Source organism: Fulvivirga sp. AWR4_260, assembly GCF_056158185.1.
In genome coordinates this window covers 585151-700493 of sequence record NZ_JBSWSU010000001.1, presented here as the reverse complement: position 1 = coordinate 700493, position 115343 = coordinate 585151, and the positions used below count along the sequence as shown (strand labels likewise).

General features: G+C 36.5%; 107 protein-coding genes (2 of these 107 only partly in view). 47 read left to right on the top strand and 60 right to left on the bottom strand.

The window, feature by feature from the left end:
• From ACXACQ_RS02985 to fbaA, 8 genes are all read right to left on the bottom strand, one after another.
• Nucleotides 1-923 carry the 5' portion of an AAA family ATPase gene (locus tag ACXACQ_RS02985; protein ID WP_474974439.1) on the bottom strand. It extends 43 nt beyond the left edge of the window, so 923 of the gene's 966 nt are visible here — the first part of the coding sequence; it begins with the start codon at nucleotides 921-923; its stop codon lies off the left edge, out of view.
• A gap of 48 nt (nucleotides 924-971) precedes the next feature.
• Complete coding sequence (locus ACXACQ_RS02980; protein ID WP_474974438.1) at nucleotides 972-2342, bottom strand: peptidylprolyl isomerase; 1371 nt, start codon at nucleotides 2340-2342, stop codon at nucleotides 972-974.
• Nucleotides 2320-3201: a peptidyl-prolyl cis-trans isomerase gene (locus ACXACQ_RS02975; RefSeq protein ID WP_474974437.1), complete on the bottom strand. Its 882-nt coding sequence runs from the start codon at nucleotides 3199-3201 to the stop codon at nucleotides 2320-2322. Before ACXACQ_RS02975 ends, ACXACQ_RS02980 begins: the two co-directional genes overlap by 23 nt.
• Entirely contained in the window at nucleotides 3179-5158 is a 1980-nt protein-coding gene (locus ACXACQ_RS02970; protein ID WP_474974436.1) for a peptidylprolyl isomerase, read from the bottom strand. Before ACXACQ_RS02970 ends, ACXACQ_RS02975 begins: the two co-directional genes overlap by 23 nt.
• Before the next feature lie 137 nt (nucleotides 5159-5295).
• Nucleotides 5296-5721 (bottom strand): ATP-binding protein, encoded by a 426-nt coding sequence (locus ACXACQ_RS02965; RefSeq protein WP_474974435.1) that lies wholly within the window; start codon nucleotides 5719-5721, stop codon nucleotides 5296-5298.
• Nucleotides 5718-6056 carry an STAS domain-containing protein gene (locus tag ACXACQ_RS02960; protein WP_474974434.1) on the bottom strand — a complete coding sequence of 113 codons (339 nt, stop codon included), beginning with the start codon at nucleotides 6054-6056 and terminating at the stop codon, nucleotides 5718-5720. Before ACXACQ_RS02960 ends, ACXACQ_RS02965 begins: the two co-directional genes overlap by 4 nt.
• A 45-nt stretch (nucleotides 6057-6101) precedes the next feature.
• Entirely contained in the window at nucleotides 6102-8162 is a 2061-nt protein-coding gene (locus ACXACQ_RS02955) for a GAF domain-containing SpoIIE family protein phosphatase (RefSeq protein WP_474974433.1), read from the bottom strand.
• A 200-nt stretch (nucleotides 8163-8362) separates the two neighbouring features.
• Complete coding sequence (fbaA, locus tag ACXACQ_RS02950; RefSeq protein ID WP_474974432.1) at nucleotides 8363-9439, bottom strand: class II fructose-bisphosphate aldolase; 1077 nt, start codon at nucleotides 9437-9439, stop codon at nucleotides 8363-8365.
• Nucleotides 9440-9611: 172 nt separating this feature from the next.
• Between fbaA and accD the strand changes: the two genes are divergently transcribed.
• Entirely contained in the window at nucleotides 9612-10451 is an 840-nt protein-coding gene (gene accD / locus ACXACQ_RS02945; RefSeq protein ID WP_474975033.1) for an acetyl-CoA carboxylase, carboxyltransferase subunit beta, read from the top strand.
• Nucleotides 10452-10504: 53 nt separating this feature from the next.
• Here the strand turns inward: accD and hemE are convergent, their stop codons facing one another.
• On the bottom strand, nucleotides 10505-11539 hold the full coding sequence (hemE, locus tag ACXACQ_RS02940) for a uroporphyrinogen decarboxylase (protein WP_474974431.1): 1035 nt from the start codon (nucleotides 11537-11539) through the stop codon (nucleotides 10505-10507).
• 90 nt (nucleotides 11540-11629) lie between these two features.
• Between hemE and ACXACQ_RS02935 the strand changes: the two genes are divergently transcribed.
• Both ACXACQ_RS02935 and ACXACQ_RS02930 read left to right on the top strand, forming a co-directional pair.
• Nucleotides 11630-12517: an SdiA-regulated domain-containing protein gene (locus ACXACQ_RS02935; protein WP_474974430.1), complete on the top strand. Its 888-nt coding sequence runs from the start codon at nucleotides 11630-11632 to the stop codon at nucleotides 12515-12517.
• 58 nt (nucleotides 12518-12575) lie between these two features.
• Nucleotides 12576-16271: a BamA/TamA family outer membrane protein gene (locus ACXACQ_RS02930; RefSeq protein WP_474974429.1), complete on the top strand. Its 3696-nt coding sequence runs from the start codon at nucleotides 12576-12578 to the stop codon at nucleotides 16269-16271.
• A 64-nt stretch (nucleotides 16272-16335) separates the two neighbouring features.
• Here ACXACQ_RS02930 and ACXACQ_RS02925 read toward each other — a convergent pair whose 3' ends face one another.
• The 6 genes from ACXACQ_RS02925 to fabG all read right to left on the bottom strand — a co-directional run bounded on the left by ACXACQ_RS02925 (nucleotide 16336) and on the right by fabG (nucleotide 20374).
• Nucleotides 16336-16542 carry a hypothetical protein gene (locus ACXACQ_RS02925; protein ID WP_474974428.1) on the bottom strand — a complete coding sequence of 69 codons (207 nt, stop codon included), beginning with the start codon at nucleotides 16540-16542 and terminating at the stop codon, nucleotides 16336-16338.
• A 158-nt stretch (nucleotides 16543-16700) separates the two neighbouring features.
• Nucleotides 16701-17678 (bottom strand): radical SAM protein, encoded by a 978-nt coding sequence (locus ACXACQ_RS02920; RefSeq protein ID WP_474974427.1) that lies wholly within the window; start codon nucleotides 17676-17678, stop codon nucleotides 16701-16703.
• Nucleotides 17679-17701: 23 nt separating this feature from the next.
• Nucleotides 17702-18367, bottom strand: coding sequence for a hypothetical protein (locus ACXACQ_RS02915; RefSeq protein ID WP_474974426.1), 666 nt, complete (start codon nucleotides 18365-18367; stop codon nucleotides 17702-17704).
• 5 nt (nucleotides 18368-18372) lie between these two features.
• Nucleotides 18373-18855, bottom strand: a complete 483-nt coding sequence (locus tag ACXACQ_RS02910) for an RNA polymerase sigma factor (RefSeq protein WP_474974425.1) — start codon at nucleotides 18853-18855, stop codon at nucleotides 18373-18375.
• Nucleotides 18856-19017: 162 nt separating this feature from the next.
• Nucleotides 19018-19590, bottom strand: a complete 573-nt coding sequence (locus ACXACQ_RS02905; protein WP_474974424.1) for a hypothetical protein — start codon at nucleotides 19588-19590, stop codon at nucleotides 19018-19020.
• A 37-nt stretch (nucleotides 19591-19627) separates the two neighbouring features.
• A complete protein-coding gene (gene fabG, locus ACXACQ_RS02900; RefSeq protein ID WP_474974423.1) occupies nucleotides 19628-20374 on the bottom strand; it encodes a 3-oxoacyl-[acyl-carrier-protein] reductase in 747 nt (248 codons plus the stop codon).
• A 200-nt stretch (nucleotides 20375-20574) separates the two neighbouring features.
• Here fabG and ACXACQ_RS02895 point away from each other — a divergent pair, with 200 nt between their 5' ends.
• On the top strand, nucleotides 20575-21261 hold the full coding sequence (locus tag ACXACQ_RS02895; RefSeq protein WP_474974422.1) for a response regulator: 687 nt from the start codon (nucleotides 20575-20577) through the stop codon (nucleotides 21259-21261).
• Here the strand turns inward: ACXACQ_RS02895 and ACXACQ_RS02890 are convergent.
• From ACXACQ_RS02890 to ACXACQ_RS02865, 6 genes are all read right to left on the bottom strand, one after another.
• A complete protein-coding gene (locus ACXACQ_RS02890; protein WP_474974421.1) occupies nucleotides 21258-22613 on the bottom strand; it encodes a sigma-54-dependent transcriptional regulator in 1356 nt (451 codons plus the stop codon). The genes ACXACQ_RS02895 and ACXACQ_RS02890 overlap by 4 nt on opposite strands.
• Nucleotides 22614-22750: 137 nt before the next feature.
• Nucleotides 22751-23107, bottom strand: coding sequence for a hypothetical protein (locus tag ACXACQ_RS02885; protein ID WP_474974420.1), 357 nt, complete (start codon nucleotides 23105-23107; stop codon nucleotides 22751-22753).
• 298 nt (nucleotides 23108-23405) lie between these two features.
• Nucleotides 23406-23729: a PepSY-like domain-containing protein gene (locus ACXACQ_RS02880; RefSeq protein WP_474974419.1), complete on the bottom strand. Its 324-nt coding sequence runs from the start codon at nucleotides 23727-23729 to the stop codon at nucleotides 23406-23408.
• A 264-nt stretch (nucleotides 23730-23993) separates the two neighbouring features.
• Complete coding sequence (locus tag ACXACQ_RS02875; protein ID WP_474974418.1) at nucleotides 23994-24317, bottom strand: PepSY-like domain-containing protein; 324 nt, start codon at nucleotides 24315-24317, stop codon at nucleotides 23994-23996.
• Between the two features lie 244 nt (nucleotides 24318-24561).
• Nucleotides 24562-24894, bottom strand: coding sequence for a hypothetical protein (locus tag ACXACQ_RS02870; protein WP_474974417.1), 333 nt, complete (start codon nucleotides 24892-24894; stop codon nucleotides 24562-24564).
• A gap of 245 nt (nucleotides 24895-25139) precedes the next feature.
• Nucleotides 25140-25487 carry a hypothetical protein gene (locus tag ACXACQ_RS02865; protein ID WP_474974416.1) on the bottom strand — a complete coding sequence of 116 codons (348 nt, stop codon included), beginning with the start codon at nucleotides 25485-25487 and terminating at the stop codon, nucleotides 25140-25142.
• Nucleotides 25488-25784: 297 nt separating this feature from the next.
• Here ACXACQ_RS02865 and lpdA point away from each other — a divergent pair, with 297 nt between their 5' ends.
• The 3 genes from lpdA (at nucleotide 25785) to ACXACQ_RS02850 (ending at nucleotide 28933) form a co-directional block, all read left to right on the top strand.
• Nucleotides 25785-27179 (top strand): dihydrolipoyl dehydrogenase, encoded by a 1395-nt coding sequence (gene lpdA / locus ACXACQ_RS02860; protein ID WP_474974415.1) that lies wholly within the window; start codon nucleotides 25785-25787, stop codon nucleotides 27177-27179.
• A 354-nt stretch (nucleotides 27180-27533) separates the two neighbouring features.
• Entirely contained in the window at nucleotides 27534-28091 is a 558-nt protein-coding gene (locus ACXACQ_RS02855; protein WP_474974414.1) for an RNA polymerase sigma factor, read from the top strand.
• Nucleotides 28088-28933 (top strand): anti-sigma factor, encoded by an 846-nt coding sequence (locus tag ACXACQ_RS02850; RefSeq protein WP_474974413.1) that lies wholly within the window; start codon nucleotides 28088-28090, stop codon nucleotides 28931-28933. The genes ACXACQ_RS02855 and ACXACQ_RS02850 overlap by 4 nt, the downstream gene beginning before the upstream one ends.
• Before the next feature lie 15 nt (nucleotides 28934-28948).
• Here ACXACQ_RS02850 and ACXACQ_RS02845 read toward each other — a convergent pair whose 3' ends face one another.
• The 4 genes from ACXACQ_RS02845 to ACXACQ_RS02830 form a co-directional block, all read right to left on the bottom strand.
• A complete protein-coding gene (locus ACXACQ_RS02845; RefSeq protein WP_474974412.1) occupies nucleotides 28949-31195 on the bottom strand; it encodes an inorganic phosphate transporter in 2247 nt (748 codons plus the stop codon).
• 277 nt (nucleotides 31196-31472) lie between these two features.
• Entirely contained in the window at nucleotides 31473-32108 is a 636-nt protein-coding gene (locus ACXACQ_RS02840) for an alpha/beta hydrolase (RefSeq protein ID WP_474974411.1), read from the bottom strand.
• A gap of 45 nt (nucleotides 32109-32153) precedes the next feature.
• Nucleotides 32154-34352, bottom strand: a complete 2199-nt coding sequence (locus ACXACQ_RS02835; RefSeq protein ID WP_474974410.1) for a TonB-dependent receptor — start codon at nucleotides 34350-34352, stop codon at nucleotides 32154-32156.
• A gap of 123 nt (nucleotides 34353-34475) precedes the next feature.
• The gene (locus tag ACXACQ_RS02830; protein WP_474974409.1) at nucleotides 34476-34817 is read right to left on the bottom strand and encodes a hypothetical protein; all 342 of its coding nucleotides are present in this window, start codon (nucleotides 34815-34817) and stop codon (nucleotides 34476-34478) included.
• Between the two features lie 319 nt (nucleotides 34818-35136).
• Here ACXACQ_RS02830 and ACXACQ_RS02825 point away from each other — a divergent pair, with 319 nt between their 5' ends.
• The 6 genes from ACXACQ_RS02825 to ACXACQ_RS02800 all read left to right on the top strand — a co-directional run bounded on the left by ACXACQ_RS02825 (nucleotide 35137) and on the right by ACXACQ_RS02800 (nucleotide 43493).
• Nucleotides 35137-39330: a tetratricopeptide repeat protein gene (locus tag ACXACQ_RS02825; protein WP_474974408.1), complete on the top strand. Its 4194-nt coding sequence runs from the start codon at nucleotides 35137-35139 to the stop codon at nucleotides 39328-39330.
• Between the two features lie 96 nt (nucleotides 39331-39426).
• A complete protein-coding gene (locus ACXACQ_RS02820) occupies nucleotides 39427-39909 on the top strand; it encodes a thermonuclease family protein (RefSeq protein WP_474974407.1) in 483 nt (160 codons plus the stop codon).
• Between the two features lie 55 nt (nucleotides 39910-39964).
• Nucleotides 39965-40375, top strand: a complete 411-nt coding sequence (locus ACXACQ_RS02815; RefSeq protein ID WP_474974406.1) for a hypothetical protein — start codon at nucleotides 39965-39967, stop codon at nucleotides 40373-40375.
• A gap of 93 nt (nucleotides 40376-40468) precedes the next feature.
• Nucleotides 40469-41119, top strand: a complete 651-nt coding sequence (deoC, locus tag ACXACQ_RS02810; protein WP_474974405.1) for a deoxyribose-phosphate aldolase — start codon at nucleotides 40469-40471, stop codon at nucleotides 41117-41119.
• Nucleotides 41116-41391: an acylphosphatase gene (locus ACXACQ_RS02805; protein ID WP_474974404.1), complete on the top strand. Its 276-nt coding sequence runs from the start codon at nucleotides 41116-41118 to the stop codon at nucleotides 41389-41391. Before deoC ends, ACXACQ_RS02805 begins: the two co-directional genes overlap by 4 nt.
• Before the next feature lie 326 nt (nucleotides 41392-41717).
• Entirely contained in the window at nucleotides 41718-43493 is a 1776-nt protein-coding gene (locus ACXACQ_RS02800; RefSeq protein ID WP_474974403.1) for a T9SS type A sorting domain-containing protein, read from the top strand.
• A gap of 116 nt (nucleotides 43494-43609) precedes the next feature.
• Here ACXACQ_RS02800 and ACXACQ_RS02795 read toward each other — a convergent pair whose 3' ends face one another.
• Together ACXACQ_RS02795 and ACXACQ_RS02790 are read right to left on the bottom strand one after the other, a co-directional pair.
• Nucleotides 43610-44113, bottom strand: coding sequence for a hypothetical protein (locus ACXACQ_RS02795; RefSeq protein ID WP_474974402.1), 504 nt, complete (start codon nucleotides 44111-44113; stop codon nucleotides 43610-43612).
• An 84-nt stretch (nucleotides 44114-44197) separates the two neighbouring features.
• A complete protein-coding gene (locus ACXACQ_RS02790; RefSeq protein WP_474974401.1) occupies nucleotides 44198-45004 on the bottom strand; it encodes an SDR family oxidoreductase in 807 nt (268 codons plus the stop codon).
• An 88-nt stretch (nucleotides 45005-45092) separates the two neighbouring features.
• Between ACXACQ_RS02790 and ACXACQ_RS02785 the strand changes: the two genes are divergently transcribed.
• Entirely contained in the window at nucleotides 45093-45935 is an 843-nt protein-coding gene (locus tag ACXACQ_RS02785; protein WP_474974400.1) for a lysophospholipid acyltransferase family protein, read from the top strand.
• A 37-nt stretch (nucleotides 45936-45972) separates the two neighbouring features.
• On the opposite strand, the gene ACXACQ_RS02780 is transcribed toward ACXACQ_RS02785, so the two are convergent.
• From ACXACQ_RS02780 to rbfA, 3 genes are all read right to left on the bottom strand, one after another.
• Nucleotides 45973-48900: a DEAD/DEAH box helicase gene (locus tag ACXACQ_RS02780; RefSeq protein ID WP_474974399.1), complete on the bottom strand. Its 2928-nt coding sequence runs from the start codon at nucleotides 48898-48900 to the stop codon at nucleotides 45973-45975.
• Between the two features lie 183 nt (nucleotides 48901-49083).
• Entirely contained in the window at nucleotides 49084-50307 is a 1224-nt protein-coding gene (locus ACXACQ_RS02775; RefSeq protein ID WP_474974398.1) for an FtsX-like permease family protein, read from the bottom strand.
• Nucleotides 50308-50310: 3 nt separating this feature from the next.
• Nucleotides 50311-50691, bottom strand: coding sequence for a 30S ribosome-binding factor RbfA (gene rbfA, locus ACXACQ_RS02770; RefSeq protein ID WP_474974397.1), 381 nt, complete (start codon nucleotides 50689-50691; stop codon nucleotides 50311-50313).
• 149 nt (nucleotides 50692-50840) lie between these two features.
• Between rbfA and ACXACQ_RS02765 the strand changes: the two genes are divergently transcribed.
• The gene (locus ACXACQ_RS02765) at nucleotides 50841-52247 is read left to right on the top strand and encodes a hypothetical protein (protein ID WP_474974396.1); all 1407 of its coding nucleotides are present in this window, start codon (nucleotides 50841-50843) and stop codon (nucleotides 52245-52247) included.
• Here the strand turns inward: ACXACQ_RS02765 and rpiB are convergent.
• Genes rpiB through ACXACQ_RS02750 form a run of 3 tightly spaced genes read right to left on the bottom strand, consistent with a single transcriptional unit; the run spans nucleotide 52237 to nucleotide 54795 of the window.
• Complete coding sequence (gene rpiB / locus ACXACQ_RS02760; protein ID WP_474974395.1) at nucleotides 52237-52668, bottom strand: ribose 5-phosphate isomerase B; 432 nt, start codon at nucleotides 52666-52668, stop codon at nucleotides 52237-52239. The genes ACXACQ_RS02765 and rpiB overlap by 11 nt on opposite strands.
• Before the next feature lie 4 nt (nucleotides 52669-52672).
• Complete coding sequence (gene tatC / locus ACXACQ_RS02755; protein ID WP_474974394.1) at nucleotides 52673-53524, bottom strand: twin-arginine translocase subunit TatC; 852 nt, start codon at nucleotides 53522-53524, stop codon at nucleotides 52673-52675.
• Entirely contained in the window at nucleotides 53524-54795 is a 1272-nt protein-coding gene (locus tag ACXACQ_RS02750) for a serine hydroxymethyltransferase (RefSeq protein WP_474974393.1), read from the bottom strand. The genes tatC and ACXACQ_RS02750 overlap by 1 nt, the downstream gene beginning before the upstream one ends.
• A 123-nt stretch (nucleotides 54796-54918) precedes the next feature.
• Between ACXACQ_RS02750 and ACXACQ_RS02745 the strand changes: the two genes are divergently transcribed.
• A complete protein-coding gene (locus ACXACQ_RS02745) occupies nucleotides 54919-55641 on the top strand; it encodes a head GIN domain-containing protein (RefSeq protein WP_474974392.1) in 723 nt (240 codons plus the stop codon).
• Nucleotides 55642-55669: 28 nt separating this feature from the next.
• Here the strand turns inward: ACXACQ_RS02745 and ACXACQ_RS02740 are convergent, their stop codons facing one another.
• A complete protein-coding gene (locus ACXACQ_RS02740) occupies nucleotides 55670-56383 on the bottom strand; it encodes a pyridoxine 5'-phosphate synthase (RefSeq protein ID WP_474974391.1) in 714 nt (237 codons plus the stop codon).
• A 77-nt stretch (nucleotides 56384-56460) separates the two neighbouring features.
• Between ACXACQ_RS02740 and ACXACQ_RS02735 the strand changes: the two genes are divergently transcribed.
• From ACXACQ_RS02735 to ACXACQ_RS02670, 14 genes are all read left to right on the top strand, one after another.
• Nucleotides 56461-56913 carry a GatB/YqeY domain-containing protein gene (locus tag ACXACQ_RS02735; RefSeq protein ID WP_474974390.1) on the top strand — a complete coding sequence of 151 codons (453 nt, stop codon included), beginning with the start codon at nucleotides 56461-56463 and terminating at the stop codon, nucleotides 56911-56913.
• Nucleotides 56914-56916: 3 nt separating this feature from the next.
• A complete protein-coding gene (locus ACXACQ_RS02730) occupies nucleotides 56917-57453 on the top strand; it encodes a CvpA family protein (protein WP_474974389.1) in 537 nt (178 codons plus the stop codon).
• Complete coding sequence (locus tag ACXACQ_RS02725) at nucleotides 57437-58009, top strand: anthranilate synthase component II (RefSeq protein ID WP_474974388.1); 573 nt, start codon at nucleotides 57437-57439, stop codon at nucleotides 58007-58009. The genes ACXACQ_RS02730 and ACXACQ_RS02725 overlap by 17 nt, the downstream gene beginning before the upstream one ends.
• 41 nt (nucleotides 58010-58050) lie before the next feature.
• Nucleotides 58051-58818, top strand: coding sequence for an alpha/beta fold hydrolase (locus ACXACQ_RS02720; RefSeq protein WP_474974387.1), 768 nt, complete (start codon nucleotides 58051-58053; stop codon nucleotides 58816-58818).
• A complete protein-coding gene (locus ACXACQ_RS02715) occupies nucleotides 58784-59473 on the top strand; it encodes a CBS domain-containing protein (RefSeq protein ID WP_474974386.1) in 690 nt (229 codons plus the stop codon). The genes ACXACQ_RS02720 and ACXACQ_RS02715 overlap by 35 nt, the downstream gene beginning before the upstream one ends.
• 77 nt (nucleotides 59474-59550) lie before the next feature.
• Nucleotides 59551-60426, top strand: a complete 876-nt coding sequence (locus tag ACXACQ_RS02710) for an NAD kinase (RefSeq protein WP_474974385.1) — start codon at nucleotides 59551-59553, stop codon at nucleotides 60424-60426.
• A 126-nt stretch (nucleotides 60427-60552) separates the two neighbouring features.
• Nucleotides 60553-61602 carry a DUF6089 family protein gene (locus tag ACXACQ_RS02705; RefSeq protein WP_474974384.1) on the top strand — a complete coding sequence of 350 codons (1050 nt, stop codon included), beginning with the start codon at nucleotides 60553-60555 and terminating at the stop codon, nucleotides 61600-61602.
• Between the two features lies 1 nt (nucleotide 61603).
• Entirely contained in the window at nucleotides 61604-62338 is a 735-nt protein-coding gene (porG, locus tag ACXACQ_RS02700; protein ID WP_474974383.1) for a type IX secretion system protein PorG, read from the top strand.
• 60 nt (nucleotides 62339-62398) lie between these two features.
• Nucleotides 62399-63139 carry an isoprenyl transferase gene (locus tag ACXACQ_RS02695; RefSeq protein ID WP_474974382.1) on the top strand — a complete coding sequence of 247 codons (741 nt, stop codon included), beginning with the start codon at nucleotides 62399-62401 and terminating at the stop codon, nucleotides 63137-63139.
• 3 nt (nucleotides 63140-63142) lie between these two features.
• Nucleotides 63143-65824 (top strand): BamA/OMP85 family outer membrane protein, encoded by a 2682-nt coding sequence (locus ACXACQ_RS02690; RefSeq protein ID WP_474974381.1) that lies wholly within the window; start codon nucleotides 63143-63145, stop codon nucleotides 65822-65824.
• Nucleotides 65825-65906: 82 nt separating this feature from the next.
• On the top strand, nucleotides 65907-66437 hold the full coding sequence (locus ACXACQ_RS02685; RefSeq protein ID WP_474974380.1) for an OmpH/Skp family outer membrane protein: 531 nt from the start codon (nucleotides 65907-65909) through the stop codon (nucleotides 66435-66437).
• Nucleotides 66438-66458: 21 nt separating this feature from the next.
• On the top strand, nucleotides 66459-66995 hold the full coding sequence (locus ACXACQ_RS02680) for an OmpH/Skp family outer membrane protein (protein ID WP_474974379.1): 537 nt from the start codon (nucleotides 66459-66461) through the stop codon (nucleotides 66993-66995).
• Between the two features lie 63 nt (nucleotides 66996-67058).
• The gene (locus tag ACXACQ_RS02675) at nucleotides 67059-67967 is read left to right on the top strand and encodes a S66 peptidase family protein (protein WP_474974378.1); all 909 of its coding nucleotides are present in this window, start codon (nucleotides 67059-67061) and stop codon (nucleotides 67965-67967) included.
• Between the two features lie 56 nt (nucleotides 67968-68023).
• On the top strand, nucleotides 68024-68644 hold the full coding sequence (locus ACXACQ_RS02670; protein ID WP_474974377.1) for a DUF4230 domain-containing protein: 621 nt from the start codon (nucleotides 68024-68026) through the stop codon (nucleotides 68642-68644).
• Here ACXACQ_RS02670 and ACXACQ_RS02665 read toward each other — a convergent pair whose 3' ends face one another.
• From ACXACQ_RS02665 to ACXACQ_RS02650, 4 genes are all read right to left on the bottom strand, one after another.
• Nucleotides 68645-69097, bottom strand: a complete 453-nt coding sequence (locus tag ACXACQ_RS02665) for a regulatory protein RecX (RefSeq protein WP_474974376.1) — start codon at nucleotides 69095-69097, stop codon at nucleotides 68645-68647. It abuts the gene before it with no gap.
• A 69-nt stretch (nucleotides 69098-69166) separates the two neighbouring features.
• Complete coding sequence (locus ACXACQ_RS02660) at nucleotides 69167-69640, bottom strand: YcxB family protein (protein ID WP_474974375.1); 474 nt, start codon at nucleotides 69638-69640, stop codon at nucleotides 69167-69169.
• Nucleotides 69641-69682: 42 nt separating this feature from the next.
• Entirely contained in the window at nucleotides 69683-70546 is an 864-nt protein-coding gene (nadC, locus tag ACXACQ_RS02655) for a carboxylating nicotinate-nucleotide diphosphorylase (protein WP_474974374.1), read from the bottom strand.
• 63 nt (nucleotides 70547-70609) lie between these two features.
• Nucleotides 70610-71017 (bottom strand): DUF4783 domain-containing protein, encoded by a 408-nt coding sequence (locus tag ACXACQ_RS02650; protein ID WP_474974373.1) that lies wholly within the window; start codon nucleotides 71015-71017, stop codon nucleotides 70610-70612.
• Nucleotides 71018-71486: 469 nt separating this feature from the next.
• Between ACXACQ_RS02650 and ACXACQ_RS02645 the strand changes: the two genes are divergently transcribed.
• The 3 genes from ACXACQ_RS02645 (at nucleotide 71487) to ppk1 (ending at nucleotide 77957) form a co-directional block, all read left to right on the top strand.
• Nucleotides 71487-74093 (top strand): TonB-dependent receptor, encoded by a 2607-nt coding sequence (locus tag ACXACQ_RS02645; protein ID WP_474974372.1) that lies wholly within the window; start codon nucleotides 71487-71489, stop codon nucleotides 74091-74093.
• Between the two features lie 20 nt (nucleotides 74094-74113).
• Entirely contained in the window at nucleotides 74114-75775 is a 1662-nt protein-coding gene (locus ACXACQ_RS02640) for a choice-of-anchor J domain-containing protein (RefSeq protein ID WP_474974371.1), read from the top strand.
• Nucleotides 75776-75887: 112 nt separating this feature from the next.
• Nucleotides 75888-77957, top strand: coding sequence for a polyphosphate kinase 1 (gene ppk1 / locus ACXACQ_RS02635; protein WP_474974370.1), 2070 nt, complete (start codon nucleotides 75888-75890; stop codon nucleotides 77955-77957).
• A gap of 12 nt (nucleotides 77958-77969) precedes the next feature.
• On the opposite strand, the gene ACXACQ_RS02630 is transcribed toward ppk1, so the two are convergent.
• Nucleotides 77970-79166, bottom strand: a complete 1197-nt coding sequence (locus ACXACQ_RS02630) for a Pycsar system effector family protein (protein ID WP_474974369.1) — start codon at nucleotides 79164-79166, stop codon at nucleotides 77970-77972.
• A gap of 41 nt (nucleotides 79167-79207) precedes the next feature.
• On the bottom strand, nucleotides 79208-80413 hold the full coding sequence (locus tag ACXACQ_RS02625) for an NAD(P)-dependent oxidoreductase (protein WP_474974368.1): 1206 nt from the start codon (nucleotides 80411-80413) through the stop codon (nucleotides 79208-79210).
• Nucleotides 80414-80534: 121 nt separating this feature from the next.
• On the opposite strand from ACXACQ_RS02625, the gene ACXACQ_RS02620 reads away from it, so the two are divergent.
• Nucleotides 80535-81131: a methyltransferase family protein gene (locus ACXACQ_RS02620; protein WP_474974367.1), complete on the top strand. Its 597-nt coding sequence runs from the start codon at nucleotides 80535-80537 to the stop codon at nucleotides 81129-81131.
• Here the strand turns inward: ACXACQ_RS02620 and ACXACQ_RS02615 are convergent, their stop codons facing one another.
• The 7 genes from ACXACQ_RS02615 to ACXACQ_RS02585 all read right to left on the bottom strand — a co-directional run bounded on the left by ACXACQ_RS02615 (nucleotide 81132) and on the right by ACXACQ_RS02585 (nucleotide 88039).
• Nucleotides 81132-81353, bottom strand: a complete 222-nt coding sequence (locus ACXACQ_RS02615; RefSeq protein ID WP_474974366.1) for a hypothetical protein — start codon at nucleotides 81351-81353, stop codon at nucleotides 81132-81134.
• Nucleotides 81354-81363: 10 nt separating this feature from the next.
• The gene (gene gltX / locus ACXACQ_RS02610; protein ID WP_474974365.1) at nucleotides 81364-82917 is read right to left on the bottom strand and encodes a glutamate--tRNA ligase; all 1554 of its coding nucleotides are present in this window, start codon (nucleotides 82915-82917) and stop codon (nucleotides 81364-81366) included.
• 55 nt (nucleotides 82918-82972) lie between these two features.
• Nucleotides 82973-83446 (bottom strand): hypothetical protein, encoded by a 474-nt coding sequence (locus ACXACQ_RS02605; protein ID WP_474974364.1) that lies wholly within the window; start codon nucleotides 83444-83446, stop codon nucleotides 82973-82975.
• Nucleotides 83443-83823, bottom strand: coding sequence for a RidA family protein (locus ACXACQ_RS02600; RefSeq protein ID WP_474974363.1), 381 nt, complete (start codon nucleotides 83821-83823; stop codon nucleotides 83443-83445). Before ACXACQ_RS02600 ends, ACXACQ_RS02605 begins: the two co-directional genes overlap by 4 nt.
• Before the next feature lie 159 nt (nucleotides 83824-83982).
• Nucleotides 83983-85818: a glutamine--fructose-6-phosphate transaminase (isomerizing) gene (gene glmS / locus ACXACQ_RS02595; RefSeq protein WP_474974362.1), complete on the bottom strand. Its 1836-nt coding sequence runs from the start codon at nucleotides 85816-85818 to the stop codon at nucleotides 83983-83985.
• A 12-nt stretch (nucleotides 85819-85830) separates the two neighbouring features.
• Entirely contained in the window at nucleotides 85831-87249 is a 1419-nt protein-coding gene (locus ACXACQ_RS02590; RefSeq protein ID WP_474974361.1) for a DUF4270 family protein, read from the bottom strand.
• Nucleotides 87233-88039, bottom strand: coding sequence for a glycogen/starch synthase (locus ACXACQ_RS02585; RefSeq protein WP_474974360.1), 807 nt, complete (start codon nucleotides 88037-88039; stop codon nucleotides 87233-87235). Before ACXACQ_RS02585 ends, ACXACQ_RS02590 begins: the two co-directional genes overlap by 17 nt.
• 115 nt (nucleotides 88040-88154) lie before the next feature.
• Here ACXACQ_RS02585 and panC point away from each other — a divergent pair, with 115 nt between their 5' ends.
• The 7 genes from panC to ACXACQ_RS02550 all read left to right on the top strand — a co-directional run bounded on the left by panC (nucleotide 88155) and on the right by ACXACQ_RS02550 (nucleotide 93988).
• On the top strand, nucleotides 88155-89006 hold the full coding sequence (gene panC / locus ACXACQ_RS02580; RefSeq protein ID WP_474974359.1) for a pantoate--beta-alanine ligase: 852 nt from the start codon (nucleotides 88155-88157) through the stop codon (nucleotides 89004-89006).
• 12 nt (nucleotides 89007-89018) lie between these two features.
• Nucleotides 89019-89366, top strand: a complete 348-nt coding sequence (gene panD / locus ACXACQ_RS02575; RefSeq protein ID WP_474974358.1) for an aspartate 1-decarboxylase — start codon at nucleotides 89019-89021, stop codon at nucleotides 89364-89366.
• A 5-nt stretch (nucleotides 89367-89371) separates the two neighbouring features.
• Entirely contained in the window at nucleotides 89372-90412 is a 1041-nt protein-coding gene (locus ACXACQ_RS02570) for a lysylphosphatidylglycerol synthase transmembrane domain-containing protein (RefSeq protein ID WP_474974357.1), read from the top strand.
• Complete coding sequence (rfaE2, locus tag ACXACQ_RS02565) at nucleotides 90396-90875, top strand: D-glycero-beta-D-manno-heptose 1-phosphate adenylyltransferase (protein ID WP_474974356.1); 480 nt, start codon at nucleotides 90396-90398, stop codon at nucleotides 90873-90875. The genes ACXACQ_RS02570 and rfaE2 overlap by 17 nt, the downstream gene beginning before the upstream one ends.
• A 15-nt stretch (nucleotides 90876-90890) precedes the next feature.
• Complete coding sequence (locus ACXACQ_RS02560; protein WP_474974355.1) at nucleotides 90891-91583, top strand: zinc metallopeptidase; 693 nt, start codon at nucleotides 90891-90893, stop codon at nucleotides 91581-91583.
• Between the two features lie 238 nt (nucleotides 91584-91821).
• Nucleotides 91822-92964: an acyl-CoA dehydrogenase gene (locus tag ACXACQ_RS02555; protein ID WP_474974354.1), complete on the top strand. Its 1143-nt coding sequence runs from the start codon at nucleotides 91822-91824 to the stop codon at nucleotides 92962-92964.
• Between the two features lie 100 nt (nucleotides 92965-93064).
• Complete coding sequence (locus ACXACQ_RS02550) at nucleotides 93065-93988, top strand: helix-turn-helix domain-containing protein (protein ID WP_474974353.1); 924 nt, start codon at nucleotides 93065-93067, stop codon at nucleotides 93986-93988.
• Here ACXACQ_RS02550 and ACXACQ_RS02545 read toward each other — a convergent pair.
• The 4 genes from ACXACQ_RS02545 to ACXACQ_RS02530 all read right to left on the bottom strand — a co-directional run bounded on the left by ACXACQ_RS02545 (nucleotide 93974) and on the right by ACXACQ_RS02530 (nucleotide 96825).
• Nucleotides 93974-94747, bottom strand: coding sequence for a phosphoglycerol geranylgeranyltransferase (locus ACXACQ_RS02545; RefSeq protein ID WP_474974352.1), 774 nt, complete (start codon nucleotides 94745-94747; stop codon nucleotides 93974-93976). The two genes, ACXACQ_RS02550 and ACXACQ_RS02545, sit on opposite strands and share 15 nt — an antisense overlap.
• On the bottom strand, nucleotides 94701-95114 hold the full coding sequence (locus ACXACQ_RS02540; protein ID WP_474974351.1) for a hypothetical protein: 414 nt from the start codon (nucleotides 95112-95114) through the stop codon (nucleotides 94701-94703). The genes ACXACQ_RS02545 and ACXACQ_RS02540 overlap by 47 nt, the downstream gene beginning before the upstream one ends.
• The gene (locus ACXACQ_RS02535; protein ID WP_474974350.1) at nucleotides 95114-95479 is read right to left on the bottom strand and encodes a phage holin family protein; all 366 of its coding nucleotides are present in this window, start codon (nucleotides 95477-95479) and stop codon (nucleotides 95114-95116) included. The genes ACXACQ_RS02540 and ACXACQ_RS02535 overlap by 1 nt, the downstream gene beginning before the upstream one ends.
• 143 nt (nucleotides 95480-95622) lie before the next feature.
• Nucleotides 95623-96825, bottom strand: a complete 1203-nt coding sequence (locus ACXACQ_RS02530; protein ID WP_474974349.1) for a Na/Pi symporter — start codon at nucleotides 96823-96825, stop codon at nucleotides 95623-95625.
• 254 nt (nucleotides 96826-97079) lie between these two features.
• Between ACXACQ_RS02530 and ACXACQ_RS02525 the strand changes: the two genes are divergently transcribed.
• On the top strand, nucleotides 97080-98792 hold the full coding sequence (locus ACXACQ_RS02525) for a Na/Pi cotransporter family protein (protein ID WP_474974348.1): 1713 nt from the start codon (nucleotides 97080-97082) through the stop codon (nucleotides 98790-98792).
• A gap of 62 nt (nucleotides 98793-98854) precedes the next feature.
• Here the strand turns inward: ACXACQ_RS02525 and ACXACQ_RS02520 are convergent, their stop codons facing one another.
• The 7 genes from ACXACQ_RS02520 to ACXACQ_RS02490 all read right to left on the bottom strand — a co-directional run bounded on the left by ACXACQ_RS02520 (nucleotide 98855) and on the right by ACXACQ_RS02490 (nucleotide 110587).
• Nucleotides 98855-100054, bottom strand: a complete 1200-nt coding sequence (locus ACXACQ_RS02520; RefSeq protein ID WP_474974347.1) for a M20 metallopeptidase family protein — start codon at nucleotides 100052-100054, stop codon at nucleotides 98855-98857.
• Entirely contained in the window at nucleotides 100054-100557 is a 504-nt protein-coding gene (locus ACXACQ_RS02515; RefSeq protein ID WP_474974346.1) for an SPOR domain-containing protein, read from the bottom strand. The genes ACXACQ_RS02520 and ACXACQ_RS02515 overlap by 1 nt, the downstream gene beginning before the upstream one ends.
• Nucleotides 100558-100585: 28 nt before the next feature.
• Entirely contained in the window at nucleotides 100586-103936 is a 3351-nt protein-coding gene (gene secA / locus ACXACQ_RS02510; RefSeq protein WP_474974345.1) for a preprotein translocase subunit SecA, read from the bottom strand.
• Nucleotides 103937-104004: 68 nt separating this feature from the next.
• The gene (gene dapF / locus ACXACQ_RS02505; RefSeq protein ID WP_474974344.1) at nucleotides 104005-104796 is read right to left on the bottom strand and encodes a diaminopimelate epimerase; all 792 of its coding nucleotides are present in this window, start codon (nucleotides 104794-104796) and stop codon (nucleotides 104005-104007) included.
• Between the two features lie 92 nt (nucleotides 104797-104888).
• On the bottom strand, nucleotides 104889-105140 hold the full coding sequence (locus tag ACXACQ_RS02500; RefSeq protein ID WP_474974343.1) for a hypothetical protein: 252 nt from the start codon (nucleotides 105138-105140) through the stop codon (nucleotides 104889-104891).
• Nucleotides 105141-105164: 24 nt separating this feature from the next.
• Nucleotides 105165-107978: a carbamoyl-phosphate synthase large subunit gene (gene carB, locus ACXACQ_RS02495; RefSeq protein WP_474974342.1), complete on the bottom strand. Its 2814-nt coding sequence runs from the start codon at nucleotides 107976-107978 to the stop codon at nucleotides 105165-105167.
• A gap of 143 nt (nucleotides 107979-108121) precedes the next feature.
• Nucleotides 108122-110587: a T9SS type A sorting domain-containing protein gene (locus ACXACQ_RS02490; protein WP_474974341.1), complete on the bottom strand. Its 2466-nt coding sequence runs from the start codon at nucleotides 110585-110587 to the stop codon at nucleotides 108122-108124.
• Between the two features lie 179 nt (nucleotides 110588-110766).
• On the opposite strand from ACXACQ_RS02490, the gene ACXACQ_RS02485 reads away from it, so the two are divergent.
• Nucleotides 110767-111120, top strand: a complete 354-nt coding sequence (locus ACXACQ_RS02485) for a DUF6438 domain-containing protein (protein WP_474974340.1) — start codon at nucleotides 110767-110769, stop codon at nucleotides 111118-111120.
• 74 nt (nucleotides 111121-111194) lie between these two features.
• Here the strand turns inward: ACXACQ_RS02485 and ACXACQ_RS02480 are convergent, their stop codons facing one another.
• Nucleotides 111195-112418, bottom strand: coding sequence for a dipeptidase (locus ACXACQ_RS02480; RefSeq protein ID WP_474974339.1), 1224 nt, complete (start codon nucleotides 112416-112418; stop codon nucleotides 111195-111197).
• Nucleotides 112419-112506: 88 nt separating this feature from the next.
• Between ACXACQ_RS02480 and ACXACQ_RS02475 the strand changes: the two genes are divergently transcribed.
• Nucleotides 112507-112752, top strand: a complete 246-nt coding sequence (locus ACXACQ_RS02475; protein WP_474974338.1) for a cytochrome b5 domain-containing protein — start codon at nucleotides 112507-112509, stop codon at nucleotides 112750-112752.
• A 51-nt stretch (nucleotides 112753-112803) separates the two neighbouring features.
• On the opposite strand, the gene ACXACQ_RS02470 is transcribed toward ACXACQ_RS02475, so the two are convergent.
• Nucleotides 112804-113475: a zinc metalloprotease gene (locus tag ACXACQ_RS02470; protein ID WP_474974337.1), complete on the bottom strand. Its 672-nt coding sequence runs from the start codon at nucleotides 113473-113475 to the stop codon at nucleotides 112804-112806.
• A 143-nt stretch (nucleotides 113476-113618) separates the two neighbouring features.
• Between ACXACQ_RS02470 and ACXACQ_RS02465 the strand changes: the two genes are divergently transcribed.
• The 3 genes in view from ACXACQ_RS02465 to ACXACQ_RS02455 are tightly spaced (each overlapping or abutting the next) and all read left to right on the top strand, a layout consistent with a single transcriptional unit that may run on beyond the window.
• Nucleotides 113619-114470 (top strand): N-acetylglucosamine kinase, encoded by an 852-nt coding sequence (locus tag ACXACQ_RS02465; RefSeq protein ID WP_474974336.1) that lies wholly within the window; start codon nucleotides 113619-113621, stop codon nucleotides 114468-114470.
• A complete protein-coding gene (gene murQ, locus ACXACQ_RS02460; protein ID WP_474974335.1) occupies nucleotides 114467-115276 on the top strand; it encodes an N-acetylmuramic acid 6-phosphate etherase in 810 nt (269 codons plus the stop codon). Before ACXACQ_RS02465 ends, murQ begins: the two co-directional genes overlap by 4 nt.
• Nucleotides 115269-115343, top strand: partial view of a hypothetical protein gene (locus ACXACQ_RS02455; protein ID WP_474974334.1) — the 5' portion only. Its footprint extends 498 nt past the window's final position; 75 of the gene's 573 nt are visible here — the first part of the coding sequence; it begins with the start codon at nucleotides 115269-115271; its stop codon lies beyond the right edge, outside the window. The genes murQ and ACXACQ_RS02455 overlap by 8 nt, the downstream gene beginning before the upstream one ends.

The window sequence follows — 115343 nt, the reverse complement described above, 5'->3', positions numbered from 1 at the left end:
GCTTCAGCTTTAAAGTTTCGTACTACACGGTGTCTTAGTGTAGGCTTAGCTATTGCTTTTACGTCTTCTATGTCTGGGCTATATTTTCCATTCAGTAAGGCATTGCATTTAGCGCCTAATACCAAGTTTTGAGAGGCTCTTGGACCTGCTCCCCACTCTAAGTATTCATTGGTGATTTTGGTGGATTTGGCGCTATTAGGGCGCGTTTTGTGCACTAAACTTACTGCGTATTCAATCACATTGTCAGTTACGGGCACTTTCCTTACTAATTCTTGATAAAAAGTAATCTCTTCAGCATTGAGTATATGCTTAACATCAGCCACCTTAGTAGAAGTAGTATTTTTTACAATGTTTACTTCATGCTCATAAGCTGGGTAGTCTAATAATACATTAAACATAAACCTGTCTAATTGAGCTTCTGGTAGAGGGTAAGTACCTTCTTGCTCAATTGGGTTTTGAGTAGCTAGTACAAAAAATGGCTTATCAAGACTGTATTTTTGACCAGCTACGGTTACAGAATACTCTTGCATAGACTCAAGCAATGCTGCCTGAGTTTTTGGTGGTGTTCTGTTAATTTCATCAGCTAAAATAATATTAGAGAACACTGGGCCTTTTATGAATTTAAAATTCCTGTCTTTATCCAATGTTTCGGCACCTAGTATGTCAGAAGGCATCAAGTCAGGTGTAAACTGTATTCTGTTAAATTTCAAATCAAGAGCAGAAGCCATGGTGTGAATGAGCAAAGTTTTGGCTAAACCCGGCACACCTACTAATAAACAGTGGCCTTGGCAGAATATAGAAGTAAGCAAAAGCTTTACTACTTCTTCTTGGCCTATTACCACTTTAGATATTTCACTAGTTAGCTCCTTGTATGATTCATGTAGTGCATCAGCTGCTTCTACATCAGAATTAAATGACTTCATGTTAACTAAAGTATGAAATTACGATTGAAAAATTATATATAACTCTCGCTAATTGACTATGCCGCAATTATTGTAGGCAGGATCGATGTTAATAAAAACATCATTTTTAGCTTTTTCAAACCACTTTTGCACTGCCTTGTCTTTTTTCTCTTCCAGGGCTGCAGTGTATATTTTTTGCCAATCGTCTTTAAGGTTAGCTTCGTGTGGTTTTATTTTAGATTTAAAGTAAAGTATGCGAAGTGCTTCTTTACCTCTTTCAGTTCTGAATCTCATCGGTTTAGAAATATCACCAATAGTCATGGTGTCTACCGTGAAGAAAATTACGGGGTCTAAGTCCTCTACAGATACACGTGTGCCAGAGGCATTGTCAGTGAAGAAACCTCCATTACCCGCAGTGTATTTATCATCAGAGTATTCTTTAGCGGCTTTCTCAAAAGTAATGCTGTCGGCCAATATTTGAGAACGTAAGCTGTCTAAATATTGCACTCCTCTTTCTATATCTTCGGCAGAAGGCTCAGCAGTAATTAATATATGACGGCTATTATATTCGTTACCCCTTCTTTCTATAAGTTGTACTATGTGTACGCCAAACTCAGTTTCGAAAGGCTGAGAAATCTCGTTTGCTTTTAGTTTTAACGCAGAGGCTTCAAATTCAGGAGCCATTACTCCTCTTTTGGCAAAGCCAAGATTACCTCCATATTTCGCGCTACCCGGGTCTTGAGAAAATTCTTTTGCTAAGGCTTCAAAGCTTTCCCCTTCAAGTATTCTTCTTCTGATATTAGATAGCTTTTGCTTAGCCGCATTAATTTGAGTCTTTCCTATTTTAGGTATGTTTACTATTTGTGATACTTCCACCTCAGTAGAGAAATAAGGTAAGCTGTCTTTAGGCATTTTAGTGAAGAACTTTTTCACTTCTGCGGGTGTCACCTCTATGTCTTTCGTTATTTCTTTTCTCATTTCTCCTACCACAAGCTGCTCTTTGATTTGATCACGAATATCGTTTTGAATTTCTTCAAGTGATTTGCCGTAATACTCCTCCAGCTGCTCTTCAGATCCACCATATTGAGAAAGGATCATTTGCATCCTGTTGTTAAGGTTATTGTCTACTTGGTCTTCAGTTACAATTACTGAATCTATTTCAGCCTTTGCTACCATTAACTTTTGACTTATTAGCTGAGCTAATATGCCACATTTGGCACGAGAAGATGCCATGTTACCATTAGATAAATAATTGAGATAATAACTCTCTAGCTCAGATTTAAGCACTATATAATTATCTACTTTGGCAATAATTTTATCTACTACCAACTGATTGCTATTGCTGTCTTCTTCCTCTTCCTGCGCTTTAGCAGATGAAAATGCCATGGCTGCGAATAAAAAAGATAGGCAGCTGATTTTAATTATAGATTTCAAATTCATTGTTTTGTGTTGCGCGTTCATAAACTTCCTCTTCAAGTCTTTTGGCCAGTTCAACCTTGCGTTTGTTTATAAGAATATTTTTAATGTCATCTTTTACAAATTCGAGTGGAGAAATATTGTCAGATATTCTATATTCTTCTATCTGTAAAAAATATTTATAATTATCGTCAGAGGTTTCGGTATAACTGTGATTTTTCAAATACTGCACCTTGTTGGGTATTTCGGCTAGCGGTGAGTCTTGAATCACTTCATCAAATATCATCCAAACGGAATTATCTAATTGATATTTTGTAGCATAGCTTAAACAATAAGAGTTTAGCTCGCTAATGTCTTTTTCTTTACTTGAAGTAATTAAATTCTTTACTTTTTTAATTTTTGGCGCTGCGGCCGGAAGTTTAATGTATTTTCCCCTTATGATGTTTTGCTTCAGAATGAAGTTGTCGATATGCTCATCATAGTAATTGGAAATCTCTTCGTCAGAAATGTCGGTGTTTAAATTTTGATTGATGTAGTAGCTCTGATACTCATAGCCCATGAGACTATACTTGTAGTCTAGCATTTTACGCTCTATATCAGCTTCATCAAATTCTATTTTAGTAGCAGCTTCTTTAATAAGAAGCTGCTTTCTAATCCAATTATTTATAAAGCGCCCAGTACGATCCGTACTATCTTCTTTGCTCATGCCTGAAGGTGTAATTCCATCTAGGTCTTCAGGGTATAAGTATTGATCTTTAACTCTAGCTATAGGGCTACTCTCAGAGTCTTCGGTGCTATTGTCACCCTTCATTTGAATGAAGTCGCACCCAGCGAGCAATCCTATAGATAATATTATTAAACTATTTCTTTTCCAGTTTCTCATACACATAGCTAAGCCCTTTGTCTTTTATATTGACAGGGTATTTTTCTTTTAGCGCCTTAACCCACTCTTTTTCAAGGTAGTTTTGGTAGTCTGAAATTACTAATCCCTTGATATTATTCAAAGGTTTAGGTCCCGGAGCTATTTTATCTTTTACCACTACAAGGTTATATCGGCCGTTAAGCTCTTGCTTATAAATACCTTTCTCCCACGCAATAGCATCTATTACGTCTTTTTCTCCTTTTTCAAATGCTCCTTCTTCAACCTGCAAAGCTAAAGCTTCTTTTTGGTTATATTTTTTCTTTAAAGCCTCTTTTTCTAATGCAGCGCTATCATTAGCTTTTATAGAAGACTCTATGCTGTTAATGATATCTTCTGACTTAGCATTATAGATAGTGACATCTAACTGCTCTCCATGAGCATATTTGTCTTTGTGGGCTTCGTAGTATGCTTTTAGACCTACACTATCTTCCACCGCCTTATTCCATACTTCTTCTTCCATAAGTTGGAATAAAAGAATGCCTTCCTTGTATTCTTTAACCAGCATTCTATAGTCTTCATACTTATCCTCTAAATGATTTTCTTCATAGCTGATAAGCTCTTCGTCAGTGTATTTGTCATACACTTCTTTCATATAGTTTTTAGGCTCATATGAGTTAGGCTTTTGGTTATTTTTTAGGTAACTAAAGAAGTCTTTAATAGTGAATTCTTTTTTAGCTATAGAGAATAACTTTTTATTCAATACCTCTAGTTGCTCGTTGTAAGACCATTTACCTCTTTTAAGCGTGCTGTCAGCATAGTCATAAATGGTGTTAACTGCCTCAGTTTCCTCAAACTGATCTTCTTTCTTAAGTCTTTCGATAAATACTTTTTTGCTTAGCTGTGCTCTTGAATCACGATTAATTCGTGATTTGATAGTAGGTTCCATCTCTTCAAAACTTTGAAGTGGAGTTTTTCCTTCCATTTTAATAATATGCCAGCCGTAAGGAGTCATTACAGGGTCAGAAATGTCTCCTGGGTTTTGTAATGCAAAAGCAGCTTCTTGAAATGCTACTGGTAGCTGACCTACAGAAAAAGGCCTTAGTTTACCACCTGCATTTTTAGAGTTAACATCTTCTGAAAACTGCTTAGCTAAGTCATCCCAGTTTACTCCACCTGTAGCTTGGTCGTAAATTTCGAATATTTTGTTTCTAGCTTCTGATGAGTCTGATAAATCAGGCTTCATTCTTATCATAATGTGAGAAACCTCCACATTGCCATTTGTAGGTCTTTTATCTATTACATTGATAATGTGGTATCCAAATCTCGTTCTTACGGGTTTAGAAATTTCACCCTCAGGTGTACTGTAAGCCGCAGATTCAAATGGGTAAACCATCTGGAAAGAGGTAAAGTAACCTAAGTTACCACCATTATTTTTGGCTGATGGATCATCAGAGTATTCTTTTGCCAATTGAGAGAAGTCTCCACCGCTAACGGCCTTTTCTCTCACTTCCATAATTTTGTTATATGCTTTTAGTGTATCTGCAGGTGGGGCATTTTCTGCTACTGTAACTAAAATGTGAGAGGCATTGATTTCTTGCTTGTAACGGTCGTAACCTTCCTTAATAAGCTTTTCGGTTACTTTGTTTTCTGTAAGGTAAGGCTTTTTAAGTTGCTCTTTGTAGGTGTTAAATTCTCTTTTAAAGGCGCCAGTGGTATCCATACCTCTGCTTTTGGCTTCCTTTATTTTCAGTTTAAAGTTTACGTATAAATCCAGGTAATCCTTAATGTCTTTTCTGGTAAATGCCGTATCGTTATTGACATTATTTTTTTTGTAAACGTAAACGAATTCGTCACTATACGTGGTGTCATCCGCTACGGTGAAAAGAGTGAGTTTTTCTACTTTGTCGGATTTTGAAGAATTCTTATTGACATTACAGCTGATGCATATTGTCAATAGGATTAATAATGGCCATTTCATTGGTTTAGGTTTTGATTATCGCAATTTTTATTAATTAATTTAACTAGATACAAGGCTATAATAATAGATTTTACAAACCTTGCAATTTTAACGAAAATAAGGGGAAAATATGATGCGATATTGGAATATGTTATTCCCTACTTCTCTGAGTCGAATTTTTTAGAGAGTCGGCAAACATGTTTTTTGGGCTTAGAGATTATCTGAATATCATCCATGATGCGTTTTACTAGGATGAGACCCACGCCTCCTTTGCGTTTTGCTTTTATAATATCATCAAGGGAAGGTTCTTCGTAATTGTTGATATTAAACATTTCAGCTTTGTCTATAATGCTGAAAATAATTTCTTTGTTGTTTTTGTTGAATTTAATTTCAAGTTCTATGCTTTCGCTAGGGTTGCATTGGTGTGAGTGTATAATAAGATTAGCACAGACCTCGTCTATAGCAAGCACTAGCGTACTTACATCTACTTCGGGTAATTCATGCTGGTGTAATACATCCTTCACGAAGGTGCGTATATCCTTCAGCATTTCTTTTTTGCACGGCACTTTATAACAGTACTTCATCCCAACTTAGCTTTCGCCTCCTCCTTTGTTTTTTCTATAGCCAGTAACTGGTCTAAACCTAAAATTGAAAATACATTGGCTACTTTATCGTTCAGCCCATATATAATAAGATGTATGCCATCTTTTTTGAACTCTTCAATGTATGACATAAAAACACCAAGACCTGCAGAAGAAATGTAGTCTAAAGAAGTACAGTCTACCAATAGCTTTTTGTTTCCAGTAGCTACAGCTTCTGAAATGGCACTATCTAATTCAATGGATGAGCTGGCGTCTACTTCTCCCATTACTTTAACTAAGTTATAATCTTCTTCCTGTGTCCTTTGTATCTCCACCATATTTGTTTTACGTATTACTAAGCCTTTATGTTGTTAGTTTGGCGTTTAGTTAAATTTAATTATTAAGGTTGTATAATCATCGTCTATGGCCTTGGAGCCACTAAACTTATAAAGTGCATTAATTAGTTCCTCTTGTATTTCTATTGCACTTTTATCTTTCACTTGTTGTATGAAATTTTGAAGTCTGGTATATCCAAATTCTTCACCTTTAGCATTTTTTGCTTCGGTAATTCCATCCGTATACAACACTAAAATGTCTCCTGTTTTGTAATGAAAACGATTGGTTTGTATGTAGTTTCCAAATTCATTATTCCTTAATATGCCTAACCCTAATCCTTTATTTTGAAAGTAGGTGGCTGTGTTATTTTCACTGCAAAAGTATAATGTAGGGCAGTGGCCTGCTCGGGCAAATTCTACGCTTTTGCTTTCACTATCTAATACAAAATAAGAGGTAGTAATAAACGAAGCTTTATCTAGGCACCTGCTGAGGGCCGTGTTTGCTCTAGTTAGAAAATCTTTAGGGCCTAAGTCTAGTTGTGAAAAACTATGAAAAATACCTTTCATTTGAGACATGTGGAAGGCGGCTGAAGTTCCTTTACCAGAAACATCACTTATTATTAAGGCCACTTTATGCTTGTTGATCCTGTAGGTGTCATAATAATCACCCCCTACTTCGTCTGCAGCTTCTGAAAAAGCCACTAAATCATAATCATTGTCATGGTCAAGTACCTCTGGCAATAAACTGTTCTGTACTCTTTTTGCAATCTTTAGTTCTTCCTTGTACCGTTCATTTTCTAATGCTTCTGATAGTAGCCTAAAGTTTTCTATTGAAATGCCTGCTTGGTTAATGAAAGTGTCTATGATTTTAGACATTTCCTTGTTAAAACCATCACTAACATCTTTTAATAGTGCCAGCATGCCTACTCTGTTATTTTTAACATGGATAGGAAATGCCATTATGGACCTAAACCTTGAGGCTTTTAATGTGGCCAGATATTTTGTTTTGCTAGCATCATTTTTTTGCTGATAAACGGCATACAGGTGCTTGTTGGAGCGTATATGCTCTTTAATGTTTTGTGCTTCTTTTACTGATATTTCATAAGTATAATATTTGCTTTTATCGTCATCGTTGAATATTTCAATCCAAGCAGCATCGGCAAATACAGTGCTCACAGCACTTTCAAGCAAAATATCGTACACGCGCTCTTCGTTCTGCTCTGTCTGTATAGATTGGCTTAAGCGCTGGAAATTCACCACCTCTTCAAGCTTTTGCTCAAACACTGATGAGGTAGGTAAGTTAAATAGCAATACCAGCAGCGAAAAGAGGGCATATATAAATATGAAAGCCATAATAGAAACAATGAAAACATTGCCTCTAAAATCGAGAAACTGTGGCGCGGCAGGGTATATTTCATTAGCCATGCTGAATACGGTATAGGCAAAATACCCTAAATAAAACATTGCTAATAATATCAAAAGTATACTTTTCCACTTCTGTTTGAAGTTGAGGTAGGCTACCCATTTCATGTTAGCCGATAGGAATATACCTAAAAGAATAAGTATAGAGAGGTAAATATTTTGCAGCTCTCTAAGTTGAGGAAATGGGAGTACGTTATATATTAAACTCAGCAATAAGGCGTATTCAAAAATTTGCCATACAGTGAGTAGAAACTTAGATTTTTGATATAAGATAAGCCTTTTCCAAACTACAAAAGTGGAAATTAGAAAGCCACAAATTAGCCCTAGGTTAGTGAGGTAAATGAAATCTTGAAAAATGACATTTGACGCCAGTTTAGTGGTGCCAAGTATTACCACAAAAAGCCGAAGCACAAGTGAGACTATAGTGGTTATAAGACCTGTAACAAAAACTTTCCATAGCAGGTCAACGAAATTTATGCTTTCGGCCTTTTCGATTCTAAATTTAAAAAAAACGAAAAGGGTAAGGATAAATAAGCTCAGTCCTATTCTTGGCATTTCATAGTTGAAGCCTGGCTTAAAATTGTTGTTGGTGCTTATGATAATAGATAGATCAGAGAAAGCCATTATTACCCAAGTAATAATGCTCAGTAGCGTACTTAACCTTATAACAGCTTTTCTACTTATCATAATTCTAAACGTGGCCTTGAAGATAATGAATTATCTTATTCTAATTAATTTTTAAGGTTAATTATGGGGTTGATTTTAAGAACGATGTGTTATTCCGTTAAATTATAAATAGGTATAACAAGTTCATTGTAATACAGAGGTTGCGAAATAAAAAAAGCACTGGATCACATCCAGTGCTTTAAACTAAGGCTTTAAAGCTATTAAGCTAAAGTACCAATGTTATTAAGGTCTTCAAAGGCCTTTTTCAATCTGTCGTTGAAAGTGATTTCACCTTTTCTTAACCACACGCGAGGGTCATAGAATTTTTTGTTAGGCACATCGTCTCCCTCAGGGTTTCCGATCTGTGCTTGTAAATATCCTTCGTTTTCTTTGTAGTAATCTTTAACACCTTCCCAGAAAGCCCATTGCTGATCTGTATCGATGTTCATTTTAATTACACCATAAGAAATACCTTCTCTGATTTCTTCAACAGTAGAACCAGAACCACCGTGGAATACGAAATCAACTGGGTGATCTTCTTCAGTGTTGAATTTTTCTTTGATATAATCCTGAGAATTTTTAAGAATTACAGGAGTAAGTTTTACATTACCTGGCTTGTAAACACCGTGTACGTTACCAAAAGCAGCTGCCACTGTAAATCTGTGGCTTATTTGCTTAAGCTCTTCATAAGCATAAGCTACTTCTTCTGGCTGAGTGTATAATTTAGAGCTGTCAATATCGGTGTTATCAACTCCGTCTTCTTCTCCACCAGTAACCCCTAGTTCGATTTCGAGCGTCATATCTAATTTGCTCATTCTCTCTAAGTACTTTTTAGAAATAGCGATGTTCTCTTCTAAAGACTCTTCAGAAAGGTCAATCATGTGAGAACTGAAAAGAGGTTTTCCGTGCTCCTTGTAAAATTCTTCACCTGCATCTAACAATCCATCGATCCAAGGCAATAATTTTTTAGCAGCGTGGTCTGTATGAAGTATAACAGTAGCTCCGTATAATTCAGCCAACTGATGTACGTGCTTCGCACCTGCAACAGCACCGGCAATAGCTGCTTTTTGATCTTCGTTAGAAAGACCTTTACCTGCGTAGAAGCTTGCACCACCGTTAGAAAACTGAATGATAACAGGTGATTTAATAGCTGCGGCAGTTTCCATCACTGCGTTAACAGTGTTACTACCTACAACATTTACTGCTGGTAGAGCAAATTTCTTCTCCTTAGCGTATTTAAAGAGCTTTTGTACATCATCTCCGGTTAGTACACCGGCTTTAAAATCTGAAGCTGACATTTTATTAATTTTATAGTTTAATAATCATTGCTGTAAAGCGTTACAAATAAACTAAATAATTTAGGTAGGTCATATTCTTGGAGCTAATTTTTGAAAGATGGACTATACTGTAGATATTTGCGTGAATTGTTTTGACTAATGATAGTCATAAAACATTAATACAATGGAAAACATGAGCTGGTTTAAAAGAAAAGATAAAGGTATTCAAACCCCTACAGAAGCTAAAAAAGAAGCTCCTGACGGTTTATGGTTTAAAACGCCTAGTGGTAAAATCATCCACACCAGAGAGTTAAAAAGTAATGCTTATGTGAGCCCCGAAGATGGCTATCATGTGAGGATTGGTTCTAAAGAGTATTTCGAAATACTTTTTGACGATAATGTATTTACTGAATTAGATGAAAATTTAGAGTCTGACGACCCTTTAAAATTTAAAGACAGCAAGCCTTACCCTGATAGAATTAAGGCTTCGCAGAAAAAAACAGGGTTAAAAGATGCAGTAAGATCGGCTTACGGAAAAATTAATGGCTTAGATATAACAATAGCTTGTATGGACTTTGCCTTTATTGGTGGTTCTATGGGATCTGTTGTAGGCGAAAAAATCGCCAGGGCTATAGATCATGCATTACAAAATAAGACTCCTTTCTTAATGATTTCTAAATCAGGAGGGGCAAGAATGATGGAAGCAGGCCTTTCATTAATGCAAATGGCAAAAACATCTGCTAAGTTGGCCTTATTGAGCGAAGCCAAATTGCCTTATATCTCTTTACTTACTGACCCTACTACTGGTGGTGTTACGGCTTCTTATGCCATGTTAGGAGATTTTAACATTTCTGAGCCAGGCGCTCTTATTGGTTTTGCAGGTCCTAGAGTGATTAGAGAAACTATCGGTAAAGATTTGCCTAAAGGTTTCCAAAGTGCTGAGTTTGTACTAGACCATGGTTTTTTAGACTTTATTGTTGATAGAAGAAACCTAAAAGCAAAATTGACTACGCTTATTAAGATGTTACAATAAAAACATCAATTGATATATAATAAAAAAAGCCGCTTTATAGCGGCTTTTTTTATTTATCGCATTTCAGCGCTAAGTCTTTTTACTGTTTCCACAAAGAATTTCACTTTCATATGGTCGGTATCAGGGTACACACCATGGCCTAGGTTGGCAATGTGCTTATAAGGTCCAAATGCCGTAAGCATATTCTTCACTGCTTTTTCTATGTCAGCTTCAGTACCATAAAGTACGCAAGGATCGAGGTTTCCTTGTAATACCTTGTCTTCTCCAATAAGGGTTCTTGATTCTTTAATATCCATGCACCAGTCTAGCCCTACGGTGTTGCAGTTAATTTTGCCTAAAGCCTCTCTGGCAAAGTAAGCATCCTTAGCAAATACCGTTTTTGGTACACTTGTGATGGCATCACAGATTTGAGAAATATAAGGTAAGCTAAATATGTTATAGTGCTCAGGAGCTAAAATACCTGCCCATGAGTCAAATATTTGAATAAAATCAGCGCCAGCCTCAATTTGCCCTTTTAAATAGTTAATGGTGCTATCAGTGATTTTTTGCAGCAAAGCATGAGCTAATTCGGGTTCTTTGTACAGCATGGCACGTGCTTTAGAGAAGGTTTTGCTGCCTCCACCCTCAACCATGTAAGCAAAAATTGTCCAAGGTGCTCCTGCAAAGCCAATAAGAGGCACTCTTCCATCTAATTCCTTTTTAGTGATTTTGATGGCATCAATAGTGTAATGCAAGTCTCCTGCATCAGCCACTTTTAATTTATCAATGTCACTTTTTGATTGTACTGTTTCTGGGAATCTGGGGCCTTTCTTTTCAATCATTTCATAAGTAAGTCCCATGGCCTCAGGTATAACTAATATATCTGAAAATATAATGGCAGCATCCACACCGAGTATGTCTACGGGCTGAATGGTAACCTCGGCAGCACGCTCAGGGGTTTCTACTAATTCTTTAAAGCCACTTAATGAGCTTCGTACGGCTCTGTATTCAGGCAATATTCTTCCTGCTTGGCGCATAAGCCAAACAGGGGTGCGTTCTGTTTTTTCTCCTCTAATGGTGCGGAGAATTAAATCATTCTTTAAAGACATAGTGCAAAGATATGAGTATTTGAAATCAAATATTATTTTTTATAACTGAAAGGTCGTTCATTTGTTGATTTAGTAATCAAATACCAGAATATGCAAAAGATGATTTTAGCCATAATGGCAGGTGTAATAGGCATTGGGATGAGTTCAAATTGTGCTTCACCATACAGAGAGGATGAAATGGATAGCACGTACTTGGACTATGGCGCAGCAGCTTTGGGATATGAGTTTTATAACCCTGATGTGGTGTTAGACTTGGATAAAGATTTGGATGAAACATCAGCATTAAGTTATTATTCTGATGACTTACTAGTAACAGTAGAAGATGAGAATGGGTATATCTATTTTATAAGCACCGCTGATGGTAGTATTCAGCGTAAAGTTAAATTTGCCAAAGATCAGGATTATGAAGGGGTTGAAGTGGTTGATGACAAGGTTTTTGTAATAGAAAGTGGAGGGGATCTTTATAGTTTTAATTTAGGAGATAAAGATGAGGTGGATGCTGAAAAGGATGACACCACTTTTGGCAATAAAAACAATGTAGAAGGGCTGGGCTATGATGGAAAAGATCTATTAATTGCTTGTAAGGGAAGTGGTGACATTGATGGTAATAATGTAAAGGGGAAAGCAGTGTATCGTTATAATATAGAAGAGCAGAAAGTGCACGGAAAAGAAATTATTGATGTAGAAGAGGATGACATTGATGATTTTATAAAGGAAAGAGAGTATTTTAATAATGTTAGCGATTATGACCCTTCGGGCGTAGCTGTACACCCTATAACTTCTGATATTTATTTACTTAGTGCTGATGACGTATTAGTAGTTTTTGATGAGGGTGAAATAAAAGAAGTAGTGCCCTTAGACTCGGAATTATACCCACAACCAGAGGGGATTTGTTTTGCTCCTGATGGTACGCTATACATTTCTAGTGAGAGTAAAGGTGGCCCAGCACTACTTTTAAAAATTAGGTATAATAAATAGTATTTTGTTTTTATAGCCAAGTCGTTTTAACTTCCCATGCAAGTTTATTTACATGGATATGAAGTGGTACCTATCAATAGTTATAATTTTTTTTGAGTCGGTATTTTCTATTGCAGCATATGCACAAGAAGCGCCTGTTTATTCACTTTTTATGGTGGGGGATGCCGGGGAGGAAAGTGCTGAGCAAAAGAAAGTATTAGTAGAGTTGCACGAGCAAATAATTGCTGCGGGTAAACGTAGTGGAGTTATTTTTTTAGGTGATAATGTTTACCCTAATGGCTTGGTAAATAAAGATGACCCCAAGTATGATGAGATAGAGAGTAAGTTGAAATCTCAAGCTTTTGCTTTGAATGGTTACTCCGGAGATAAGTTTTTTATACCTGGTAATCACGATTGGGAAAATGGCAAAGTAAATGGCTTTGAGTACCTCAAAAATCAGGAAGACTTTGTTAATAATTATTTCGAAGAACAGGTGTTTTATCCCTCTGCAGGGTGTGGTGGCCCAGAGTTGAAATCTCTGGCTCCGGGTGTGAAATTGCTCATTTTAGATTCGCAATGGTTTTTGCAAGGGGCGTTTGATGAGGGAGATACTTTAGACTACTGCAAAGCCTCAGATCCCGTAGCGGTACTGCAGCTTACCAAAGAAATTTTAGATGCAAATAAGGATAGTCAGTTAATTGTTGCTATGCATCACCCCATGTATACTTATGGTGATCATGGCAGTTTCGATACTTTTAAAGATCATCTTTTTCCACTCACTCAATTATCTAAACCACTTTATGTACCAATGCCCGGTATAGGATCGTTGACTTCCTGGCTGCGGAGAATGTTTGCTCGACCGGAAGACTTAGCGGCCGCTAACTATAAAGAGTTTAGAAATACAATGGTAAAGCTGTTGAACGATTATCCGCACCTGATCCATATTTCTGGTCACGATCATGTTTTAGAATACATAGAGAAACGGAATATTCATTATGTAGTAAGTGGGGCAGGAAGCAAAACAAGTAAGGTGGTTAATGCTGACCCTGCGGAATTTGCTGCAGGGAAATATGGTTTTTCACGACTAGATTTTATGCCTGACGGCCAAGTGAAATTAACATTTTATGGCATGGATAAAGCGGAGGATGGCCTGGAAGTAGTATATGATAAAAATTGGGCGCACCAAAGAGGTGCTACCGAAGGCGATGAAGAGGAGCTACTAATTAATGATCAATCTGTAGTGGCGCACGCCAGTGATCAGTATAAAACAGAAAGTAAAACCAAAGTATTTTTTCTGGGGCAGAACTATAGAAAGGAATGGAGGCAGCCAATAGAAATTCCTGTTTTTGATATAGGCACTGAACATGGAGGGTTGAAAATAGTGCAGCGTGGGGGCGGAATGCAAACTAAGTCGCTTAGGTTAGAGGCTGAAAACGGAAAGCAGTATGTATTGCGCTCAATAGAAAAATATCCTGAAAGTGCCATTCCTCAATTTTTGAGAAAAACCTTTGCTCAGGACATTGTACAAGATCAAATTTCAGCCGCACATCCTTATGGTGCTTTTGTAGTTCCTTACTTAGCCGACATGGCAGGCATTTACCATACCAATCCTAAGTTGGTTTATTTGCCTAATGATCCACGTTTTGGAGTCCATCAAAAGACATTTGCTAATACTTTAGCACTTTATGAAGAGCGGCCAGCTGGTAATTGGTCTGATGCTGAATTCTTCGGTAATTCAAAAAAAATTGTGAGTACTAGCAAAGTGTTAGAGAAACTACAAGAAGATAATGATGATCAGATAGATCAAAAGTTTGTGCTCAAGTCCAGATTGTTTGATATGATAATTGGTGATTGGGATAGACATGATGATCAGTGGCGCTGGGCCTCTTTTAAAGATCCGGATGGTAAGGGTAAAGTTTATAGGCCAATACCGAGAGATAGAGATCAGGCCTTTTTTATAAATGAAGGTCTTTTGCCAGGTATAGCCAGCAGAAAATGGGCCTTGCCAAAATTAGAAGGTTTTAGCGATGAAGTAAGGTGGCCTTCTGGCTTAATGTTTAACGCGCGCTATTTTGATCGTTCTTTTGTAACGGCACTGTCTAAAGAAGATTGGATAGCGGTGGCAAACGAGTTAAAGGCAAGTATGACTGATGAAGGCATTGAACAGGCTATTCATCAGTGGCCAGATTCTATTTTTCAACTTCATGGCGAAGAGATTATTTACAACTTAAAAGCACGAAGAGATCGCATAGAACAGTATGCTGTTGCTCATTATTTGTTTTTGGCTCAAGCGGTAGACATTGTTGGCTCGGATAAACGCGAACATTTTAAAGCTAAGCGCCTACCCAATGGTGACGTGCATGTTACGGTAAAAAAGATGAACAGTGAAGGTGAAAATAAACATATAATGTATGAAAGGCTGTTCAAAAAAGAGGAAACTAAGGAAATTCGTCTGTTTGGGTTAGGTGGTGAAGATGAATTTGAGATAGAAGGTGAGGGTGCAAAAGGAATTTTAATTAGGGTAATTGGCGGTGAGGGAAAGGATGAGCTTGATGATGACTCTAGTGTGAGGGGCTGGGGTAAACAGAACGTATTCTATGATACCAAAGATGGTAATAAGCTGAAATTAAATAAGGAGAGTAAAAGCAAGCTTAAGAATAGCTCGGATGTAAATGTGTATGACCGAAAAGCGTTTAAGTATAATGTTTTAATGCCTTTGGTTACGGGTAATTATAATGTGGATGACGGACTTTATGTAGGAGGAGGTTTTATTTATACCAATCATGGTTTTAGAAAAGAGCCGTTTAAAAGTAGGCATATGATCTTAGGTAGCTATGCAGTAAATACTTCTTCTTATAATTTTAAATATGCTGGGGACTACACTGCTGTGGTAGGCGGGTGGAATTTAAATACCACTCTAGAAGTGAAGAAACCTAACTTTGTGAATAACTTTTTTGGTCTAGGTAATAACTCTCAGTACGATAAAAATAAAAATGATGAATTGGGGTTAAAGCGTGAGATTGATTACTATAGGTTAAGGTTTGAAGAAATCTCTACAAGTATAGGCTTGTCAAAAGCTATTTCTAAATCAACAACCTTTTCAGTTAATCACTTATTTCAAAGTGTTAAAATAGAGGATGAAACAGGTAAGCCTAGATTTATTGAAGACTATGATCAGCTTACAGGAGATAATGTAAGGGGAGAGTTTCGTAATTATACTGGTGTAGGATTAGGCCTTACGGTGGATAGGCGAGATAATAAAATGATGCCTAAAGAAGGCTTTTATTTTGATAACCAACTTGCTGGCATGTTGGGCGTTCATAATACTAATAACACCTATGGCAGGTTAAATACTGCCTTGAGTATTTATCAAGCTTTTGGTAAGCGAAAAGGCGCAGTATTGGCCATGAGAGCCGGAGCAGGAATAAATACTGGGGACTATGAAATTTATCAATCACAAATTATAGGCGGAAAACAAGAGTTAAGGGGATATCGCAAAACTAGGTTCTATGGTGAAAGTAAGGTGTTTAATAACATAGAGCTACGGTTGCCACTGGCCTCTTTCAGAACCTATATTTTCCCTGCTACAATTGGAGTTTTAGGATTTAATGATGTAGGTAGAGTTTGGGTAGATGGCGAAAACTCATCGCAGTGGCATCATGGTTATGGAGGAGGAGTATGGTTAAGCCCATTTAATATGGCTGTGGTTTCCGTAGAAGTAGGGCACTCTGAAGAAGATACTATGTTATATGCCCGGTTAGGTTTTTTATTTTGATATTGTATTTAATAATCTCGGTAGGTGGTTGGTGGAGTCCTACCGAGATTATCAATCAGCCAGATTAAAGCTGATAAATAGTCTTGATCGCAGAGCGAGGAATGAAACCTCCGTCCTCTGTAAGCACTAAATCTTTTTTGAGCCCTATAATGGTATCGATGATGGTTTCATAACCTTCATTGATAGCTTTTACAATTTTCACTTTTTTATGATAAAAATTGCCGAGGATTAAAGCTCTCTTCAATTTAATTTCTTTTTGCTGTATATTCATGTGCTTGATGTTTTAGTTATGGTTAGTTTTTGTGCATTACTATATAAACGCAATCGATGCCGCAATTATTTTTACGTTTCTATAATATGAGGTTAAAAAGCTATGAATTGTATTATATGGCGATGAGTAGCGGTTACCAAGTTGAGTAGTCTTGATTTTCAGAGCATTTGCTTCCACGTGCCTTTTATTAGATTGTACTTTATAGTGCTAGGTAAGGACTTTAACCAATACTTGTTGAGCTCTACTGCAAAGGATGGTTGCATGTAGCAGTTAATGGTGCAGCCCTCACACTCTGGTAAGCGCCCCTCTTGTTGCACTACTTTTTGTACCGCTTCACTTTTATAGATAACATCTAGCGGGCGGTCTATTTCAAACTCTTCTTGTCCTAGATGATAGCAAGGTAATATAAGTTTATTTTCAGGAGAGATAACAATAGTAGAACTGGCAGCCTTGCACACAGGTGCTGTAGTATGGTTGCCCCCATCTTTTCTCAATTGTATAAAGGCTTGGTTGAGGTACACATTTTTTTTCTTACCCCAAGTAGATAATTTCTTTAGAGCTGCAGGTGATAAATCAGCCCCTTGGGCTACGTCATTGTATTCAAATACAGGGTTTAATATCAGTATTAAATTATTGGGTAAGCAAAATTGATGGTATACTTCTTCAATCTGGTCAATGTTATGTTCAAATACAGTGAATAGAACATCGGGACGCTCACCTATCTGAGATGCAATTTTTAGAGATTCTTTGAAAAAGTCAAAACAGGCTACACCCCTCGAATGGTCGTGCTCTTCCTTTATAGGTGAGTCTAGCGAAAAGTGAAGCATATCTACCAAGCCTTTTATTTTTTGCGCCCATTTTGGGTATAAAAGACAATTGGTGGTGAGGGTGGTGATAAAACCCATGTCTTTTGCTAAGGCTAATAATTTATCTATTTCGCGGTGGAGGAGGGGTTCTCCTCCGGTGAAATCTATAACCTTCACCCCCATTTTTTTTAAAGCGGTAAAGTTTTCTTTTGCGCTTTGTAAGGTTACATAAGGCGAGGGTTTCTCCCATATGTCACAAAAGCTACATTTTGCGTTGCACCTATAGGTGACATAATAATTGCACAGTACCGGATGTGAAATCAAGCGCATGACCAAAGGTATGAAACTAATGGTTATGCTTCATTTTTAAATTTTTCAATTTCAAGTAAGCTCTGTTCGGCTTTTAAAGTGTGTGAACCTAAAACTAGTTCAACTGTTTTACGAACCCACTTTTTGTGCATGTGCTTAGAGCTCAATTGAACATAGAGAAAAATAACTGGTACCATGAGTATTGCACTAAAAATAAATTGTGCAATTAACCAATTCTGGTGGGCATACCTCATGAAATTATAACCAGTTAATAGTTTAAACCCTAAAATGATATAGCACATGTAAAAAGGAATTGATAAAATAATGAGCTTAAAAATAGCTAGGGCGTGGCTTTTTAATGTTTGAATTTTGCCTTGGATAATGATGACTGGTTGCGCATAATCTATGTCATTGATTAAAATTAATTGTCCTATACTTCCTGATAAGCCAATAATATTAAATATGAATAATATACCAGCAGCAATAGTAGGTGCAGTGAAATCTAAGTGGTTTTTAATGAATAGGCATAGGGATGTTGCTATTGCGATATAAATTAAGAATTCGAGAATTCTCGCTATCAATAATTTGTGTAATTGGTTTTTTGATGATTGTAGTGCTTTGTCTTTTACTAATTTTTGATTGAGCTGTAGGTTGAGTTTGAGTGTCTGATCGTACGATTTCCAAATGTTTTCGATATTATTGAGTGCCATAGTGCTTAGTTTAAGGTGTCAAATTTTCTTTTGAGAAGTTTTTTTATTCTGCTAATTTTTGTGCCCACATTGCTTTCAGAAATGTTAAGTATAAGAGCGATTTCCTTGTGGCTATTACCATCTAAGTAGAGCAATATCAGTGCTTTGTTCAGTTCGTCTAACTCACTTATAAACTTGTTCAGTACTTTAATGTCCTCATTTTCTTCTGGTGCAGGTAGGTAGACAGAATCATGATCAAGTGGTGCTACATGTCGGGTTCGAGTTTTTTCTTTTCTATAATGACTGATAGCTACATTAAGGGTAATGCGGTAAATCCATGTAGATAGTTTGTATTCGGGGTTGTACTTAGGGTAAGCTTTCCATAGCTGCATAATTACTTCCTGCACCAGGTCATCTCGGTGTTCAGGAGCGGGGCAATAGGCATTACATATTTTATATATAATTGCTTTATGCTTTTCTAGTACCAATAAAAATTCCTCTTTTGCCAATGTATTCAGTTAATAGTCTTTACCTATTATTCGCAGAGCATTTAAAAAAATCACACCACTATGAAAAAACTTTCAATATTGATGATAATATAATTTTAGTTGCTCTAAGCTGATTTCTTCGCAAAAGTTTTAATTGGTCTGTTATAATGCTTAGTTTCGACTTTAGTTAGAATCAGAAATTACTTTAAGCTCATAATGGAACTTATCCATTTTTTCTCGGCCTTTAAAGGTAATTGTAATGGGTGGTCCAGCAGGAGTAAGGTAGTAGCCAATCAAATCATCATCACCTAAATAGTTATTAAGCTGATTATAATCTGAAGAATTAGCTATTATCTCTTTGTAGTTAGCTTGAATGGTTTTTAATAATTTGTCGGTAGCATTGTCGGAGTCTAGTTCCAATAAAAAGAAATAGAGTGGTTGAGATGTGCTTATGAAAGGAAATGAATAAGATAAGGTAGTGCCTCTATGCTCTGTGTCTATAGTGAAGTTAGAATGTGCGATTAACTTTAGCGTTCCATTTTTTTGTTTGCAGAAAATGGCCAAAAGCAACTCATCGTTATGAGTAGAAAATGGGCTCATGTCCTCAGAAAGGTCGTACCCTATTACTTCAACAACAAAATGATTAATTGAGGAGGTAGCCGTGTGTGAGGTGGCTTTTTGTTGCGTAGATTGCCTTGTGGTTTTGCAACCTGCGGCAATAATAATTACAACGGTGAGTATTAAAATAAAGCGCATAAAAAAAGGCTTGGTGTGCCCAAGCCTTAATATTTTTTTAGGTAAGCATACCACCATCAACCTGAATAACTTGGCCTGTGATGTACGCAGACATGTCTGATGCTAAGAAGATACAAGCATCTGCTACGTCATCAGGGCTGCCACCTCTTTTTAAAGGAATGGCATCTCTCCAGCTTTGAACGGTTTTCTCGTCAAGCTTATCTGTCATTTCTGTTTCTATAAACCCTGGGGCAATAGCATTAGATCTAACACCTCTAGAGCCTAACTCTAAAGCTACAGACTTAGTGAAACCAATAATACCTGCTTTTGATGCAGAGTAATTAGTTTGACCAGCATTACCTTTTAGGCCCACTACAGAAGTCATGTTGATGATAGAACCACTTCTTTGCTTCATCATGGTTTTAGTAGCTGCTTTTACCGTGTTAAAGCAAGACTTAAGGTTAATATTGATTACAGAATCCCAGTCAGATTCGTTAATTCTTAGTAAGAGATTGTCTTTAGTAATACCTGCGTTATTTACTAATACATCTAAAGAACCAAATTCCGCCACTACGTCATTAATTAACTGTTCTGCAGCTGCAAAATCAGAAGCATCAGACCTGTAACCTTTAGCTTTTATACCTTTTTCAGATAACTCTTTTTCTAAAGCTTCACCTTTTTCAACACTCGAAAGGTAAGTAAAAGCAATGTTAGCTCCTTGCTCAGCAAATTTTAAAGCAATAGATCTGCCAATACCTTTAGAAGCTCCCGTTACTAAAGCGGTTTTCCCTTCTAATAATTTCATTTGATATATTGTTTATTTAATTGATTTTTTAGAATAAGTGCAAAACTAATGATATACATGGTATTCTCTGATCTTTTTTACTTAAATCAGAGACTGAGTGTGTGACTCCAAAATAAATATTGTAATGGGAAAATACCTTAAAATAGGGTATATTAAACATATATCTCTATTTTCGGTTTAGTTTTTGCACGTATATGGGTATGAATGACATTATAAAAAAAGTACTGTTTTTAGAAGACGATGAGTTTACTCGTAATATAGTTACAGCTCAACTTAATAAAGCCAAGCTGGAGGTAACACCTATTGGTGATTTGCAGGCACTTGAGCAGGCTGATTATGATACTTTTGATATACTATTAACAGATTTAAACATAGATGGAGTAGATGTAACTCCTGCCTTTAGCCGCATAAAGGAAAATGCAGGATTGCCGGTGGTGGTGCTTAGTCAGTCAGTAGTTGATGGTGGAGTTGCTGACTTGTATCTTACCAAGCCGCTAAACCAGCAGAAGATCAATAAATTGCTTAACCTGCTTTCTGGGGAAGTGGAGGTAGACATTAGCCAAGTGGAAAATTTTGCCTGTGGCGATGAAGGTCTGTTGAAAACGTATGTGATAGAGTTTGTTGAAAACTACGAAGTAGAACTGCACAAGCTTAATCAGTTGATGTTAGAAGAAAACTTAAAAGCTATTGCAGATAAAGCACACAAGATGCTTTCTTCTACCCATTATTATAAATACAACCCTGTGGTAAGCACCTTGGCTTCACTCGAGATTAATGCCGCAGATAGTGATGTGGCTACTGTAAAACAGCAAGTAGCTCAATTGAATACAGCATCTCAAGATTTTATAAGTACTTTAAAAGCTAAAGTATCAACTGGAAAAGGTTAACCTTCCAGATGATACTTTCTCATTTTATTGTATAAAGTAGAACGATCGATTTTTAATATCCGGGCCGCTTTTGACTTATTATATTTTACCTCTATCAGAGTCTGTTCTATAAGCCTTTTTTCACTTTCGTAAGCTAATTGTTTTAAGTCTTTAGCTTCTTCTTCTATTTTCTCTTGGGTAACTGCCGGTGCAGGATCTGCCATAACTTCTGGTAAATTAGCAGTACTCAGTAAGTTGGTGGTTTCTAATAATACAGATCTTCTAATTACATTTTTTAGCTCTCTTAAATTACCTGGCCAGCTATAGTATAAAAACATATCTTCAGCTTCTTTAGAAAAGCCTTCTATATTTCTTTCTAGCTCCTGATTAGCAGTTTGTAAGAAATAATTCGCATAAACCATTATATCTGATTTACGCTCTCTTAGTGGTGGTAGCTGTATTTTAAATTCGTTGATTCGATGGTACAAATCCTCTCTGAATTTATTTTCGCTTGCGGCCTGAGCTAACTCTTCGTTGGTGGCAGCTATTAGTCTTACGTCTACATCTATATCTTTAGTGCCTCCTAGCTTTCTTACTTTTCTTTCTTGGAGTACGCGCAATAGCTTTATTTGTACCTCATAAGAAAGGTTGCCTATTTCATCTAAAAACAATGTGCCTCCGTTGGCTATTTTAAACTGACCATCTTTATCATTAACGGCACCAGTAAAGGCTCCTTTAACGTGACCAAAAAGCTCGCTGGCAGCTAAGTTCTCCGATAGGGCACCACAGTCTATAGATACAAAAGGTTTGTCGTGCCGTTTACTTTTTTGGTGTATCAGTTTGGCAATATATTCTTTACCAGTACCACTTTCACCCAATATTAATACCGACATATCTGTAGCAGCCACTAAGTCAACGTGTTGAAGTATTTGATTAAATACTTCACTTTGACCAGAAACAAATTCAAATTCTGACCTACTGGCAGAGCCGCTTTTTTCATTGCTGTTTTCCTTTGGCTTTGTTAGCGCCTTGCTAATTATATTTAAAAGCTCATCAGGGTTAATGGGTTTTGCTATGTATTCAAATGCCCCCATTTTGATGGCTTTAACAGCAGTTTTGATTTGGGCGTAGCTAGTCATGATAATTACAGCTCCTTTAAAATCATATTTTTTGATTTCTCTTAGGAGCTCTAACCCGTCCATATCTGGCATTTTTAAGTCAGACAGGACTATATCATATTCGTTAGCATTTATTTTTTTTAATGCAGATAGTGCATCCCCCACCTTATCACATTCATATTCCTTTTTCACCAAAAACCCCTCTAACATAGACGCGAAAGAGGAGTCATCTTCAACTATTAATATTTTCGCCATTCTGATTTTCTATCGGTATATATGTCTCTAACAAATAAGAGCTTAAATTTCCCGCATAATTATAAAAAAATAAAGACCCGTTTGATAAAACGGGCCTCTGTGAAGTTAAAGAAATTCTATTTACTATGAATGAATTTTTAATCTTCTATTGTTTTTCCATTCTGATCGTAAACTTCAATTTCTTTTTCTTGATCTGAATTTTGGAAGTGTACTTCGTACTCTATCTGAGCGGTTTGGGTATTAGTCATTTCACCGTCAGAATAGGTTATTTTGTAAGCTTTAGCTACATTCCACTTAGAAAACTCACCACTAGTGATGGCTTGTTTTACTGCAGCTGGTAACTCAGATTGGCTTATTTCTTTCTTCTTAGGATCAACTTTTACGGTGATCTCTTCATTTGATATTTTATTGATATCGGTGGCATTTGACTGTACTGATACGCCTACAGTTAATAATAATGCAAATGCTCCGGCTAATATTTTATTAAGTTTCATAGTCAATTCTTATTTATGGTTATAAGCTTATTGCTTAGTAATTTATTCGTATTACATATAGTGGAAGAACTATGCCAATAACTCGTGTATTTATGTAAGTTACTGTAAATCAGTTGTTTGGATTCATTGTTTGCGCGGAGAATACCTAGCGTTGTAGGATTATACAACAAGGTGTTGTGTAAATGTCACATACTACGGATATCGTAGTATTTATAACCAACAAAAAAAGCCCTGCCTTTCGGCAGAGCTTTCCCAGTTAAAGAATTTAATTTAACTACGAATGAATAAATTAATTCGATTATTGTTCTTTGCCCATTTTGTCATAAGTGGCTACTGCTTCTTGTTGTTGGTCATTCATAAAATGAATTTCGTAAGTTTCCTGCCCATCTTCGGCAGTCACTTTATAGGCTTTTGATACTTTAAATTGAGCATAGTCGCCACTAGTGATTGCTTTTTTAACTGCAGCAGGAAGGTCAGATGCACTAACTTCAGTTTTAGAAGGGTCTACTTTTACTGTAGTTTCTCTTTCAGAATCGGTAAGTGTGGTAGCATTAGATTGTACAGCTACTCCTGCAGTTAATAATAATGCAAATGCTCCGGCTAATATTTTATTAAGTTTCATATGTAATTCAATTTTTTAGTTCTTGTTAAAGTATTTCTGATAAGTATATTGAGATAACTGTGCCAGAACATTAAATGTGCTTTAATTGCTTTTAATGCATGATTTTTTTTGCCGATTGGCTGTTTTTTGTAGGATTGTGCAACAGGTTGGTGATGAAAATTTTAGGCATATAGAATCTGTGATTGGGCACAAAAAAAGGCCCCGCCATTACAGCAGGGCCCAGACATCTATTAAGCTAAGCTTATCATCTAGTGTTTGTTATTTTTATACTTCCTTACCCATCTTGTCGAAGGTGACTACTCCCTCTTGCTGTTGGTCATTAGTGAAATGTATTTCATAAGTTTCATTACCATCAGCAGTAGTTACTTTAAATGCTTTTTGTACTTTGTACTGAGCATAGTCACCACTTGTTACTGCCTTTTTTACTGCAGCAGGTAAATCAGTGGCGCTAATTTCTGTTTTAGTAGGGTCTACCGTTACGGTAATTTCTCTTTCCGAATTAGTAAGTGTAGTTGCGTTAGATTGTACAGCTACTCCTGCAGTTAATAATAATGCAAATGCTCCGGCTAATATTCTATTAAGTTTCATATCTAAATCAGTTTTAAATCTTCTTAAAGTATTTCTTATTTTGATAAGTATATTGAGATAACTGTGCCAAGGTATAATATTTTGTTTTATGGCGTTAATTGAGGGTTTTTAACTTGGAATGATGCATTTTTTGTAGCAATGTACTACAGGTTGGTGTTGAAGAATTAGTCATATATGCCAGAGTTATAAAAAAAGCTCCACTGGAGAGAGGAGCTTTAGTAGGGTTGAATTATGCTTAGATTAGCTATAATTCTCTGCCTTCTTTATCAAATATTACAATATCGGCCTGTTGCTGATATTCGTTTACAAAATGTACTTCATATTGAGTTTCATCTTCATCAGCATTTATTTCATATGCCGACTCTACAGTAAATTCAGTGTAGTCACCTGAGCTTATGGCTGATTTTACTGCAGAAGGTAAATCTGTAGTACTTATCTCTGTTTTAGTAGGTTCTATATTTATGGTTATTTCACTAGTGGTTATAGGTGCTTTTTCAGATGCCTGAGAGCTTACTGATATGCCGGCAGTTAACAAAACTGCTAATGCTCCTGCCAATATTTTATTTACAAATTTCATAGTCAATTTTTATTTACAATTACCAATTCATTTATAATTTCTAGGGGAGATAACTGTGCCAAAATCGCAGATTGCCAGAAAGGGCTTATGTTCTGATTGTAATGGTAGCAATCGAGAACTTATCCAACAGGTTGTTGAGGATTTTGCATCTCGCCTCTTTTGTAAAAGAAAAAGCCCCGCCAAATTTGGCAGGGCTTTATCCAGTTAAAGAATCTATTTACTAGAAATTGATAGTGCTATAATTATTAATTCATCGATTTTCCACTCTCGTCATATACCGCTACCTCTTGGTCTTGGTTAGCATTTTGAAAGTGAACTTCGTATTGTACCTCTGCTTCTTTATCTGAATTCATAGCTTCATCAGGCATTACTTTATATGCCTTAGCTATGCTCCATTTAGCGTAGTCTCCATTTACAATGGCTTGTTTTACTGCAGCAGGAAGGTCAGAGGCGCTGATTTCCGTTTTCTTAGGGTCAACTTTTACTGTTATCTCTTCATTTGATTTATTGATATCGGTCGCATTTGATTGTACTGATACACCTACGGTTAATAATAATGCAAATGCTCCGGCTAATATTCTATTAAGTTTCATAGTCAATTCTTATTTATGGGTTATTATCTTAATCTTCTTTTGCATAGTATAATGAGATAACTATGCCAGAACTAAGGAGATAATAAAAAGTGTGTTTAAGGGGTTTAGAGGCTGATTTTGCGGTGTGGGGTGGCGGGTTGCTGTTGTTTTATCCAACAGTTTGTTGTGTAAAATACAAACCTGGTTATATCTAAGTACGTACTATTTCAGGGAGATAACCGGCCAAATTTTTTTCTAAGGCCTTTTCGATTAAATTTGCAGTCCTGCAATACAACGATGAATATAAACATATAGCTTATGTCAAAAAAATATGATCTTTTAGTACTAGGGAGTGGTCCCGGTGGTTATGTAGCTGCGATCAGAGCATCTCAGTTAGGATTAAAAGTGGGTGTGATAGAAAAAGAGGCGTTAGGTGGAATTTGTCTTAATTGGGGATGTATACCTACTAAGGCTTTGTTAAAAAGCGCTAACGTATTTGAATATATTTCTCATTCTGAAGATTACGGAATTACAGTGAAGGATGCTAAGGCTGATTTACCTGCAATGGTAAAAAGAAGCCGTGGTGTAGCTGAAGGCATGAGCAAAGGTATTCAGTTCTTATTTAAGAAGAATAAAATTGATGCTATCATGGGCTTTGGTAAACTGAAGCCAGGTAAAAAGATAGATGTAACTGCTGAAGATGGCAAGGTAGAAACTTATTCTGCTGACCATATTATAGTAGCTACAGGAGGTAGATCAAGAGAGCTGCCGAATTTGCCAATTGATAATGAAAAAATCATTGGTTATAGAAAAGCATTAGTATTAGATAAAACTCCTGAGAAAATGGTAGTTGTTGGGTCTGGTGCTATAGGGGTTGAGTTTGCCTATTTCTATAACTCTATTGGGGTAGATGTAACTATTGTTGAGTTCATGCCTCGTATTGTACCTGTAGAAGATGAAGAAATTTCTAAAGCATTAGAAAGAAACTTCAAAAAGGCAGGTATTAAAATTATGACTAACGCTGAAGTAACTAATGTAGATACTAAAGGTAAAGGTTGTAAGGCCACAGTTAAAACTAAGAAGGGCGAAGAGACTTTAGAATGTGATGTAGTACTTTCTGCAGTAGGTATTAGCACTAACTTAGAGGGTATTGGCTTAGAAGATATCGGTGTAGCAACTGATAAAGGTAAAATCTTAGTGGATGATTACTACAAAACTAATATCCCTGGTGTTTATGCTATAGGTGACATCGTTCATGGACCAGCATTAGCTCACGTAGCTTCAGCAGAAGGAATTATCTGTGTAGAGAAAATCGCAGGCGAGAATCCTCAGCCATTAGATTATGGTAACATACCAGGTTGTACTTACTGTAGTCCAGAAGTGGCTTCTGTAGGTTACACAGAAGCTAAGGCTAAAGAAGCAGGTTATGATATTAAAGTGGGTAAATTCCCATTCTCAGCTTCAGGTAAAGCTAGTGCGGCAGGTGCTAAAGATGGATTTGTAAAATTGATCTTTGATGCTAAATATGGTGAGTTATTAGGTGCTCATATGATTGGCGCTAACGTAACTGAAATGATTGCCGAAATAGTGACTGCAAGAAAGCTAGAGACTACAGGTCATGAAATTATAAAAGCGGTTCACCCACACCCTACTATGTCAGAGGCTGTGATGGAAGCTGCTGCTGCTGCTTATGATGAGGTTATCCATATCTAAGTAAGCAAATGACTTATCCTGAATAAGCGTTTTAGTTTGTACAGGGAAAAATAGAAAAAAGCACTGCCTAATTTAGCAGTGCTTTTTTTGTAAGGTCTGATGATAAACTCCTTTAATAAAGCATCTTGGACTAGTGTCGAGTTGTAGCCTGCGCCCTTGCTGGGCTATTATATTATCTAAACTTCAACCCGAGATGCATATGCAGCGTGGAGTGAGATAATTTTCCTGTTAATGAGTTGGTTAATTTGATTGTTACCAATAAGGTTTGGGATTTTTCCCCAACTCAATTCATTGATATTCATGTCTTTGACATATTTATTTTTTATGTTGTTATTTAATCATAAATTAGACTGAATGTCTCCACTACGGCACGGCCATATTGATCAAAAGGAATTAGCGTTGCTCTTAAAAAAGAGAGATAAAAATGCTTTAAGTTATCTTTATGATCATTATTCTTCTGCTATTTACGGTATTGTATTTCGCGTAGTAAATGATGAGAAAATAGCTGAAGAGGTTACACAAGATGCATTTATGAAATTCTGGGAGAAGATAAAGTCTTATGATGAAACCAAAGGCAGGCTATTTACTTGGATGCTTAACATAAGTCGAAATCTGGCTATAGATAAGCTTCGCTCGAAGGAAATTAAAAGAACTCAGAAAACTGATGAGCTGGATCGCAACGTATATAACATCGAGAATGATAACCTGATTTATCAAAGTATAGATGGTATAGGTATAGCTGCCGTTTTATCTAAATTGAGAGATGAAGAAAGGCTTATTGTTGAATACATTTACTTTAAGGGATATACGCAATCTGAAGTGGCAGCAGAGGCTGATATACCTTTGGGTACTGTAAAAACACGTTTGCGAATGGCGTTAATTAATTTAAGAAAGGAGTTGGGGGTAGCGTGAATATTCAGGAATATATATCGTCAGGTGTGTTAGAGGCTTATGTGCTTGGTGATTTGCCATTGGACCAGAAGAATGAGGTAGAGGCATATGCTAAGCAGTATTCGGAAATTCAAGAGGAGATTGAGAAAATAGAACTCACCTTAGAAGCCGTAGCTTTTGAAACAGCTATTGCACCTCCATCAACATTAAAAGCTTCTTTTTTAGAAAGAATCGAGGCCTTAGAAGAGGAGGAGGAAACTAAGGTAGTGGATATGCCACCGTCAGCACTTGCTGATGATACAATTAGACCTATTCAGTCGGGCAATTCAGGTTTTTATAAATATGTAGCTGCAGCTTCAGTGGTGATAGCACTTGGTGCATCTTACTTGGCTTTCAATTATTATAGTAAGTGGAAGGAGACTGAAGGAGAGCTTGTGACTCTTATTGCTCAAAATGAAAGAGTAGCTCAGGATTATAATCAGGTAAATCAGAAATTAGAATCTATAGAACAAGATTTTAACGTTTTGAATGATGCCAGTTTTACGCGAGTGGCTATGAATGGTACAGATAATAACCCAAGAGGCTTAGCATATATCTATTGGAATGCCAGTAGTGAAGATGTATATCTGAGTATTCAAAGTTTAAAAGCACTTAGTCAAGAAAAGCAATATCAGCTTTGGGCTATTATTGATGGCGCTCCTGTAGATGCCGGAGTCTTTGATGCTTCAGGTAAACAGCAGCTCATCAAAATGAAAAACATTGGAAATGCAGCTGCTTTTGCAGTTACCATAGAGCCTAAAGGAGGAAGTGTTAACCCTTCTCTCGAAACCATGCAAGTGGTGGGTAACGTAGAGAAGAGTTAATTAAAGTCTTATAATCTAAAGTTTATTTAATTTTCCGTTTTGGCTTTTGTTAAAAACTTTAACAAACCGGCTAATGATATTTACCGTATTTTTGGTTTCTAGCAAAATGTTAAAGAAAAGTGTGCTGGTGCGTTTGCTGTCCCCTTTTTTGCGCACTTCTTTAATTTGTAGCTCCATAAGGTTTAAAATGTTATCTAATAAGTTTCTTTTTACAGTAATCAGTTCACTCATTTTTTGACTATCACTGTGCTGTAGCACTGTCAAGGCTTTGTTTACAAATAGCTCAAAGTCTTCAATGAGACTTTCCAATCCCTTTACTTGCTTCTTTTTAAAAGAAGTGTGCATGTTTTTGACATGGTCTAAGCTTTGGTCAATAATGCTGTAGATTGTATCGTTCAGGTCTTGCTCTAAGTCATAAATGCTTAAGTAAATTTTACTAGCGGTGCCTTCATCTTCATCCATGCGGTTAATGAATTTAATGAGGTTTGACTTAAATTTTTCACTCTTTTCCTTAAGCTCTTCTAGGTCTTTTAACGAATGCTTTAATGGTTTTTTCTTTTCTTTTAATAGCCCATTGAGCGAGTTGATATAAGCATTTTTAATCAGGTTAAGATTCTCCCTTGTTCGGTTGTTGATTTCTATTAATGCTTTGTCTACAGGTATTAATGTGGCCTGAGCCATCAATTTTTCGGCAAGTGTTTTTTTCCTTTCCTTGGCTCTGTGGTAGGTGAAGCTTCTGTAAATGGTAATACCGGCAATCACCACTATAATGGCTACCATAGATAACCCAAATTGGAAGATAATAGCCGCAAAAATGCTGGAAATGATGAACGCAATAATGGCTGTACTGAACCAGCCTAAAATAACATTGATAACCCCTGAAACGCGATAAACAGCACTGTCTCGTCCCCATGCTCTATCTGAGAGTGACGAGCCCATGGCCACCATAAACGAAACATAAGTGGTAGAAAGGGGGAGTTTTAAAGAAGTAGCAAAGGCTATTAAAATACTGGCTACGGTAAGGTTAACAGAGGCTCTAACAAGATCAAAGGCGGGAGCATCATCTTCGCTAAGTGTTACATCATTTTTAAAGTTTTGCTCTAGTTGTACCAACATTCTTTTAGGTACAACAGCTAACAAACCCCTGCCTATGCCTCTTGCTCCTTGCACTAAACCTCTCGAAACTGCGTTGGCTTTAAATCTTTCTAAACCCGCATCTTGTCTGCCTAAGTTTACTTCTGTTTCTGTTACTGATTTTGCTTTTTTTGAGAACCATAAGGTTAAAACCATTACGGTGCCGGCTAATAATAATAGGTAGGTTTCTGTTTTTACTGGCTTGCTTAGCGAAGTCATATAAAGCTGATCGGGAGCTAAGCCAGAAGCGGTCCATTCTTTAAATGATTCTAAACTGGCTATAGGTACACCAATAAAGTTTACGAGGTCATTTCCTGCAAAGGCCATGGCCAGCGCAAATGTTCCAAATAGCACTACAATTTTTAAAATATTGATTTTGAATATTTCATAAAGCAAGTAGAATATTACCGACCAGGCTATGAAAGCGCATAATGCTAGCAATAAGCTATGGTTTTCAAACCATACTACACTTGCGTCAGACATGAAAGAGCTGCCCTTAACTCCTTTTATAATAAGAAAGTAACTGAGTGCAGTCAGTGCCAGACCTGCCCAGATTACTCCTACTGATTTCATCCTTTTTAAATATTGGAAGGTGAACAGCACACGGCTGATGTACTGTACTATAATACCTACTGTAAATGCTATGGCTACCGACAAAAAAATACTGCTTACTATCGTAAGGGCATTTTCTGAGTTGATGTAATGACTCAATACACTCATGCCAGTGTCTTCTTTTAAAGTTTTGAGTAAAGCCACGGCAAAGGCTGCTCCTAGTAACTCAAACACAATAGACACAGTGGTAGAAGTAGGCAGAGCCAAGGTGTTGAAGAGGTCTAGTAAAATGATGTCGGTGAGCATTACTGCCAGAAATATGACCATTACATCAGCAAACAAAAAGTTATCTGGGAAGAAAATGCCACTACGAGCTACTTCCATAATGCCGGATGAAAATGTAGCACCTAGTAATATTCCCGCACTCGCTACTAGCATGATCACTTTTCGTGGAGCCACCTTAGAGCCGATGGCTGAATTTAAAAAGTTTACTGCATCGTTACTTACACCTACTACTAAGTCGGTGATAGCGAGTGCAAAAAGTAATATAATTAATATGAGATAAATCTGTTCCACTATTGTCAGTACGTTAATATTTGTGGCTAATTAACAAAATAGAATAGGTATTGTATGCCACTATTGAAAGCTTAACAATTAATTAACCCGATGGGTATTCTTTTTGTGAAAATATTAAGTCTTAAAATCTAACCGCCTTTATCTATACGTACATATGCTAGTTACATTGCATAAAAGGAGAATGATTACCAGACCTAGGTGAAGTTGATTGAATGGTTGGAGGGAAGGTAATTATTGTACGTTATGGTTTTAAGCCTCGGGGTGGTTGCCGAGGCTTTTATTTTATTGCTTGGTTGATTTTGCTGCTTATTTTTTCTGCCTGGCTTACAATAGCGAAATGCCCTGCATTAGTTATAACTTGGAAATAGGTGCGAGGAGCTGCAATAATTCTGTCTTTGCTGCCATGGAGTTGGAGTAGGTTGTTAGGTTGCCTGTCATTTTGCCATTGAGAAATGGCTAAAACAGCCCATTTTATGAATTTTTTATCGGTATTATCAATAATCGAAATGAGCTGTTTTTGATGATGAGGTGCGGTAACTCCAAATGCCCAAAATGAAATTTGTTTTGGTAAGATCAGTAGTGGTGAAGGTAGCAATTGGAAAATAGCTTTGAATGCATGGTTTCTGATTAGATAAGGGAGGTTTTTAGAAGTGTAGGTAGAAGATATTAATATTAGCTTTTTAGGCCTGATAATTTTGCTTATTTCGGTTGCTAACATTCCTCCAAATGAAACACCCATTAAAATGAATGGCTTAGAGCTATCTATCTGTTTGGCCATTCTAATTGCATATTGGCGTAGGCCTTCTTTATGCAAGGGAGATATCCAATCTAATACATTAATGGAACATTTTAATGAGAGATTTTCAACGACTGAATCGTCAGCGCCCAGTCCAGGGATAGCGTAGATCGTCATGGTGTAAATATACACCTGCCTTGGCAGGTGTATATTTAATTAATGCTAAAATTTATAACTCAGGCTAGCCTTGAGTAAAAATGGGCTACCTGGGGTGAAGTGAATTTCTGAAACGGGAGCAGCTTCGTTGTAAAGTCTGCTTTCTGTCTCAAATTGCGCTTCTTTCCATTCGGTATCTAGCAAGTTGACCACAGATAATCCTATCTCATACTTGGGTTGAGTGTAATTAAGCACTGCATCAAGTATAAAATACCCATCTGCTGTTACACTGTTGTCTTCATTGGCAGGTCGGTCATCTAAAAAGCGGTATCTTAAGCTACCGTTAATGCCATTTTTGAAGTTAAAAGATAAGCCGCCAATGCTGGTAAAAGTAGGCGCTAATGGTATGTGGTCCTCTCCATCTTCTGCTTCTTTAGACTTGGGGTCTGTTAAATTCACATCTATGTCAGCATAAAGCCACTTTAAAAGCTGATACCTCACTGATAGATCTACTCCTTTTCTTTGAGTTTTTCCGCTAGGCTCTACAATGGCTTCATCTCCCACATACACAAATTCTTGATCTAAATCTAGAATCCACACGGCAGCATTTACAAGCATGTTAGGCGTGGGTTTGAATACCGCACCAATATCAGTGCCGTATGCTCTAGGCAAAATATCATTACCTTTTTCAGCTACTACTACTCTGGTATCGTTAGAGTGGAAGCCCATACCAGCCTTAATAAATAAACTGGTGTTTTTAGTAAGTTGATAGTTCAATCCTGCCTTAGGAGATAGGGCTCCTTTGGTTTCTGCTTGTCTAGAGTATAAAGAGTCTAGTGCATCTACATAATTAAATATGAAGTAATCGTACCGTAGACCTAGGTTAACATTTAGCTTTTTGCTAATATTCAATTTCTCACGTATGTAACCATACATATTTGTTTGGTCAATATCCCCTCGAGATAAATCATTGATAATGGTTTTTCTGTTTTTTGTGTGAGATAAATGAATATCATTAACATCATCATACCTGAAACCACCGCCTACTTCTGTAAATAGTGGTTTATTGCCAAGTTTTCCATCGTTATTAAACGTGGCCTTATATCCGTATATAGACCTGTTTTCTCCTTGTGTTATTTGGTCGCCATTCACTGGGTCGTTGAGGAAAAAGGTAAAGTTAGATACGAGGTTGAAATCATATTTAGAGAAAAATGCCTGATGCTTAAAAGTAGTATGCTCATCTAGCTGTTTTAAGTATTCAATATTGACATTTGTTCTGCTGGTTTCACCACCTTCAGTATCATCAATAGCTCCAAACCTAGAAATCATTCCACTTTCTACAGCTCGCTCTGGTATTTGCCCCGAAGCATCCCATTTGCTATTGAAGTTAGAGAACGTGATTCTAAATAAAGCATCATCATTGAGGTATTTGCTGTATTTCCCCATCACATTGAACCTTGAGAAATTTTGGCTGCTTTTAAAATAACCGTCTGTTAGGTAAAATTCTGAAGCCAAATACATGCTTTCTTTATTCTTGTTTTCCTCATTGTTGAGTAAGTTAAGCATGGCTACACCACGCTTGGTGCCATACTGACCTCCTTCAAGCTTAATTAAATTATTGCTTAATGAGTTTTTAGTATGAAATGCTGCATAACCTGCTGTGCTAAAATCTCCATGGTCGCTGTAGTATGGTCCTTTATTAAAATCTACTTTTTCTAAAGTTTCTGGTATTACATAATGTAGGTCAGAGTAACCCTGTCCATGTGCATGACTTACCATATTTACAGGTATTCCGTCTACGCTTATGTCTATGTCAGTACCATGGTCTATATCGAAACCACGAAGAAAAATTTGCTCTGCTTTACCACCTCCAGCATGCTGCGCAATAAACAGCCCAGGTATAATTCGTAAGATATCCTGACTGTTTTCTGTAGGCCTTAGTTTAATATCTACTGAAGAAATGCTGTTAATGCTCTTAGCTTCTTCGGTGGATATGACCACATCCGATAATTCTACGCTACTAGGGGTAAGGTAAAAGTTGAGGTTTTTTATATCCTGATCTACTGTAATGGTTTTGCTAACTTTTTCATAGCCGATAAAAGATGCTTCAACCGTATAGGTGCCGCCAGTTATAGCTATAGAATAATTGCCCAATACATCAGTGGCAGCTCCTTTAGTAGAGCTAATAGTGATGTTAGCTCCAGGCAAAGGGGAGCCGCTCTTTTCATATACATGGCCACGAATGGTATAGTTTGCTTGTGCCATTAAGTTTTGGCATAGCAAAGCCATGATCAATGAAAGGAATATTTGAAAATTTCTCATTGATTAAAATTTGACGCGTAATAAGCCATTAAGCGTGGTATTACGCTATTAAAAAAATAATTTCATTTATATGGTGGTAATGAGAAACCGGATGGGAGGAGGAGTAGGTGGTTCTGGCCAGCGATAAAATGCTAGATCCATGTTACGAATTGGAATCATCGATTCTATAGTTTTTCTAAATAGAATGGATATACTTTTATTACTAATGAACTCTATTAGGCAAGTAACCTTAAACGGATTAGTGTGTGGGTTATTCGTTTCTTTATCTTCAACTTCTTTTAACGTTTCAAAGGCTGATGCATGATCTTCTATATGGTGATGATGGTGTGCATGTACTTCATGGTGATGCCAAAAATTTGGCATGTGGTGTGAAATATCGTGCACGAGCGTACCAATTCCATATCCCATAAAAATGGAGAAATATATACTGATTAAAAATATGGTAGCTGCTTGCTTCAAAGGCCGAAATAAACCGCAAACTTAATGGGATAAAATAAAATCTACCACAAAAATTATTGGAAAGGGAAATCGTAGCCCTATTCATATAGCGTATTAATAAAGGCTTTGATAGAAGTGGTTTGTAACTGTTTATCTGTCAGGTGAATGTATAGGATTTATTATTCTTTCATTTTTGTCAGTTAATACTAAAGGCTTTATTCATATCTTACATATATTCCACTATGGTTATAAATTTTAATATATTTACCTGAAGGCAATTTTTTTATCGATGAAGCAAACAATCTATTTATTTTTAGTTTTTTCTATTCTCCTTTTCAGGGTAGGGCTGGCTCAAGAGCAGCCATCTTTAGATGATGTTTATCAAAAGGCCAATGCAAAGTTGGCTCAGCAGGATTATCGAGGTGCTATATTGGATTATTCTCAACTGATAAACTCCAAGTTTAGTAATAATGAGGTGTACGTTAAAAGAGGTGTAGCCTATTTTAACCAAAAGGAGTATGATAAAGCCTTAGCTGACTTTGATGATGCGGTGAAGGCCAGAGTAAATACAGCCGAATTATATAGTTACCGAGGACTAGCAAAATATGAATTGAAAGATTATCAGAGCAGTGCCGGAGATTTGGAGAAGGCAGTTTCTTTAGGTTATAAAGATGCAGAAGGACTCTACAGCTTGGGTAATGCTAAGTTTAGAATTGATAGCTACCAAGATGCTATAAAATATTATGAGCAAGCCGAAGCGGCAGGTTATAAAGAGGCGGTGATGTTTAATAATAGAGGTAAGGCCAGGTCAATGTTGAAAGATTATAAGGCTGCTATGGCTGATTATTCTAAAGCGTTGTCGGCAGATGCCAGTTATGAAAAAGCCTTAGAAAATAGGGCTGAAGCCGCTTATGAGCTTAAGGACTGGAAGCAGGTTGCGGCCGATTATGATGCCCTGATAAAGGCAGGGAAGGTAGACGCTGAAAACTATGCAAGAAAAGGTGTGGCACTGTATGAAACTGGTAACAAGAAAGAAGCACAAGGAGCTCTTGAAAGTGCTTTGCAAAGGGGAAGTAAGCTGCCGATAGTTCCTTATTATTTAGGTCTTACATACTTTGACGATGAAGAATATAAAAAAGCCGCTATTTATTTAGATCAGGCTCAAATAGCAGATAATGCTAACAAAGGGATAGCTCCTAAACTTGGGCAGGCATATTTTTTCACTAAAAACTACTCTGGAGCTATTACTGCATTAACTGACGCGATTAATAAAGGAAGTAATCAGCCAGAAAATTACCTGTACAGGGGCTTGTCTAGGTACGAAATGAAGAAGGAAGACGAGGCCTTATCTGACTTGCAATTGGCAATAGAGAAAGGGGCTACAAATTATGATGCATTTTATGACTTGGCTAATCTGCAATTTAAAAAACAAGAGTACCAATTGGCCGAGACTAACTATACCAAGGCTTTAGGTCTAAATGCCGATGATGCTGTTGTTTTTAATAACAGGGGAAAGGCAAGGTTTAACTTGTCTAAATTCAATGAGGCATTAGCGGATTATAATAAAGCTGTAGCACTAAAAGCAGATTATGAAAAAGCAATTGAGAATAGGGCTGCTGTTTATTATGAGTTAAAAAACTGGAAGAATGCCACCGCAGATTACACTTGGTTAAAAAATAATGGCGCTAAAGATGCAGCACTTTATCAAAACCTTGGTCTTGCAGAATATAACTTAGGAGAATATTCTGGAGCTGCTGAAGATTTAAAATCGGCTATACAGAGGGGGGCAGCTTCTGATGAACTAAGCCTGCCTTTGGGGATCTCGTATTACAAAGCTGGTGATGTGAATAATGCTATCATCTATTTAACACGTGCAGATGAGTCTGGTAAAGGCGATGTGCAGGTGTATGAAATTTTAGGTGAGGCTTACTATAATTCAGGGAATAAAACTAAGGCTGAATTATACCTTTCTAAAGCTATAGATGCAGGAAGTAAGAATAATAAACTGCTGGCTTACAGAGGTGAAATAAGATATAATGCAAGTAAGACAGATGCTGCTCTTGAAGATTTGAAAAAAGCCATGACAGCGGGTGCTATAGGTTACGAAGGCTATAGAATATTGGGAGATATTTATTTTACCAAAGCTGACTATACCAATGCAGTTGCTATGTATGACAAAGCATTAGGGATTAATGCTGAAGATGCTGTAGTGTTTAATAATAGAGGGAAAGCAAAGTTTTTACAAAAGCAATATCAGGCAGCCATACCAGATTTTGATAAAGCCATCAGCCTTAAGGCAGATTATGGTAAAGCATTTTTAAACAGAGGTATGTCCAAATATCAGTTGAAAAAATATGCTGAAGCGGTTAGTGATTTACAAAAAGCGGAACAACTGGGCTCTTCAGATAATGATGCCGTAGAAATGCTTGCCATTGCTAATTATAATCAAGGAAATAAAGAAGAGGCTAAAAAGTATTTGGTGAAGGCGGTGAATGGAGGCTCTAATAATGGTGAGGTTTATTTGTATAGTGGTTTTGTCTCTTTTGAAGACCAAGACTATAAACGTGCTGCTACATATTTAGATAAAGCCGAATCTTTAGGGCAAACTTCAAATGATATTTACGACAAAAGAGGTCAGGCTTATTATAAGTCAGATAATATGAGTAAAGCCATTACAGACTTAGAGAAAGCAAGTGCTGCGGGTAGCAAATCTGTTTTTACTTATGAAATGCTCGGAGATGCTTATTATCAAAAGAAAGATTATGACAAGGCGGTACTAGCTTTAGGTAAGGCTGCTTCATTAGGATCAAAAAATAAAGAGGTATTTTATGTATTAGGTAATGCCCAATTCAGACAGGAGAAATATAGTGAAGCCATTAATAGCTATAATCAGGCTATTACTTTTGGGGCAGTTGATGAGTTGGTATATAACAATAGAGGGAAAGCCAAATTTCTGTTAGGTGAAAATAGTGATGCTATAGCTGATTATAGCAAGGCCTTAGATATAAAGCCAGACTATAATGTGGCTCTTAAAAATAGGGGTGTGGCAGAATATAAAGCCGAAAATTATAATGCTGCTATTAAAGATTTAAATGTAATTGCAGCAGCAGGGGAGGCTGAGAAAGAGGAATATTTATACTTGGGTTTATCCAAGTTTAAGCAAAAGGATTATGAAGGTGCTATCAATGACCTTGAGCAGGCTCAATTAATTGGTTCTAAGGATAAAGAGCTTTACTATGGTTTAGGAAATGCATTTTATTATCAAAAGCAATATGCAAATGCCGTAACCCCGCTCACTCAGGCTATAGACCAAGGAATGGCCGATTTGCAGACTATTGAAAATAGAGGTAATACCTATTATGAATTAGGGAGTTATGACTTGGCTGTTAAGGATTTAGAGAAAGCCATGGCTATGGGGAGTACCAGTACAGATCTTAATCAAAAATTAGGGAATGCCTATTATGAAACCAACAATTTTAGCGGAGCTATTGAAGCGCTCAATAAAGCTCTGGCCAGTTCGCCTAACGATGGTAAAGCATATTTTTATAGAGGCAACTCTCAATTTAGGTTAAAAAATTATGATGCAGCTGTAGCAGATTATAATAAAGCCATTCAATCAGGTTATAAAGATGCTATCCTGTTTAATAATAAAGGTAAAGCTTTGGAGTTGCAAGGCAAAGAGCAGGACGCTGTAGATAGTTATTCTGAGGCTATATCGGAAAACATGAACTACGGAAGGGCTTACGAGAACAGAGGTAAGCTGTATTTTAAAATGAAAAACCATGAAAAAGCCATGCAGGACTTTTATAAGTTCGAAGAGCTTTCTGAAGGTGTGGATGGAGATGTAGCCTTAATGCTTGCCGAGTCTATCTATATGATGGGTAACTACAGAGAGGCATTAAGTTATTATAATGGTTTAATAGAAGCAGGTAGTAAAAGTGGTGAATTATTTCATCATAGAGGTAGATGCTTGCTGGAATTAGAGTTGTATGACGATGCACTAGAGGATTTAGAACAAGCCGTGAGAGCAGGGGAAAAAGGCCCTGAGGTGTTAATGGATAGATCAAGGGCTTATATTTATTTGGGTGAAAATAGAGCAGCACTAGCAGATTTAAATGCAGTACTAGAAGCTCAACCAGAAAATGCAGATGCTTATTATAACAGGGCATTTTTAAAAGAAGATGCAGAAGATTATGATGGTGCTGTTTCTGATTATAATAAAGTTATAGAACTCAACCCCGATGATGCTGCAGCACACTTTAACTTGGCTAATGCTAAAGTGTCTTCTGGCAATGTAGGAGGTGCGTTAGAAGCTGTAAATAAGGCAATTGAACTATCACCTGATAATGCCAATTATTACAAAGTAAAAGGTAATATTTTATATCAGATAGATGAAGAGGAAGAGGCATGTATCAGCTGGAAAAAAGCTGTAGAAATGGGAGATAAGAAGGCTGCTTATTTCGTTTCTCAATATTGTGATTAAGCAGGAAAATTGAGATAATTTTTCGTGAAATTTTAGTCTATTAACACTTACTTTATTGCGAGTAAAGGTATTAATAAGTGGAAGGAGGATTCCATAATGACTAAAATTTTCAGCTTATTATTATTTATTATCCCCGTACAATTATGGGGTAATATTATTACCGCAAAAGTGGTAAATGTTATTGATGGTAATACTATTGAAGTAGAGACTGTTGATGATGGTATAATTCAAATTTTGCTAAGTGAAGTAGATTGTCCTGAAATAGGACAGAACTTTGCTGAGGAAGCAAAAAAACTTACAGAAAGCCTTATTTTAAAAAAGAAGATTCATGTAGAGCTGGTGGGCAAAGATAGATGGGGTAATAAGTTGGCCGTAGTGCTTTTGAAAAATGGTACTAATTTAAACCATGAGCTTATAAAAGCAGGATTAGCTTGGGCTAATTTAAATACTTCAGAGCGGATGGCTCATATGCAGGCTGAAGCTCAAAGTGGCAAAAAAGGATTGTGGGTAGAACAAAACCCCGAGGCACCATGGGTGTATCGCAGAAAGCAAACCATGTTGAGACCAAAAGGCATGTAGTACAATAATTCTTTTATATTAGTAGTTATAAATATGAAAGAATTAATGTGTTGATATGAGATTTATATTGCTTTTGAGTTTAATGGTAGTTGGGCTGGTTTTTACATCGAACGCACAATCTAAAAAGAAGAATAAACAAAAAAATAAAACTGAAAATGTAAATAGAAGTAATTCTTTTGAACCTTTTTCTGCTGAAAAAATGCAGGAAACTAATAAGAAGGTGAGTAAAAGGAGAAAGAAAACTAAGACAAAAAGTTTTCGTTCGCTTTTTAACAAAAGAATGGAGGATAAAAAGCAAGAGTTTTATAATCGTTTAGAGGCTAACGCCAAGCGAGATAAAAAAATAGCCCGGAAAATGAAAAAACCACAATACTCAGATCCAATGTATTTTGGGCACAAAAAGAAACCCAAGAAAAGGAAACGTGGTAAACGCAAGTTCTGTAAAGAATGCGGCATAGTACATTAATAAAAAAGCCCTGTAATTTAATTACAGGGCTTTTTTATTAACTAATTTCTAGGAAGGTAGTTATTAAGGGATGGGTTGCGTTATTTTATGATTATGAAGAATTTAAATCGATTTATAGAACAAACCAACTTAAGGCCTACTTTGGTCGCTGACGATATAGATATTTTAGTAAAACAGGCTAAAGAACACCAGTTTGTGGGTATATGCGTCCCTCCTTTTTGGGTGAAAAGAGCTGCCAGAGAATTAGAAGAGGAGGATATTCAATTGGTAACGGTAGTGGGGTTTCCTTTGGGATATAATATGACAGAGGTTAAATTGACTGAAATAGAACTAGCCATGAAAGATGGTGCTGATGAAATTGATATGGTTTTGAATATATCAGCATTTAAATCAAACCTGCCATGGGCGAAAATTGACATTGCAAAATGTACTAATGCCGTACATCAAGAGTCTAAGCTGATAAAGGTAATCATCGAAACTGATTATTTGAGTAAGGAAGAGATTGTGATAGCGAGTAAAATGTGTGCCGATGCTGGTGTTGATTATGTGAAAACATCCACAGGTTTTGCTAATAGTGGAGCTCAGGTTGAAGACATTCAACTGATGCGTGACGTGTTACCGTCAAATGTAGGTCTAAAAGCTTCTGGTGGCATAAAAACATATGAACAGGCTTTAGCTTTAATCAATGCTGGGGCTGATCGTTTAGGTACATCTTCAGGTGTTGACATCATTAAACAATTATGAAAAAGCATATAAAAGTTAGTGTTAAGGGTAAGGTTCAAGGGGTTTATTATCGAGCTTCTACCAAAACTAAAGCTGTGGAGCTGGGGGTGAATGGCTGGGTAAAAAATATGGACGATGGTTCAGTTTATTTAGAAGCCGAGGGAGCTTCAGAAGCATTGGATTTATTGGTGCAGTGGTGTCATCAAGGGCCACCCATGGCAGAGGTAGTGGAGGTCAAGGTGCAAGATAGTGCCGCATTAGAAGGGTTTAAGTCTTTTGATGTGCGCTATTAATGACAGTATCAGCTTTATTGAAATTAAGAAAACTGCATTTTTGAAATGATAGTTGGTAATAGATTACTCATGTACTTTAAGTATTTATATTATATCTAAAATTTACCGTTTGGCGAACGATTTTCAATTTAATTGATGTTTTAATGGTGTAGTTAATGATTTGATAATCAGCAATTTATTATATTAATATGTAATGTCAATGTTAAAAGTGGTAATTTTGTGTTTACTTTTTCTTTTTACATGTAATATATTAATGTAATATGCAATAAATTGCAAAAGAAAATTTGAGAAGGGATAGGTTTGTTAACGTGCTAATAAGTATATAAATGAAAGGTTTTCAGAAATTAAAGATTTGCGTACTGCTAAACATATTATCAAGTATAGTAGTTTTTAATGGCTATGCTCAATGTCCTGGTGCGCAAGGAGATCAGGTTACTTATGGAGTCGATCAATGGTTGGGATACGTTTACAGTGAGAGAGAATCTTTTAATAATGCTGATTACCAAGGATTTATAATTCAGGCTGAAAGTTTTGATAACAGCTTTTGTGGTGATGATTGTAATTTTGCTACTAACGGTTGTGATGTGCAGACTGAAACCTTTACTGTGCGCTATAAAATGCAAAAAGATTATGGTGCAGCATCTGTATATAGAATTACCGTAGGTGGAGATGATGGTGTAAGATTAAGTTTAGATGGTGGCTCTACTTATGTATTGGGCTCATGGGCTTTGCATAGCTACACTGAATACCAAGATCTAATTGTTCTTAATGGAGCTACTAATATGGTTTTTGACTATTTCGAGAATGGGGCTCAGAACCGAGTTCGTATGAATATCACTAACCTAGGAGCTGCTTGGGGTGGTTTAGTTGGTACTAGTCAATATTATTGCCAAGCTGGGCCGGTTGATCCTGCTGCATTTACCAATCAGGAAAGAGCTGCATTTGTTTCTGGTGGTACTCCTCAGTATCAGTGGCAAGTATCTACGGATAATGCCAGTTGGGCTGATATAAGTGGTGCTACTGCGGCTACTTACGATGCTCCATCTTTAAATAGCGGAATAGTATACTATAGAAGAAGGGCTTTTGATGGAGGAAGTGCTTATGCTTATTCTAATACCCTTACAGTAGAAGTAGAATCTGTTGCTGCAGAGGACCAAACAGCGTATGGTGATCAAGAGTGGATAGGCTATTTGTATGATAACCGAGATGATTTCACTAATAACTACAGAGGTAGTATAACAGAGCCTGAGATCTTTGATGAGAACTTTGGGGGTGATGGAGTTAATTTTTCTACTTCAGGTTGTGATGTGTATACTGAGACATACTCAGCAAGGTTTAGAATGAGAAAAACGTTTGATTGTGGTGATTATCAATTTACTATTGGTGCTGATGATGGGGTAAGGTTAAGTATTGATGGTGGAGCCACTTTTTTAATCAACAACCTATATTATGATCATGGGTATATTACCACTACTTCGGCTGATGTCTCTTTGGATGGAAGCTATGACTTAGTGCTTGAGTATTATGAGAATGGAGGCGGAAATAGGGTGACATTTTCTTACACTCAAACTAATACTTGTCCGCTACCAGTAGAGTTGAGCAGCTTTGATGTGGAGGCAGTTGGTGATGTAAATGAATTGAATTGGGTAACCGTGTCGGAAATAAATAATGCAGGTTTTCAGGTAGAAAGAAGTAGAGATGCCGTGACCTATGAAACTATTGGATGGGTTGAAGGTAATGGAAATTCAAATGAAGTACATAGTTACTCATTTGAAGATGCACATGCTTATGGTAAATACTACTATAGATTGAAGCAGGTGGATTATGATGGTGCTTTTGAGTATAGCCCTGTAAAGGTGGTGTCTAATCAATTGCAGAATTTAGTAGAGGTTTATCCTAACCCGGCAAATGAATTTGTGATTGTGAAAACGCCTGATATTGAGTTTGATTACAAAGTGTTTAATAGTGTAACCGGAGTAGAGGTTAATGTAGCTCGCAAGGGTAATAGACTCCTTTTTGAAAATATTAAGCCCGGTATGTATGTGTTAAGTATTACAACCGAAGCTGCTTCGTTTAAAGAAAATATAGTGATAATTCACTAAAAAGAATTGTCTATTGGCTTTAACAATTAAGTTGTAACGTTGGAAAAGCTTCCTATAAGGGAGCTTTTCTTTTTTGTGCTCTTACGAGATGGTGAGGAATTTAAAGCTGCGTGAGATTAGGCAATTTTCATTTTTACAATGCCCTTATGCTTGTAAATTTTAAGGTCAAAATGCTGATTAATGAAGTTTTTCATTCTGTTTTCAGCTAATTCAGCTTTTCTTCCTTCAGGGTAAAAAACGGTAAGCTCCAGCACTGCTTTTAAGAAGTTGGGCTTAAAGCAGAAGTTTACTAACCACTTTTTATAAGAAGCAGCCCAGTCTTCTTTGTATTTTAAATAATGATCAGAACCATCAAACAAAAGCTCTAGTTGGTTGTCGCCATGGATGTAACGATAAACCCCGGCAAGGTTTCTGTAAAACTCTTCTAGCCTATTAGTGTAGCTGGTTTTATGTCCCTGTATTGATCTTATAGGATCATCAGTAATGCCAAGAGGGTTGTATTGCTCTAAGTAGAACTTTTTAGCAAAATCGATAAGATAAACAATTAGCTCTTCTTCGCTATCGAGCTGAGCCTTTTCTAAAATGTAGTTCTTGTCTAACTTAAAGTATTTCTGAATCATTATTTTCTAGCAATAATATCCTGCAAATATAAAGGTTCTTTTTTAATTATTATGGTAAAAATGCCTCAAAGCTTACATTAAGACTTATTTAAAGGGTGAATTTTCCTCTTTGGCCATTACATTGTATACCATTTTATCCATCATACCAGGGAACCACTTGTTTAAAAACACAGTTAACTTTCCTTGGCTAGTAAGTATCAAATGCTTTTTGCGCTTTATAGTGGCTTTGTATATGTGTTTTGCACACTCTTCAGCACTCATCATTTTCTCTTCTTGGCGAGGAGATTCTCCTTGGTGGCTGCCGTCTGCCGTTAGCGATGTTTTACGGATGTTGGATGCGGTAAATCCAGGGCAAGCGGTTAATACATGCACGTCTTTTTTAAGCATTTCGGTACGCAATACTTCCAAAAATCCTTGTAAAGCAAATTTACTTGCCGAATATCCTGTGCGCCCAGGTAACCCTCTGTAGCCTGCTATAGAGGAGATGCCGATAACGGAACCTTTACTTTTTATAATATGCGGTAGTGCATATTTTGTGGCATACAAAGCGCCATAGAAATTAATGTCCATGACTCTTTTTACTATATCTAAATCTAATTCTTCAAACAATGCACGCATGCTTATACCAGCATTGTTGATAAGAACATCTATTCTTCCATAATGATCAATAGCAGCATTTACCATCTTTTCATTGTCTTCTTCTTTACTTACATCAGATTGGAAGCCGATAGTATTAATGCCTTTAGTTTGTAATTCTTTTACAGCTTCATCAAGGGCATCTTTTTTTCTGCCCGTAATCATGATATTAGCGCCATGACTACCAAAAACTTCAGCCATAGCTTTACCTATACCTGATGAACCGCCTGTAATAATTACTACTTTGTCTTTCATTATGATTAAAATTAAAACGCTAAAATAAGAGATTAGAAATACTATTGTCACATCTTTTTAATAAATGGCTATTTTTGAACATATGTTTATGCTTAAAATATTGTCTAGGCTTCCGATGCCAATACTGTATGGTATTTCTACGGTAATGTATTTCATTGTATTTCATGTAGCTGGGTATAGAAAGAAAGTGGTGAAGACTAATATTCAAAACTCTTTTCCTGAAAAGTCTTCCGCTGAGGTGAATGCCGTGACTAAGGCGTTTTATAAGCGTTTCATGGACTTTGCAGTAGAAACCCTCAAGGCATTTACCATTTCGGAAAAGGAATTATTAAAACGTGTTGATTTCCGATTTGGAAATGACGTAAAGAAACATGCTGAGAATGGCCAATCTATCTTGGTGGTGGCATCGCATCAATTTAACTGGGAGTGGGCGTTATTGGCTGGCTGTGTAGTACTGCCCTTTCCTGTTGATGCTGTTTATCAAAGGCTTAACAATAAAGGGTTTGATAAGCTTATGGTAAATACTAGGGGTAAGTTTGGAGGTAGGCCCATTGAGAAAAATTATATCATTAGAGAAATTGTTAAAAATCCTGATAGGCTGAGAGCCATTGGCATGGTGGCAGACCAGTCGCCTAGGAAGAAGTCTCATAAGCACTGGACTACATTTTTAAATCAGGATACTGCTTTTTATTTGGGGCCTGAGCAAATTGCCAAAGTGGCTAAATTTCCTGTTTACTTTTTTAAAGTTACACAGAGCAGAAGAGGGCATTATAATGTTGATTTGGTGCCACTGGCTGAGCCGCCTTATCAGAAAAACGACAATCATTTAATTATAGAGGCCTACGCAAAGGCTACGGAAGCATTAATAAAAGAAGACCCTGCAGGTTATCTGTGGTCTCATAAAAGATGGAAGCTTAAAAAGGAAAGTTAAAATCAATAAAAAATCCCCTGAAAAGGGGATTGTGATTTTATGTAAGTAGTGATTCTATATCTTCTTTAGACAAGCTCTTTACGAAACTCTCCTCTGTAGATATTAAATCACTTGCAAGCTTTCTCTTATGGTTTTGTAGTGCCAATATCTTCTCTTCCACAGTGTTTTTTGTGATAAATTTATAGGTAAACACTTTGTTTTCTTGCCCAATTCTGTGTGCCCTATCTACTGCTTGTGCTTCAATAGCTGGGTTCCACCATGGGTCAAGTATGAATACATAATCAGCTTTAGTTAAGTTAAGCCCTAGTCCTCCAGCTTTTAGGGATATTAAAAAAACTTTGAGCTCAGGAGTGTTTTGAAAGCGCTCAACTTGGCCCTGACGGTCTTTTGTAGAACCGTCTAAATATGCAAAGTCTATTTTCTTTTCCTTCAAGTGGTCAGCCAGAATGGATAGATGTTTTACAAATTGGCTGAAAATTAATATTTTATGATCATCTCTAATGGCGTTGTCCAACATTAAAACTACGTCTTCCATTTTACCTGAGTCACCATCGTATTCTGCATCTACCATTTTAGGGTGGTTGGCAATTTGGCGTAGTTTGGTAAGCCCTTGTAATAATAGAAGCTGTGATTTGTTGAGGCCTTGAGACTCAATATTTTCTAAAATCTTATTTCTGTAGAAAGATTTTACCTTTTCGTATTCTTTGTCCTGATCGTACGTAAGACCACTATATTGAATGTTTTCTACTTTCTCTGGTAGTTCTGTTGCTACCTGAGACTTGTGCCTGCGCAATATAAATGGCTTAATGATGGCATTGAGCTTTTTGCTTTTATCTTCATCTTGTTTCTTTTCAATGGGGTTCAAAAACTCATTTTTAAAGAAGCTTTGAGTGCCCAAAAGCCCTGGGTTGATGAAGTTCATTTGAGACCATAAATCCATAGTACTGTTTTCTAAAGGCGTACCTGTTAAGATAAGTCTGTGTCTGGCATTTAGGTCTCTCACTGCTTTAGCAATGTTGGATGTAGGGTTTTTTATGGCTTGAGATTCATCCAGTATTACATAGTTGAAATAATATTCAGTAAGTAAGTCAATGTCTAGTCTAACAATACCATATGATGTGATGATGACATCATATTTTGAAAATTTAGACGGATCCTTATCTCTATTTGTGCCCGTATATACAAAAACGTTAAGGTCTGGAGTAAATTTTTTGGCTTCCATTTCCCAGTTATAAATCAGGGAAGTGGGCATAATTAAGAGTGAAGCCCCCTCCATACCCGCTTCTTTTTGGGATAGTAATAAAGTTAGGGTCTGCACAGTTTTACCAAGACCCATATCGTCTGCCAGGCAGCCACCAAACTTGTATTGGTTAAGGAAGGTGAGCCAGTTGTAACCCGCTTTTTGATAAGGGCGCAGCTCTCCTTTGAAGTTACTGGGCACCGAATAATCTTCAATTTCCTGAAACTCTTTTAGGGCTTCTAATTTTCTGCTCATGGTGACTTTGGCCAAGTTGCCATTATCTAAATCTTGAACTAGTGCTAAGTGGTGCTTTTTAAGTTTTGGATCACCGTTTTCATCTTCTTCAGCAAACGCAAATAGTTCTGAATATTCTGTCAACCAAGACTCAGGAATAACAGCTATCTCACCATTAGGAAGTGTTACTTCCATTTTTTTCTTTATAATTAGCTTTCTAAGCTCTTTGAAGCTAATTTCATATTCGCCAAATTGAATAATGGCTTCTATATCGAACCAGTCTATGTTTTCATTGACTTCAACCTTTATTCGATATTCTCCAATAAAGTATTTCTTGTCAGATTTTATCTTTTGATTAATCTCAAAGTTTCTGTTGAGAAGTTCATTTCTATTCTCATCGAGCCAAGCAAAGGCTGCAGTTTTACCTATGGCAGCTTTGGAGTTTCTTAAAGGCAGGCCTGAGTTTATGATAAACTGAAGAATGTCTTTTTCAGCATCGAGTTTCCTTTTTACCCTGTGAAATGTATAGTCATCACCTTTCTTTTCTACAGTAACGGTTATGGGGCCAATATTGCTCGCCTTGAATTTATAAGGTCCGTATTGAAATGATAATTCAAATAATATTTTTTCAGCATCTGTATCATTTTCCTTATTGCCATTGTCAAATAGCGAAAGGCTAGAGCTGTTTCCTGCTAATTCGGAGATTACAAGTATTGGCTTGGGGTCATATTGCTCACTATTAATGGTGAAACCTTTGGCATATACATCAAAAGAAGCAATTAAAGGAGCTACAAATTTTGTATAATAGGTTTCTTCAACATTTTTAGGGATTACTATAAATTTCTTGTTTAAGAAAGGAGCCAGCTTTTTGCCGTCCACATCTTTTTCAAATGAATAGAGTTTTCCATCAAGCACCATCCATGCAGGGTTTTTGCATATGATATAAGCTCCTTGGTACTGAAAGTCTACTTTTTCATCGTTGTATTTTATGGTAGGGAAATAGTGCGTATTTTCTTCATTTCTTCTAAAATGAAATAATACAGAAGCTTTATTTTCCAGCACTTCTATTTGCTTCCATGCAGGCTCTCCATCATTGCCCATTTCAAACACCCACTTGCCTATCAGTTTGGCTAAAACTTTAGACCTTCGCCTTTCCATATAGTTGTATATTTCTGCTTGCAAAGGCTCATTGCCTTTTTCTTTGTCATATACTTTAGGAAAGAAATCTTCAGGTTTTACATTTTTCTTGTTGAAATGCTTTATTACTGCCCCTTGTTGCATGGAGTCCATTAGGTCAATGAGCTCATAGTCGGTTTCGTCAAGACCGTTAGCAAATTCGGCAGCGTTAGCTGCAGATATATTCTGATGTTGTAAGGTAAGTTTTCCCTTATCATCAAGATGTACAACAAATGATTCGAATAAATAACCTAGATATTCGTGCTGATATAATGAATATATTATTTGAAACGGTTGTGCTGCAGATACCTTCATAATTTGACTTGAACTAACTCGCAAATTAAAGAAAAAGTAAGGTTTTAAGGGGTATATTTATATGTGATTTGTTGAAAGAAATCACAATTAATCACTTGTCACGCGCCTACTTTCTTTACCTTTTTTAAGGGTTTTTAACTTAAATGTAAGCTTTTTTGTTGTTATTTTTTGCAAAAACTTGCACTAAAGATTTTCTGATGAATTATAACGTGTAGCTATAACAGCCGGTCTATAAGAGATGGCTATTGTAATAATTATCAGACTTAAAGAGGTGTAAATGAAATCAGAGGCCTGAACTTTTACAGGGTAGTTTTCTAATACTGATGTTTGCATGCCCATAGAGATTAACCCCAAGTTTTGCTGTAGCCAACAGAATGCCCCACCAAGTAATAGGCCTATAGCTGCTCCTCCTAAACTAATAATGGCTCCCTCAGCAATGAAGATGCTCCTTACTAATTTGTTGTCAGCCCCTAAAGCAAAAAGTACCGATATATCTTTCTTCTTGTCAATGGCTAGCATGGTAAGCGCAAAGAATATATTGATAGAGCCAACTGCCAATATGAATGAGAAAGCTATGAATACAAAGAGCTTTTCCAGGTTAAGTAGCTTGTAGAGATCAGCATGCTGTTCTTCATTGTTTAGCACATTAAACTCATCTCCAAGTAAGCTGATGAGTTCTTTTTTAACCTTGTCTATGTTGTAGCCCTCATTTGTTTTTATTTCAAGGCTAGTTCTTTTGTTGCCATAGTCTAGTAGGTCTTGGGCAAAACCTAGCGGAACAAAAATGTAATTCTCGTCATAGGTTTTTTCAATGGCGAAGACACTTCCAGGAAGAATATTTTTCTTGCTATAAAGCTTGCTGTAATCTATACTTCCGGCTTTTATATCTTTAATGTAATGGACCTGAAGAGGGTATACATCGCTGCCTGGCATAATAGAAAGGGCGTACTGTACACCTCTGCCAATGATAGCGTAGTTAATCCCGTTTTCTTTCAGCTTCAATTCGCCAGTAACTATGGCAGAATCTATTCTTTTTTGATCTAAAAAGTTATTGCTTACGCCTTTAATAGTCACTACCATGTCGGCATCGCGGTACCTAACGTATGCATAGTCTTCTATTACCTGAGTAACAATGGCTACACCATCAGTCTGGTTAATTTTATTGGATAGCTCTTCAGTATACTCAAAAGACTTGCCTTCAACAGCCGTTATTTTTATTTCAGGGTCAAAGGCGGTGTATAATGATCTTAATAAATCTTCTAGCCCGTTAAAAACAGATAAAACTATTATTAAGGCAGCAGTGCAGAGTGCCACCATAGCCATGGCCATAATAGAAATAATGTTAATGAAATTTCTTTTCCTTGTAGAGAAAAAGTATTTACGGGCTATAAAGAAAGTAAGATTCAAAGGTTAGTCTTTTTGAGAGTTATCGTCTTTTGATGGTAGGTTGAGATCATCGATTAACTTATCAATTCTAGATGCTTTTTCTTCTATTTCATCTTTGTAGAAAATAAGTTCAGGGACAATACGAACCTGTTTGCCAATTTTAAGACCGAGCTCTCTACGTATTTCACTTTTGTGTTCATTGATTTTATCCATCAAAGCATCTTTATCTTTCACTAACATCATGGATAAATATATCTTTGCCACGCTCAAATCAGGACTTATTTTTACATCGGCAACAGTAACAAAGTTATTGCTAAAGATGCCTGGCTTATCTTTTTGAATGATATCGCTCATATCACGCAAAATAAGTCTTGAGAATTTCTGTTGTCTCTTGCTCTCGTTCATAATTGCAAATATCTGATTTAATTTACTTTTTTTAATTTTAAATACAGGATTTAACCAATTGTTATTATACCAAATTAGTATTGGTTTGTTCAGTGCATTAAAAAATAATCACGTTATTTGCCTTTTAGTAAATTAAAAAGATAAAGTTTTTGCTAAGATATTTCAGACTCAACGATCCGTACAGGCTAATAATTATTTTTTTATTGCTTTTAGGCATTCGCTTACCTTTTATGATAGGCGATGGTGCTTTGGTAATGCCTGAGTTAAATTATATGCTGATAGGAGAAAAGCTCAATTCAGGTGCGGCATTATATGAAGGCTTGTGGGAGAATATAGCTCCTTTTTCTGCACTAGTATATGCGGCTATTGATTTTTGTTTCGGTAGGTCTCAACTCGCTTATCAGCTTATATCTTTATTTTTAGTAACATTTCAATGTTTGATTTTTAATAAGCTATTGTTAGATGGCAAGGCTTATAATGAAAATACATATGTGCCGGGGCTTATTTACGGGCTATTAATGTCTTATTTCTTTGATTTTTTTACTTTGCCTCCCGTATTGTTGTCTATCACTTTTTTGCTATTCGCATTAGACCATATTTTTAATCATGTAGAATATAGGGCTAAAGAAGATGAAAAGATTTTAAATATTGGGCTTCTCTTAGGTGTCAGTTACCTGTTTTATCTTCCTAATATTATTTACGGATTGGCCACATTGCTTATTTTTTCGTTTTTTACCGGAACAGTTTTAAGAAGATATTTACTGATGTTATTCGGATTTATTCTTCCTCTTATTTTAACGGCATGTTATTTCTTGCTAGTAGGTAGGCTGGGTATATTCGTTTATAACTTCCTCAATGCGCTATTCGATTTTCACTTTATCAGCTATATGTCTGTAGTGGATGTTGCTATAATTCTTAGCGTACCGTTATTATTGCTATTATTCGCATTTGTAAGAATAGGGCAGCGAGCTAGGTTTACCAATTATCAGGCAAGGTTAACTCAGTTAATGTTTGTGTGGCTGGTGTTTTCTATTGTTTTTGTAGTTCTCAGTGGAGACATTGCACCTAATACTTTTATGATATTTGTGCCTACATTGGCCTTTTTTATTACCCATTACTTTTTATTAATTCAGAAGAGATGGGTGGCTGAAATTGTATTTGCCCTTTTTGTAGTATGTGTAGTAATGTTTAATCTGGGTATTTATTATAACTTCTTCTTTGTAGGTAAGTATATAGATTATACAGAGTATGTAGTAGAAGATGGGAAGCCAGAGTGGGAGGGAAAAAAAGTTTTGATTTTAGATGATGACATAAAGCCTTATGTTAATGCCAAGCCTGCCACACCTTTTATGAACTGGTATTTATCAGAAGAGCTTTTTAGAAAACCTGATTATTATGATAATTTATCTATATTATATCAGGGACTTACTAACGATGCCCCTGATATAATAGTTGACACACATGGAGTGATGCCAGCTGTGTTTCAAAAATTACCTAAACTAAATCTTCAGTATAGAAAAGAAGGTAATCTATATTATAAGAAAACTAACAGCTGATTTTATCTACTCTTCGTTGGTGTCTTCCTCCTTCAAATTCTTGAGTAAGGAATGTGTCGATAATTTTAATGGCTAAATCAAACTCCACAAATCGGGCGCCAATACACACAATATTAGCGTCATTATGCTGACGAGCCAGTGCCGCAAGTTCTTCATTCCAACAAATGGCAGCCCTTATACCTGCATGCTTGTTTGCAGCCATGGCTACACCATTGGCGCTTCCACAAATTAGTATGCCCGCATCAAACTCCTTGTTTTCTACAGCCTCTGCTACAGGGTGAGCAAAATCTGGGTAATCAGTAGACTCAGCACTGTGTGTGCCATAATCTTGTACTTTGTATCCTTGATCTTCGAGCCAGCTAATCACTTGAGCTTTATATTCAAAGCCAGCGTGATCACCGCCAATAGCAATAGTTTTCATTATTTTAATCGTTATATTTTTCTCTTAAGGCTATTTCTCTCTTTTGGTTTTTTCTAAACACATAAGCAGAAATAAATATACTGGCCTCATAAAGGCCGAGTAATGGCATGGCTATAAGTACTTGGCTTAATGGATCTGGAGGAGTAAGTATGGCTCCTAAAATCAATATTACCACTATAGCATGCTTTCTATACACACGCATTAAAGCTGGTGTTACCACTCCTATTTTGGAAAGAACAAAAACTACTATTGGTAATTGAAACAATATGCCGCTTCCAAGAACTAAAGTAGTAATAGTGCTTACATAAGAAGTAATGTCAAATTCGTTATAAACAATTTCACTTACCTGATAACTTGCTAAGAAGTTTACAGACAAAGGCACCATAATATAATACCCAAATAATACACCTAGTGAAAATAATACTGAAACAAAGAATACAGCTCCTCTGGTGTTTTGTCTTTCGGTAGAGTATAATCCTGGCTTGATAAATCGCCAAAATTCCCAAAATATGTAAGGGAAGGTAACGATAATACCCACTACAAAAGAGGTAGTTATGTGCATAGTAAACTGCCCCGTCATTTGTCTACTTTGAATTTTAAACGGGGCGTTTTCTAAGCATAATGAAGAAGAGTGTAATAATTCACCCAATTTACACAGGGCTTTAAAGGTCCAGAAATCGCCACGCGCAGGCGCGAAGATAATTGTATTAAATACAAAGTCCTTCATTATAAAAGCTACAATAGAAAAGGCCATGATCCCTATCAGAGACCTGATTAAATGCCAACGTAGCTCTTCGAGATGGTCTATAAAAGACATCTCTTTCTCTTCTTCAAAAGGTTGTAATTGCTTAGTCACTATTTATATAGCGGAAATTGATTCATCCATTGGTTAATTTCACCTTTAACGCTATTTATCTCGTCATCGTTGTCGTTATTGGTAAGTACTCTGTCTATAAAATCAACAATTTTTGTCATGTCATCTTCTTTCATGCCGCGGGTAGTAACAGCAGCTGTACCCACTCTCATGCCTGAAGTAACAAAAGGAGACTGCGTATCGAAAGGAACCATGTTTTTGTTGATTGTAATATCAGCTTTTATCAAGGTGTTTTCGGCTAACTTACCAGTTAAATCTTTTGATCTAAGGTCAATTAACATCATGTGGTTATCAGTACCATCAGAAATGATTTTATAACCTTTATCTATAAATGCTTTGGCCATAGCTTTAGCGTTTTTAGCTACCTGTACTACATAGTTGAGGTAGTCATCACTTAAAGCTTCTTGGTAGGCTACTGCTTTAGCTGCAATTACATGCTCTAAAGGTCCCCCTTGAGTTCCTGGGAATACGCCAGAGTCTAGTAATTGAGATATTTTTTTGATTTCTCCTTTTGGAGTTTTTAATCCCCATGGGTTGTCGAAGTTTTCACCTACCATGATCATACCACCTCTAGGGCCTCTTAAAGTTTTGTGTGTAGTAGTAGTCACAATATGACAAAACTCTAATGGATCGTTTAGTAAACCACGTGCTATTAACCCTGATGGGTGAGAGATATCAGCTAATAATAATGCACCTACTTCATCAGCAGTATTTCTTAGGCTTTCATAATCCCAGTCTCTACTGTAAGCAGAAGCACCACAAATTATTAATTTTGGTTTTTCTTTACGAGCAGTCTCGGCTACTTTATCCCAATCAATTAAACCACTTTCTTCTTCTACTCCATAAAATGTAGGGTTGTAAAGTTTACCTGAGAAGTTTACAGGTGAACCATGGGTAAGGTGGCCACCATGAGAAAGGTCGAAACCTAATATTTTATCGCCAGCTTCAAGTACTGCAAGCATTACTGCTGCATTGGCCTGAGCTCCAGAGTGAGGCTGTACGTTAGCCCATGTAGCTCCGAAAAGTTCTTTAGCTCTTTCAATAGCAAGTTCTTCTATTTCATCTACTACTTCACATCCTCCGTAATACCTCTTTCCTGGTAAACCTTCAGCGTATTTGTTGGTTAATACGCTACCCATGGCTTGCATTACCTGAGGTGAGGTGAAGTTCTCTGAAGCAATCAGTTCTATGCCTGATTCTTGTCTGTGTTTTTCCTTTTCTATTAAATCGAAAATGGTTGTATCTTTTTGCATAATTTTATAGGATGTGAATAGGAGCCCCAAAAATACTAGAAGAACAACATATTACCAATATTGGGGTACTGCGATTCATGCTTGTAACTTAAAAATTAAATTAAATCATCAAATTGACTTGAAATGAAAAGAATATTATTGCTGCTTTTAATTCTTCCTTTCGTATTACTGATTAGTTGTGATATGAAAAAAAGTGCTGAAGGTAATGGAAACTATACAAATGAAATTAGAAATGTAGATGAGTTTAACGAGCTTGAGCTTTCTGGCAACTATGAGATTGTACTTATTAATGATATGAATGCTGAACCTAAAGTAAATGTTTATGCTGATGATAATCTATTACAGTACATAACACAGAAGGTCAGTGGCGAAAAGCTGCATATAAAATCAGATAGAAGACTGGTTTCTGATCAGCCTATAAAAGTTGAAGTCTTTTATAAAGAATTGTCAGGTATTGAAATTAGTGGAGCCGTTAGTCTTACTTCAGAAAATAAAATCAAAGGAGATTATCTGGATATAGAAATGTCAGGCGCAGGAGCTATAGCATTGAACGTAGAGCTTTCTGCACTAAAAGTATCTTCTTCTGGGGCTGGGGCTGTTACCATCTCTGGGCAGACCACGGAACAACAGGTAGACTTAAGTGGTGCAGGTAGTTATGATGCTCATGATTTGGTGAGCCAAAAGTGTGAAGTAAGCATTAGTGGTGTTGGAGGTGCCAAAGTGAACGTGACAGAAGAATTGAAAGCAGATGTTAGTGGCGTTGGGGGCGTGGAGTATTCGGGTAATCCTGGTAAGGTTAAATCTGATATCTCGGGGCTTGGCTCGGTATCAAAAAAAGGAGATTAAGGAAAAGGGCAGTAATTACTGCCCTTTTTTATTTTAACTGCTTCAAATACATTTGAATTGTATTTTCTAATCCTAAGTAAATAGCATCGCATATTAGCGCATGGCCAATAGATACTTCATCTAAATACGGTAATTGCTGTTTTAGGTATGCTAGGTTGTTTAAGTCTAAATCGTGACCGGCATTAATGCCTAATTTTAAACTGTGAGCCACTTCCGATGCTTTAATATAGCTCTCCACTGCCTTGGCGGAGTTGTTGGGGTAATGGCTGGCATATGGTTCAGTATACAACTCTATTCTATCAGCACCTAAATCAGCTGCTCCGTTTATTATTTTTTCGTCAGGGTCCACAAATATTGAAACTCTAATACTTTCTTTTTTAAACTCGCTTACTATTTCAGCTAGTAAGTCTTTATGCTTTATGGTGTCCCATCCCGCATTAGAAGTAATCGCATCTGGAGCATCGGGTACTAAGGTGGCTTGAGCAGGTTTTACCTGTTTTACAAGGTCTATATACCTTTGGTCAGGATAGCCTTCAATATTAAATTCTGTTTGTATAACTTTCTTTAGCTCAATTACATCATTATGTGTTATGTGCCTTTCATCAGGCCTAGGATGTACCGTAATACCTTGCGCTCCAAATCTTTCACAATCTAACGCAGTTTTTATTACATCAGGGTTATTGCCACCTCGTGCATTTCTAAGAGTAGCAATTTTGTTGATATTTACGCTTAACCGGGTCATTCCTTTTTTTAATATTTATAACTTTGCATCACTTAATGTCTACAAAGTAACAACAAGAACAATAAACTTATACATAAATGAGTCTTAAACAACAGATTGATCAGGATATAAAAAAGGCAATGCTGGAAAAACGCAAAGATGAATTAACAGCATTGCGTTCTATAAAATCAGCTATATTACTTGCCGAAACTGAAAAAGGAGGGCAAGATGGCCTTACTGAAGATGCCGAAGTAAAGCTATTGACAAAAGCAGCTAAGCAAAGAAAAGACTCTATGGAACTTTATGAAAAAGAAGGTAGAGCTGACTTAGCAGATAAAGAAAAACTTGAATTTGAAGTTATAAGCAGGTATCTTCCTCAGCAGCTTACCGAAGAAGAAATTCAAGAAGCTGTAAATAAAATTGTAGCAGAAACTGGCGCTTCTGGCCCTCAAGATATGGGTAAAGTGATGGGAGTAGCTACTAAACAACTTGCAGGAAAGGCTGAAGGTAAACTTGTGGCTGATATTGTAAAAAGCACATTGAACAAATAATAATTGAGCATAATAGATATTGTACTATTAGCCCTTTTGCTTTTCGGAGCTTACAAAGGATATAGAAAGGGATTCCTGTTAGAAATCATTGCTATCATTTCTTTCATACTCGCCATTATAGGGGGTTTTAAGCTAATGCATACCGGTATGGACTTTCTTGAGACGCACTTTGACGTTAAAGGTGAGTTACTTCCTTATATATCCTTTGTATTAATATTTGTAATTATCATTTTATTGGTAAACCTTTTAGGTAAACTTCTTAAAAAAGTGATAGATTTAACATTGCTCGGATCGCTTGATAATTTAGTCGGGGCTATATTGTCAATGTTAAAATGGGCATTTGGGTTGAGTATAATACTATGGCTTACAAGTTCTTTTGGATTAGAATTACCTACTGAATGGACCGTAAATTCTTTGATATATCCATATATACTAGTATTTGCACCTAATGTGGTGGATTATTTTTCAGTAATAGTGCCCTTTGCACAAGATTTATTTGATACCATCAAACTGATGCTGCAAGGTGATACTGCTACTTGATAATTTTGATTCGTTCACTTTTAATTTGGTTGATTATTTAGAACAGGCAGGCACAAAAAGTAAAGTTTTTAGAAATGATGTGCCGCTCAGTGAAATAACAAAATATCAATATAAAGGTGTAGTATTGTCGCCAGGTCCTGAAACACCTCAGAAGGCAGGCAACCTTATGGAAGTATTAGCTTATTACTATAATAAACTTCCAGTATTTGGTATTTGCTTAGGGCATCAGGCCATTGGAGAATTTTTTGGTGCTGACTTGAAAAAAGGCATAAAGCCGATGCACGGTAAAGTCAGTAAAGTAACATTAGATACCGCCAATCCGTTGTTTAATAATATACCTAATGAAATAAATGTAGTAAGGTACAATTCATTGGTTATTGATAATATTAGAAATCCGTTAAAAACCATTGGGGTTACTACTGATGGTGAGGTAATGGCAGTTAGTCATTTAAAATACAATATTTGGGGTGTACAATTTCATCCTGAAGCTGCGCTTACTCAAAACGGAATTGATATGGTTAAAAATTGGGTGAGATATAATAACATAGCTTTTTAATTGCCCATTTTTGTTTACATTAGTAACAGGCACTATAAAGAATGATGCTAACTATTAAAGAAGAAAAAGATTACAAATATATTGATGAGGGTGCAGGAGATGTGCTCCTATTGTTACACGGGTTATTCGGTGCACTTAGCAACTGGGAAGCTGTAGTTAATCATTTTAAAGAAAATTATAGAGTAATAATACCTTTGTTGCCTATTTATGAAATGCCACTAAAAAAGGCAGGGCTAGAAGGTTTAAACAGTTTTCTCGAGGGCTTTATTGAATTGAAAGGACTTGAGAAAATGACTTTGATAGGTAATTCGCTAGGAGGCCATGTAGGGTTAATTTATACACTAGCTAATCCTGATAAAGTAACTAACCTAGTGCTTACAGGAAGCAGCGGATTATTCGAGAATTCTATGGGAGGTTCATTCCCTAAAAGAGGGAGTTATGAATATATAAAAGAACGTGTAGCCTATACTTTTTATGATCCTGCTACTGCTACTAAGGAGCTGGTAGACGAGGTGTTTGAGACAACAAAAAGTATTCCTAAGTGTTTGCGTATTGTGGCTATTGCTAAATCAGCACAAAGACATAATATGGCCAAAGAAATACCAAAAATTAAGCAACCTACATTATTAGTATGGGGGCTTAATGACACTATAACCCCTCCATTAGTAGGGCATGAGTTTAATAAATTAATACCAAACTCTGAGTTGCATTTTATTGATAAATGCTGCCACGCCCCAATGATGGAACACCCTAAAAAGTTTAATGAAATACTGAGTGAATTTTTACACGCAAGACAAAATGATAGCTGAAGAACTGATAAACCATATGATTCCGCCATTAAAATCTAGTGACGCTGCTCACAAGGCTATTTTATGGATGGAAGAATTACGGTGTAATCAACTTCCGGTTGTCGAAAACGAATTGTTCTTAGGCCTGTTAACAGAAGATATGATTTTAGAGGCTAATGACGCCAATAAAGAAATATCAGAGTTTGAACTAGTAGGACACGAATGTGTGGTAAATAGTAAATCGCACTTTTATGAAGTTATAAAAATAGCATCAGACAACGATGTGCAAATGGTTGTGGTGTTAAATGAAGATAATAAGTATGCCGGGGTTATTACCGTACAAGATACTATTACTTCGTTTGCCCAATCGGCTGCGGTGCAAATCCCTGGTGGAATTCTGGTGCTATCTATCAATCAAATAGATTATTCCCTTTCAGAAATTAGCCGCCTGGTTGAAGAGAATAATGTTAAGATTTTAAGTAGCAGCGTGAAAGAAGACGAACTCGATCCGTCTAAAATTAAGCTTACCTTAAAATTAAATAGACTAGACCTTAGCCATGCAGTGGCCACTTTAGAGAGGTTTGGTTATAAAATCATCGCTCGCTTTCAAGAAACTAAAGTGCATGACGATGAAAAAGAGAAAATCGATATGCTTTTGAGATTTCTCGATATCTAAACATTTCATTCAAAATCTCATTTTTAAATCAACTATTATATTTCAGCTAAACCTGAATATTTAATTATTTTTTAATAATGAAAATTGGCATTCACGGTAAAGATTTTAGTCAGGAAACTCAGGATGTAATTCAGCTTGTTTTCGATGAACTAAAAAAAAGGAAAACCGAAATAATCGTTTCTGAGCAGTTCAATGAGCAATTAAAACTCAATGATATTAGCTCAGGAGAAGTTAACCTTTATCATAGGGGAGATGATCTCAGTGCTTTAAACTTTATGCTCACCCTTGGTGGAGACGGTACGCTGCTAGAAGCTCTTACGCATATACGTGATAAAAAAGTGCCTATTTTAGGCATAAATACTGGTAGACTGGGTTTTTTAGCTACCACTGCTAAATCTGATGTGGCAAGTGCCATTGATAGCTTATTCGCCTCTAACTATGATTTTGATGACAGAACCCTTTTGAGGTTAGAATCACCTTCAGGCCTTTTTGATGGATTGAATTTTGCTTTAAATGATTTTGCCATTTTAAAAAAGGATACTTCATCAATGATTGTGGTACACACATACATAAATGGAGAATTTCTAAACTCATACTGGGCTGATGGCTTGATATTATCAACACCAACGGGCTCCACCGGCTATTCCATCAGTTGTGGGGGACCAGTAGTGATACCACATTCTGATAACTTCATTTTAACACCGGTAAGTCCTCATAATCTTACAGTTAGGCCTATTGTTGTGCCAGATAATGCAGAGCTTTCTTTTACTATAGAAGGTAGAAGTAATAACTTTCTTATAGCATTGGATTCTCGTTTTGAAACAGTGGATAATACTGTGGAACTTAAAGTAAGAAAAGAAGATTTTAAAGCGAGATTAGTAAAGTTGAAAGATAATAGCTATTTTAAAACCTTAAGACAAAAGCTCAATTGGGGGCTGGATGTAAGAAATTAGTTTTTTTAGCAACAATTAATGATTACTTTTGACTTATTTGCTGGTTTAGAATAAAGGTAAAGTGCTAGTTGTAAATGATTTAAAATGAAAAGAGTCCTTGGTTTTATAATTTGCTTCTTAATAATCATGACCTCTATAAATGAGGTTGATGCTCAAATTAGAAGTCGAAAAGTTAAGCGAAATAATAAACGTATTACAAGTTTCAGGGGGAGAAAGCAGGGCTTTAACAAAGAGAAAAGATATAATTATATTGGTATTTCTGCCAATGCATTTAATTATTTTGGTGATTTGGCTCCGTTAGATAAGTGGTCTAGTACAGATATTTCCTATACTAAACCCGGCATTGGAGTTTTCTTTGGACGTAGGTTTGGCCCAAGATACTCCTTAAGAGCTACCTATACTTATGGTACTGTTAGCGGTAGTGATTTTGATTCGGCTGATCCTAACGATGAAGGAGCCAAATATAGATATGTGAGAAACCTTCACTTTAGAAATAGAATACATGAGTTGAGTGTAGTGGCCATTTTTGACTTGTTTGAGAATGAAGCCTCTTACTTGAGTAGAGTTCAATGGACTCCTTATGTATATGGTGGTGTGGCAGGGTTTTACCATAATCCACAGGCCTATGTGGCTGAAGATAGCGGTTTGCCAGAAGCAGGTACTTGGGTAGACTTGCAGCCTTTAGGGACCGAAGGACAACACTCTAACTTAAGAGAAACAGATGCTAACTATGGTATAGATCCCTATAGTAGAATTCAGTTAGCCTTGCCATTTGGAATAGGTATGAGATATAGGGTTAACCAAGTAGTAGATATATCAATTGAAACTGGTTTTAGGTACTTGTTTACCGATTATTTAGATGATGTAAGTCAGAATTACATTGACCCTAGCCTGTTTACAGGAGACGATGCCGCTTTGGCAAGATATATGTCCGATTTGTCGGGTATAGCAATAGATCCTGTTTCTGGAGATGCGAGAGACCTCTCTAACCCTAACATTGCTGAGCTTTATAATAGAAGAACAGTTGTAGATGGCGAGGAGAAAATTATGGGTTATGGTTACGAACAAGAAAAAAATTTACGAGGTAATAGTAATGAAAATGACCTTTACATCGTTACGAGTATTAAAGTAGCCGTAATATTAGGAGGCTCGTTTAGGCGAGCGAAATTCAGATAAAATGAACCAACGTTTTTATACTATATCAGGGAAACTTCTAAAGAGGTTCCCCTTTTTTGTGTTTTTATTATTAATAGCTTTTGGAGCTCAGGCTCAAAACAGTGAAGTGGGCTTTGGCATTGGGGGATTTAAATATTCAGGGGATTTGGCCAGAGGGATAAACCTAAAATCAATTGGCCCAGGAGGCACATTGTTTTATAGGTCTAATATTAGCGATGCTGTTAGTTTTAGAATTGCGGCTACTGCAGGGCAAGTCAAAGGTAGTGATGAGGCGACTCCTATAGATGTTTTTGCAGATCAAAGACAAGCTGAGTTTGATGTGTTTTTATTCGAAGCTTCTACTGTATTTGAATATCACTTTTTGAAATGGAGAGACAGATCAACTATGATAAGGTGGACACCTTATTTTTTTGGAGGTTTGGCCATGTTTGGAATATCAGGAGAAAGTGAGAAGCCTGCAGAGTATAGCAATATTCAACCAGCCATACCATTTGGAGTTGGTTTTAAATATATATTGAACCCTAAGTGGTATTTAGGGCTTGAGTTTGGTGCAAGAAAAACTTTTTTTGATTATCTCGATAATGTAGGGGAAGGTGATGGAGACATTAAAGACTACCAGTATGGTAATCAATATGATAATGATATGTACTATTTTATGGGTTTAACGCTCACATACTCATTTTATTCAATACCATGTCCTTCTAGTCCGTATAAGAAAAATTATCGCAGGAATTAAAAAGAGCATTTAAAGTAGGCTTTTTTATATAATTACGGTTAATTTTGCGCTCCTGTGTCTATGCCTAAAGAAAATATTGTAAAAGAAGAGCTTCCTAAGCACATTGCTGTTATCATGGATGGTAACGGTAGATGGGCTAAAAGCAAAGGAGCAGCCCGTATATTCGGGCATAAAAACGCTATAACTGCAGTAAGAGATGTTACTGAAGGATGTGCGGAACTTGGAGTAGAGTATTTAACTTTATATGCCTTTTCTACCGAAAATTGGGGGCGGCCAGCTGCTGAAGTTTCAGGATTAATGCAACTGCTCGTTACCACAATAAAAAAAGAGTTAAAAACACTACAGAAGAATAAAGTACGTTTAACCGCTATCGGGGATTTAAAGTCTTTACCTAAAAATTGTATTAAAGAACTTAATGAAGCGATGGATGCCACTAAAGATAATGATGGGTTAACCTTAGCATTAGCTTTAAGTTATAGCGGAAGGTGGGAAATCATAGAAGCTGTGAAGCAGCTTGCTCATGATGCAAAGGATGGAAAACTGGAGATTGACAACATTAATAATGAATTGTTTTCCAGTTATTTAAATACCGCTAACATGCCTGATCCCGAACTACTGATTAGAACCAGTGGTGAAATGAGGATTAGTAACTTTTTACTCTGGCAGTTGGCATACACAGAGATTTACATAACAGAAAAATTTTGGCCCGATTTCAGAAAAGCTGATTTACATGAGGCCATAATAGCATATCAAAAAAGAGAACGAAGGTTTGGTCGAATTAGTGAACAGGTGAACACTTGATTAATGAAGAGAATACTATTTTTTTTAGCTTTAGGTTTTATTATTGTCAATCAGGCAGACGCTCAATTTCGAAAAAGAGGAAATTCCTCATCTGACGATAGCGACCTAAATTACTCAAACCCTCAAGAATATACTATTGCCGACATTGAAGTTACTGGCCTTAATGTTCTTGATAAGAACGCTTTAATCTCCCTAACCGGTCTTAAGGTTGGTGATAAAGTGAAGGTTCCTGGTGACGAAATTAGCGGAGCTATCCGTAAGCTGTGGAAGCATGGCCTTGTTGGTGATGTTACCATTAAAATCGATAAGATTGAAGGTGATAAAATCTTTCTTAATATTGAGTTAGCAGAAAGGCCAAGACTTACCGGGTTTACTTTCGAAGGAGTGAAAAAATCTAAGGAAAGTGAATTGAGAGAAGATCTTAACCTTATCCGTGGTAGAATATTAAGTGATGCCATCATCAGAAATACTGAAATCACAGTAAGAAATTATTATGTAAAGAAGGGATACCTCAATGCAGAGGTAAATGTTATTCAGCAGGCTGATACTATTAATAATGATGGTGTTAAGCTTAAAATTGCTGTAAACCCCAAAGCAAAGGTGAAGGTTAACTACATTGCTATTACAGGTAATGATGTATTTGATGATAATAGGTTGAAAAAGAAAATGAAGTCTACCAACGAGCATGTTAGACTTTCTTTGTTTAGGCGTGCCGCAGAAGTTGTGGTGGGAGCCACCAACCCTGATAACGTTAAAGGCTTTATTGACTCTACCTACGAGGTTTCTGGTGATGAGGTAAAGGCTTTTTTAAATGATAACGTTAAGCTTAACTTTTTCAAGTCTGCTAAATTTATACGTAGTGATTACGAAGATGATAAAGACAAAATTATCGCTTTCTATAATTCAAAAGGATATCGTGATGCTGCTATTGTGAGAGATACGGTGTATGCACATGATGATAATACTGTAGATATAGAAATGGAAATTAGCGAAGGCAGAAAATACTATTTCCGTAATATAATATGGACAGGAAACTTTGTTCACTCTGATGCTACACTTGATAAGATATTGGGTATAGAAAAAGGAGATGTTTATAATAAAGAATTAATAGATCAAAAATTAAGCTTTAACCCTAAAGGGCCTGATATCAGTGGTTTGTATATGGATGATGGATATTTATTCTTCCAGGTGCATCCGGTAGAGGTAGCGGTTGAAGGAGACTCTATTGATATTGAGATGAGAATTTATGAGGGGGAACAAGCTACTATTAAAAATATTCTTATTTCTGGAAATGACAGAACTCGAGATCATGTAATAAGAAGAGAGCTAAGAACTATACCAGGTCAGAAATTTAGTAGATCTGACTTAATTAGAACACAGCAGCAGTTGGCATCTTTAGGGTATTTTGACCCTGAACAGATCAACCCTGATGTAAGACCTAATCCTGCTGACGGTACTGTTGATATTGATTGGCAGTTGGTTGAAAGATCAAGTGATCAGATAGAACTATCTGGTGGCTGGGGAGGTCAACTAGGATTTGTAGGAACACTTGGTTTAACACTTAATAACTTCTCTTTAAGAAATATGATGAAGGGTAAGTTTACTCCAATACCTGTAGGTGATGGTCAGAAATTATCTTTAAGAGCCCAAGCTAGTGGTAGACAGTATCAGAGTTACTCGTTCTCTTTCACTGAACCTTGGTTAGGGGGTAAAAAGAGAAATTCGTTAACGGTTAGTCTAAATTACTCTATCCAGAGAGCTCGTGTTTTAGAAGATGATGGATCATACCCTAGTTATGGGCATTATAATGCAAGCTTATCTTTAAAAGGTGTAACTGTAGGCCTTGGCCGTAACTTAGAATGGCCAGATAACTATTTTACATTAACCAACTCTGTATCTTATTTGGTATATGGCCTTGATAATTATTCGTTCGGAGGTATTCAGGGCTTTGAAAATGGTAATGCTACAAGTATTACTTTCAATACTACTTTGGCTAGAAATAGTATTGACAATCCAATGTATCCAACTTCTGGTTCTCAAATATCATTAAGTGCGAGTTTTACTCCTCCGTATTCTCTATGGAGAGATTTGGATTATGACAATGCTACCGATAAAGAAAAGTACAGATGGTTGGAGTATCATAAGTGGATGTTTGATGCTAAATATTATCAGGCCGTAGTTGGTAAATTGGTGTTGGAAGCTAAGGCTCATTTTGGGTTCATTGGTTCTTACTCTAAGAAAGCGGGTATTGGTCCATTCGAAAGGTTTAACTTAGGAGGTGATGGTTTGGCAGGACAAAACTTTGTTTTGGGTACAGATGTGATTGGCTTAAGAGGTTATGATAATAATGCTATTACACCTCCTTATTCAAATGTTGATACAGATGCGGTTTCTGGTGGTATAGTATATGACAAATTTGGATTAGAGCTTAGGTACCCTGTAACAACAGGCCAAGCCGCCACTATATACGGATTAGTATTTCTCGAGGCAGGTAATAACTTTGGTAGCTATGAAGAATTTAATCCATTTGAAAATTATAGATCTGCTGGATTTGGAGCTAGAATATTTATGCCTGCATTCGGATTGATAGGTGTTAACTGGGGGTATGGTTTTGATACATTACCAGGAGCACTTGATAATAGCGGGGCTCATTTCCACTTTACAATTGGGCAGCAGATTAGATAATAGTAAGAGGTTTTTATCGTTGGTGTCTGTAAATTGGCATTCTACTATTTATAGTAGTAGTTAAAAACATTGATAATAAAACATGAAAAAGGTATTTATTTTAGTTCTGGCATTATTTTCGTTTGTAAATATATATGCTCAAAAATTTGGTTATGTAGACACCAATTACATTTTGAGTAAAATGCCTGAATATAAAGAAGCTCAGCAGGAAATAGATAAGTTATCCTCTGGGTGGGAAGAAGAAATTAAGCAGATGGCAAAAGGAATAGAAGGCATGTATGATGAATTACAGGCTGAAGAGGTATTGCTTACTGCAGAGATGAAGAAGGATAGAAGGGCGGAAATTGAAACGAAGGAAGAGGAATTAAAAGAATATCAGAAGAAGGTATTTGGTTTTGAGGGCATGTTCTTTCTTAAAAAGAAGGAGTTGGTAAAGCCCGTTCAGGATAAAATATTTGAAGCAATAGAGAAAGTTTGCAAAGAAGAAAGATTAGCAATCATGTTTGATAAGTCGGGGGAGATGGTAATGATATACACAGACCCACGACATGATTATACAGATTATGTGCTCGAGCAATTAGGGTTAGGTGATCCTAATGACACAATTAAGTAGAATGTTAAATTTTAATATACCATGAGAAACAAATTATTTTTAACTGTAATAGCTTTTACACTTTTTGGGCTTGCATCAGTACAGGCACAATCAGCAATGAAAATCGCTTATGCTGATGTTGATTACATTTTAAGTCAAATGCCTGAGGCAAAGCAAGTTGAAGCTGATTTGAAAGCTCACAATACCCAATTACAAAATCAGTTACAAGCTAAGTACCAAGAGTATCAAACTAAATTACAGGCTTACCAGCAAGGTGCAGCTACTATGGATGCAGCTATTAGACAAGACAAGGAAACTGAATTGCAGCAATTGGAGCAAAGAATTCAAAAATTCCAACAAGATGCTCAGTCTTCAATTCAAAAGAAGTCTACGGAATTAATGCAGCCTTTATATGAAAAAGTGGGCAACAATATTGAATCTGTAGCAAAGGAGAATGGCTATGCTTACGTGCTTAATGGTCAGATTGCTGGAGTTGATGTAGTATTATATGCTGATTCTAAATTTGATATTAGTGACTTAGTATTGAAAAAAATGGGTGTTACACCTTCTTCTAACTAAGAATAGAATAATAATTTATATTAAAAAGCCCCTTCAAGGGGCTTTTTTTATATACTTATAATTATGATTATACCAGAGCTATTAAAAAAAGGTGACAAGGTAGGGATAGTTTCTCCTTCGAGAATGATAACTGAAGACCAGGTGTCAATGGCTATAAAAACATTGCAGTTGTGGGGACTAGAGGTTACGCTAGGGGAGCATTTGTATAATAGCGCGGGCTATTTTGCAGGTACTGATGAGGAAAGAGCGTACGAAATGCAACAGATGTTGGATGATAGAGAGATTAAGGCCATATTTTGTGCAAGGGGTGGCTATGGGGCTACTAGAATTGTAGATGCGCTATCCTTTGAGAAGTTTAAGGAAAACCCTAAATGGTTGATCGGGTTTAGTGATATTACAGCATTTCATTTAAAATTAAATAACATCGGTGTTGAATCTATACACGGATTGATGCCTGTTCAGTTTGAGAAGGAAGGCACTGAATTATCTAAAGAGTCATTATATAATGTGCTATTCAATGGTGAGTTTCACTATGAAATAAAGGCTTGTAACCACAATATTTTAGGTAATACAAAAGGTGAGTTAATAGGCGGTAATTTGTCTTTACTAGCAGATAGTATAGGTACTGATAATGAGATTGATACTAATGGTAAGATTTTATTCATTGAAGAAATAGATGAATACCTATATAAAATAGATAGGATGCTTACACAACTGCAGCGTTCAGGTAAGTTTGCTGAGCTTAGAGGCGTAATTATTGGAGATTTTTCCTTAATAAAAGATACCCAAATTCCATTTGGAATGGGTGTTAATGAACTTATCTTTCATCATTTTAAATGCTTAGATATTCCTGTTGCGTTTAATGTGCCTGTAGGTCATGAAAATTACAATTTAGCTATTGTAGAAGGAAGAGAAGTTTTGTTTATGGTGGATAATCAATGCGTTACAATAAAAAGTTTGCCGCATAATTAATAAACAATTATTGAGGCTGTTACATTTACTATCTGTATGTACTAACAAAAGATTTTATGCGGAAAGCACTTTTCATATTGCCATGGCTTTTAGTAATTGTTCTTGGTTTATCTCTCTACATCTCGTTTACAGGGCGCAAAACGGAAGTGGTAGAAGAAGTAACTCAAACTACAATATTGCAAAAGGTTGAAGCTATTGGTAAAATGGAACTGGTGAGGTATAATTTTAAAGAAGTTACGGAAGTAACTGAGTTAAGTAAAGAATACTTTAGGTTGTTTAAGATAGGTCCAGATTCTAAAATAGCATTGGTGAGTGCGGGAAATGCCGTAGGATGTATAGATCTTACGAAAGTTAAAACCAATGACTTGGCATTAGCTGGAGATACAGTATACCTACGACTTCCGGAGCCTGAAATTTGTTATTATAAACTGGATATGGAGAATACCCGCATATTTCATTTACAAACTAATCCGTTGAAGGATGAAAGTAAGTTTATTCAGAAGGCTTATAAAACTGCGGAAAGAGAAATAGAAAAGGCTGCCCTAAACTCAGGTATATTGGAACAAACAAAAGCTAATGCTCAGTTGATTTTAAGGCCTATGCTAGAAGGTATAAGTGGCAAAACAGTTATTCTTACTGATGATATACCAGGAGTTAGTATCGACTTGCAAAGGTAGTTAGCTGGTATAGTCGGACCTGATAATATCCCAAACTAATTCGGCCTCGTACCCTTTTTGAATAGCATGATTGGCCACTTTTCTATTAATTATAAACTGATTTTCTCCCTTAGTGGATTGATGTTTTCGTGCAATAATAGTGCAGAGGTTATCGTAATATTGCTCATCATCTATTTCCTGCATTCCTTTTTTTATACAGTAGTCAGATAGATTGTGCTGCTTTAAGGCTTGCATAATTTTTAATCTTCCCCATTTTTTGAGCCTAAATTTTCCCCCAACAAAAGCAATGGCAAACCTCTCTTCATTTATAAAGCCTTCAGTAATGAGATCAGTTAAAACATCTTCGACCTCATCTTGCCTTAAGCCATATTCGTATAGTTTATCCCTTACCTGTTGCTGAGTTCTTTCTTGATACGCACAAAAGTCAGCCGCTTTGAGCATGGCTTCTTTCATGGTAAAGGTTCTTTTATTTTTATTGTTGTCGGGTGTGTACATAAAAAAAGCGCCCTATGAGCGCTTGTATTATTTTTGAAATCCTTTTCTTTTAAGAATACTCTCTACAAACTTTCTTTCATTGTCAGAGTTGAAAATTCTAAAAGGGAGATGAATGAGCTGTACTTTATTGATCATGAGTAAAATGTAATCTTTACCAACCTGAGCTCTCTTAACCTGATCCCACTTGATGGGCATACCTTGCTTTGAGTTAAGTTTCACTAATATTTGTTGGCTGGTAATTTCATACGATAATCTTTCAAATAGCATTTTTGTTTGATCTAACTGAGTAACACCAGCAAACTGAATTACCCAAAATAAAATATAAAGTGTTAATGCTATTCCAGTGCCTATAAACCACCAGATGTTAGGAAGGAAGAAATACCCGGCACAAAGAGCTAATGCTATAAGAAAAACCCACCATTGCTGTTTTAGTACGTTTACTAACCCCAGCTTGATGTAGGTGCCGCTTTCAAGTTTGTATTTCTTTGTTTTTACGATCATGATTTAAATGATTAAAATATAAATGTATGTTATATCCTATTATTAATTTTTAATTGCTTTTAGGCTAATATCAAGGCTTTTTACAGAGTGGGTAAGCGCTCCAACAGAAATGAAATCAACCCCACATTCAGCTACTTCTCTTATGCTTTTTTCGGTAATACCACCACTCGCTTCTGTTTCGTATTTTCCATCAATCAGTTTCACGGCTTCTTTCATGGTGGAAGGCATCATATTATCTAACATAATGATGTCTACTTGGCCTACCTTCAAAACTTCTTTTACCTCTTCTATATTGCGGGTTTCGATTTCAATGCGTAAGTCTTTGTTCTTGTCTTGCAAATACTTTCGTGCCGAAACAATGGCATTTTCTATTCCACCCGCAAAATCGATATGATTGTCTTTAAGCATTATCATGTCATATAATGCGTATCTGTGGTTAGTGCCTCCGCCAATGGCTACAGCCCATTTTTCGGGCAACCTAAAGTTAGGTGTAGTCTTACGAGTATCTTTAAGCTTGGCAGAAGTTCCGTTTATTAAAGAACATAGCTGGTGGGTATAGGTCGCTATTCCACTCATTCTTTGCATGCAGTTGAGCACCAATCGTTCACAGCTCAATATAGACCTAGCGGATCCCTCTACTGTTAAACCAATGTCTCCGGTATTTACAGCAGCACCATCTTTTATAAGCAGATTTACTTTTAGAGATGGATCAAAATGATTAAAGATTTTTTCGGCCAGTTCAACACCTGCCAAAATGCCATTATCTTTAATGATTAATTGAGCCTTATTTTGCGCGTCTGCCGGAATAGAAGATAATGAAGAATGGTCTCCTTCTCCCACGTCTTCTTTAAAAGCACTTACAATGAAGGCATTAATCGAATCTTCCGTTAAATAGCTAAATTCCATCGTGCAAAAATAAAAAAAGCACTGATTATATCAGTGCTTCTTCATAGAAATGCTATATCTGTATTATTCTTTTATGAAAGATATTTCGTGTATAAGGTATTTATTTCCAGAGTCTTTGATTCTCACCCATACCCTGTAGGTCTGTTTGTTAGAAATATATTGACCTATTGCATACGGAAGTCCTCCTTTTGAAGCCCCTTGATGCACTATGGTAAAGCTTGATGGAGGATTGTTTTTAAAGAAATCTTTAAGCACAAACTCCGCTTGAGTTTTGCTATAGCTCTGCATGTTGCCATCCAAAGTTACATCTACGTTTTGATTTAGAAATTTTGCAATCTCTTTAGAGCTTCCAGTTTTAATGGCTTCTTTAACATCATTAATAATATCCCCCTGTGCTAATGATGTGTTGAACGAGACAACACTGAATAAACCTATAGTGCATAAAAACACTATGCTTTTAATGTATTTCATACTATTGCTGACATTTACACCCTCAATCTGGCCAAAATTATGCCAATCTGTTGGTTAAAGAATTTTCAAATTAGTATAAACTTTTCATTCTAGCAACTTTCCATGTAAGGCTTTCCTTAAAATTACTATATCTGATAACCTTGCTAAGTTCATAAATTTTACTGATGAGTGCCCTTTGGGCTTCACGCTTGTTGTTTAACCATTTATTTAAATATCCTGAAAAAACAATGGTATTTCATGTTTTTGAATATTAACTTGCCGCACCAAATGAATGGATTTCTATGATAGCCTGTACTGATAATAAATTCTTGTGTAACGGTTTCTTAACATTAAGTTAACATTGAGGCATGTTATTTTTTATTAAAATAAAATACTCTTTCACAGCTCCTTACATTAAAAAATTATCTTTGCGGGCGCAAATGACTATTGATAATTTAAATAATCTATTTTCAAACCAAACAAACAAGGAATGAAACAATTTTTACGATTTGGTATTACCCTTATCACCTTAATTGTGACGGCAGGTTTTGCTGCACAAGCACAAAATGGCACTATTAGTGGCCGAGTGCTGGATGCAGATAATGGAGAGCCTTTAATTGGGGCTAACGTTGTAGTTAAAGGAACTACTAAAGGGTCTACTACTGATCTTGAAGGTAACTTCAAAATTGGTGAAGTGGCTGTAGGTTCTAAAACTATTGAAGTACGCTTTATTGGCTATCAGGTAAAAGAGCTAAAAGCTAATGTGCAAGCTGGTCAAGATGTTAACTTAGGCGAAATCAAATTAGCGTCAGATGCTATTGGTTTGAATGAAGTTGAAATTATTGCTTCGGTGGCGGAAGATAGAAAAACGCCTGTTGCTGTATCAACTATTAAAAGTGATTTCATTTTAGAAAAAGCCAGTAACCAAGAATTCCCTGAATTAGTAAAGTCTACTCCAGGTGTGTATGCTACTAAACAAGGTGGTGGTTATGGTGATGCTAGAATTAACGTTAGAGGATTTAGCTCTGAAAACGTAGCAGTACTAATTAATGGTGTACCTGTTAATGATATGGAAAATGGTACTGTTTATTGGTCTAACTGGGCTGGATTAACAGATGTTACACGTTCTATGCAGGTACAAAGAGGTTTGGGAGCTTCTAAAGTGGCTGTACCCTCTATAGGTGGTACAATGAACATCCTTACAAAATCTACTGACGCTGAAAAAGGAGGATATATCTACGGAGGTATAGGAAATAATAGCTATAACAAGATTTCATTTGCCGTTTCTTCAGGTCTTACTGAAAATAACTGGGCGTTTTCTGTACAAGGTGCCAAAATTGAAGGCGATGGATGGGCAGATGGACTTCAGTTTAAAGGCTACAATTACTTTGTTAATATTTCTAAAATTATTAATGATCATCATACATTGTCATTAACTGGTTTTGGAGCTCCTCAGTGGCATGGACAAAGACAAAACCCTCAATCTATAGAGACTTTTAGAAATGCTCCTCAAGGATTAAAATATAATGCTGACTGGGGATATTTGAATGGACAAGTGGTAAACGTTGAAGATAACTTCTATCATAAACCACAATTTTCATTAAACCATTACTGGACAATAGATGAAACTTCAGAGTTAGCTACTGCACTTTATGCTTCTTACGGAACTGGTGGTGGCGGTGGTTACCAAAATGGTGATATTGCTATCGGTGATTTCAGAACAGGAAACCAATATTCAGCATATGATTTAGATGCTGTTGTTGATCAAAATGTTAATTCTAATGATGGTCATGCATTGGCTTACTTAAGGGCATCAAGAAATGATCATAGATGGTATGGAGTTTTAAGTACATATACAAAAGAACTTAATTCAAATATCAATTTATTAGGAGGACTTGATTTAAGGTATTATAAAGGTATCCACTTCTCAGAAGTTACTAATTTATTAGGAGCTGACTATGTATTAGATAACAGTGATGTTAATAATCCAAATAGAAGATTAGGAGTTGGAGATAAAAGAGATTACTATAATGATGGTGTTGTACTTTGGGAAGGAGCATTTTTTCAAGCTGAGTACTCTAAAGACAAGTTAAATGCATTTGTTTCATTATCAGGATCTAACACATCTTACAAGAGAATCGACTACTTCCAGTATTTAGATAGCGATCCATTGCAAGAGACTGATTTCGAAAACTTCTTTGGATATCAAGTAAAGGGTGGAGCTAATTATAACTTAACAAGACATCACAATGTGTTTGCTAACTTAGGTTATTTCGAAAAAGCCCCTGATTTTGATGCTGTTTATCAAAACAACGCTAACATCGTTAATCAAGACGCTGAAAATCAAAAGATATTAAGTTTTGAATTAGGCTATGGTTATAGAAGCAAAGATTTCAATGCTAATATTAACTTATATAGAACTAGCTGGATGGATAGAACTTTCACTAGATCATTCAATGCACAAGATGATCCTAATACATCAGTTGATGAAAGCTCTCAGTTATATTTTGCTAATATCTTAGGTGTTGATGCACTTCATCAAGGAGTTGAAGTAGATTTTAAATATACTCCTACTACTAACTTCTCAGTTAACGGTATGTTGTCTTTAGGAGACTGGACATGGAAGAGCAATGTAAGCGGAGTAAATATATTCGATGAAAATCAAAACCAAGTAGGTTCAATCTCTGAATTATATATTGAAGATTTAAAAGTTGGTAATTCAGCACAAACTACTGCATCAATTGGTGCAAACTATAAAGTGATTGAAAATTTAAAATTAGGTCTTACTTATAATTATTATGCAGATTTATATGCATCTTATGACCCTACTGACAGAACAAGTGAAGACTTATTAGGTGTTCAGGCATGGAAAGTTCCTGATTATGCTTTAGTAGATATTAATGCAGTGTTTGATTTTAAAATAGGAGAACTTGATGCTAGTATTTATGGAAACATAAATAACATTTTTGACGAAGAATACATTTCTGATGCTAGAGATGGGGACTCGAATAACGATGGAAGACCTGATGCTCCTGGAGCACGAGTGTTTTATGGTTTAGGAAGAACATGGACTGCAGGGTTAAGGATTAAGTTCTAATTTTAATAACTAAAATTGAGATGAAAAATATATTATATATCACATTATTTCTATCGGCAGTTTTAGCAGGCTGTAATTCGTTAGATGACACTTATGATGAACTTGATAAGACAGCAGGAGATCCTTCTGGTGTTCAAGTTTTTGAATTAACTCTTTCTGAAGATGATTATGCTTTATTAGAAGATGATGGCGTAGGGTCAAATAATAATTTCTCTTCTGAAGATGAAGCGAAAGAGTATATCGCTAAAATTTTAGATTTAAAATACCCTCAGCTAGAAGATGGATCTTCAATTAGTGTAACTTATAATTTATACAGAGGTGGATCTGTTGATAGTTATACAGTTTCTGAAGCGGATTATGAGGCAGAAACAAAGAATACGGAATATGCTGCATATTTTAATCAAGATACTTTAGCCGAAAATCACATTGCTACTATCTTAAATTCTGCCAAAGGGTCGGATAATGATGGACAAGTGGTTATTGTAAAGTATGATTCGGCTTCTACTAAATATGCTGATATTAATGGAGAAGTATTATTTGTAGAGAACTTTAATAATTCTTCATTCTTTGAAACCACGGATACTACTTCCTTAGTTGGGGCAGAAGCTTGGGATGCTTCAAGTTATGGGACTGATGCATATGCTAAAATGAGTGGAAACTCAGGAAAAAATTATGTTAACGAAGACTGGTTAGTATTACCTAAAGCGACTTTAACTTCAAACTTTGGAAATTATAGTTTAGTAGTTAGACATGCTGTTAACTACCTAAATGGTGGTGCGGCTTTTGGTAAAGATATCATGGTAAAGGTATCAACAAATTTCTCTGGTAATGTAGAGACCGCAACGTGGTCAGATTTAACGCCAGATACATGGCCTGAAGGCAATTCTTATTCTTTTGTTGATTCTAAATTTGAATTAGCTGATTATGCTGGAGCTACAGTAAATATAGCGTTTGTATATAAGTCTACAGCTGATTATGCGCCTGTATGGGAAGTAGATAACGCAATGATATCTGCTGGTACTCCTGTATTACCATCAACAGAGTTTGCTTACTATATGTATTCAGCTGAAGATGAGTCTTGGGTTTCTGCAGCTGATGATGTGTTAGAATTATCAAAAGATACTTATTCTAGCATGGGCTTAAAGGGATATTTTACTAGTTCAACTCCACAGGAAAGTTATGTTCCTCAATATTTGGCTTCAGCATATCCTTATGCTCAAGAAGAAGATGAAGTGACAGTTATATATAACTATTTCTCTAGTAGTAAAGGAGAATTAGAGCAAAGAGGTGTTGTTTATACATTTATGTCTGGAGTTTGGAATGCTTATGAGTCTGAAGTGGCTACAACATTACAGTTTGGTAAGGAAGAAGGAGTATGGGTGCCTGATAATACCATTAGATACACTCTTTCTCCTGCAGATTATACCGCAATTGCAAGCAATGAAGATTTAGGAACTGAAGCTAGTAGAGCTAACCTTGATAGTTATGGTAACTTCAATACAAATGCAGGGAATTGGACAACTGAGACAATTGAAGCGTCAATAGCTTATATACTTAAAACTAACTTCCCAAATAGTGAAGTGGGACAAAAGTATTTAGTGTCTTATGATTCTTATCCTGGAGGTTTACTATCACTACATGTGATTTTAAATAGCGATGGCGAATATGAGACCATAGATTAAATAGATTAAATAGATTAAACTATCTATATATAAAAGCCTTTAGATATCTATCTAAAGGCTTTTTTTGTAACTTCATTTTCAACTTTATATTTCCGCTACTGTTACTTAAGTAATGAAAGAAAAAGATAAATACTACGACCGAGAGCTAAGTTGGCTTTCTTTTAATAAGAGAGTACTGATGGAAGCTGCGGATAAAGATGTGCCTTTGTATGAGAGGATTAAGTTTATGGCTATTTACTCTTCTAATCTGGATGAGTTTTTTAGAGTGAGGGTCGCTTCTTTACGCAGTATTGTAGGGATAGATAAGAAGAAAATCAATAAAAAATTTAACAGAAAGCCTAAAAAACTACTGGAAGAAATTCTACATACTGTACACGAACAGCAGGAGGAGTTTGGGCATATTAAAAGAGATGTAATTATTCCTGAATTAAAGGAAAATGGGATTATTTTGTATAGAGATGAGCCTATTATTGATGAGCACAGGTGGTTTGTAGAGCATTATTTTAAAAGTAAAATATTGTCTTACCTACAGCCAGTGATTATTACTCGCAAAGAAAGCAAAACTCCTTACTTAGATAATAGGGCTATTTATTTTGCCATAGAGCTAGAAAATAAAGAGGGAGGAAAAGAATATGCTCATTTAAATATTCCTACTGATAGTTTACCGAGGTTTGTAGAGCTACCCAAAGAGAATAATTACCATTATTATATAGCTATTGAAGACATAATTAGGGAAAACTTGTCTTTTCTATTTCCTAGTTATAAGGTTAAAGGTGCTTATGCTATAAAACTCAATAGAGATGCAGACCTGAATATAGAAGATGAGTACGCAGGTGATTTGGTGAAAAAAATTCAGAAACAGATTGAAAAGCGTAACCTAGGGGTGCCTTCACGGTTTTTGTACGATAGTGAAATGCCCGAAGACTTACTGCAATACCTTAAAGATAAGTATGAGCTAGATGAGGATGATTTAGTGGCGGGAGGTAAATATCATAATATGCACGACTTATTTGATTTACCCAACCCTTTGGCACCTAAATTAGAAAATAGCCCGTTGCCTGCTATAAGAAGACATTGTTTGGATGAGAATCCTTCTATGTTTAGTGCAGTTGATAAGCATGATATAATGCTGCATTTTCCTTATCAGTCTTACGATTATGTCTTACGGTTTTTCAATGAAGCTGCGTTAGATAATGATGTAGAAGAAATTAAGGCTACATTTTATAGAATAGCGCACGAGTCATTTATTAGTAATGCATTAATTAGTGCCGCCAACAATGGTAAGAAAGTGACCGTATTCGTTGAAATAAAAGCTCGTTTTGATGAAGAAAACAATTTAAAATGGGCCGCTAAAATGGAAGCTGCTGGCATTAAAATTATTTATAGTATTCCTGGCCTCAAGGTGCATGCAAAGGTGGCTTTGGTAAGCAGAAAAATGCCCGATGGTAATATCAGAAAGTATGGTTTTTTCGGTACAGGTAACTTCAATGAAAAAACCGCCAGCATTTATGCTGATGATGCCTTGTTGACATATAATGAAAGTATGACTAATGAGTTAGATAACGTTTTTCATTACTTATCTACTCAGGAAGAAATACCTTCTTTTAAAAAGCTTTTAGTCTCTCAATTTAATATTACCGATGAATTTAAGACGCTGGTAGACTTTGAAATTAATCAAGCTAAGCAGGGTAAGAAAGCGCATATAATATTAAAATTGAATAATCTTCAGGATGATATAATGATTGATAAGCTTTATGAAGCCAGCCAAGCCGGAGTGAAGATCGATCTTATAGTTAGGGCCATTTGCTGTATTAGAGGTGGTGTAGAAGGCCTTAGCGAGAATATCACGGTAAAGCGTATAGTAGATAGGTATTTGGAGCATTCCAGAATATATTACTTTTACCATGAGGGAGATGATATATTATATCAAGGGTCTGCCGATTGGATGAAAAGGAATCTATACAGAAGAATAGAGGTGGTTTTCCCGATTATAGATTCACTAATGAAAAAGGATATTATGAAAGTATTGGAGCTTCAGTTGGGAGATAATGTAAAAGCGTGCACTCTTAATGAAAACCTAGAGAATATTAAGGTCATTAATGATTTGCCTCCTGTACATGCTCAGATTGATTTTCATCAATGGCTAAAAGCGAAGGAAATAGAAACAATAAAAGAGGCATAAGCCTCTTTTATTTTAGTGTCTTGGTGCAGGAAAAAACACCATGGCTATTACAAAAGCCATTATTGATATTATAAAACCGAACATAAATACGTTATATGACTTTCTTAGCATTTTGTATTTTTTGCCCAGTACAATGCCTAGGAAATAGATGTCTTTAATCATACTACCATACAGAAACTCCGAGTCTTTCATCATTTCTTGCATGCCCCACATGTAATTATCTAGCTCCATATTATGGAAGTTACCAAAGAATAGAAGGTTTGTTTTTCTTTGTTCTATATCTTCTCTAGTAAATGTACCCGATGAAATATTAGGGCGAGTAGCTAGTACTGCAAAAACAATTGTAGTGAGACAAACCACTACCAAGATCATTCCGGGTATTATTAAATTGGGGTAATCTTCTAGCTTTCTAAATAGCAATGATACTAATACGGATAGTATAATTGAATTGATGGAAATCATTATGTTGGCTTTGTTATCGGCCATACCACTAAGTGTTAAATGATTTTTTGAAGTAATACGAAACATTGTTTCAATACCTCTTTCTGGCTTTTTGGCTTTTTTGTCCTTTTTGCCCGATTTCTTATCTTCTTCTTTTATCTCTTCGTTCACGTTTGCAGTACAATTAGTGGCTAGCCACTCTAGGTTTTTCTTTTTCTTTGGCTCCAACACTTGCTTACCATAATCAGTAAAATAGGTATGCGATTTCACAAATTCAAGACTCATTTTATGCCAATCAGTGGGTGAAATGCTTTTGTCGTGAGTGTTTACCAACTCTTTTCTTAAGCCTTCTGTTCTCTTTTTAAACAGAGTAGTAGAAAGGTGGTATAGATCAGCATCGCATAGCACCATTGAAAGCTTGTCTTTAGGTGACTGTGGCATTTGGGTGGCCTCAATGATATTAGCTATTCTTTCAATATCATCATGGTCAATATTCCATTCATTAAGCTTGCTCCGCATTAATTTAATGCTTTCTTGCTCATGGTTTAAGGCATTTTTTAAATATCCCAAATCATGAAACCAAGCAGCTATAGATACTAGTAAAGTCTCTTTATCAGAAAGATTACAAGCTGCTGATATTTCTTTAGCGGCTTTTACTACCTCTTCGGTGTGTTCCAGGTTATGGTAGCAATAGTCTTTAGGAAGTTCCTTGAGCTTGTTAGTAATATACTCTTTCGATTTATTCAGTAGTTTACTATCCGTATTCATATTAATAAATGTAGATAAAAAAATGTGAGATAGATAATTTATTACTGTCCATCAACATACCCCTGAAGGTACTGGTATTTTTTTGTTAATTTACCATTTTCGGTAATTGTTGCGCGTTTAATGATCTCGTCCTTATCTTCTTTTATAAGGCTAGGTAATACATTGTTGAGTAATTCTTTTCCAAAATCTTCCGAAGCATTTCTTGGTAGCTCGCAGGGCAAATTGTCTACAGCCATAACGGTAATGTTACCTTCATCAGACAAAGGGGCTTCTATTATACCTAAGCTAGGTTCATAATCATATATGGGATCATCAATAGTGCTTGGTTTTTTTGTTGAAGGAATAGAACCCTCTATGTCACAAGTAATATCAGCAATTACTTTTATTTTGAATGAAGAGTCCATTACATCTTCTCTTTTAAATAGAACAGGAGCCCGCGGATCCCAAAAGGCTCCAGCAATGAGTACATCACTAACGGCAGCATACTTTAAAAAATGGCTTTCATAATTTTCAGGATTCATAAAGAAATCATTTCTGTTAAAATCGCTGCCATCTTTAGGCTTGTTGTAATCCCTGCTGTTAAGCTGAGCAAACACTGGGTATTCAAACCTTTCGTTTAATAATTCATGAGCTGAAACTTGTCTTATTTTCATTCCATGCATCACTTCAATAGCTCCTTTGGCAACTCTACCTCCACCAGTAATTACTATTTTTATAGGAGGAAGGTTTACTTTTTTAAATTCGGTCTTTAGGTCGTCAAGGTCGTAGCATTCATGAGCACGTCTAATATGAAATAAATTATATCGCTTGCCGTAAGTCCAGATACCATTGTAAGCACCTACAATCCCTGCATATCGGCCAAAAGCCACTATTCTTTTGCCAGAAGTGTCCGTTAATGTTTCGTAGTCTATTAGCCTAATGTTCTTTTCTAAGATCGCTTTGAGCAAATTTCGATTGTAAGGTTGCTGCTTTATGGTGTGAGAGAAGAAAAAATAGGTTTTATTTTCTACGAGCTGATCAATAGGCACCTCTTTCACTCCCATCAATACATCACAGTCTGTAACATCATCTTTTAAAGAAATTTGGCTATTAATGTATTCTTCGTCTTCAAAGCATCTGATATCACTTTTTTGGCAAATTACTGATACATCGCTGTACTTGTCGTTCAGTTCCTTGGCCTGTGGAGGGGTAAGTGGCACGCGCCTGTCTATAGGAACTTTACCTTCTTTAAGAATACCTATTTTCATATTGTTAGTTTTTAATGCTTGTTATCTGCTTTATATATTAAACTTAGCGTTTACTTTGTTTATGTATAACAAATTTCAACTGTAATTTACTACTTATGGGGTAAATTCTAAAAGTGATTGCATGATGTCTTTAGCATATATTTATTTAGTAGTAGGGTGGGGCTTTTATTTAGGCATGCACTCTGTATTGGCCACTAACAAGGTTAAGGAGTGGTTTTATAATATGGGTGTAACCAAGGTAACTTACCGAGTTACTTATAATATTTTAGCTGCGGTTGGCTTGTTAATGATGCTTTATGTAAATGGAGCAATTCATAGCGAAAGGTTGCTGCCTAAAATGGGGGTTTTAAAATATGCTAGCTTACTGATAGCCGGAATAGGAGTAATTATAATTTCAAAAACCTTTAAAGTATATAGTAAGCGTGAGTTTTTAACTGGCCAAGGCGATAGTACATTATCTCAGCACGGTATTTTGAGTGTGGTGAGACATCCATTATACTTGGCTACTTATCTCATATTTATTGGGTTCTTTTTTTACGATCCAAGGTGGGCTTCATTGGTTAGTGTATTGTGCGTGTGTCTGTATATTCCATTAGGTATACGTTTAGAAGAAAAAAGGCTAATAAAGGCTTACCCAAAAGCATATGTTGATTACAAAAAAAGGGTACCAGCTGCTGTGGTACCCTCTATAGATGCTATTAAGGAATTGTTTTTTTAATTACTCTTCCTCCTCATTATCTTTTGTTTTTTTAAAATCGTCTCGGTCAATGAGTTTTTTATCGTCTACATTTTTATTTAAAAACTCATTAATCTTATCGATGTCATAGTTTGACTTTATTTCACCGAAAGAATCAATCTCAATATTAAAACCTTTTAAATCAGGGTTGACTTTTGGTGAGCCTTTCTTCCCTTTTCCTTTGTTTGATTCTTTCTTAGTCATAACTACCTCCTTAATTTGATTCTTTTACAGGCAATGTGTCTACAGCCTTTTGTATTCTATTGGCTACTTCTTCTTTACCTAAAACTTCCATTATTTCCATTAAGTCAGGTCCTGCTCCCTTGCCAGTAATCGCTAGTCTTACTGCTTGCATTACCTGCCCTATTTTAACACCTTTTTCGTCTAATATGTTATTTAAAATATCTTTAGCGCTTTCTGCCGTAAGAGCCGTTTCATAAGTAGTTAGTGCATTTTTATACCCGTTTAGCACATCTACAGCTACTTCGGTCCATTTCTTTTTAACTACTTTCTCATCGTATGACTCTGGCGAATGAAAGAAAAATTGTCCTTCGGTAAAAAATTCACCAGGGAAAGTAACACGTTCTTTAAGTGCATTACATACTTTTTCAATATTAGATTCTGATAGCTCTATGCCACTAGCTTCTAAATCCTTTTTCAGGTATGCTGCTAATTCAGTATTTGATTTAGTTTTGAGATATTGCTGGTTGTACCATTTTGCTTTTTCAATATCAAATTTAGTTCCCGACTTACCTATTCGCTCGGTACTAAATGCCTGAATTAACTCATCTTTAGTGAAAATCTCTTGCTCAGTGCCAGGATTCCATCCCAAAAAGGCTAAGAAGTTTATAAATGCATCTGGCAAATAGCCCACTTCTCTAAAACCTTTGTAAGTCTCTGGTTCGCCATCTTTCCCAGGAAAAGTACCACTAATTGGAAATACCGGAAAACCGTGCTTATCACCATCTCTTTTACTTAATTTACCATTTCCATCTGGCTTAAGCAATAGCGGGAGGTGGGCAAATTGAGGCATGGTGCTTTCCCAACCTAAAAATTTGTATAATAGCACATGTAAAGGCGCACTGGGTAGCCATTCTTCTCCCCTGATCACATGAGTGATTTTCATTAAATGGTCATCTACTACATTTGCTAAATGATAAGTAGGCATACCATCTGACTTCATCAAAACTTTGTCATCTATAGCAGAGGAGTGTACCATTACCCAGCCTCTTACCATATCGTTGAGTCGAATTTCTTCTTTCAACGGTACTTTTAATCTTATTACATAGGGCTCTCCAGAAGCTATCCTCGCTTTCACCTCTTCTTCAGGCAAAGTCAAAGAGTTTTTCATCTGTGTTCTGGTAATTGCGTTATATTGCGGAGTAGCTACTCGGGCTTCCTTCAAGCGCTCCCTCATAGCGTCTAGCTCTTCAGGAGTATCAAATGCGTAATAGGCATTGCCTTCATCTAATAACTGCTGAGCGTATTTGCCGTACATTTCTTTCCTTTCAGATTGCTTATACGGGCCATAAGGACCTTCATTATATGGACTTTCATCTAAGGTGATGCCTAACCATTCTAATGATTCCTTAATGTATTCTTCTGCTGCAGGCACAAACCTATTTTGGTCTGTATCCTCTATTCGAAGAATCATTTTGCCATTGTGTTTTTTTGCAAATAAATAATTATAAAGAGCGGTTCTTACACCTCCAATATGCAATGCTCCCGTAGGGCTAGGAGCAAACCTTACGCGTACTTCTTTGTCCATTTTTTAGAATAATTTCCGACAGGCAAAAGTACAAAATCTTGTGAAACGATAATAATTAAGCGGTTATCTTTAAAGCCACTTCTAGTGCTTCTCGGCTGGTTTTTATTTGTTTGTTGAAATTAAGGATAGCCACAGAATAATTGATGATTGAGGAGAGGAAAACTATGGCTGCGTAAAGATACTGATGAGAGTGTAACACAAAATAACTGGCCGCAAGTAAAATCATTACCGTCCAGAAAATTAAAAATACAAGGGAGCTTCTGAATAGACTATAATTGATGAATATAATGCAACCTCTGCTGCTGGCCTCTATTCGTCCTTTTATTAGTGGTAGAAAATTCTGGGGATAGTTAATTCTTTTTGATAGGGTGAAATTGTTGTTGGTGATTTCACCATTAAATATGGTGTGTGTATTGTTTTTGTCTTGGACTAATGCGGTGGGCATAGTTACCTCTTGAAGCCGATATAGTGCTAGCTCGGCATCAAGAGGTAGAATTAATATTTCATTCTTGCTAGGTACAAGTATCATTTTACTGCAATGCAGGAAATTTCTACGTTAACATCTTTAGGTAATCTACTTACTTCTACTGTTTCGCGTGCAGGCGGAGAAGACAAAAAGTACTTTCCATATACGGTATTAATCAGTTGGAAGTTATTCATGTCAGAAACAAAAATGCTACACTTAATTACATTGCTATAATCTAAGCCTGCTTCTTCTAAAATAAAACCAAGGTTTTTCATCACCTGTTCGGTTTCTACTTCTATGTTACTGTTGATTAAATCACCAGAAGAAGCATCTAGTGCAATTTGACCTGATACATACAAAGTGTCATTTACCATAACGGCTTGACTATAAGGTCCAATAGGTGCAGGTGCTTTTTCGCTGTTTACTATATTTTTGCTCATTATTAATAATTTAAATGATATCTGGTTTTAAGCTTGTGAATTTATAGAAAAAAATAATTGATTTAGCCCTCTTATGCCTATCTATTGAGGTTAAAGGTAATGTAAAGGCATAAAAAAAGCTGCTTATGAAGATAAGCAGCTTTTTTTGTAATTAATTTTTTACTCTACAGTTACTGATTTTGCTAAGTTTCGTGGTTGATCCACATTACAACCTCGCATAACAGCTATATGATAAGAAAGCAACTGCAATGGAATTACTGAAACCATTGGCATTAGTGCTTCATCAGTTTTAGGTACTTCTATTACAAATTCAGCCATTTTAGGTATTAAAGCATCACCTTCCGTTACCACAGCAATAACTTTTCCTTTTCTGGCTTTTACCTCCTGAATGTTGGAAACTACTTTGTCATAAGAACTGTCTCTAGTGGCAATAAATACAACAGGCATTTCTTCATCTATAAGTGCAATAGGGCCATGCTTCATTTCTGCTGCCGGGTATCCTTCTGCATGTATATAAGAAATTTCTTTTAGTTTCAATGCGCCTTCAAGGGCAACAGGGAAGTTAAATCCTCTGCCTAAGTAAATAAAGTTCTTGGCATCTTTAAAAAGAGCAGATATTTCTTTTATCTGGTCATCTAATTTAAGTGCTTCTTCAACTTTCGCAGGAATATTTTCAAGCTCTACTAGCAGTTCTCTGTATCTTCTTTCAGTGATAGTGCCTTTTTTATGAGCTACACTTAGCGCTATCATGTTAAGCACTGTCAACTGTGCAGTGAAGGCTTTAGTACTTGCCACACCTATTTCAGGGCCAGCATGTGTATAAGCTCCCTCGTGAGATGCTCTCGCGATAGAAGAACCTACAACATTACATACTCCGAAAATTACTGCGCCTTTAGATTTTGCCAACTCAATAGCAGCAAGTGTATCCGCAGTTTCACCAGACTGGGAAATCGCAATAACAACATCACCTTCGTTGATGATAGGATTACGGTACCTGAACTCAGAGGCATACTCTACCTCTACAGGTATTCTACAGAATTCTTCTATAAAATACTCTGCCACTAAACCTGCATGCCAAGAAGTACCACAGGCAACTATGATTATTCTATCTGCATTTTCCAGTTTATTGGCATATTCTCTTATACCTCCTAATACAAGTCGCCCTTCATTCGCATTTAGTCTACCTCTCATACAATCGCTGATGGACTTAGACTGCTCAAAAATCTCTTTGAGCATAAAGTGCTCATACCCGCCTTTTTCAATGGCTTCTAATTCCATATCTAAAGTTTGGATATAAGGAGTGGACGGAACGTCTTGAGTGTTTTTTAACTTTAGCTCATTGTTATCGATGATCGCAATCTCGTAATCATTAAGGTATACTACTTCGTTAGTATATTCAATAATTGGAGTGGCATCAGAAGCTAAGAAAAATTCATTTTTACCCAACCCAATAACTAAAGGACTCCCTTTTCTGGCAGCTATTAATTGATCAGGATTGTCCTTAGTCATTATTACTATAGCATAAGCACCCACAACTTTAGTTAGTGCTAACCTTACAGCTTCTTCTAATGAACAATCGTTATTTACTTGTATGTCTTCAATGAAGTGTATAAGTACTTCTGAGTCGGTTTCACTATCAAAAGTATGTCCTTTTTTCTCCAACTCTTTTTTTATAGAGCTGTAGTTCTCTATAATTCCATTGTGAATTATAGCTAAGTTCTTTGATTGTGAATAATGAGGGTGAGCATTTTCATCGTTAGGCTCACCGTGAGTGGCCCATCTGGTATGCCCAATACCAATGTTACTATTAAGTTTTTTGATAGGTAGCGTTTCTTCTAAGTCAACTACTCTACCTTTTTTTTTATAAATGTTCAGACCGTCATTTAACAAAGCAATACCGGCACTGTCATAGCCCCGGTATTCTAATCTTTTAAGTCCTTTAAGGATTACTTCGTGTGCATTTTTTGGTCCTACATACGCAACAATTCCGCACATAATTTATCTATTTTATTTATCAGGTGTAGTATAGTATATATTAAGATATACATCTTCTTTACGTAAAGCAAACCTACTAACATCTAATGAAAGATTACTAGGGGTTAGTACGATTTGGTTATTTTTTGTAAAGCCGTGATCAATAGAACGTAAATAATGTGGTAGATCTATTCTGTAACCTTTAATGTCAGAATCATAAACTGCAGTTAATGGCGTGCTAGAATTGAATGATGCAGGTATCACACCAGCAAATACCACATTGTTTTCTAGTGAAGCCGTGTTCGTGGCGTATAGAATTAATGTTGATGGGGCAGGTGTAGTTTTTGATAAACCTTCAATGTTTTCTAATACAATTTCAGCTTTGTTAATAACGGGGGTTTTAATAGTATCTACAAAGCTCTCATAAACTGAAAGATCAATAATGGGTAACATTCCAGTTCCTTGCTGTAAATACACGTAATCTGAGCTTAATTGATATGGTGTATTGTTGTTGGTGATGTTATCAAAGTCAGAACCTGACCAAGCACTGTTTTTGTTAGGGCTTATGTTGTTATATCCACGAGCTGAGTTTACAGGGAATGTCAATCTCTTTTGAGTAGTAGTACCATCTACAGTTTCAGAATAATACATAACCATTCTTGTGTATGTTGGCGAATAGGTTATTATAGAACTTCCTGCTGTAGAGGTTAAGGCTATACCTTTGAAATAGTTAGAGAAGTTAGTGCCCGAAGAAAGCTCAGTGCTTTCACTTTTTGCTTTGTTAAACAAATCTTGGCCTAGTGTTTCATCCAAGCTAATTCTAGTGAAGTAGATGTACTTATCATTGCTATCATAGTAGTTAGCTTTGATGGCAGAGTCAGCAGGTATGTCTTCATCCAGACTGGTATCATTAAAGTCTAGGTCAATAGAGTCTGCATCTATAGTAAAGGTTTTTTCTCCTATTTTATTCCCAAGATCTTGCGATGAAAAAGTATAATGGTAAACAAGGTCTGTAGCGCTTACCAGCTGAACGGTGTCTGTAAGTTGATAAACTTCTAACGAATTAGATCCGTTATTTGGTCCGTAAATATGGTCAATACGCATTTCGAATATCAATGAGTCGAAAGTGGCTGATTCGTCAAAGCTTGAGCCTGGGTTTTGTGAAGTAAGGGCCAGTTCTGAGAAATGCTTAGCTTCTATATGCCCGAATTTCTCATCTTCATATTGTCCTACTAATATGCTTACTGTGGCCGAAGAGTTATTTACTAAATTGGGGTTAGCGATGCTATCTAGCCAAACCTGGTTGAGGTTATCCTGTAATGGAATTTTGGTGAAAAAAATCCCCAAATTATTTTCGGGGTCCAGTCCAATGGTGTTGATGTCATCATCACACGAAAAAAATGATAGGGCTGATAAGATTATCAGCCCAGTTCTTTTAGCCCACAAGTTCATTGTATAAATTATAGTATGAGTCAGTGAAATTATCGTCTTGTTCAATTTTCTCTATCTTTTTCTCTGAAGTAATGTCTTTGAAAAGATTTTCTAATGTTTGGTCTTCTTCAGTTTGTATTACAGTATCAGCAAACTCCATGGCTACTTTTATAAAGCCATAATAGTCACCAGACTGTAGTGTAGTAAGCATGCTGTCATCAATGTCCATCATTTTTACTTTGTCGATAAGATCATTGTTGAATTTATGCTTAAAGCTATTATTGTAAATACTGAATACAGTTTTTGTATCCTTAAATAAAGGATCGTTTTTATAAGTAGTTTTTAAGTAAAGTGGAATTAAGCTTGTCATCCAATCATTACAGTGAACGATATCAGGTGACCAACCCAATTTCTTAACCGTTTCTATAACGCCTTTACAGAAAAATATTGCACGCTCATCATTATCTTCATAAAAATTATTTTCTTTATCATGGAACACATATTTTCTGTGAAAATAATCTTCATTATCAATAAAGTAAACTTGCAATTTAGCATTTGGTATTGATGCCACCTTAATAATTAAGGGTTTCTCTTCATCACCAACAGCGATGTTGATGCCTGAAAGTCTGACTACTTCGTGTAACCTGTTTTTTCTTTCGTTTATCAGTCCGAATCTCGGAACGAGAATCCTGATTTCCATCCCTTTTTCTTGCATAGCCTGTGGCAATTTTCTTACAAATTCTGCAACTTCTGAAGTTTGTAAGAAAGGATTGATTTCACTGGCTACATAAAGAATACGAAGTTTTGACATATGTGTATGAGATTTGTTTGCGTAGAATAAGGCTACAAAAATACAAAATTTTTGCCTTTTTACCATCTATTATATTGGTAAAAACTTAATTTTGGGTTCATTTCAAACGATTCTGATGATAGTTTTTGAGGAGATTATTCCTTTACAAAAGTATATTCGAGAGTTAAAATCTCAAGGTAAGCGAGTGGGCTTAGTTCCCACCATGGGTGCTCTGCACGATGGGCATTTATCGCTCATCAATGCTTCAAAAGGAGAAAATGACATTACGGTGTGTAGTGTGTTTGTAAATCCAACACAGTTTAATAACAAAGAAGATTTGGAGAAATATCCACGAACGTTGGAAGCTGATTTAGAGCTTCTTAAAAATGTTTGTTGTGATATTGTTTTTGCCCCTTCTGCAGACGAAGTTTATAAAGATACGCCCGCCATTACTTTTGACTTTGGAGATCTTGAAAGAGTGATGGAAGGAGCTTTCAGGCCTGGTCACTTTAATGGTGTAGGAATAGTGGTGTCCAAACTGTTTAACATAGTTATGCCCGATGCGGCTTACTTTGGTCAAAAGGATTTGCAGCAGTATGCTGTCATTAATAGGTTAGTTGAGGATTTATCATTCCCAATTACATTAACTAGGGTGCCGATTAAGAGAGAGCTTAGCGGGTTGGCCATGTCTAGCCGAAACGTCCGTTTAACTAATGAAGGGCGAGAAAAAGCTTTGACCTTGTTCCAGGTATTAAATAATGCAGAGGCTTTATTAAAAAAGGGAGTTGATATAGATGAGGTTAAAAAGGAAAGTGAGCATATATTTGCAACCGCAAATATTAAATTGGAATATATCGATATAGTTGATCCTCTAACATTGCAAAGTTTAAAGAACATTTTAGGGGTAAAATCCGTTGCGATATGCGTAGCAGCATTTGTAGAGGAGGTAAGGCTAATTGATAATATCATTATTAACTTAGAACACTGATTATTAAGATAGATGACTATTGAAGTTTTAAAGTCAAAGATTCACCGCGTAAAGGTAACTCAGGCTGAATTACACTATGTTGGTAGTATTACCATAGATGAAGATCTGTTGGATGCTGCGAATATGATAGAGGGTGAAAAAGTGCAAATTGTTAATATTAATAACGGTGAGCGAATTGAAACCTACATTATTAAGGGCGAGCGCGGAAGTGGCATGATTTGTCTAAATGGCCCTGCAGCCCGTAGAGTCCAAGTAGGAGATATCATTATTGTTATTTCATACGCTCACATGGACTTTGAAGAAGCAAAAAAATTCGAACCTAATGTAATCTTTCCAGATGCAGATAATAAAGTATTATAGGTTTTATGAATAAAACACTGAAAAATGCATTAAAATATGTCGTTATGCTCTGCATTACGGCATTTTTATTATGGGTTTCTTTTCAAAACTTGAAAGTAGCTGATGGTACTAGTAAATGGGATTTTATTGTTGACACTTGGAATAGTGCAAATAAAACCTTTTTGTTTATGTCAGCCATTGCTGCTATTTTAAGCCACATGTTAAGGGCAGAAAGATGGAAGCTCTTATTAAAGCCATTAGGTTATAAAACTAGCTTAGGCAATAGCTTTATGTCTGTAATGGTGGGGTACTTTATAAACTTGGCAGTGCCCAGAGGTGGCGAGGTATCTAGGTGTTATAACCTTTACAGGTTGGATAAGGTGCCGGCTGATGTCTCTTTCGGTACGGTGGTTATGGAAAGGATAATTGACCTTATCTTCTTAATTATTCTGCTAACTGCTTCTTTCTTTATTGAATTAGATAACCTTATTTATTTCTTTCAATCTGACGAAATAAACAAGCTTTTCAGTTCTGGAGAAACCACCTTTTCTTATACTATTATAATAGGATTAGTATTAGCTGCATTAGCTGTTTTTATCATTGTTAGGTACTTATTTAGAAGTAAAAGATTTTTTACGCTTAGGTATGTTTCAAAGGGGAGGCAATTATTGCGAGGCCTGAAGAGTGGTGTTACTAGTATATTCAAATTGGAGCAGCGTTTCTTATTTATACTGTATTCATTAGGTATCTGGATTTGCTATTACTTGATGATGTATTTCGTGATGATAGCTTTTCCTGAAACTAGTCATTTAGGTGTTTTTGCTGCGCTTACCATATTTGTAATTGGAGGTATAGCTATGGCATTGCCATTGCCTGGCGGAGCGGGTAGTTTTCACATTTTAGTTCCTTTAGGATTGGTGCTTTTATATAAAATACCAGAAGCTAAAGCTATCCCGTTCACATTTATATTTCATGGATGGCAAACTTTAGTAATAATAGTAGTTGGTGCCCTAAGTATGTTTATCAGTCAGATGTCTAAAAAGAACGTAGATGGAGAGCAAGGATAAAATAACGAATGTAGAAACACTTAAAACCTGGATAAGTAGCTGGCAGAATAATGGAGAGAAAGTAGTGTTTACCAATGGTTGCTTTGATATTCTGCATTTGGGCCATGTTGATTATCTTGAGAAATCTGCTGCCTTGGGTGATAGATTGGTAATAGCAATTAATACTGATGCATCAGTGAAAAAATTGAAAGGTGAAGAAAGGCCGCTTAATGATGAGTATGCCAGAGCACGACTGCTGGCCGCTTTAGGTTTTGTTGATGCTGTGATTTACTTTTCTGAAGAAACTCCTTACCAGGTAATAGATCAGCTCAGCCCTGATATATTGGTAAAAGGAAATGACTATTTGGCAGAGAATATTGTTGGCGCAGATATTGTTATTGATAGAGGAGGAGAGGTGAAAACCATCCAGTTGGTAGAAGGGTATTCTACAACTAACATTATCAATAAAATACGTAACAACTAATAAGGATATATAAGTATGATTATTGTTATTATGATTGTGTTTGGTATCATCAGCTTTGCGGTGAGTACCAGACTTAAAAACAAGTTCAGAAAATATTCTCAAGTGCCGCTAACTAAGAACCTTACAGGTGCTGAAGTGGCTCAGCTAATGCTAGCAGATAATGGTATTCATGATGTGCAGGTAGTTTCCGTACCGGGGCATTTGTCTGATCATTATAATCCAGCTACAAAAACGGTAAATTTAAGTGAAGAGGTTTATCATGGTCGAAATGCTGCAGCTGCGGCTGTAGCTTCTCATGAATGTGGACATGCTGTGCAACATGCTACTGCATACAGCATGTTGGAATTTCGTAGTGCGATGGTGCCCATTCAAAATGCTAGTGCAAAAATTCTTAATGTGCTAATGATGATTATGCTCTTCGGTGGTTTTATGTTATATAGAACATTCCCTATAGAGTTAGTGTTGTTAGTGATCATCGGTGCATATGGGGTGATGACCTTATTTTCACTAGTTACTCTACCCGTTGAGTTTGATGCCAGTAGAAGGGCGTTGGCTTGGGTAAAGCAGAGGCATATTGTAAATGACTCTGAGTACGGTATGGCAAAAGATGCACTTAAATGGGCGGCTATGACTTACGTAGTAGCAGCACTAGGTTCTTTGGTTACACTATTGTACTATGTGAGTATTTTCTTAGGAAGACGCGATTAAATTATTTTAGATACATCGAGAGGCCGAGCAGTAATGTTCGGCCTTTTTTGTTTTATGACTTCTTGTAGCTCATTGGTGTATAACAATTTACAGTCTTATTCATTTAACATAATTATCTAATAGGCTAGACTATAATTAGTGATTTGGATGTCAACTATATTTTAAAATAGTTGTAAATTAGAGATGTTGTTATGCATGCATAACAATAAATGTTTCATGAATAAAAACTACGTTAAAGATGGATTTTCAATTTACAGAAGAGCAGCTTGCTGTTCGTGATGCTGCAAGAGATTTTGCCCAAACCGAGTTGTTGCCAGGAGTGATAGAGAGAGATGAGAAGCAGCAGTTTCCAGCAGAGCAAATAAAGAAAATGGGTGAGTTGGGCTTTATGGGCATGATGGTAGATCCTAAATACAATGGCGGAGGTATGGATAGCATATCTTATGTGTTGGCAATGGAGGAGATTTCTAAGATAGATGCCTCTTGCTCTGTGGCAATGTCCGTCAATAATTCTTTAGTATGCTGGGGGCTTGAAAAATACGGTACAGAAGAACAAAAGCAGAAGTATTTGACACGTTTGGCTACGGGTGAGATTATTGGAGCTTTTTGTTTATCTGAACCAGAAGCAGGTTCTGATGCTACTAGTCAAAGAACTACTGCTGAAGACAAAGGAGATCATTACATATTGAATGGTACTAAAAATTGGATTACCAATGGAAATAGTGCTAGTGTTTACATTGTTATAGCTCAAACCCACCCAGAGCTTGGGCACAAGGGCATCAATGCATTAATAGTAGAGAAGGAAATGGATGGTTTTGTTGTGGGGAAAAAAGAAAATAAACTAGGTATTAGAGGGTCAGATACCCATTCATTAATGTTTACCGATGTGAAAGTACCCAAAGAGAATAGAATAGGAGAGGATGGTTTTGGGTTTAAATTCGCCATGTCTACATTAAATGGAGGAAGAATTGGTATAGCCTCTCAGGCATTAGGAATTGCCAGTGGAGCGTACGAGTTAGCGCTCAAGTACTCTCAGGAGCGTAAAGCATTTGGTAAAGAAATATCAAAACATCAGGCCATACAATTTAAATTATCAGATATGGCCACCCAGATAGAGGCAGCAAGATTACTTTGCTTACAAGCAGCCAATTTGAAAGACAGGAAGCAAGACTTTGTGAAGGCTGCAGCTATGGCAAAGGTGTTTGCATCGCAGGTGGCTATGGATGTAACCGTAGAGGCTGTGCAAGTACATGGTGGCTATGGATTTGTAAAAGAATACCATGTAGAGAGGTTAATGAGGGATGCAAAAATCACTCAGATATACGAAGGAACCTCCGAAATTCAGAAAATTGTAATATCTCGGGAGCTGTTAAAAGGTTAAGAGGCAACTTTTCTAAAAAAAATTATATGTTTCTTTGAAAAGTGCATGATTTTTTTGTTACTTTTCCTTAAATTTGGTGTTGTTTAAATACAGTAAGTTGATGGAAGATTACAACAAAATAATTGAATCCCTTGGGATTAAGTTTGTAAAGTCCAATAATATAAAGGTATTACACCCCTTCACTATTAAGGACTTTGAAGATACAGAGAACACAATTATTATCCTTAAAAAGGGAGTTATCCGCTATGGTAAGGATGATGAATTGTTAAAAGAAGGGCATGCACTATTCGTTCCTGCAAAAAGGTTAGCGCCTTTATCGTTTGGTAACGTAGATGACAGATGCCCAGAGCTATCGTTGGAAGAATTCGGTTACAAGCAAACTGAGTATTTCAAAACTAAAGTAGATGACCCTGCAGCTGTACCAGTAGCAGACTTTACATCTATTGTTTTTGAAACTAAGGTGTTTGATACTGTAAACTTCTTCACTGCACTGGATATACCTCCATTTGCGCTTGAAAATTCTAAAGTGAATAACATCATTTATGAAATTGTAAAAGAGCAAGAAAACCAATTTGAAGGTAGCCAGCGTGTAGTTAAAGTAAAAACAGAATTATTAGTAGTAGAAGTTATCAGGCATATCATTGATAACAGGTTGTTCGTAGAGCAAATGGCTACTAACAGTACTTACTTTAAAGATCCTCGATTAATTAAGTTATTTAAGTACATCAAAGACAACTTGTCTGGTGAGCTTACTAACAAGAAATTATCAGAGGTAGCTGACGTTTCGGAAGATTACGTAGGTCAGTACTTTAAAACGTTAACAGGTATTAATCCTCAGGATTACATCGAATACCAAAGAATGGAGCATGCTGTTAAGTTATTGCGTACCACAAAAATGAGCATTCGCGATATCGGCAAAGCTTGTGGTTACAAAGATACAGCGTATTTCTGTAGAAGGTTTAAGATGATGTATGGTATCCCTGCAGGAAAAATGAGAAAAAGAGAGACTTTAATGAATGTTTAAGCTCTTGTTAAAATCATAAATAGTTTCAGAAACCTCAATCAATAGATTGGGGTTTTTTTCTATCGCATTCCCAATCACAATCATATCGGCACCGGCCTCTAGTGCAGCCTTGGCTTTTTCATTGGTATCAATACCACCACCTATCACCAACGGTACGCTTACTGTCTTTTTTACCTGCTTTATCATTTTTGGTGTTATAGCTACTTTAGCACCACTACCAGCATCCATAAATATAAGTTTTAGGCCTAGCATTTCTCCTGCGAGGGCAGTGCAAGCCGCCACCGAATATTTGTCTGGTGGTATTGGGGCAGTGTTACTCATATAAGAAACCGCTGATGTACTATCTGCATTGATTAGCATGTAGCCGGTTGGTAAAATCTCTATATTGCTGTTTTTGAGAATAGGTGCAGCTATTACATGCTGGCCTATCAGAAACTCTGGATTACGCCCAGAAATTAGACTTAAAAATAGGATGGCATCAGCATTAAGATCTATATGCATGTTGCTGCCAGGGAAAAGAACGGTGGGGATAGACGTAGCCTGTTGAATGTTTTTGGTGATGGTGGCCAAGTTACCTTGAGTGATGAGGCTGCCACCAATAAAGAAATAATCAACGTAACATTCCTCAGCCATTTTTAACAATTGGTTAAGGGCAGTTAAGTCCGTGATTTTATCAGGATCAATAAGTATGGCAAGTGACTTTTGTCCTGTACTACGCCTCTTCTGCAGTGTTTGTAGAATGTTCCTTTTCTCTTTCATCAGCCTTTTTGCTCGTGTCAATATTTTGAATGTACTCAATTAGTTTTTCCTTAGCAATAGCCAGAATAAAAACCGTTAACTCTGTGAGTATAACACCTCCAATATTAGATAAAAGAGACGGTTGTTTCTCTACCATGAGCTCATTATTTCCTAATGGAGAACTCGTCTTTTTGATCTTAACCTTGTCTTTTTTAGTTAATTTATTGATCATATAATAGCTTAGAGCAAAGCTACCTCCAACCAATAGGGCTGATTTGGCTATTTTCTTGCCTTTTTCTAAAAGCTCTTCAATTTCATTTTCTAAGGCTTCTTTGTGTTCGTCTGAAAGTGACTCGAGTTGTCTTTTCTTATTTTCTGTAATAGCCATTATTGATCTAGTTTAAGTAATTTGCCTAATTTTTTTTCAAATAACTCCTTCAGTCCCAGTTTGTCTCTTAATAAATAGAGTATCACAAATAGAATTAGATAGAATACTGCAATTATTAGAAAACCCAAAAACATACTATTACATACATCGGCCAGTAAAAATGCCAGCGCAATGTTTAAGAATAATAGAAAGAAACTTGCTATGCCTCCCAAAATTAACATCACTATTAATTTTGACATCACAGAAGACATCTCTTCCTTTATCTCTATTTTATAGATTTCTACTTTCGACTCTATAAAGTCTGTTAAGTGCTCGATCAAGCTGTCTATTTTTAAAAAGTTAAACAAACCTTTTCTCTCTCCCACGTAATTAATGTTTTATTAGTGAACTCTCGGTTATTACTATAAACTAAAAAAATATATTATAGTTTTATGCAAAGTAATGAGTTTACCTCGATACTACCATACAAAATATGAAGGCATATTAGTGCCGTATTTTAAAATCTTATCTACTCAGTTTTTTTGAGGTCAACGGAGGTGTTTTGGGAGTCTTGCTCTTCCTTTTTTATGAAATTTCTTTGTTCATAAGTTAACTCATTTACAACAGAGGCATTTTTGTTGAAGTAGATCAGTGTAAAAGGGATTAAAAAGAAAGTGCTTATGATATAGATGAACCCTGTAATTCTGTATTTGCTGGTCATTTTACCTGTTAAAACAGCTAGTTTTATTGGGATTCTTCTTAATGGAGGAAATGGTAAAAATATCAGCACACCAATTAAGTTTAATAACAAATGTGTAATAGCAATACTAATTACCAAGTGCGATTTAAATAACACTGCAATAAATGCCGTGATGGTGGTGCCAATATTAGCACCAAAAATAAAAGGTGTGGCTCTTTTTAGTGATACTCTGCCTGTGGCTATCAAAGGTACTATTAGTGATGTAGTGACTGAGCTAGACTGCACTGCAGCTGTTAGGCCTGTGCCCCAAATAAATGATTTAAAAGAATTATTGAATATAACGTTTCTCAATTTATCTTGAGATGGACCAATTACCAATTGATATATTACTTTAGATAAAAGTTTGATAGATCCAAAGAGTAGAATAAACGATATACAGATAATTATAAAGCCATTTTGAATATGCTCGGTCACAAACCTCGTTATAGGCTTTGTGGATATTAACTTGTAGCCATACTCGTTGAGCGTTCTATGAGTGCTGGGGTCTACAAATAGACTGGCGATGTATTGCGAAGTGAAAGATATAAAACCGTAATAATACTCTAAAGGGAATAAAATTAGTACGGTTAGTATATTAAAAAAGTCATGCACTGTACCTGCAGCAATGGCTCTTCTAAACTCAGTTTTTTTAGTAATAAAACCTAAAGAAACTATAGTACTGGTAATAGTAGTGCCGATGTTCGCTCCCATAATCATAGGCACAGCTTCTGTAATGTTGATAGAGCCAGAGGCTACTACTGCTATTATCATAGAAGTACTGGTGGAGCTGCTTTGAATAATGGCGGTGATAAGTAAACCTATGAATAAACCTATAAATGGATTTGAAGTAGCAAATAATATAGATTGTGCTACCTCTTTACCCAAATGATTGAAGGCCTCACCCATCAAATTGATAGAGAAAAGAAAAATCAGTGTAATCCCAAGGATTACAAAAAATTGTTTGACAATATTTTTCTTTTGCGTTGGCGACAAGCGGGTACAGTTTAAAAACTGCGAAGTTATCAGTTAGAATAAAAAAAAGCAGGCTTTATATATGAACGTATTGTTAAATATGACGAGCAAATTTTCCGATTTTATTATAATTACGCAGTTTGTAGAGGGTTTTCTAGTACATATTTGTAAATCAGGCTTCTTGGCGGATATTTATCTTAACATAAAGTTAATATACCATAAGTTTTTAACACCTTGAGTTATTTAACTTTGCCGTTCTAATTTATTGAAAACGCATGGAATATAGTTTTTTTGATGTTCTGACACTCATTGGGTCTTTAGGGTTTTTTATCTACGGTATGAAGGTAATGAGTGAAGGCATCCAGAAAGTTGCCGGCAGCAGAATGCGGCAGATACTTCGAGTGATGACGTCTAACAGGTTAACAGGAGTATTAACTGGGTTTCTTTTAACAAGTTTAGTGCAGTCGTCTTCTGCTACTACCGTAATGGTGGTGAGTTTTGTTAATGCAGGCTTACTTTCATTAGTAGAGTCCATAGGTGTCATCATGGGGGCCAATATAGGAACCACCGTAACCGCTTGGATTATTTCAGTAGTAGGATTTAAGGTGAAAATAGCAGCGGCAGCACTACCTATAATAGCAGTAGGCTTTCCTCTATTGTTTGCTTCTAAAAACAAAATCAAATCTTGGGGTGAGGTAATCATAGGTTTTGCGCTACTTTTTATGGGCCTAGAAGCTTTAAAAAGTGCAGTGCCAGATTTAAAATCTAACCCAGAAGTGCTAGAATTCTTGGCGGCTTATACCGACTCAGGTTTACTGTCAATATTAATATTTATAGGGATTGGTACTATATTAACTATCATTGTTCAGTCTTCAAGTGCTACTATGGCTTTAACTTTGGTTATGGCTAATCAAGGGTGGATTTCTTTTGATTTGGCAGCGGCAATGGTTTTAGGTGAAAATATAGGTACTACCATTACGGCTAATCTTGCAGCCATGGTAGCCAATGTACATGCACAAAGGGCTGCTAGGGCACACTTTATATTTAATATTTTTGGTGTAATTTGGATGATTATCCTCTTCCCTGTATTCTTAAATGCTATAGATTCTTATATGCAGTATGAAACAGGCGAAAGTCCTTTCTTAAATGCAGCGGCTATTCCAATTTCACTTTCTATTTTTCACTCATTGTTCAATATTATCAATGTATTGTTGTTGATAGGGTTTGTTAAGCAAATTGCTAGGCTTGTGGAAAAAATGGTGCCATCTAAAGGTGATGGAGATGAATTTAGGCTGGAGTTTATCAATGCCTCTATTATGTCAACTCCTGAAATTCAGCTAGAGGAAGCACGCAAGGAAATAGTGAAGTTTGGTGAGCTTACGGCTCGTATGTCAAGCTTTGTTCAAGACTTATTGAAGCAAAAGAAAAATAAGGCGCGTCATAAAATAATGAAGCGTATTAAGAAATACGAGGAGATTACGGATCGTGTTGAATTAGAAATAGCTGAATATTTATCGAAATTATCTACCTCTAATTTAAGTAATGAAGCCTCTTTGAGGTTAAGGGGGATGCTTTCTATTATTAATGACATGGAGCGCATGGGAGACTTATTCTATCAAATGTCATTATCGATAGATAGAAAAAGTGATAGTGAGGCATGGTTTACTGACTCTCAAATAAAGAACCTTACAGATATACTTAAGTTGGTAGATGAGGCTTTTGTAGTGATGATTAACAACCTTAATACAGAGTTTGCTAACGTTACATTAAATAGTGCTATTGAAAAAGAAAATGCTATTAACAAGAAACGCGATAAGTTGCGTAAAAAGCACTTAAAGAATATTGAAAAAGGTGATTATGATGTGATGAGTGGGTTGGTTTATGCTGACTTATACAATATCATAGAGCGTGTAGGAGATCATGTAATCAATATCTCTGAGGCTATCACTGGTGAGCTAGCTCGAGATGAAGAAGATGATGCAGAGTAAATAAAAAAAGTGCGTTGAAAACGCACTTTAAAATCTATATAGGAGGGATAACATATTATTTGTTATCCCTCTTTTTCTTTCAACTGAGTTATGGCTAACCAAGCCATCATTCCGGCCCCAATTTCTAACGCATCTTCGTCTATATCAAAAGTGGGTGTATGTACGTATGATGTTATGCCTTTAGCTTCATTGCGCGTACCTAATCTATAAAAGCAAGCTGGTATCTCATGGGTGTAATAAGCAAAGTCTTCTGCTCCCATCCATAAGTCTAAGTCTACCACGTTTTCTTTGCCAATATACTCTTCGGCAGCATTACGCATTTTAGCAGTTAGTTCAGGGTTGTTTTCTAAGAAGGGGTAGCCTTTAGATATTTCTACTTCACAGCTTCCTCCCATGCTTTCTGCTATACCTTCAGCCATCTTTTTGATCTTCTGATGTGCATCGGCTCTCCATACTTCATCCATAGCTCTGAAAGTGCCTGCTACATTCACCTCATTCGGAATTACGTTAGTGGCTCCATCTGCTATTACTCTACCAAAACTGAGTACAGTAGGTGTCTTAGGGCTAGCATTTCTACTTATCACTTGTTGCAGTGCAACTATAATGTGAGACGTAATCAATACAGGGTCTACAGCTAGTTCAGGTACAGCACCATGACCACCCTTACCTTTTACTTTAAGGTAAATCTCATCGCAACTAGCCATGTACATGCCCTCTCTAAAGCCCACTTTACCCACAGGTATTAGGGGCATTACATGCTGGCCAAGAATTGTAGATGGAGATGGATCTTTCAAAACACCATCTTTTATCATTAAAGAGGCGCCACCTGGGTTTTTCTCTTCTCCAGGTTGAAAAATAAGTTTTACAGAGCCCTCAAACTGATCTTTTAATTCAGATAATATTTTGGCCACACCTATCAATGAAGCCGTGTGTGCATCGTGCCCGCAGGCATGCATAACTCCTTCGTTTTTAGATTTGTATGGCACATCATTGGCCTCATGAATAGGTAAGGCATCCATGTCTGCTCTAAGTGCAATTACCTTTTTTGAAGGGTTTTTACCTTCTATTACCACAGCTAGTCCAGTATCAGCAATACCTTCCTTTGGGCTTAGGCCTATGGCCTTTAATTGTGCAGCAACATATTTAGCTGTATTATACTCTTTGTATGAGAGCTCAGGATTACTGTGTAAATGCTGGCGTACAGCTATAATTTCCTGAGCATTTTTTTTAGCTAATTCCTGAATTTGTTGCTTTAAAACCATTATTGAATAGTAATTCGTTGAGGTATAATAAGTGCAGAAGGGAATTTCTTTTTAATCTTAGCAAATGATTTTTGAGCCTCTATTCTAGAGTAATACTTGCCTACTTTCACCTTAAAATTTGGTTCTTCAAATTTTAATATGGGCTCAGCTCCAGGAAGTACGGAATAAACCTTTCCTCGTGCAATTCGCGCTGATTCGCTGTTAGAACCAGAATATACCTGAATAGTAAAACCATCGATGTAGTTAACCTCAGGGCGAGCCACATCTATACTGTCCAGTATTCCATTGAGGCTTTGAGTTACGTCATTTGTAGGTTTTACGTTGCTGTTATGTGCAACTTCAGTGGCTACGGTGTCAGGTGTGTCAGCAGGTTTAGTATATCTCGGTCTGTACACCGAAATGTCTTCTTTGTACCTTTCAGAATCACTTGACGAGGGCGCAGTGTTTTTACTACACGCAGCTAATACCACACTAAGACTTACAAAATAAATAACCTTTCTCATTATGCTAAAAATATAAAAGAGTGGAAGATTAATCTTCCACTACTACACATTTATTGTTTCTTATGTCTGCTTCTACTTTCTTGAATTTTACATCTTTCACTATGCTTCCATCGGCATACTGAACGGTAACCTTATCATTTCTTCCTGCAGTTTTTTCTGCCTTAATAGGCATTGTTTTTTCTGCAGGAGGTCTATTGGCTTGTGGCTGACTGCTTTGACCAGGGTTTAATAAAGAACGTGATTCATCTTTTTGCTCTTTTAACTTTTGAGCTTTTTGCTCACGAGCCTCACGTACTTCATCAGGTTCTTGAACAGGTAAATCTGCTTTCATTAAGAATGAAATAGTGTCTTCATTTACCTTAGCAATAAACCTTTTAAATAGCTCAAACCCTTCAAATTTGTAGATCAATAATGGGTCTTTTTGCTCATACACCGCATTTTGAACACTTTGTTTCAAGTCATCCATTTCTCTTAGGTGATCTTTCCAAAGTTGATCTATAAGCGCTAGTGTAACTATCTTTTCCATAGAGTGTATTAACTCTTTGTTTTCAGTGGCTACACAACGTTTTAAGCTTGCCGAAACCTGGATCTGACGTTTCCCATCAGTAAACGGTACCATAATATTTTCTATAGTACCTCCGCGGGTTTCTTCAATATTTTGAATAATAGGGAATGACTTTTGCGCTATGCTATTATTCTTATGCTTGTAATGCTCATATGCTTGAGTATACAATTTAGAGTTTAGCTCTTCGGTAGATATTTTAGCAAAATCCTCTTTTGAAATTTCAAAGTCCAGACCCAAAGTACCTAATACAGTAAGCTTGAAGCTTTCGTAGTTTTCAGCACCTTTAGTATTAACAATGATATCTTCGCAAGTATCATATAGCATGTTCATAATGTCGAGCTGTAAACGCTCTCCATACAATGCATTTTTACGTCTCTTATAAATAACCTCTCTCTGAGAGTTCATTACATCATCGTACTCAAGTAGGCGCTTTCTGATGCCGAAGTTGTTCTCTTCTACTTTCTTCTGCGCTCTTTCGATAGACTTAGTTACCATAGAGTGAGATATTACTTCACCTTCTTCTAGGCCTAGTCTGTCCATTACCTTTGCAATACGCTCAGGCATAAACATTCTCATTAGGTTATCTTCTAATGACACGAAGAACTGAGAAGAACCTGGGTCTCCTTGTCTACCAGAACGACCTCTAAGCTGTCTATCTACCCTTCTTGACTCGTGTCTTTCGGTACCTATAATGGCTAAACCACCTGCGTTTTTAGACTCATCGGTAAGTTTAATATCCGTACCCCTACCAGCCATGTTGGTAGCGATAGTTACTGTTCCGGGCTTACCAGCTTCTGCTACAATTTCTGCCTCTCTCTGGTGCTGTTTTGCGTTCAATACCTGATGGTTGATCTTACGCATGTTCAGCATTCTGCTTAATACTTCAGAAATCTCAACAGAAGTAGTACCCACAAGTACTGGTCTTCCTGCTGAAGTTAGCGTTACGATTTCATCCACCACAGCATTAAACTTCTCACGCATGGTTTTGTAAACCATATCTTGCTTATCAGCTCTTGCTATAGATCTGTTAGTAGGAATTACTACTACATCGAGTTCGTATATCTCCCAGAATTCACCTGCTTCAGTTTCTGCAGTACCAGTCATACCAGCAAGTTTGTGGTACATTCTGAAGTAGTTCTGTAAGGTAATAGTCGCGTATGTTTGGGTAGCGTCTTCTACTTTAACATTTTCTTTTGCTTCTATTGCTTGATGAAGACCGTCAGAATATCTACGCCCTTCCATAACACGACCTGTTTGCTCATCTACTATTTTCACTTTTCCATCTACTATAATGTATTCAGTGTCTTTTTCAAATAGTGTATAAGCTTTTAAAAGCTGGTTAACAGAGTGTATTCTTTGTGACTTAACAGAGTAATCTTTGATGAAACTATCTTTCTTCTCGAGTTTTTCCTCGTCAGACATTGCTTCATCTTTTTCTAACTGAGCTATTTCAGTACCAATGTCTGGTAAAATAAAGAAGTTAGGATCTTCACCTTCACCAGTAATAAGATCGATACCTTTTTCAGTAAGCTCTATACTGTTATGTTTTTCATCAATAGTGAAATATAATGGCTCATCGGCCTCAGGCATCATTTTCTGATTGTCCTGTAGGTAGTAATTTTCAGTTTTTTGTAAAACCTGCCTAATACCTGTTTCACTAAGGAATTTAATTAAAGGCTTGTGCTTAGGTAAACCACGGTAAGCTCTGAAAAGCGGTAGAGCACCTTCTTTTTCGTTACCCTCTGAAATGAGTTTTTTCGCTTCTATTAAAAACTGAGAAGTTAATTTTCTTTGTGCCTCTACTAGTTTAGCAATACGTGGCTTTAAGTCATAAAACTCGTGCTCATCACCTCTAGGCACTGGCCCTGAAATAATTAATGGCGTACGTGCTTCATCAATTAGTACAGAGTCAACCTCATCCACCATGGCATAGTGGTGTTTTCTTTGTACTAATTCTTTAGGATCGCGAGACATGTTATCTCTTAGATAGTCGAAGCCAAATTCATTATTAGTACCGTATGTTATATCAGCTTGATAAGCCTTACGTCTCTCTTCTGAGTTAGGCTCATGCTTGTCGATACAATCGATAGTTAATCCGTGGAATTCAAAAATAGGAGCCATCCACTCGCTATCCCTTTTTGCTAAGTAGTCGTTTACTGTTACTACATGTACGCCTCTTTTCGCCAAAGCATTTAAGAAAGCAGGAAGCGTAGCTACTAAAGTTTTACCTTCACCAGTGGCCATCTCTGCTATTTTACCTTGGTGTAAAACTATACCACCTATGATCTGAACATCATAATGTAGCATGTTCCATTCTACTTCGCTACCAGCGGCTAGCCATTTCTTGTGCCAGATGGCTTTGTCGCCATCTATTTCTACATTAGATTTTTTTGCAGCAAACGTTCGGTCAAGCATATTGGCAGTAACCACTAACTTGCCGTTTTCTTTTAATCTGCGAGCGGTTTCTTTTACTATAGCAAAGGCATCAGGAAGTACTTCCATTAACACCTCTTCCAAGTCTTTATTTCTGTCTTCTTCTAGGTTGTCAATTTCTGAGAAGATATTTTCTTTATCCTGAATGTCTAAATCAGGGTTTTCTGCAATTTTGGCGTGTAATGCAGCTATTTTTTCATCTATAGATTTTAATGATGAATTGATTTTGCTTTTTACCTCTTCGGTTTTTGCCCGTAAATCATCATCACTTATATTCTGAAGTTGAGCATATACTTTGTTGACACTATCAACAATTGGCATTATTTTTTTGATGTCTTTTTCAGACTTAGTGCCAAACACTTTTGCAATAAACTTTAACATAATTGCTCTTATTTTCTATTCTTTCAAGACCTAAAGTTAAGGCGTTTTTAATTAAATATTGACCAAATTTAATTTTCTTCCGTATTCAATTCAATGGTGCCTGTGAAAACGGGCTTGGCAGGTCCAATCAGGTAAACCTCAGTAAAGCTGCCATCTTCATTTTTGGTAAATTCAACAGATAAGTTGCCTCCATTAGTCTTTACCGCAATAGGAGATTTCAAGTCTTTGGTGCTAGAGGCTAGTGCTGCTGCAGTTACCCCAGTACCACATGACAATGTTTCATTTTCAACGCCTCTCTCGTATGTTCTTACATATATTTCAGAGCTGCCATTCACTTGAACAAAATTAACATTTACTCCTGCTTGTTTGAACAAACCACCATTTCTGATCGTTTTTCCTTGTTCGTAAACATTGTAGCTTTCAATGTTAATAACGTACTTAATTAAATGTGGTGATCCAGTATCAACAAATATACCATCTGCCATAAGCCTGACATTTTGTACGTCAGACATTTTTAGTCTTACTTCTTTATTGGCTAATATTTCGGCTTCATGTGGTCCATCGTAAGCCAAAAAAGTAGTGTTGTTATCTATAATGCCTAAAAAGTGGGCAAAGCTTACTGCGCACCTGCTGCCATTGCCACATAAACTCTGGCTGCCATCAGGATTGTAAAATACCATTTCGAAATCATAATCTGCATGGTTTTGTATCAGCATCAGTCCATCAGAGCCAATTCCAAATTTGCGATCACATAGTTTTTCTATTTGAGGGATGGTTAGCTGTAAGCCTAGCTCTCGGTTGTCTAAGAGAATGAAGTCATTCCCTGTTGCCTGATATTTATAAAAAGTGAGGTTTGCCATTGGTGTTGTTTTAAAATATAAAAGCCCCGTTTGATTCTTGTCAGATAATCTAAACGGGGCTTTATTTATAATTACTTAGTAGGCTGGTAGGCCTATTCTATCTCTTCGTAATCCACATATTCTCCCCCTTTGAAGTTATCTACGGGGTTGTTAGATTTTCCGTCTTTGGGCACATAGTCAATGTTAATGTCTCCATCTCTTCGTGGTGGCTGAGCACTACTTTTTGATTGATAAGATGCTTGACCATAGCCTTGCTGTGCACTTTTAGTTATGATTCCAAAAAGTCCTAAAACTTTATATAGAAGATATCCTAATAAAAACGTTATTACGAAAGCTTTAAGCATATGTCAATTTTTACCTATATAAACTTATTTACTTAGGTATAGGTTTCGTTCTGCATAAATTTTAAGAAAATAATCATCCATTAAGTCCTCTATAAAATAGATGGCCTCACCAGTTGATTTCATCTCTGGTCCTAATTCCTTATTTACTTTAGGGAATTTCTCGAAAGAGAATACTGGCTGTTTAATGGCATATCCATGCTTTTTAGGGTTGAATTTAAAGTCTGTAACTTTATTTTCTCCTAACATCACCTTTACTGCGTAGTTTACATAAGGTTCATCGTAAGCCTTACAAATGAAAGGTACCGTTCTTGAAGCTCTTGGGTTGGCTTCGATAATGTATACCTTATCATCCTTAATGGCAAACTGTATGTTTATTAACCCTACAGTGTTTAATGCTAATGCAATTTTCTTGGTGTATGTCTCTATCTGTGCTACAACTAGGTCGCCTAAGTTGTAGGGAGGCAATACCGCATATGAATCTCCTGAGTGAATACCAGCAGGCTCTATATGTTGCATGATTCCGATAATATGTACATTTTCTCCATCACAAATAGCATCAGCTTCTGCTTCTATCGCTCCATCTAAGAAGTGGTCTAGAAGTACCTTGTTACCAGGGATATTTTTGAGGATATCAATGATGTGCGATTCCAACTCTTGCTCATTGATAACAATCTTCATGCTTTGTCCTCCAAGCACGTAAGAAGGTCTTACCAATAACGGGAATCCAATATTTTTAGATAGCTCTAATGCCGTTTCAGCATCTTCTGCCACGCCAAACTCAGGGTAAGGAATGTCATTATCTTTAAGGATATTAGAGAAGCTACCTCTGTCTTCAGCTAAGTCTAAAGACTCAAAGTTAGTTCCTAATATTTTGATGCCGTGTTTTTCAAGTTTTTCAGCAAGTTTAAGTGCTGTTTGACCTCCAAGCTGAACTATTACCCCTACAGGCTTTTCATGAAGGATTATTTCATAAATGTGCTCCCAGAATACAGGTTCGAAATAAAGCTTATCTGCAACGTCAAAATCAGTAGATACTGTTTCAGGATTACAGTTAATCATGATGGTTTCATAGCCACATTCTTTGGCTGCCAAAATACCATGTACACATGAGTAGTCAAATTCTATACCTTGACCAATTCTGTTAGGGCCTGAACCTAAAACAACGATTTTCTTTTTGTCTGAGGATTTAGATTCATTTTCTTGATCGAAAGTAGAGTAATAATATGGAGTTTTTGCTTCAAATTCAGCAGCACATGTGTCTACTAGTTTGTAAACTCTATTTAATCCTACTTCTTTTCTTTTAGCAAATACTTCGCTTTCTAGGCAACCCACTAGGTGAGCTATTTGTCTATCAGCATATCCTTTTTCTTTGGCTTCTTTAAGTAATTCAAAAGGAAGAGTATCTAGTTTATATTTTTCGATTTCATTTTCCAATAAAATTAACTCTTCGATCTGGTTAAGGAACCATTTGTCGATTTTAGATAATTTTTCAATGGTTTGGAATGAAATTCCTAATTTGAATGCGTCATAAACGTGGAAAAGCCTATCCCAGCTTGGGTGTTCAAGGCTATAAAGAATTTCCTTCTGGTTGGTTAACTCTTTGCCATCAGCACCAAGTCCGTTTCTTTTTATTTCAAGAGACTGACAAGCTTTCTGTAGTGCTTCTTGGAAGTTACGGCCAATACCCATAACCTCACCAACAGCTTTCATTTGTAAGCCTAGGCGTATATCTGAGCCAGGGAATTTGTCAAAATTCCAACGAGGTATTTTTACGATTACATAATCAAGCGCAGGCTCGAAGTAGGCAGAAGTAGTACCGGTAATGGCATTATCTAGCTCATCTAAGTTGTAGCCTATAGCCAGTTTAGCAGCAATTTTTGCAATAGGATAGCCTGTTGCTTTTGATGCTAAGGCAGATGAACGAGATACCCTAGGGTTGATCTCAATACCTATAATGCTGTCATCTTCTGGGTTTACTGAGAACTGAACATTACATCCGCCAGCAAACATTCCAATTCCGTTCATCATTCTGATAGCCAAGTTTCTCATTTCCTGATAAACAGTATCAGGTAGAGTCATGGCAGGAGCTACGGTAATCGAATCTCCAGTGTGAACTCCCATAGGATCGAAGTTCTCAATAGAACAGATAATGATGATATTACCTTTATTGTCACGAAGAAGCTCTAATTCGTACTCTTTCCAACCTAAAATACTTTGCTCTATGAGTACTTCGTGAATAGGAGAGGTGTGCAAACCATGAGTTAGTGCCGCTTCGAATTCGTCTGCAGTATTTACAAAACCACCACCAGAACCTCCAAGGGTGTAAGAAGGCCTTATTACTAAAGGAAAACCTATTTCCTGAGCGATCTCCTTACCTTGTAAAAATGAAGTAGCAGTTTCTCCTTTACAGACGTTAACTCCTAATTCATTCATCTTAAGACGGAACTTCTCCCTGTCTTCTGTAGTATCAATGGCATCGATATCTACCCCAATTATTTTTACCCCGTAATGGTCCCAAATGCCTGCTTTTTGACAGTCAATAGCAAGGTTGAGCGCAGTTTGTCCACCCATGGTAGGTAGTACCGCGTCAATGTTATGCTTTTCAAGAATTTCTTTGATTGACTTTTTGTCGAGAGGCTTTAGGTAGACATGGTCCGCAGTGACCTTGTCTGTCATGATTGTTGCCGGGTTGGAATTAATGAGGATAACTTCGATTCCTTCTTCTCTTAATGAGCGTGATGCTTGTGATCCTGAGTAATCAAATTCACACGCTTGACCGATAACAATTGGTCCGCTTCCTATTATTAAAACTGACCGGATGCTCCTATCTCGTGGCATTGAAAATGTTTTGTGTGGTTTTTAGTTATGTATAAATTGGAGCAAAGTTATGGTAAAATGGTTAGAATCAAAACGTGAAAAGGCCTAACCTTCATAGTAATTTAAAACATCAAAACCAAATCATGCCTGAAGAGGAGTAATGGCTATTTTTGAATTAATATTTTTTTGACAATTATTTCCTCATTCATAATAAACCTAATGAAATAGATGCCGCTTGCCCAGTGGCTGCAGTTAATTTCTGGGAGGCTATTTTCGCTAATGGTAAATGAATAGGTACCTATTTGATTTCCAGCGCTATTGAGGATTTGCATTTCTGTTTGGCCAAAGTATGCTTCAGGGAATTTGAATTTAATAGTATTAATAGCCGGGTTGGGATAAGTAATAATATCATCAGCAGAAAGGTCATCGTTTGTAGAGGTAATGGTCTCGATTTGGATTTTTAAATTATCGATGGCCCAGCCCCAGCCGTAGGCGCTTTCATCTGTATGTAGTCTAAATCTGATTTTTATGGTGTCTCCTACTATGAAGTTCTTGGCTTTTAATAGATCAAATTTTCTATTGAGTAGTAACTGGGTTTCTCCTGCTGTGGCAGAGTTACCAGTTGTGCTATTGTAATTGGACGCATAGGCTATTAGCCATTCGTCTTTCGATCGGCTATCATATCCATTTATCAAGGGGTACCAATTTTGGCCATCATCATTAGAGGCTTCTAAAATTACATAATCATAAAAACTTGTGCTGGTATAGTCTGTGTCAGATTCACCTGGCTCAACTAGTACTACTTCGTCATAGGAAATAGCAGATTTTTCTTCCTCTAGGATTATTGGAGTTTTTAATTCAGCCATGAAGTCTTGGCCTTCGGCTAAGAAAGGGAAGGCATTGGCGTATGGATGAGGAGAGTGCAGTGCAGGAGTACTAAAACCACTATACGAGCTGATGTTAAAGCTACTACTGGTGAAGAAATTTTCAGCTCCTGTAGAAAAGTCTGCTTCAAATGACTTGGCCGGACTGTTATATTCTTCTACAGGTAATGTTTGTTCTAAAACTTTGGTATGAGGGGTGCTAGCATTATCAGTAGCGCTGATGCGATAAGTGAAAATATCACCGTCTTTTATATTTAACGTTTTTATATCGATGCTTGCCGTATATAAAGAATCTATTTCAGGATCTTGCTCTAGCAATGATGTTGTAGGCGTTTCATTATTGAGATAGTAGCTAAATTCTAGCTCCTCAATAGCGAGGAAGTCTGTAATGAAAGCCTGAATTAGTACTGTGGTATCAGATTCTTTTATGTGTCCTTTGTCTAGGGTAGTGATTTGAGGAGCTTGGGTATCGGTTTCAGTCTTAAACGTGTAATAACGACTTTCTAATGAAGGCTTTCTGAACGTGCGCCCGTCCGCGTCAGTAACTTGTAAGAAATAGCTATATTGTTGTCCTTCTTTTTTTAGAGAAGGAATGTTTGCTTTATACAAATCAGCGGTGGAGGACTCAGCGATAGTAACTCGTGTAGAGTCTGTTTGAAATCCATTATAAGAATAATAAAGATTTACACTGTTTTTATTGTAGCTAGTATCGCTGCTAATGGAGGCGGATACCTCGTAATTATTGGCAAGATAATTTTCATTATTAGCTATAGACTCGTGGTTAATATAAGTGTATTTCCAGCCCAAATCATCAAACATATTCAATGTTACGGGACCAGGGTTGTGTAGCACTTCTTTAGCTCCTATTTGAGGAGTCATTAGCGCATTTACCGTGGTATTATATGTGTTTTCGTTAAGGTGAGCTATGCTTGATCCGTCACTCCACGCAGTAGGGGCATACAGCCTTATGTTGCCGCTTTTTGTAGGCGCAAATTCTGATTTAAAGTATACGCCATTGTTGGTGAGTTGTTCTGCCAGAGCGGTAGATCCATCAGTGTAAGTTTTAAGTAAAAATTTATTTTGAGCATTGGCTACATAACTATCAAAAACGAAAGGGATAGTATAGGTTTTCCCTGCAGTTTCGCTGCCGCTGTCGTAGTAAAAGGAGTCAATGAAGCCTAGACCGTGGCCAATTTCATGCAAAACTACAGATACAAGATCGTACTGACCGTTGCCAGGTTGGCCATCAGTAGCTAAATACCAATTCGCATCTTTGTTGAAATTGGCTAGAATGTCGTATTCTGATGATTCATTGAGATTTTTGCCGGCCATCTTTTCAGCTAGTGCTATGGGGTAATATACATTTGGCACTAAAGCTCCTTCGAAATTTGCTTTTGCATCTATCCATGTGGCTGAACCTAAAACTCCAGCTCCTAGTTCGCTCCAATAGGCATCTATTTTTATAGTTACAGGAGAGCTTATCAGTGAAGACCATATATCCACAGCCCTTTGAAAGGCAGCCTGTGCTTCGGGTGAGAAATCATGGTAAGTAACTTCAAAATTACTGGAGGCCGTTCGGGCATTGATGGCTCCAAGTGGGGTTCGTAGATTTACCCCCGAACCATTTGGAGTACCATAGCACACTATAGTGAACGGTTTGCTTAGTGTTTTTACTTGCTGGGCATAGCTTTTGGTGGATGAACATAAGGCAAAAGCAGATAGTATAAAAACTAAAAAGTATTTCATGTGGGCAAGTGCTGATTATGGAGTTACTCTATATCTTTGACATAAATATAGATTTATTTACCTAAATTCCTCTTTAAAATATGACATTTATAAGAATAAGTTTGTTTCTTGCCGTCCTCTTTTTGTTTAGTTGTAAGGCTAATCAAGATCAGAGCTCTGAAAGTGCCCCGATAATTACAATGGAGAAAACGCGATGTTTTGGTACTTGCCCTGACTATACTATTGAGATTTATGAGAATGGTTTAGTTAAAATTGATGCTCGAAAATTCTTAGATATTGAAGGGAAATTTACAGCGAAGTTGAGTAAAGCAGAGTTAGATGAATTGGTAAGTACATTTGAAAATAGTAATTTCTTTAATTTTAAAGAAGAGTATACTTCACAGGCTACGGATATGCCTACTACTTATGTAACTTTTAATCATGACGGTAAATCAAAAAAGGTGAAAGATTATCATAACGCACCTGCTGAATTAAAAGCTTTAGAAAAGGAAGTAGGAGCATTGGTTGATGAGTTGGACTGGGAGGCAGAGTAAGGTCGATATTACAATTTGGAAAAATCACGATTCACCAAATAACAAAAAAGGCTCTGATCTCAGAGCCTTTTTTGTTATTTGGTAGCATTACTAATTACAGTATTCCAAACACGGAAAACGTTTTTGTAACAAATCTTTTCAATGTCATCTTCTGAGTAACCTCTCGCAAGCAGTTCATAAATTAAGCTAGGGTATTGAGATACATCTTTGATACCTTCGGGTAAAGAGTCTCCTACTCCATCAAAATCAGAGCCTAAACCAACGTAATCAATGCCTGCTATTTCTACAATATGGTCGATGTGGTCTGCCAATTGGCCTATATTTGAATAAAGAGGGTGCTCTTTGGTGTATGCTTTGGCTAAAGAGTCGTCTTCTGATAAATTGTTTTCAGCAAAATATGCTTCGTTGGCATTTCGAGTGTCTATAGAATTTTGATCTATAAATGTACTGCCAAAGTTGACCTGTATCACTCCTCCTTTAGAAGCTAATTTAATAATCATTTCATCAGACATATTTCTTTCAAAACCCGGGGTAAAATGTCTGCACGAAGAATGAGAAGCAATAACGGGACTAGTGCTTAAACTCATTACTTGATAAAATGCGCTATCAGATATATGAGAAACATCTACCATTATGCCCGCTTCATTCATGGATTTAACTACTTCCCTGCCAAATGGACTGAGCCCATTCCATGTGCGAGTGGAATCATATGACGAGTCACAAATGAGGTTGTCTTTTGAGTGTGTTAAAGTAATATAGCTAATTCCTCTATTTCTAAAGTACTTTACATTTTCGAGATCATTATTTATTGGGGCACCATTTTCCATGCCCATTGGTAGGGCTATTTTTCCTTCGGCTACCAGTTTTTCAACTTCAGCAGGTGTAGAAGCCAGGGCAAATTTGTCGGGAAATTTAACCGCAATAGCATTGACCATATCTATTAATGAGTCTGCCACTTCTTTGGCTCCGCCCGTTTCTTGGTACGATGCAGGAATGTAAATGGACATAAACGGGGCGTCAAGGCCTCCTGCTTTAGCTCTTTCGAAGTCGAAATCACCTTCATCAGTTTTTAGAATGACGCTGGCATTTCTGTTAATATCGAAATTTTGATGTTTTAGTCTGTAAGGTAGGTCAATGTGCCCGTCAGTAATAATGAATTTATGAGCCAGTTCTTGCGCTCTTATTTTAAGTTGCTCTTCGTTGCTATCAGTCTCTGCTGTTTTAGTGGAGCGACTGCAACTAATTAGTATTAACCCTAAGCTAAATAGTGTTAATAAATAGTTGTAATTTTTTTTCATACCATGCAAATATCTAACCTTTATGATTAATTATAAAAGTCATAATTTACGGGGTGTAAAGAAAGGTTTTTAATCTAAAAGGAAATAAGTGCAGCAAAACGAACTCCCTGCTTATTCAAAAGGTCAACTGGCTTTGAGAAATGGGCAGGATAAAGAAGAAATATGGGTGGCCTATAAGGGTATTATTTATGATGTTACAAAATCGCGCATGTGGCGCAATGGAAAACATTATGAACATTGGGCAGGGCAGGATTTAACCCCCGAGTTAGAAGATGCCCCACACAATGCTAATGTTTTCGATAAATTTCAAGCAATAGGAAAGTTAGTTTCCTGATAGGAATTCTAAATTTTATTGCACCATAAAGGAAGTAAAGCAGCATGTTTCTCATAAACTTTCGCCAGTAATTTTGCTAAGAGAACAATGAGAAGAGAATTTAGTAGTGATATGTCCTTTTTCATCTGTGCTACCTAGGTTGTGCCCTAAAACATGCGCTATGGCGGCAGCGGTCATTTTCCAAGTAGAGGGTTGGTTGAGGCTGCCAGAGTTGTTTTGAATTGTTTTTTGAAAAATCACCATAGATGTATTCCTGTAAGGTAGGCCTATTACATTTCCGTTTTCAACGGAGTCTTCATCATACTTTCCGTCTAATAATAAGATGTAGGCAGACAATGTTCTGTCATGGGTAAATTGCGTACGGTTGTATAATTCAGTGGTTTTTATATCGCTAATTGAATACGTTGGTTTGCCCGGGGTGGCAATTCTAGTAGTGTAGATTTCAATGCCTTCTGGTTTAACTAATTCATTGGTTAAGAAATTTTTAATTTCCTGAATAGCTCTCTCATCAGGTTCATCACCACTAGTGTATTGAATTTCAACTACTAATTTGTCATATTCTTTATCTGTAAAAAATTCTTCGCTAGAGGCACCCACAGCCCTATCATTGACTTGGGGAATCTGGGGAATATCATTCTCGTCTTCTCCACAACTTGAGAATAATATTAACCCTGCGAATAGATAAGAAAATAAGGCGATGGTATGTAAATGTGTTTTTTTCATGGTTTGAGGTGTTTTTTATAATTAATAAGACAAAAACAAAACCATTTGTATGATATGATGATTTAAAAAGTATTAAGGATGCTCATTATATAACCGGTGATTATTTTTAACTTTAATTTTTTGTCAGAGAGTCTAGTCAAAATATGATATTAATTGCAGATAGCGGAGCTACCAAAACGGATTGGAGATTAATTGATGTTAACGGGGTGGTAGCTCAGTATAAAACTGCTGGTATTAACCCTTATCAGCAAAAGGAGGAAAATATTAAGGCAGAGGTAATGGAAGCACTTGTGCCACAAGTGCAAGGCGAAGTTCATCAAGTGTTTTTCTATGGAGCTGGTTGCTCTTCAGATAACAATAAAGATATTTTAAAAAGGGTTTTTTCAAGTGCTTTTCCTAATGCGGTACTAAGTGTAGATCATGACCTTCTTGGGGCTGCTCGTTCATTATGTGGTGCTGAGGCAGGCATTGCATGCATTTTAGGTACTGGAGCTAATTCTTGTTTTTATAACGGACATGATGTTGTTGAAAATGTGCCTTCGCTAGGATATGTGCTAGGAGATGAGGGCAGTGGCGCCTGGTTAGGTAAAACTTTACTAGAACGATATTTTCGAAATGAATTACCCCCTATTGTGGCCGAAAGGTTGGCTAAAAGGTATGAAGTAACAAAAGATGAAGTGCTAGATAATGTTTATAAGCAACCAATGCCTAACCGTTACTTGGCAAAGTTTAGTCGTTTTATATTTCAGAATATTAAAGACCCCTACTTATACCAATTAGTATATGAAGGCTTTTCGCTGTTTATGGAAAAGAATGTGATGAAATATGAAAACTATAGTAAGTTGCCGGTTCATTTTACAGGATCTGTAGCCTTTTATTATGGTAATATACTAAGGCAAGTAGCCGCTGATAAAGGCATTATTCTTAAAAATGTGGTGGAAACACCCATTGCTGGCTTAACATTGTATCATCAAAATAGCATTATTACCACATGAGTACCACTGAATCAACTTCTAACTTTAATGACTTAGATAAAATGTCAGTAAATGAATTGCTGACTAATATTAATAAAGAAGATCAGTCCGTACCTCTAGCCATCAATAAGGTAATCCCTGAAATAGAAGCTTTGGTGACCGCTACGGTAGCACAAATGCAACAAGGAGGGAGGTTGTTTTATATTGGAGCGGGTACTAGTGGAAGGCTTGGCGTGGTGGATGCTTCTGAAATACCCCCTACATTTGGAATGCCTCATGGTGTGGTTATAGGTCTGATTGCAGGCGGAGATACCGCTATAAGGAAAGCCGTAGAGTTTGCAGAAGATGATGCGGATCAGGCTTGGAAAGATTTAAGTGCATATGATATTAAAGAGAATGACGTTGTTATAGGCATTGCAGCCTCTGGCCGAACGCCATATGTTATTGGAGGTGTAAAAATGGCTAAATCCAAAGGTTTGGTTACTGGTTGTATTGCATGTAACTCTGGCTCTGAATTGGCCGCTAATGTGCAATATCCTATCGAGGTGGTTGTAGGCCCTGAGTTTGTTACAGGTAGCACTAGAATGAAGGCCGGTACTGCTCAAAAGCTTGTTTTAAATATGATTTCTACCAGTGTCATGATTCAGCTTGGCAGGGTGAAGGGTAATAAAATGGTGGATATGCAATTGAGCAATAAGAAGCTGATAGATAGGGGTGCCAGAATGATAATGGAAGAAATTTCAGTTAGTAGGGAGGAAGCCGAACATTTATTAGAAAAATATGGTTCGGTGAGGAGGGCAATAGAAAACGCTGAAAAAAATGCATGAAATAGAACCTTATTATAGGTGGTTACATCTTTATAATCCTGCGGAAGATGATTCTTCTCCCTTTTTT

Coding starts and splice junctions, on each gene's coding strand:
- ACXACQ_RS02645 (WP_474974372.1), top strand. CDS start 71,487: ATGAAACAATTTTTACGATTTGGTATTACCCTTATCACCTTAATTGTG.
- ACXACQ_RS02670 (WP_474974377.1), top strand. CDS start 68,024: ATGCGGAAAGCACTTTTCATATTGCCATGGCTTTTAGTAATTGTTCTT.
- ACXACQ_RS02590 (WP_474974361.1), bottom strand. CDS start 87,249: ATGAACTTGTGGGCTAAAAGAACTGGGCTGATAATCTTATCAGCCCTA.
- ACXACQ_RS02525 (WP_474974348.1), top strand. CDS start 97,080: ATGGAATATAGTTTTTTTGATGTTCTGACACTCATTGGGTCTTTAGGG.
- ACXACQ_RS02800 (WP_474974403.1), top strand. CDS start 41,718: ATGAAAGGTTTTCAGAAATTAAAGATTTGCGTACTGCTAAACATATTA.
- ACXACQ_RS02585 (WP_474974360.1), bottom strand. CDS start 88,039: ATGTCAAAACTTCGTATTCTTTATGTAGCCAGTGAAATCAATCCTTTC.
- rbfA (WP_474974397.1), bottom strand. CDS start 50,691: ATGAACGAGAGCAAGAGACAACAGAAATTCTCAAGACTTATTTTGCGT.
- ACXACQ_RS02500 (WP_474974343.1), bottom strand. CDS start 105,140: ATGCTTAAAGCTTTCGTAATAACGTTTTTATTAGGATATCTTCTATAT.
- ACXACQ_RS02885 (WP_474974420.1), bottom strand. CDS start 23,107: ATGAAACTTAATAAAATATTAGCCGGAGCATTTGCATTATTATTAACT.
- ACXACQ_RS02820 (WP_474974407.1), top strand. CDS start 39,427: ATGACTAAAATTTTCAGCTTATTATTATTTATTATCCCCGTACAATTA.
- ACXACQ_RS02805 (WP_474974404.1), top strand. CDS start 41,116: ATGAAAAAGCATATAAAAGTTAGTGTTAAGGGTAAGGTTCAAGGGGTT.
- ACXACQ_RS02865 (WP_474974416.1), bottom strand. CDS start 25,487: ATGAAACTTAATAGAATATTAGCCGGAGCATTTGCATTATTATTAACC.
- ACXACQ_RS02795 (WP_474974402.1), bottom strand. CDS start 44,113: ATGATTCAGAAATACTTTAAGTTAGACAAGAACTACATTTTAGAAAAG.
- ACXACQ_RS02915 (WP_474974426.1), bottom strand. CDS start 18,367: ATGGCACTCAATAATATCGAAAACATTTGGAAATCGTACGATCAGACA.
- murQ (WP_474974335.1), top strand. CDS start 114,467: ATGAGTACCACTGAATCAACTTCTAACTTTAATGACTTAGATAAAATG.
- ACXACQ_RS02740 (WP_474974391.1), bottom strand. CDS start 56,383: ATGACCCGGTTAAGCGTAAATATCAACAAAATTGCTACTCTTAGAAAT.
- ACXACQ_RS02660 (WP_474974375.1), bottom strand. CDS start 69,640: ATGATCGTAAAAACAAAGAAATACAAACTTGAAAGCGGCACCTACATC.
- ACXACQ_RS02695 (WP_474974382.1), top strand. CDS start 62,399: ATGCCTAAAGAAAATATTGTAAAAGAAGAGCTTCCTAAGCACATTGCT.
- panD (WP_474974358.1), top strand. CDS start 89,019: ATGACTATTGAAGTTTTAAAGTCAAAGATTCACCGCGTAAAGGTAACT.
- ACXACQ_RS02745 (WP_474974392.1), top strand. CDS start 54,919: ATGAAAAGAATATTATTGCTGCTTTTAATTCTTCCTTTCGTATTACTG.
- hemE (WP_474974431.1), bottom strand. CDS start 11,539: ATGTCTTTAAAGAATGATTTAATTCTCCGCACCATTAGAGGAGAAAAA.
- ACXACQ_RS02465 (WP_474974336.1), top strand. CDS start 113,619: ATGATATTAATTGCAGATAGCGGAGCTACCAAAACGGATTGGAGATTA.
- ppk1 (WP_474974370.1), top strand. CDS start 75,888: ATGAAAGAAAAAGATAAATACTACGACCGAGAGCTAAGTTGGCTTTCT.
- ACXACQ_RS02750 (WP_474974393.1), bottom strand. CDS start 54,795: ATGCAAAAAGATACAACCATTTTCGATTTAATAGAAAAGGAAAAACAC.
- ACXACQ_RS02955 (WP_474974433.1), bottom strand. CDS start 8,162: ATGATAAGTAGAAAAGCTGTTATAAGGTTAAGTACGCTACTGAGCATT.
- ACXACQ_RS02675 (WP_474974378.1), top strand. CDS start 67,059: ATGATTATACCAGAGCTATTAAAAAAAGGTGACAAGGTAGGGATAGTT.
- ACXACQ_RS02710 (WP_474974385.1), top strand. CDS start 59,551: ATGAAAATTGGCATTCACGGTAAAGATTTTAGTCAGGAAACTCAGGAT.
- ACXACQ_RS02905 (WP_474974424.1), bottom strand. CDS start 19,590: ATGCGCTTTATTTTAATACTCACCGTTGTAATTATTATTGCCGCAGGT.
- ACXACQ_RS02485 (WP_474974340.1), top strand. CDS start 110,767: ATGGAGAAAACGCGATGTTTTGGTACTTGCCCTGACTATACTATTGAG.
- ACXACQ_RS02490 (WP_474974341.1), bottom strand. CDS start 110,587: ATGAAATACTTTTTAGTTTTTATACTATCTGCTTTTGCCTTATGTTCA.
- ACXACQ_RS02520 (WP_474974347.1), bottom strand. CDS start 100,054: ATGGTTTTAAAGCAACAAATTCAGGAATTAGCTAAAAAAAATGCTCAG.
- ACXACQ_RS02875 (WP_474974418.1), bottom strand. CDS start 24,317: ATGAAACTTAATAGAATATTAGCCGGAGCATTTGCATTATTATTAACT.
- rpiB (WP_474974395.1), bottom strand. CDS start 52,668: ATGAAAACTATTGCTATTGGCGGTGATCACGCTGGCTTTGAATATAAA.
- ACXACQ_RS02830 (WP_474974409.1), bottom strand. CDS start 34,817: ATGGGATATGGAATTGGTACGCTCGTGCACGATATTTCACACCACATG.
- porG (WP_474974383.1), top strand. CDS start 61,604: ATGAACCAACGTTTTTATACTATATCAGGGAAACTTCTAAAGAGGTTC.
- ACXACQ_RS02890 (WP_474974421.1), bottom strand. CDS start 22,613: ATGGCGAAAATATTAATAGTTGAAGATGACTCCTCTTTCGCGTCTATG.
- ACXACQ_RS02965 (WP_474974435.1), bottom strand. CDS start 5,721: ATGAAGTACTGTTATAAAGTGCCGTGCAAAAAAGAAATGCTGAAGGAT.
- gltX (WP_474974365.1), bottom strand. CDS start 82,917: ATGGACAAAGAAGTACGCGTAAGGTTTGCTCCTAGCCCTACGGGAGCA.
- ACXACQ_RS02640 (WP_474974371.1), top strand. CDS start 74,114: ATGAAAAATATATTATATATCACATTATTTCTATCGGCAGTTTTAGCA.
- ACXACQ_RS02960 (WP_474974434.1), bottom strand. CDS start 6,056: ATGGTGGAGATACAAAGGACACAGGAAGAAGATTATAACTTAGTTAAA.
- ACXACQ_RS02600 (WP_474974363.1), bottom strand. CDS start 83,823: ATGAGCAAAAATATAGTAAACAGCGAAAAAGCACCTGCACCTATTGGA.
- ACXACQ_RS02690 (WP_474974381.1), top strand. CDS start 63,143: ATGAAGAGAATACTATTTTTTTTAGCTTTAGGTTTTATTATTGTCAAT.
- fabG (WP_474974423.1), bottom strand. CDS start 20,374: ATGAAATTATTAGAAGGGAAAACCGCTTTAGTAACGGGAGCTTCTAAA.
- ACXACQ_RS02920 (WP_474974427.1), bottom strand. CDS start 17,678: ATGCGCTTGATTTCACATCCGGTACTGTGCAATTATTATGTCACCTAT.
- ACXACQ_RS02555 (WP_474974354.1), top strand. CDS start 91,822: ATGGATTTTCAATTTACAGAAGAGCAGCTTGCTGTTCGTGATGCTGCA.
- lpdA (WP_474974415.1), top strand. CDS start 25,785: ATGTCAAAAAAATATGATCTTTTAGTACTAGGGAGTGGTCCCGGTGGT.
- deoC (WP_474974405.1), top strand. CDS start 40,469: ATGAAGAATTTAAATCGATTTATAGAACAAACCAACTTAAGGCCTACT.
- ACXACQ_RS02895 (WP_474974422.1), top strand. CDS start 20,575: ATGAATGACATTATAAAAAAAGTACTGTTTTTAGAAGACGATGAGTTT.
- ACXACQ_RS02540 (WP_474974351.1), bottom strand. CDS start 95,114: ATGGCTATTACAGAAAATAAGAAAAGACAACTCGAGTCACTTTCAGAC.
- ACXACQ_RS02480 (WP_474974339.1), bottom strand. CDS start 112,418: ATGAAAAAAAATTACAACTATTTATTAACACTATTTAGCTTAGGGTTA.
- ACXACQ_RS02615 (WP_474974366.1), bottom strand. CDS start 81,353: ATGACTAAGAAAGAATCAAACAAAGGAAAAGGGAAGAAAGGCTCACCA.
- ACXACQ_RS02825 (WP_474974408.1), top strand. CDS start 35,137: ATGAAGCAAACAATCTATTTATTTTTAGTTTTTTCTATTCTCCTTTTC.
- ACXACQ_RS02620 (WP_474974367.1), top strand. CDS start 80,535: ATGATGTCTTTAGCATATATTTATTTAGTAGTAGGGTGGGGCTTTTAT.
- ACXACQ_RS02970 (WP_474974436.1), bottom strand. CDS start 5,158: ATGAAATGGCCATTATTAATCCTATTGACAATATGCATCAGCTGTAAT.
- panC (WP_474974359.1), top strand. CDS start 88,155: ATGATAGTTTTTGAGGAGATTATTCCTTTACAAAAGTATATTCGAGAG.
- ACXACQ_RS02980 (WP_474974438.1), bottom strand. CDS start 2,342: ATGAATTTGAAATCTATAATTAAAATCAGCTGCCTATCTTTTTTATTC.
- carB (WP_474974342.1), bottom strand. CDS start 107,978: ATGCCACGAGATAGGAGCATCCGGTCAGTTTTAATAATAGGAAGCGGA.
- ACXACQ_RS02785 (WP_474974400.1), top strand. CDS start 45,093: ATGCTTAAAATATTGTCTAGGCTTCCGATGCCAATACTGTATGGTATT.
- ACXACQ_RS02780 (WP_474974399.1), bottom strand. CDS start 48,900: ATGAAGGTATCTGCAGCACAACCGTTTCAAATAATATATTCATTATAT.
- ACXACQ_RS02925 (WP_474974428.1), bottom strand. CDS start 16,542: ATGAATATACAGCAAAAAGAAATTAAATTGAAGAGAGCTTTAATCCTC.
- accD (WP_474975033.1), top strand. CDS start 9,612: ATGAGCTGGTTTAAAAGAAAAGATAAAGGTATTCAAACCCCTACAGAA.
- ACXACQ_RS02560 (WP_474974355.1), top strand. CDS start 90,891: ATGATTATTGTTATTATGATTGTGTTTGGTATCATCAGCTTTGCGGTG.
- rfaE2 (WP_474974356.1), top strand. CDS start 90,396: ATGGAGAGCAAGGATAAAATAACGAATGTAGAAACACTTAAAACCTGG.
- ACXACQ_RS02975 (WP_474974437.1), bottom strand. CDS start 3,201: ATGAGAAACTGGAAAAGAAATAGTTTAATAATATTATCTATAGGATTG.
- ACXACQ_RS02630 (WP_474974369.1), bottom strand. CDS start 79,166: ATGAATACGGATAGTAAACTACTGAATAAATCGAAAGAGTATATTACT.
- ACXACQ_RS02870 (WP_474974417.1), bottom strand. CDS start 24,894: ATGAAATTTGTAAATAAAATATTGGCAGGAGCATTAGCAGTTTTGTTA.
- ACXACQ_RS02840 (WP_474974411.1), bottom strand. CDS start 32,108: ATGACGATCTACGCTATCCCTGGACTGGGCGCTGACGATTCAGTCGTT.
- fbaA (WP_474974432.1), bottom strand. CDS start 9,439: ATGTCAGCTTCAGATTTTAAAGCCGGTGTACTAACCGGAGATGATGTA.
- ACXACQ_RS02720 (WP_474974387.1), top strand. CDS start 58,051: ATGATGCTAACTATTAAAGAAGAAAAAGATTACAAATATATTGATGAG.
- ACXACQ_RS02855 (WP_474974414.1), top strand. CDS start 27,534: ATGTCTCCACTACGGCACGGCCATATTGATCAAAAGGAATTAGCGTTG.
- ACXACQ_RS02685 (WP_474974380.1), top strand. CDS start 65,907: ATGAAAAAGGTATTTATTTTAGTTCTGGCATTATTTTCGTTTGTAAAT.
- ACXACQ_RS02625 (WP_474974368.1), bottom strand. CDS start 80,413: ATGAAAATAGGTATTCTTAAAGAAGGTAAAGTTCCTATAGACAGGCGC.
- ACXACQ_RS02545 (WP_474974352.1), bottom strand. CDS start 94,747: ATGAAAGAGAAAAGGAACATTCTACAAACACTGCAGAAGAGGCGTAGT.
- ACXACQ_RS02605 (WP_474974364.1), bottom strand. CDS start 83,446: ATGATACTTGTACCTAGCAAGAATGAAATATTAATTCTACCTCTTGAT.
- ACXACQ_RS02880 (WP_474974419.1), bottom strand. CDS start 23,729: ATGAAACTTAATAAAATATTAGCCGGAGCATTTGCATTATTATTAACT.
- ACXACQ_RS02930 (WP_474974429.1), top strand. CDS start 12,576: ATGAAGTGGTACCTATCAATAGTTATAATTTTTTTTGAGTCGGTATTT.
- ACXACQ_RS02680 (WP_474974379.1), top strand. CDS start 66,459: ATGAGAAACAAATTATTTTTAACTGTAATAGCTTTTACACTTTTTGGG.
- ACXACQ_RS02470 (WP_474974337.1), bottom strand. CDS start 113,475: ATGAAAAAAACACATTTACATACCATCGCCTTATTTTCTTATCTATTC.
- ACXACQ_RS02570 (WP_474974357.1), top strand. CDS start 89,372: ATGAATAAAACACTGAAAAATGCATTAAAATATGTCGTTATGCTCTGC.
- secA (WP_474974345.1), bottom strand. CDS start 103,936: ATGTTAAAGTTTATTGCAAAAGTGTTTGGCACTAAGTCTGAAAAAGAC.
- ACXACQ_RS02935 (WP_474974430.1), top strand. CDS start 11,630: ATGCAAAAGATGATTTTAGCCATAATGGCAGGTGTAATAGGCATTGGG.
- dapF (WP_474974344.1), bottom strand. CDS start 104,796: ATGGCAAACCTCACTTTTTATAAATATCAGGCAACAGGGAATGACTTC.
- glmS (WP_474974362.1), bottom strand. CDS start 85,818: ATGTGCGGAATTGTTGCGTATGTAGGACCAAAAAATGCACACGAAGTA.
- ACXACQ_RS02665 (WP_474974376.1), bottom strand. CDS start 69,097: ATGAAAGAAGCCATGCTCAAAGCGGCTGACTTTTGTGCGTATCAAGAA.
- ACXACQ_RS02815 (WP_474974406.1), top strand. CDS start 39,965: ATGAGATTTATATTGCTTTTGAGTTTAATGGTAGTTGGGCTGGTTTTT.
- ACXACQ_RS02515 (WP_474974346.1), bottom strand. CDS start 100,557: ATGAGAAAGGTTATTTATTTTGTAAGTCTTAGTGTGGTATTAGCTGCG.
- ACXACQ_RS02705 (WP_474974384.1), top strand. CDS start 60,553: ATGACCTCTATAAATGAGGTTGATGCTCAAATTAGAAGTCGAAAAGTT.
- ACXACQ_RS02650 (WP_474974373.1), bottom strand. CDS start 71,017: ATGAAATACATTAAAAGCATAGTGTTTTTATGCACTATAGGTTTATTC.
- ACXACQ_RS02835 (WP_474974410.1), bottom strand. CDS start 34,352: ATGGCACAAGCAAACTATACCATTCGTGGCCATGTATATGAAAAGAGC.
- ACXACQ_RS02735 (WP_474974390.1), top strand. CDS start 56,461: ATGAGTCTTAAACAACAGATTGATCAGGATATAAAAAAGGCAATGCTG.
- ACXACQ_RS02790 (WP_474974401.1), bottom strand. CDS start 45,004: ATGAAAGACAAAGTAGTAATTATTACAGGCGGTTCATCAGGTATAGGT.
- ACXACQ_RS02550 (WP_474974353.1), top strand. CDS start 93,065: ATGGAAGATTACAACAAAATAATTGAATCCCTTGGGATTAAGTTTGTA.
- nadC (WP_474974374.1), bottom strand. CDS start 70,546: ATGGAATTTAGCTATTTAACGGAAGATTCGATTAATGCCTTCATTGTA.